The sequence below is a fragment of the Nocardioides iriomotensis genome, assembly GCF_004168035.1.
Taxonomy (GTDB): domain Bacteria; phylum Actinomycetota; class Actinomycetes; order Propionibacteriales; family Nocardioidaceae; genus Nocardioides_B; species Nocardioides_B iriomotensis.
In genome coordinates this window covers 1-113100 of sequence record NZ_SDPU01000022.1, presented here as the reverse complement: position 1 = coordinate 113100, position 113100 = coordinate 1, and the positions used below count along the sequence as shown (strand labels likewise).

The 113100-nt window shown below is 72.8% G+C and carries 104 protein-coding genes (1 of these 104 only partly in view); 37 read left to right on the top strand and 67 right to left on the bottom strand.

The genetic code is table 11. The features are described from left to right. The 10 genes from ftsW to mraZ form a co-directional block, all read right to left on the bottom strand. A protein-coding gene (ftsW, locus tag ETU37_RS11360) for a putative lipid II flippase FtsW (RefSeq protein WP_240755681.1) crosses the window boundary here: on the bottom strand, nucleotides 1–381 show its 5' portion. The gene continues 897 nt to the left of window position 1, outside the view; the window shows 381 of its 1278 coding nt (coding positions 1–381); the start codon lies at nucleotides 379–381; its stop codon lies beyond the left edge, outside the window. Between the two features lie 55 nt (nucleotides 382–436). Then, nucleotides 437–1897 (bottom strand): UDP-N-acetylmuramoyl-L-alanine--D-glutamate ligase, encoded by a 1461-nt coding sequence (gene murD / locus ETU37_RS11355; RefSeq protein ID WP_129987441.1) that lies wholly within the window; start codon nucleotides 1895–1897, stop codon nucleotides 437–439. Continuing rightward, the gene (gene mraY, locus ETU37_RS11350) at nucleotides 1890–2954 is read right to left on the bottom strand and encodes a phospho-N-acetylmuramoyl-pentapeptide-transferase (RefSeq protein ID WP_129987440.1); all 1065 of its coding nucleotides are present in this window, start codon (nucleotides 2952–2954) and stop codon (nucleotides 1890–1892) included. Before mraY ends, murD begins: the two co-directional genes overlap by 8 nt. Beyond that, a complete protein-coding gene (locus ETU37_RS11345) occupies nucleotides 2951–4405 on the bottom strand; it encodes a UDP-N-acetylmuramoyl-tripeptide--D-alanyl-D-alanine ligase (protein WP_129987439.1) in 1455 nt (484 codons plus the stop codon). The genes mraY and ETU37_RS11345 overlap by 4 nt, the downstream gene beginning before the upstream one ends. Beyond that, on the bottom strand, nucleotides 4402–5898 hold the full coding sequence (locus ETU37_RS11340; protein WP_240755680.1) for a UDP-N-acetylmuramoyl-L-alanyl-D-glutamate--2,6-diaminopimelate ligase: 1497 nt from the start codon (nucleotides 5896–5898) through the stop codon (nucleotides 4402–4404). The genes ETU37_RS11345 and ETU37_RS11340 overlap by 4 nt, the downstream gene beginning before the upstream one ends. A 110-nt stretch (nucleotides 5899–6008) precedes the next feature. Next, complete coding sequence (locus tag ETU37_RS11335) at nucleotides 6009–7883, bottom strand: peptidoglycan D,D-transpeptidase FtsI family protein (protein ID WP_276319684.1); 1875 nt, start codon at nucleotides 7881–7883, stop codon at nucleotides 6009–6011. Next, nucleotides 7880–8494 carry a cell division protein FtsL gene (ftsL, locus tag ETU37_RS23665; protein WP_240755679.1) on the bottom strand — a complete coding sequence of 205 codons (615 nt, stop codon included), beginning with the start codon at nucleotides 8492–8494 and terminating at the stop codon, nucleotides 7880–7882. Before ftsL ends, ETU37_RS11335 begins: the two co-directional genes overlap by 4 nt. Further along, nucleotides 8491–9447, bottom strand: coding sequence for a 16S rRNA (cytosine(1402)-N(4))-methyltransferase RsmH (rsmH, locus tag ETU37_RS11330; protein WP_129987437.1), 957 nt, complete (start codon nucleotides 9445–9447; stop codon nucleotides 8491–8493). Before rsmH ends, ftsL begins: the two co-directional genes overlap by 4 nt. A gap of 3 nt (nucleotides 9448–9450) precedes the next feature. Further along, on the bottom strand, nucleotides 9451–9636 hold the full coding sequence (locus ETU37_RS11325; RefSeq protein WP_129987436.1) for a hypothetical protein: 186 nt from the start codon (nucleotides 9634–9636) through the stop codon (nucleotides 9451–9453). 244 nt (nucleotides 9637–9880) lie between these two features. Continuing rightward, a complete protein-coding gene (gene mraZ / locus ETU37_RS11320) occupies nucleotides 9881–10309 on the bottom strand; it encodes a division/cell wall cluster transcriptional repressor MraZ (protein WP_129987435.1) in 429 nt (142 codons plus the stop codon). A 453-nt stretch (nucleotides 10310–10762) separates the two neighbouring features. Here mraZ and ETU37_RS11315 point away from each other — a divergent pair, with 453 nt between their 5' ends. The 3 genes from ETU37_RS11315 to ETU37_RS11305 are packed head-to-tail and all read left to right on the top strand — an operon-like array spanning nucleotide 10763 to nucleotide 15487. Further along, nucleotides 10763–11758, top strand: a complete 996-nt coding sequence (locus tag ETU37_RS11315; RefSeq protein ID WP_129987434.1) for an AAA family ATPase — start codon at nucleotides 10763–10765, stop codon at nucleotides 11756–11758. 13 nt (nucleotides 11759–11771) lie between these two features. Continuing rightward, entirely contained in the window at nucleotides 11772–13085 is a 1314-nt protein-coding gene (locus tag ETU37_RS11310) for a DUF58 domain-containing protein (RefSeq protein ID WP_129987433.1), read from the top strand. After that, complete coding sequence (locus tag ETU37_RS11305) at nucleotides 13082–15487, top strand: transglutaminase TgpA family protein (protein WP_129987432.1); 2406 nt, start codon at nucleotides 13082–13084, stop codon at nucleotides 15485–15487. Before ETU37_RS11310 ends, ETU37_RS11305 begins: the two co-directional genes overlap by 4 nt. 125 nt (nucleotides 15488–15612) lie before the next feature. Here the strand turns inward: ETU37_RS11305 and ETU37_RS11300 are convergent, their stop codons facing one another. The 9 genes from ETU37_RS11300 to ETU37_RS11260 form a co-directional block, all read right to left on the bottom strand. Then, nucleotides 15613–16059, bottom strand: coding sequence for a DUF3040 domain-containing protein (locus ETU37_RS11300; protein WP_129987431.1), 447 nt, complete (start codon nucleotides 16057–16059; stop codon nucleotides 15613–15615). A 125-nt stretch (nucleotides 16060–16184) separates the two neighbouring features. After that, entirely contained in the window at nucleotides 16185–16910 is a 726-nt protein-coding gene (locus ETU37_RS11295; protein ID WP_240755678.1) for a FliA/WhiG family RNA polymerase sigma factor, read from the bottom strand. Beyond that, nucleotides 16907–17446 carry an RsiG family protein gene (locus ETU37_RS11290; RefSeq protein ID WP_240755677.1) on the bottom strand — a complete coding sequence of 180 codons (540 nt, stop codon included), beginning with the start codon at nucleotides 17444–17446 and terminating at the stop codon, nucleotides 16907–16909. The genes ETU37_RS11295 and ETU37_RS11290 overlap by 4 nt, the downstream gene beginning before the upstream one ends. 418 nt (nucleotides 17447–17864) lie before the next feature. Further along, entirely contained in the window at nucleotides 17865–20831 is a 2967-nt protein-coding gene (locus ETU37_RS23860) for a PAS domain S-box protein (protein WP_129987430.1), read from the bottom strand. Nucleotides 20832–20866: 35 nt separating this feature from the next. Beyond that, on the bottom strand, nucleotides 20867–22117 hold the full coding sequence (gene dinB, locus ETU37_RS11280) for a DNA polymerase IV (protein WP_240755676.1): 1251 nt from the start codon (nucleotides 22115–22117) through the stop codon (nucleotides 20867–20869). Nucleotides 22118–22168: 51 nt separating this feature from the next. Then, nucleotides 22169–22939, bottom strand: a complete 771-nt coding sequence (locus tag ETU37_RS11275) for a methyltransferase (RefSeq protein WP_129987429.1) — start codon at nucleotides 22937–22939, stop codon at nucleotides 22169–22171. Nucleotides 22940–22966: 27 nt separating this feature from the next. After that, nucleotides 22967–27046 carry a DNA polymerase III subunit alpha gene (locus tag ETU37_RS11270; RefSeq protein WP_129987428.1) on the bottom strand — a complete coding sequence of 1360 codons (4080 nt, stop codon included), beginning with the start codon at nucleotides 27044–27046 and terminating at the stop codon, nucleotides 22967–22969. A 10-nt stretch (nucleotides 27047–27056) separates the two neighbouring features. Then, complete coding sequence (locus tag ETU37_RS11265; protein ID WP_165372501.1) at nucleotides 27057–27578, bottom strand: SAV_6107 family HEPN domain-containing protein; 522 nt, start codon at nucleotides 27576–27578, stop codon at nucleotides 27057–27059. 31 nt (nucleotides 27579–27609) lie between these two features. Next, a complete protein-coding gene (locus ETU37_RS11260) occupies nucleotides 27610–28014 on the bottom strand; it encodes a DUF6504 family protein (RefSeq protein WP_129987427.1) in 405 nt (134 codons plus the stop codon). 265 nt (nucleotides 28015–28279) lie between these two features. Between ETU37_RS11260 and ETU37_RS11255 the strand changes: the two genes are divergently transcribed. Together ETU37_RS11255 and ETU37_RS11250 are read left to right on the top strand one after the other, a co-directional pair. After that, complete coding sequence (locus tag ETU37_RS11255; RefSeq protein WP_129987426.1) at nucleotides 28280–28807, top strand: YbaK/EbsC family protein; 528 nt, start codon at nucleotides 28280–28282, stop codon at nucleotides 28805–28807. Nucleotides 28808–28833: 26 nt separating this feature from the next. After that, the gene (locus tag ETU37_RS11250; protein ID WP_129987425.1) at nucleotides 28834–29196 is read left to right on the top strand and encodes an ArsC/Spx/MgsR family protein; all 363 of its coding nucleotides are present in this window, start codon (nucleotides 28834–28836) and stop codon (nucleotides 29194–29196) included. Here ETU37_RS11250 and ETU37_RS11245 read toward each other — a convergent pair. The 3 genes from ETU37_RS11245 to ETU37_RS11235 form a co-directional block, all read right to left on the bottom strand. Next, the gene (locus tag ETU37_RS11245; protein WP_129987424.1) at nucleotides 29181–29780 is read right to left on the bottom strand and encodes a mycothiol transferase; all 600 of its coding nucleotides are present in this window, start codon (nucleotides 29778–29780) and stop codon (nucleotides 29181–29183) included. The genes ETU37_RS11250 and ETU37_RS11245 overlap by 16 nt on opposite strands. 116 nt (nucleotides 29781–29896) lie before the next feature. Continuing rightward, nucleotides 29897–31024: an endonuclease gene (locus ETU37_RS11240; RefSeq protein ID WP_129987423.1), complete on the bottom strand. Its 1128-nt coding sequence runs from the start codon at nucleotides 31022–31024 to the stop codon at nucleotides 29897–29899. Further along, nucleotides 31021–32877: a peptidoglycan recognition protein family protein gene (locus ETU37_RS11235; protein WP_129987422.1), complete on the bottom strand. Its 1857-nt coding sequence runs from the start codon at nucleotides 32875–32877 to the stop codon at nucleotides 31021–31023. The genes ETU37_RS11240 and ETU37_RS11235 overlap by 4 nt, the downstream gene beginning before the upstream one ends. A gap of 260 nt (nucleotides 32878–33137) precedes the next feature. Here ETU37_RS11235 and ETU37_RS11230 point away from each other — a divergent pair, with 260 nt between their 5' ends. Both ETU37_RS11230 and ETU37_RS11225 read left to right on the top strand, forming a co-directional pair. Then, entirely contained in the window at nucleotides 33138–33725 is a 588-nt protein-coding gene (locus tag ETU37_RS11230) for a DUF4126 domain-containing protein (protein ID WP_129987648.1), read from the top strand. A 9-nt stretch (nucleotides 33726–33734) separates the two neighbouring features. Further along, on the top strand, nucleotides 33735–35141 hold the full coding sequence (locus tag ETU37_RS11225; protein ID WP_129987421.1) for a hypothetical protein: 1407 nt from the start codon (nucleotides 33735–33737) through the stop codon (nucleotides 35139–35141). A gap of 21 nt (nucleotides 35142–35162) precedes the next feature. Here ETU37_RS11225 and ETU37_RS11220 read toward each other — a convergent pair whose 3' ends face one another. Continuing rightward, nucleotides 35163–36755, bottom strand: coding sequence for an MFS transporter (locus ETU37_RS11220; RefSeq protein ID WP_129987420.1), 1593 nt, complete (start codon nucleotides 36753–36755; stop codon nucleotides 35163–35165). Nucleotides 36756–36858: 103 nt separating this feature from the next. On the opposite strand from ETU37_RS11220, the gene ETU37_RS11215 reads away from it, so the two are divergent. Further along, nucleotides 36859–38202 (top strand): phytoene desaturase family protein, encoded by a 1344-nt coding sequence (locus ETU37_RS11215; RefSeq protein WP_129987419.1) that lies wholly within the window; start codon nucleotides 36859–36861, stop codon nucleotides 38200–38202. Here the strand turns inward: ETU37_RS11215 and ETU37_RS11210 are convergent. Beyond that, nucleotides 38171–38794, bottom strand: coding sequence for an SIMPL domain-containing protein (locus ETU37_RS11210; protein ID WP_129987418.1), 624 nt, complete (start codon nucleotides 38792–38794; stop codon nucleotides 38171–38173). The two genes, ETU37_RS11215 and ETU37_RS11210, sit on opposite strands and share 32 nt — an antisense overlap. Continuing rightward, complete coding sequence (gene metF / locus ETU37_RS11205; protein ID WP_129987417.1) at nucleotides 38794–39708, bottom strand: methylenetetrahydrofolate reductase [NAD(P)H]; 915 nt, start codon at nucleotides 39706–39708, stop codon at nucleotides 38794–38796. Before metF ends, ETU37_RS11210 begins: the two co-directional genes overlap by 1 nt. Before the next feature lie 78 nt (nucleotides 39709–39786). Between metF and ETU37_RS11200 the strand changes: the two genes are divergently transcribed. Then, a complete protein-coding gene (locus tag ETU37_RS11200) occupies nucleotides 39787–40848 on the top strand; it encodes a polyprenyl synthetase family protein (protein ID WP_129987416.1) in 1062 nt (353 codons plus the stop codon). Between the two features lie 138 nt (nucleotides 40849–40986). Here the strand turns inward: ETU37_RS11200 and ETU37_RS11195 are convergent, their stop codons facing one another. Continuing rightward, nucleotides 40987–41388: a LysM peptidoglycan-binding domain-containing protein gene (locus ETU37_RS11195; RefSeq protein WP_206053877.1), complete on the bottom strand. Its 402-nt coding sequence runs from the start codon at nucleotides 41386–41388 to the stop codon at nucleotides 40987–40989. A 174-nt stretch (nucleotides 41389–41562) separates the two neighbouring features. Then, entirely contained in the window at nucleotides 41563–42387 is an 825-nt protein-coding gene (locus tag ETU37_RS11190; protein WP_129987414.1) for an SDR family NAD(P)-dependent oxidoreductase, read from the bottom strand. A gap of 172 nt (nucleotides 42388–42559) precedes the next feature. Here ETU37_RS11190 and lexA point away from each other — a divergent pair, with 172 nt between their 5' ends. Then, complete coding sequence (gene lexA, locus ETU37_RS11185) at nucleotides 42560–43303, top strand: transcriptional repressor LexA (RefSeq protein ID WP_129987413.1); 744 nt, start codon at nucleotides 42560–42562, stop codon at nucleotides 43301–43303. A 28-nt stretch (nucleotides 43304–43331) separates the two neighbouring features. Here lexA and ETU37_RS11180 read toward each other — a convergent pair whose 3' ends face one another. Then, a complete protein-coding gene (locus ETU37_RS11180; RefSeq protein ID WP_129987412.1) occupies nucleotides 43332–44078 on the bottom strand; it encodes a metallophosphoesterase in 747 nt (248 codons plus the stop codon). A 258-nt stretch (nucleotides 44079–44336) separates the two neighbouring features. On the opposite strand from ETU37_RS11180, the gene ETU37_RS11175 reads away from it, so the two are divergent. Further along, nucleotides 44337–45314, top strand: a complete 978-nt coding sequence (locus ETU37_RS11175; protein ID WP_129987411.1) for a M28 family metallopeptidase — start codon at nucleotides 44337–44339, stop codon at nucleotides 45312–45314. Here the strand turns inward: ETU37_RS11175 and ETU37_RS11170 are convergent. Further along, on the bottom strand, nucleotides 45289–46632 hold the full coding sequence (locus tag ETU37_RS11170) for a CapA family protein (protein WP_129987410.1): 1344 nt from the start codon (nucleotides 46630–46632) through the stop codon (nucleotides 45289–45291). The two genes, ETU37_RS11175 and ETU37_RS11170, sit on opposite strands and share 26 nt — an antisense overlap. 82 nt (nucleotides 46633–46714) lie before the next feature. On the opposite strand from ETU37_RS11170, the gene ETU37_RS11165 reads away from it, so the two are divergent. Then, nucleotides 46715–48388, top strand: coding sequence for an alkaline phosphatase D family protein (locus ETU37_RS11165; RefSeq protein ID WP_129987409.1), 1674 nt, complete (start codon nucleotides 46715–46717; stop codon nucleotides 48386–48388). Then, nucleotides 48385–49617 carry an alkaline phosphatase family protein gene (locus tag ETU37_RS11160; protein WP_129987408.1) on the top strand — a complete coding sequence of 411 codons (1233 nt, stop codon included), beginning with the start codon at nucleotides 48385–48387 and terminating at the stop codon, nucleotides 49615–49617. Before ETU37_RS11165 ends, ETU37_RS11160 begins: the two co-directional genes overlap by 4 nt. On the opposite strand, the gene ETU37_RS11155 is transcribed toward ETU37_RS11160, so the two are convergent. Then, complete coding sequence (locus ETU37_RS11155; RefSeq protein WP_129987407.1) at nucleotides 49614–50132, bottom strand: pyridoxamine 5'-phosphate oxidase family protein; 519 nt, start codon at nucleotides 50130–50132, stop codon at nucleotides 49614–49616. The genes ETU37_RS11160 and ETU37_RS11155 overlap by 4 nt on opposite strands. 48 nt (nucleotides 50133–50180) lie before the next feature. Here ETU37_RS11155 and ETU37_RS11150 point away from each other — a divergent pair, with 48 nt between their 5' ends. The 3 genes from ETU37_RS11150 (at nucleotide 50181) to ETU37_RS11140 (ending at nucleotide 52464) form a co-directional block, all read left to right on the top strand. Next, nucleotides 50181–50621 (top strand): NUDIX domain-containing protein, encoded by a 441-nt coding sequence (locus ETU37_RS11150; RefSeq protein WP_129987406.1) that lies wholly within the window; start codon nucleotides 50181–50183, stop codon nucleotides 50619–50621. Between the two features lie 64 nt (nucleotides 50622–50685). After that, nucleotides 50686–51855, top strand: coding sequence for a glycosyltransferase (locus ETU37_RS11145; protein WP_165372500.1), 1170 nt, complete (start codon nucleotides 50686–50688; stop codon nucleotides 51853–51855). A gap of 150 nt (nucleotides 51856–52005) precedes the next feature. Continuing rightward, nucleotides 52006–52464, top strand: a complete 459-nt coding sequence (locus tag ETU37_RS11140) for a dirigent protein (protein ID WP_129987404.1) — start codon at nucleotides 52006–52008, stop codon at nucleotides 52462–52464. Here ETU37_RS11140 and ETU37_RS11135 read toward each other — a convergent pair. After that, nucleotides 52454–53692, bottom strand: coding sequence for an FAD-dependent oxidoreductase (locus ETU37_RS11135; RefSeq protein WP_129987403.1), 1239 nt, complete (start codon nucleotides 53690–53692; stop codon nucleotides 52454–52456). The two genes, ETU37_RS11140 and ETU37_RS11135, sit on opposite strands and share 11 nt — an antisense overlap. Nucleotides 53693–53870: 178 nt before the next feature. Between ETU37_RS11135 and ETU37_RS11130 the strand changes: the two genes are divergently transcribed. Continuing rightward, nucleotides 53871–54662, top strand: a complete 792-nt coding sequence (locus tag ETU37_RS11130; RefSeq protein ID WP_129987402.1) for a hypothetical protein — start codon at nucleotides 53871–53873, stop codon at nucleotides 54660–54662. After that, complete coding sequence (locus ETU37_RS11125; protein WP_129987401.1) at nucleotides 54659–57907, top strand: bifunctional cytochrome P450/NADPH--P450 reductase; 3249 nt, start codon at nucleotides 54659–54661, stop codon at nucleotides 57905–57907. Before ETU37_RS11130 ends, ETU37_RS11125 begins: the two co-directional genes overlap by 4 nt. Nucleotides 57908–57915: 8 nt before the next feature. Here ETU37_RS11125 and ETU37_RS11120 read toward each other — a convergent pair whose 3' ends face one another. Together ETU37_RS11120 and ETU37_RS11115 are read right to left on the bottom strand one after the other, a co-directional pair. Further along, on the bottom strand, nucleotides 57916–59955 hold the full coding sequence (locus ETU37_RS11120) for an ATP-dependent DNA helicase (RefSeq protein ID WP_420819107.1): 2040 nt from the start codon (nucleotides 59953–59955) through the stop codon (nucleotides 57916–57918). A 56-nt stretch (nucleotides 59956–60011) separates the two neighbouring features. Then, nucleotides 60012–61451 carry an MFS transporter gene (locus ETU37_RS11115; RefSeq protein ID WP_129987400.1) on the bottom strand — a complete coding sequence of 480 codons (1440 nt, stop codon included), beginning with the start codon at nucleotides 61449–61451 and terminating at the stop codon, nucleotides 60012–60014. Nucleotides 61452–61575: 124 nt separating this feature from the next. Here ETU37_RS11115 and ETU37_RS11110 point away from each other — a divergent pair, with 124 nt between their 5' ends. Next, a complete protein-coding gene (locus ETU37_RS11110) occupies nucleotides 61576–62130 on the top strand; it encodes a TetR/AcrR family transcriptional regulator (protein WP_129987399.1) in 555 nt (184 codons plus the stop codon). A gap of 65 nt (nucleotides 62131–62195) precedes the next feature. Here ETU37_RS11110 and ETU37_RS11105 read toward each other — a convergent pair whose 3' ends face one another. The 8 genes from ETU37_RS11105 to ETU37_RS11070 all read right to left on the bottom strand — a co-directional run bounded on the left by ETU37_RS11105 (nucleotide 62196) and on the right by ETU37_RS11070 (nucleotide 71770). After that, on the bottom strand, nucleotides 62196–62423 hold the full coding sequence (locus ETU37_RS11105) for a hypothetical protein (RefSeq protein WP_129987398.1): 228 nt from the start codon (nucleotides 62421–62423) through the stop codon (nucleotides 62196–62198). 246 nt (nucleotides 62424–62669) lie between these two features. Beyond that, the gene (locus ETU37_RS11100; protein ID WP_129987397.1) at nucleotides 62670–64529 is read right to left on the bottom strand and encodes a GH39 family glycosyl hydrolase; all 1860 of its coding nucleotides are present in this window, start codon (nucleotides 64527–64529) and stop codon (nucleotides 62670–62672) included. Continuing rightward, nucleotides 64522–65979: a sulfatase family protein gene (locus ETU37_RS11095; protein ID WP_129987396.1), complete on the bottom strand. Its 1458-nt coding sequence runs from the start codon at nucleotides 65977–65979 to the stop codon at nucleotides 64522–64524. Before ETU37_RS11095 ends, ETU37_RS11100 begins: the two co-directional genes overlap by 8 nt. Then, nucleotides 65976–67541 (bottom strand): glucoamylase family protein, encoded by a 1566-nt coding sequence (locus tag ETU37_RS11090; protein ID WP_129987395.1) that lies wholly within the window; start codon nucleotides 67539–67541, stop codon nucleotides 65976–65978. Before ETU37_RS11090 ends, ETU37_RS11095 begins: the two co-directional genes overlap by 4 nt. A 58-nt stretch (nucleotides 67542–67599) precedes the next feature. Continuing rightward, the gene (locus ETU37_RS11085; protein ID WP_129987394.1) at nucleotides 67600–68493 is read right to left on the bottom strand and encodes a carbohydrate ABC transporter permease; all 894 of its coding nucleotides are present in this window, start codon (nucleotides 68491–68493) and stop codon (nucleotides 67600–67602) included. Nucleotides 68494–68500: 7 nt separating this feature from the next. Beyond that, complete coding sequence (locus ETU37_RS11080; protein WP_240755674.1) at nucleotides 68501–69442, bottom strand: carbohydrate ABC transporter permease; 942 nt, start codon at nucleotides 69440–69442, stop codon at nucleotides 68501–68503. A gap of 2 nt (nucleotides 69443–69444) precedes the next feature. Further along, nucleotides 69445–70746: a sugar ABC transporter substrate-binding protein gene (locus ETU37_RS11075; protein WP_129987393.1), complete on the bottom strand. Its 1302-nt coding sequence runs from the start codon at nucleotides 70744–70746 to the stop codon at nucleotides 69445–69447. Nucleotides 70747–70756: 10 nt separating this feature from the next. Continuing rightward, nucleotides 70757–71770, bottom strand: a complete 1014-nt coding sequence (locus ETU37_RS11070; RefSeq protein WP_129987392.1) for a LacI family DNA-binding transcriptional regulator — start codon at nucleotides 71768–71770, stop codon at nucleotides 70757–70759. A 338-nt stretch (nucleotides 71771–72108) separates the two neighbouring features. On the opposite strand from ETU37_RS11070, the gene ETU37_RS11065 reads away from it, so the two are divergent. After that, nucleotides 72109–73602, top strand: coding sequence for a PhoX family protein (locus tag ETU37_RS11065; protein WP_129987391.1), 1494 nt, complete (start codon nucleotides 72109–72111; stop codon nucleotides 73600–73602). Nucleotides 73603–73687: 85 nt separating this feature from the next. Here ETU37_RS11065 and ETU37_RS11060 read toward each other — a convergent pair whose 3' ends face one another. From ETU37_RS11060 to rocD, 4 genes are all read right to left on the bottom strand, one after another. Then, nucleotides 73688–74155, bottom strand: coding sequence for an SRPBCC family protein (locus ETU37_RS11060; protein WP_129987390.1), 468 nt, complete (start codon nucleotides 74153–74155; stop codon nucleotides 73688–73690). A gap of 77 nt (nucleotides 74156–74232) precedes the next feature. After that, entirely contained in the window at nucleotides 74233–74790 is a 558-nt protein-coding gene (locus ETU37_RS11055; protein WP_240755673.1) for a putative immunity protein, read from the bottom strand. 152 nt (nucleotides 74791–74942) lie between these two features. Beyond that, nucleotides 74943–75662 (bottom strand): class I SAM-dependent methyltransferase, encoded by a 720-nt coding sequence (locus ETU37_RS11050; RefSeq protein ID WP_129987389.1) that lies wholly within the window; start codon nucleotides 75660–75662, stop codon nucleotides 74943–74945. A 108-nt stretch (nucleotides 75663–75770) separates the two neighbouring features. Further along, nucleotides 75771–77012: an ornithine--oxo-acid transaminase gene (gene rocD / locus ETU37_RS11045; RefSeq protein ID WP_129987388.1), complete on the bottom strand. Its 1242-nt coding sequence runs from the start codon at nucleotides 77010–77012 to the stop codon at nucleotides 75771–75773. A gap of 132 nt (nucleotides 77013–77144) precedes the next feature. On the opposite strand from rocD, the gene ETU37_RS23190 reads away from it, so the two are divergent. Next, the gene (locus tag ETU37_RS23190) at nucleotides 77145–77528 is read left to right on the top strand and encodes an amino acid-binding protein (RefSeq protein WP_165372499.1); all 384 of its coding nucleotides are present in this window, start codon (nucleotides 77145–77147) and stop codon (nucleotides 77526–77528) included. A 103-nt stretch (nucleotides 77529–77631) separates the two neighbouring features. Beyond that, nucleotides 77632–78276: a dihydrofolate reductase family protein gene (locus tag ETU37_RS11040; RefSeq protein ID WP_129987387.1), complete on the top strand. Its 645-nt coding sequence runs from the start codon at nucleotides 77632–77634 to the stop codon at nucleotides 78274–78276. 81 nt (nucleotides 78277–78357) lie between these two features. Here the strand turns inward: ETU37_RS11040 and ETU37_RS11035 are convergent, their stop codons facing one another. Together ETU37_RS11035 and ETU37_RS11030 are read right to left on the bottom strand one after the other, a co-directional pair. Next, nucleotides 78358–79173 (bottom strand): maleylpyruvate isomerase family mycothiol-dependent enzyme, encoded by an 816-nt coding sequence (locus ETU37_RS11035; protein ID WP_206053876.1) that lies wholly within the window; start codon nucleotides 79171–79173, stop codon nucleotides 78358–78360. A gap of 205 nt (nucleotides 79174–79378) precedes the next feature. Beyond that, nucleotides 79379–80557 (bottom strand): VOC family protein, encoded by a 1179-nt coding sequence (locus ETU37_RS11030; RefSeq protein WP_129987386.1) that lies wholly within the window; start codon nucleotides 80555–80557, stop codon nucleotides 79379–79381. Between the two features lie 78 nt (nucleotides 80558–80635). Between ETU37_RS11030 and ETU37_RS11025 the strand changes: the two genes are divergently transcribed. Further along, nucleotides 80636–80839: a hypothetical protein gene (locus ETU37_RS11025; RefSeq protein ID WP_129987385.1), complete on the top strand. Its 204-nt coding sequence runs from the start codon at nucleotides 80636–80638 to the stop codon at nucleotides 80837–80839. Nucleotides 80840–80957: 118 nt separating this feature from the next. Next, a complete protein-coding gene (locus ETU37_RS11020; RefSeq protein ID WP_129987384.1) occupies nucleotides 80958–81974 on the top strand; it encodes a rod shape-determining protein in 1017 nt (338 codons plus the stop codon). 19 nt (nucleotides 81975–81993) lie between these two features. Here the strand turns inward: ETU37_RS11020 and ETU37_RS11015 are convergent, their stop codons facing one another. Beyond that, nucleotides 81994–84921 (bottom strand): FtsW/RodA/SpoVE family cell cycle protein, encoded by a 2928-nt coding sequence (locus tag ETU37_RS11015; RefSeq protein ID WP_129987383.1) that lies wholly within the window; start codon nucleotides 84919–84921, stop codon nucleotides 81994–81996. A gap of 6 nt (nucleotides 84922–84927) precedes the next feature. Then, a complete protein-coding gene (locus ETU37_RS11010) occupies nucleotides 84928–86196 on the bottom strand; it encodes a hypothetical protein (protein ID WP_129987382.1) in 1269 nt (422 codons plus the stop codon). Nucleotides 86197–86500: 304 nt separating this feature from the next. Between ETU37_RS11010 and ETU37_RS11005 the strand changes: the two genes are divergently transcribed. Further along, a complete protein-coding gene (locus ETU37_RS11005; protein ID WP_129987381.1) occupies nucleotides 86501–86770 on the top strand; it encodes a hypothetical protein in 270 nt (89 codons plus the stop codon). 5 nt (nucleotides 86771–86775) lie between these two features. On the opposite strand, the gene ETU37_RS11000 is transcribed toward ETU37_RS11005, so the two are convergent. The 4 genes from ETU37_RS11000 to ETU37_RS10985 all read right to left on the bottom strand — a co-directional run bounded on the left by ETU37_RS11000 (nucleotide 86776) and on the right by ETU37_RS10985 (nucleotide 91174). Then, on the bottom strand, nucleotides 86776–87591 hold the full coding sequence (locus ETU37_RS11000; protein ID WP_129987380.1) for a DUF2182 domain-containing protein: 816 nt from the start codon (nucleotides 87589–87591) through the stop codon (nucleotides 86776–86778). A 4-nt stretch (nucleotides 87592–87595) separates the two neighbouring features. Further along, nucleotides 87596–88198: a DUF1326 domain-containing protein gene (locus tag ETU37_RS10995; protein ID WP_129987379.1), complete on the bottom strand. Its 603-nt coding sequence runs from the start codon at nucleotides 88196–88198 to the stop codon at nucleotides 87596–87598. A 134-nt stretch (nucleotides 88199–88332) separates the two neighbouring features. Continuing rightward, nucleotides 88333–90084 carry a SulP family inorganic anion transporter gene (locus ETU37_RS10990; protein WP_240755672.1) on the bottom strand — a complete coding sequence of 584 codons (1752 nt, stop codon included), beginning with the start codon at nucleotides 90082–90084 and terminating at the stop codon, nucleotides 88333–88335. 262 nt (nucleotides 90085–90346) lie between these two features. Beyond that, nucleotides 90347–91174, bottom strand: coding sequence for a CPBP family intramembrane glutamic endopeptidase (locus ETU37_RS10985; protein ID WP_165372496.1), 828 nt, complete (start codon nucleotides 91172–91174; stop codon nucleotides 90347–90349). 253 nt (nucleotides 91175–91427) lie between these two features. Between ETU37_RS10985 and ETU37_RS23185 the strand changes: the two genes are divergently transcribed. From ETU37_RS23185 to ETU37_RS10975, 3 genes are read left to right on the top strand one after another with little or no spacing between them, the layout of a single operon-like run. Then, a complete protein-coding gene (locus tag ETU37_RS23185) occupies nucleotides 91428–92132 on the top strand; it encodes a hypothetical protein (protein WP_165372495.1) in 705 nt (234 codons plus the stop codon). A 5-nt stretch (nucleotides 92133–92137) separates the two neighbouring features. Continuing rightward, nucleotides 92138–92959 carry a CPBP family glutamic-type intramembrane protease gene (locus ETU37_RS23180; protein ID WP_165372494.1) on the top strand — a complete coding sequence of 274 codons (822 nt, stop codon included), beginning with the start codon at nucleotides 92138–92140 and terminating at the stop codon, nucleotides 92957–92959. 15 nt (nucleotides 92960–92974) lie between these two features. Further along, nucleotides 92975–93301 carry a GerW family sporulation protein gene (locus ETU37_RS10975; RefSeq protein ID WP_129987376.1) on the top strand — a complete coding sequence of 109 codons (327 nt, stop codon included), beginning with the start codon at nucleotides 92975–92977 and terminating at the stop codon, nucleotides 93299–93301. A 22-nt stretch (nucleotides 93302–93323) separates the two neighbouring features. Here ETU37_RS10975 and ETU37_RS10970 read toward each other — a convergent pair whose 3' ends face one another. From ETU37_RS10970 to ETU37_RS10950, 5 genes are all read right to left on the bottom strand, one after another. Continuing rightward, nucleotides 93324–94232, bottom strand: a complete 909-nt coding sequence (locus ETU37_RS10970; RefSeq protein ID WP_129987375.1) for a carbon-nitrogen hydrolase family protein — start codon at nucleotides 94230–94232, stop codon at nucleotides 93324–93326. A 51-nt stretch (nucleotides 94233–94283) separates the two neighbouring features. Further along, nucleotides 94284–95837: a lytic transglycosylase domain-containing protein gene (locus tag ETU37_RS23175; RefSeq protein WP_165372493.1), complete on the bottom strand. Its 1554-nt coding sequence runs from the start codon at nucleotides 95835–95837 to the stop codon at nucleotides 94284–94286. 185 nt (nucleotides 95838–96022) lie between these two features. Further along, on the bottom strand, nucleotides 96023–96364 hold the full coding sequence (locus ETU37_RS10960) for a DUF2200 domain-containing protein (RefSeq protein WP_129987374.1): 342 nt from the start codon (nucleotides 96362–96364) through the stop codon (nucleotides 96023–96025). A gap of 75 nt (nucleotides 96365–96439) precedes the next feature. Beyond that, complete coding sequence (locus ETU37_RS10955) at nucleotides 96440–97096, bottom strand: response regulator (protein WP_129987373.1); 657 nt, start codon at nucleotides 97094–97096, stop codon at nucleotides 96440–96442. Then, nucleotides 97093–98199, bottom strand: coding sequence for a sensor histidine kinase (locus ETU37_RS10950; protein ID WP_129987372.1), 1107 nt, complete (start codon nucleotides 98197–98199; stop codon nucleotides 97093–97095). The genes ETU37_RS10955 and ETU37_RS10950 overlap by 4 nt, the downstream gene beginning before the upstream one ends. 158 nt (nucleotides 98200–98357) lie before the next feature. On the opposite strand from ETU37_RS10950, the gene ETU37_RS10945 reads away from it, so the two are divergent. Beyond that, nucleotides 98358–99041 carry a hypothetical protein gene (locus tag ETU37_RS10945; protein ID WP_129987371.1) on the top strand — a complete coding sequence of 228 codons (684 nt, stop codon included), beginning with the start codon at nucleotides 98358–98360 and terminating at the stop codon, nucleotides 99039–99041. Here the strand turns inward: ETU37_RS10945 and ETU37_RS10940 are convergent. Next, nucleotides 98993–99553: a LemA family protein gene (locus ETU37_RS10940; protein ID WP_129987370.1), complete on the bottom strand. Its 561-nt coding sequence runs from the start codon at nucleotides 99551–99553 to the stop codon at nucleotides 98993–98995. The two genes, ETU37_RS10945 and ETU37_RS10940, sit on opposite strands and share 49 nt — an antisense overlap. Before the next feature lie 44 nt (nucleotides 99554–99597). Further along, nucleotides 99598–101340, bottom strand: a complete 1743-nt coding sequence (locus tag ETU37_RS10935) for a DUF2207 domain-containing protein (protein WP_206053873.1) — start codon at nucleotides 101338–101340, stop codon at nucleotides 99598–99600. Between the two features lie 56 nt (nucleotides 101341–101396). On the opposite strand from ETU37_RS10935, the gene ETU37_RS10930 reads away from it, so the two are divergent. Next, nucleotides 101397–102182, top strand: a complete 786-nt coding sequence (locus ETU37_RS10930; RefSeq protein WP_129987369.1) for a hypothetical protein — start codon at nucleotides 101397–101399, stop codon at nucleotides 102180–102182. Here the strand turns inward: ETU37_RS10930 and ETU37_RS10925 are convergent. The 6 genes from ETU37_RS10925 to miaA are packed head-to-tail and all read right to left on the bottom strand — an operon-like array spanning nucleotide 102172 to nucleotide 108413. Next, nucleotides 102172–102621 carry a DUF2867 domain-containing protein gene (locus ETU37_RS10925; protein WP_165372492.1) on the bottom strand — a complete coding sequence of 150 codons (450 nt, stop codon included), beginning with the start codon at nucleotides 102619–102621 and terminating at the stop codon, nucleotides 102172–102174. The genes ETU37_RS10930 and ETU37_RS10925 overlap by 11 nt on opposite strands. Nucleotides 102622–102623: 2 nt before the next feature. After that, nucleotides 102624–104138, bottom strand: coding sequence for a GTPase HflX (gene hflX, locus ETU37_RS10920; RefSeq protein ID WP_129987367.1), 1515 nt, complete (start codon nucleotides 104136–104138; stop codon nucleotides 102624–102626). Between the two features lie 8 nt (nucleotides 104139–104146). Continuing rightward, nucleotides 104147–105043 carry a diaminopimelate epimerase gene (dapF, locus tag ETU37_RS10915; protein ID WP_129987366.1) on the bottom strand — a complete coding sequence of 299 codons (897 nt, stop codon included), beginning with the start codon at nucleotides 105041–105043 and terminating at the stop codon, nucleotides 104147–104149. Nucleotides 105044–105065: 22 nt separating this feature from the next. Continuing rightward, a complete protein-coding gene (locus ETU37_RS10910) occupies nucleotides 105066–105545 on the bottom strand; it encodes an SRPBCC family protein (RefSeq protein WP_129987365.1) in 480 nt (159 codons plus the stop codon). Nucleotides 105546–105580: 35 nt separating this feature from the next. Next, nucleotides 105581–107437: a gamma-glutamyltransferase gene (gene ggt / locus ETU37_RS10905; RefSeq protein ID WP_129987364.1), complete on the bottom strand. Its 1857-nt coding sequence runs from the start codon at nucleotides 107435–107437 to the stop codon at nucleotides 105581–105583. Nucleotides 107438–107489: 52 nt separating this feature from the next. Continuing rightward, nucleotides 107490–108413: a tRNA (adenosine(37)-N6)-dimethylallyltransferase MiaA gene (miaA, locus tag ETU37_RS10900; RefSeq protein ID WP_129987363.1), complete on the bottom strand. Its 924-nt coding sequence runs from the start codon at nucleotides 108411–108413 to the stop codon at nucleotides 107490–107492. 50 nt (nucleotides 108414–108463) lie between these two features. Here miaA and ETU37_RS10895 point away from each other — a divergent pair, with 50 nt between their 5' ends. The 6 genes from ETU37_RS10895 (at nucleotide 108464) to ETU37_RS10875 (ending at nucleotide 110384) form a co-directional block, all read left to right on the top strand. Then, complete coding sequence (locus ETU37_RS10895; RefSeq protein ID WP_129987362.1) at nucleotides 108464–108688, top strand: antitoxin; 225 nt, start codon at nucleotides 108464–108466, stop codon at nucleotides 108686–108688. Between the two features lie 35 nt (nucleotides 108689–108723). Beyond that, nucleotides 108724–109032, top strand: coding sequence for a hypothetical protein (locus ETU37_RS10890; protein WP_129987361.1), 309 nt, complete (start codon nucleotides 108724–108726; stop codon nucleotides 109030–109032). An 18-nt stretch (nucleotides 109033–109050) separates the two neighbouring features. After that, nucleotides 109051–109197 carry a hypothetical protein gene (locus ETU37_RS23170; protein WP_165372491.1) on the top strand — a complete coding sequence of 49 codons (147 nt, stop codon included), beginning with the start codon at nucleotides 109051–109053 and terminating at the stop codon, nucleotides 109195–109197. Beyond that, nucleotides 109194–109532: a hypothetical protein gene (locus tag ETU37_RS10885; RefSeq protein ID WP_129987360.1), complete on the top strand. Its 339-nt coding sequence runs from the start codon at nucleotides 109194–109196 to the stop codon at nucleotides 109530–109532. The genes ETU37_RS23170 and ETU37_RS10885 overlap by 4 nt, the downstream gene beginning before the upstream one ends. 17 nt (nucleotides 109533–109549) lie before the next feature. Further along, complete coding sequence (locus ETU37_RS10880) at nucleotides 109550–110029, top strand: NUDIX hydrolase (RefSeq protein WP_129987359.1); 480 nt, start codon at nucleotides 109550–109552, stop codon at nucleotides 110027–110029. Nucleotides 110030–110108: 79 nt separating this feature from the next. After that, on the top strand, nucleotides 110109–110384 hold the full coding sequence (locus ETU37_RS10875) for an HU family DNA-binding protein (protein WP_129987358.1): 276 nt from the start codon (nucleotides 110109–110111) through the stop codon (nucleotides 110382–110384). Between the two features lie 29 nt (nucleotides 110385–110413). Here the strand turns inward: ETU37_RS10875 and miaB are convergent, their stop codons facing one another. After that, nucleotides 110414–111904: a tRNA (N6-isopentenyl adenosine(37)-C2)-methylthiotransferase MiaB gene (gene miaB / locus ETU37_RS10870; RefSeq protein WP_129987357.1), complete on the bottom strand. Its 1491-nt coding sequence runs from the start codon at nucleotides 111902–111904 to the stop codon at nucleotides 110414–110416. A gap of 32 nt (nucleotides 111905–111936) precedes the next feature. Here miaB and ETU37_RS10865 point away from each other — a divergent pair, with 32 nt between their 5' ends. After that, entirely contained in the window at nucleotides 111937–113058 is a 1122-nt protein-coding gene (locus ETU37_RS10865; RefSeq protein ID WP_129987356.1) for a glycerate kinase, read from the top strand. The last annotated feature ends 42 nt before the right edge of the window (nucleotides 113059–113100 follow it).

Sequence of the window (113100 nt, the reverse complement as noted above, 5' to 3'; positions counted from 1 at the left end):
GGTCTTGGTGAGGGCGAGCAGGACGACCGCGATCACGAGCCCGGGCCACGCGAGTGCCCGGATCAGCTTGTGCGGGAGCAGCGACACGACGAAGGCGACCGGCAGGCCGAGCGCGACGAAGGTCAGCTGGCGCAGGAAGACGTGGTAGCTGTTGCCGTAGAGCTTGTAGGAGTAGACGCTCGACGCGCTCAGCACCATCATCAGCCCGATGGTGAGCAGCAGGGTCGCGGCGCCGAGCAGCAGGTAGTACGACGTCAGCGGGCGGTCGAGCGCGTGCTGCACGGAGTGCAACCAGCTGCCCAGCGGGCGCTCCGGCCGGGTCGGGCGCGCCGGCCGGTCGGCGGCGACCCTGCCCGGCTCGTTCCCCGCGGTCGTGGTCAACCCGCTGTCTCCTCCCCGTGGGTGCCCGGTGGCGCCCCGGTGGTGACCGGCGGGGCTACCCGGCGCGGAGGCGGCGGACCGACTCGGCGAAGGCATCCCCGCGGGCACCGTAGTTCGCGAACATGTCCATGGACGCGCATCCCGGGGCCAGCAGCACGGTGTCGCCCGGCTGGGCGAGGTCGGCGGCGGCACCGACGACGCGGTCCATGACAGAAGTGTCCTCGCCCTCGACCGTGATCACCCGGACATCGGGCGCGTGTCGCGCGAGGGCGTCGGCGATCACACCGCGGTCGCGGCCGAGCAGGACCACGCCGCGCAGGCGGTCCCTGACCGTGCGCACGAGGTCGTCGAACGAGGCGCCCTTGGCGAGCCCGCCGGCGACCCACACGACCGGGTCGTAGGCCTGCAGCGACGACTGCGCGGCGTGCGGGTTGGTCGCCTTGGAGTCGTCGACGTAGCGCACGTCGCGGACGACGGCGACCTCCTGGATCCGGTGGCCGTCGGGCCGGAAGGAGCGCAGCCCGTCGCGGACGGCGACCGCGGGCACGCCGACCGACCGGGCGAGCGCCGAGGCCGCGAGCGCGTTGGCCACGAAGTGCGGAGCGGGCGAGGCGAGGTCGGCGAGCGTGCACAGCTCCGCGGCCGACGTACGGCGCTCCTCGACGAACGCGCGGTCGGCCAGCACGTCCTCGACGAGGCCGACCATGCCCACGCCCGGGGTGCCGAGGGTGAAGCCGATGGCGCGGGCGCCCTCCTCGACGTCGGCGTCGCGGACCAGCTGCTCGGTGACCGGGTCCTGCACGTTGTAGACGCAGGCGGTGCGGACGCGCTCGTAGATGCGGCCCTTGTCGGCGGCGTAGTCGGCCATGCCGGTGGGGCCGGTGTACCAGTCGAGGTGGTCCTCGGCGACGTTGAGCACCGCGGCCGACTCGGCGGCCATCGAGTGGGTGTAGTGCAGCTGGAAGCTGGAGAGCTCGACGGCGTAGACGGCGTACGGCTCGGGGTCCATCACGGCCTCGACGATCGGCAGGCCGACGTTGCCGCAGGCGACCGACCGCACGCCGGCGGTGCGCAGGACCGTGTCGAGCATCTGCACCGTGGTCGTCTTGCCGTTGGTGCCGGTCAGGCACAGCCAGCGGCCGGGGTGCTCGGGGTCGCGCAGCCGCCAGGCCAGCTCGACCTCACCCCAGACCGGGACGCCCCGGGCGTACGCCGCCGCGAGGGCGGGCGCGGTGGGCGGGACGCCGGGCGAGGTGACGACGAGGTCGGTGCCCTCGGGCAGGGTCGCGGAGGCGCCGGTGCCGATGCGGACGGTGGCGCCGAGCACCTCGAGGAGCTCGGCCTTCTCCTGCTGGGCCGGGCTCGCCGACTCGGCGAGGACCGTGACGGTCGCGCCGATGTGCAGCAGGTTGTCGGCGGCGGCGAAGCCGGAGACGCCGATGCCGATGACGACGGCGTGCACGCCGTCCCACTCCGACGTGCGCGTGAGGGACGAGGTGTCGGGGAGGCTAGGCACCGGCGACCCACTCGGCGTAGAAGATGCCGAGCCCCGCGGCGACGCACAGGCCGGTGATGATCCAGAACCGGATCACGATCGTGATCTCCGCCCAACCCTTGAGCTCGAAGTGGTGCTGCAGCGGCGCCATCCGGAAGATCCGCTTGCCCCCGCTGATCTTGAAGTAACCGACCTGCATGATCACCGAGAAGGTGATGATCACGAAGAGGCCGCCCAGGATCGCGAGCAGGAACTCCGTGCGGGTCAGGATCGCCAGGCCCGCGAGGGCGCCACCGAGCGCGAGCGAACCGGTGTCGCCCATGAAGATCTTCGCGGGCGAGGCGTTCCACCACAGGAAGCCGAAGCAGGCGCCGGTGAGTGCCGCGGCGATCACCGCGAGGTCGAGCGGGTCGCGGACCTCGTAGCACTTGGCACCCGGGCTGATCACGCAGGACTGGTTGTTCTGCCAGATGTTCACCAGCGTGTAGGCGCCGAAGACCATGGTGGACGCGCCGGTGGCGAGGCCGTCGAGACCGTCGGTGAGGTTCACGGCGTTGCTGGAGCCGGTGATCATGACCAGGAACAGCAGGACGGCGAGCACGGCGGGCAGCGTCCACTGCTCCATCACGCGGGTGAACGAGATCGCCGTGCTGGCCGGGGTCTGCCCGCGCTCGTCGGGCATGGTCAGGGCGAGCGCGCCGAACGAGACGGCGATGATCGTCTGGCCGGCCATCTTGGCCTTGCTGCGCAGGCCGAGGCTGCGCTGCTTGGCGATCTTGATGTAGTCGTCGAGGAAGCCGACGCCGCCGAGCCCCACGAGCAGGAACAGCAGCAGCAGACCCGACCACGAGGGCAGGTCCTGGGTGATCAGCTTGGCGAGCGCGTAGGCCAGGACCACCGACAGGATGATCACCGCGCCGCCCATGGTGGGCGTGCCGCGCTTGGTGTGGTGGGTGGTCGGGCCGTCGTCGCGGATGAGCTGGCCGTAGTTCCTCGCGACCAGGAGCCGGATCGCCACGCGGGTGCCGAGCAGGGTGAACAGCAGGGAGAGTCCACCGGCCAGCAGGATCGCCCTCATCGGCCGGCCTCTCCGTGGTCGTGGGTGTCCGTGGTCTCGACAGGCTCGACCACCCGAGCCGCCGAGTCTTCCAGAAGCGCGGCGGCGACCTGTTCGAGGGCCGCGGCACGCGAGGCCTTGAGCAGCACGACGTCGCCGCTGGCGAGGTTCCCGCGCAGCCAGGCCAGCGCCGCGTCGTTGTCGTCGACGAACACGGACTCGCCGCCCCAGGACCCCTCGAGGCAGGCGCCCAGGTGGATCGGCCGGGCGGCGTCCCCGACCACGACCAGCTGGTGGATGTCGAGCCGCACCGCGAGCCGGCCCACGGTGTCGTGCTCCTCCCGGGCCGCCGCACCGAGCTCGCGCATCTCGCCGAGGACGGCGACGGTGCGGGCACCGGGCCGGCCGCGCCCGATCTCCGCCAGCGACTTGAGGGCGACCCGCATCGAGTCGGGGTTGGCGTTGTAGGCGTCGTTGAGGACGGTGACCCCGTCGGCGCGCTCGTGCACCTCCATCCGCCAGCGCGAGAGGTTGGCGGCCTTCCCGAGCGCCGTGGCGATCTCGTCGAGCCCCATGCCGAGCGCGAGGGCGACCGCCGCCGCGGCAGCCGCGTTGCCGGCCTGGTGCTCGCCGAGCCCCTGGAGGGACACGTGCGCGCGGGCGCCGTCGGCCGTGACGAGGTCGAACGACGGCCGGGTCATCGCGTCGGTGGTGAGGTTCTCGAGGCGCACGTCGGCATGCGCGGACTCACCGAAGGTCAGCACGCGCTGCGCGGTGCGCGAGGCCATCGCCGACACCAGCGGGTCGTCGGCGTTCAGCACGGCCGTGCCGCCCTCGACGACGGACTCGACGAGCTCGCCCTTGGCCTGCGCGATCGCCTCCTGGGAACCGAACTCCCCCAGGTGCGCCTTGCCGACGTTGAGCACCAGGCCGACCGTGGGCGGGGTGAGCTCGCACAGCTCGCGGATGTGCCCGATGCCGCGGGCGCCCATCTCGAGCACGAGGAACTGGGTCCGTACGTCGGCGCGCAGCGCGGTCAGCGGCATGCCGATCTCGTTGTTGAAGGAGCCGAAGGTCGCGACGGTGCGGCCGGCCCGGGCGAGCACCTGGGCGAGCAGGTCCTTGGTGCTGGTCTTGCCCTGGGAACCGGTCAGCCCGACGACGGTGAGGTCCCGCAGCTGCGCGACGACGTGCCGGGCCAGCGCGGCGAGCGCCGCGGTGACGTCGTCGACCACGACCGCGGGCACGCCGACCGGGCGGCTGCCGAGCACGGCCGCCGCGCCGGCGCCGATCGCCGTACCGGCGTAGTCGTGGCCGTCGACCCGCTCACCGGACAGCGCCACGAACAGGCCGTCCCGCTCGGCGACGCGGCTGTCGATGAACGCCGGCGCCGAGACCGTGACGCCCTCGGGGTCGTCGTGGACCGTGCCGCCGACGACGGCCGCGATCTCGGGCAGGGTCAGGGGGATCACCGGGCTCGTTCTCCTCGCAGCGCGGTGAGCTCGTCGCGGAGCACCTCGCGGTCGTCGAAGGGGTGCACGAGACCGTGCACCTCCTGCCCCGTCTCGTGCCCCTTGCCGGCCACGACCACCACGTCACCGGCCGTGGCGTGCGCCACGGCGTGCCGGATCGCGAGCCGGCGGTCGCCCTCCTCGACGACCTCGGCGCGCTCGGCGGCCGGCACCTGCTCGGTCCCGGCGAGCACGGCCGCGCGGATCGTGGCGGCGTCCTCGGAGCGCGGGTTGTCATCGGTGACGACGAGCACGTCGGCCAGGCGGGCGGCGGTCTCCCCCATGATCGGGCGCTTGCCCGGGTCGCGGTCGCCGCCCGCGCCCAGGACGATCACCAGCCGGCCGCCGGGTGCGACCTGCGGCCGCAGCGCGGCGAGCGCGGCCTGGACGGCGTCGGGCTTGTGGGCGTAGTCGACGACGGCGAGGAAGTCCTGCCCGGCGTCGACCCGCTCGAGCCGGCCGGGCACCCCGGCCGTGGCGGCGAGCCCGTCGGCGACGAGGCGCGGGTCGAAGCCCGCCTCGCCGAGCGCGGCGATCGCGCAGAGCGCGTTGGCGACGTTGTAGTCGCCGGTGAGCGGCACCCGGGCGGGTACGGCGTCCCCGGCCGGCGTGTGCACGGTGAACGTCGAGCCGGCCGGCTCCACCACGACGTCGCTGACCCACCAGTCGGCGGTGTCGGTCGTCGTGGAGAGGGTGCGCACCGGGATCGTGGCCTCGTCGACGAGACGGCGGCCGTGCTCGTCGTCGACGTTGACCACGCCGACGCGCGCGCGTTGCGGGGTGAAGAGGGAGGCCTTGGCCTGGAAGTACTCCTCGACGTCGGCGTGGAAGTCGAGGTGGTCCCGGCCGAGGTTGGTGAAGCAGGCGACGTCGAAGACCACCCCGTCGACGCGACCCATCACGAGCGCGTGGCTGGAGACCTCCATCGCGCAGGCGGCGACGCCCTCCTCGACCATCACCGCGAACAGGCCGTGCAGGTCGGCCGCCTCGGGCGTGGTCAGCGAGGTCGGCACGTCGTGGCCGTTGACCCGGGTGCCCACGGTGCCGACCACCGCGGCGCGCACGCCGGCCTCGGTGAGCGCGGCCTCGGCCAGGCGGGTGGTCGTGGTCTTGCCCTGGGTGCCGGTGACCGCGACGAGCGTGAGCTCGTCGGCCGGCCGGCCGTAGACCAGGGCGGCGAGGTCGCCGACGACGGCGCGGGGGCGCTCGACGACCAGGACGGGGACGTCGACCTCGGCGCAGAGCTGCTCCCCGGCGGGGTCGGTGAGCACCGCGGCGGCGCCGGCCTCGACGGCCTGGGCGGCGAACGACGCGCCGTGCGCGCGGGCTCCGGCGGGGGCGACGTACAGGTCCCCGGGCACGACCCGGGTGCTGCTGATCGTGATGCCGGTGATGGTGCGCTCGGGGTCGCTGCCGCGGATCTCGACGAGCTCGTCGGCCAGCCACTCGGTCACGGTCCGGAGCGGGGTCTCCCGAGGGTCCCGGGGTCGGGTCGGGATCACGCCAGCAGGTCCAGCCACAGACGAAGAGGCTACAAGCGCGGCGTCCGGCGAGCGGCGGCTGGTCACCACTCGACGACGGGCTTCGGGGCCACCGAACCGGTCGGCGGCACGGCGTACTTCTGCAGCAGGTGGGTCATGACCTTGCGGAACGCCGGGCCGCCGACGGAGCCGCCACCGCCGCCGTTGGAGGGGTTCTGCACGACGACGTACACCATGAAGCGCGGGTCGTCGGCCGGGGCGAAGCCGGCGAAGGAGACGGTGAACGTGCCGTCGTAGCCGCCGTTGGGGCCCACCCGCTGGGCGGTGCCGGTCTTGCCGGCGACCCGGTAGCCGGGGATGGCCGCGCCGGGCGCGGTGCCCTCGTCGAGGTCGGTCACCGCCTCCATCATCTCGGCGGTCTTCCGGGCGGCGTCCTCGCTGACCACGCGGTGCCGGGTGGCGGTGTCGGAGCCGACCTCGATCCCCGCCGACGTGGTGAGCCGGCCCTTGACAAGGCTGGGCTGCACGTAGACGCCGCCGTTGGCGACCGTGTTGATGGCCGCGGCCATCTGCACGGCGCTGACCGCGACGCCCTGGCCGAAGGAGACGGTGTCCTTGGTCAGCGTCCCCCAGTCCTTCACCCGGGGCAGGACGCCGGCGGACTCGCCGTCGAAGCCGAGGCCGGTGGGCTGCCCGAGGCCGAAGGCCCGCAGGTACTTGTAGTAGGGCCGCTCCCGCATCTGGCGCGCGGCGAGCACGGTGCCGATGTTGGAGGACTTCGCGATGACCCCGGTCATCGTGAGGCGCAGCCGGCCGTGCGGGAAGTAGTCCTTCAGCGGCGCGGCGCCCGGCCGCGGCAGCGACGGGGGGACGGTGATCTTCGTGTCCGGCGACACCAGGCCCGAGTCGATGAGCGACGCGGCGGTGAGCACCTTGTTGACCGAGCCGGGCTCGTAGGCGTCGCGCAGCGCGCGGGCCCCGAGGTCCGACTCGGGCGACAGCGTCGGCCCGTTGGCGTCGTACGTCGGGTAGTCGGCGACCGCCAGCAGCTCGCCGCTGCGGGTGTCCATGACGACGGCCGAGCCGGACTCGCCGCCCGAGCCCTGGACGGCGGTGCGCAGCACCCGCTGGGTGTACCACTGCACGTCGCGGTCGATCGTCAGCGTGACGTCCTGGCCGGACTGCGGGACGACGGTGTCGTTCTCGCCGAGCGGCAGCCGGTTGCCGGCGCCGAGCTCGTAGGTCGCCGACCCGTCGACGCCGTGCAGGGTCTGGTCGAACATCAGCTCCGCGCCCTCGGCGGCGTCACCCTCGGCGTTCATGAAGCCGACGAGGTTGGAGGCGACGTCCTTGGCCGGGTAGTCGCGCACCGGGTCGCGCTGCGACGAGACCCCGGAGTAGCCCTTCGCGTCGAGCTCCTGGAGCACCTCCCGGGCGACGGTCGAGGGGACGCGGCGGGCGAGGTACTGGAAGCGGGTGTCGGGACGACGCAGCCGGTCGAGCAGGTCGAAGTAGTCGACCGAGAGCCGCCGGGCGATGATCGTGGCGATCTCGCTCGCGTCGTCGCGGGTCAGCGTCGGGTCGGCGATCAGCATCAGCCCGTCGACGGACTCGGCCAGCGGCTCACCGTTGCGGTCGAGGATCGCGCCGCGCTCGGCGGGCAGCGTGATCGACTCCATGACGCCGCCCTGCGCCTCCGCCTTGGCGACGTACGCCGCCGCGTCGACGCCCTGCAGCTGGAACAGCCGCGCGGCGAACACCGACACGATCATCGCGATCAGGATCAGCCCGATCCGCAGCCGGACCAGCGACGTGCCGCGCAGCGCCGCGACCGGGCGGCGGGGGCGACGGCGGGGCCGCCGGCGCGGGGGTGGGCCCTGCCGTTGCTGGGGACGCGGGTGCGGCCGGGGGTGCCGACCTGGATGGGGCCGCGGGTGCGGCCGCCTGCCCTGCGTCAACGTCCGCTCCCCTGCTGGCCGTCGGCCCGTCCTCCCCGGTCCCGCGTCGTGCTCTTTGTACCTGCTCGGTCGCCGTCCTCCCGGTTCGCCGCGCCGGACTCGTCGGTCTCGGTCTCGGGGGCCGGCACGATGACCGGGTCGGGCCGGAGGTTCTTGGGCTTGCGGGTCGGCAGCGGGGAGATCCGGACCGCGTCCTCGGGCACGGCGGCGGTCGGCGTGCCGAGCACGGTGCCGTCGGAGAGCCGGATGAAGGCCGGGTTGGCCGGCGGCACCATGCCCATCTCGCGGGCAACCTGGGCGACGCGCTGCGGGTCGCGCAGCTGCTCGAGCTCCATCTGCAGCGACTGCTCCTGGGCGGCCAGGATCTGCGACTGCTGCTCCAGCGCGGTCGCGGTGAACGACGACTGCTGCATGGACGTGTTGAACATCAGCAGCCCGGCGACGCCGCTGACCAGGAGCAGCGACACCAGGGCGACGAACGGCACCCGCGGCGCGCGGGTGCGGCGGCGCGGGACGACGGTGAGCCGGGCCCGCTCGACGGCGGCCTCGGCGATCTTCGGGACCCGGTTGCGGGCCCATGCGGATCCGTTGTTCGGTGCGGCCTGGCTCATCGGACTCCCCCTGCTACGCGTTCCACGGCCCGCACGCGCACGGAGGCGGCGCGGGGGTTCTCGGCGATCTCGTCGGCGGGCGCCTTCTCGGCGCCGCGGGTCAGCAGCCGGAACGGCGGCTCGTGGCCCTCGGGCACGAACGGCAGCTCCGGCGGAAGGTCGCTGCGGGTGACCTCGGTGAAGGCCTGCTTGGCCATCCGGTCCTCGAGCGAGTGGTAGGACATGACGACCACGCGGCCGCCGACGCCCACCGCGTCGATCGCCGCCGGCAGCGCGCGGCGCAGCACCGACAGCTCGTCGTTGACCTCGATCCGCAACGCCTGGAACGTCCGCTTGGCCGGGTGGCCGCCGGTGCGTCGCGCGGGCGCCGGGATGGCGGCGTACAGGAGCTCGACGAGGCGGCCGCTGCGGGTGAACGGCTCCTTGGCCCGTTCGCGGACCACGGCCTCGGCGATGCGGCGGGCGAACTTCTCCTCGCCGTACTCCCTGAGGATCCGGGCGAGCTCGTCCACGGAGTACTCGTTGAGCACGTCGGCGGCGGTCGGCCCGGTGGTGTCGTTCATCCGCATGTCGAGCGGAGCGTCCTCGGCGTAGGCGAAGCCGCGCTCGCGGACGTCGAGCTGCATGGAGGAGACGCCCAGGTCGAACAGCACGCCGTCGACGTGGTCCAGCCCCTGCTCGGCGAGCACCTCGCCGATCTCGTCGTACACGGCGTGCACGAACGTGACCCGCTCGGCGTACGGCGCGAGCCGCTCGCGGCTGCGCTCGAGGGCGTGGGTGTCGCGGTCGATGCCGATGACGCGGGCCTGCGGGCAGCGCTCCAGGACGGCCTCGGTGTGGCCGCCGAGGCCGAGGGTGGCGTCGACCATGATCGAGCCGGGCCGCTCGAGCGCGGGCGCGACCAGGGCGACGACCCGGTCGAGCAGCACCGGGACGTGGGCGGGAGTCGGCATGGCCTAGGCGCCCTGACCCGCCAGCGTGACGACCAGGAGCATCGCGCCGGCGAGGGCGGTGGAGGCGACGGCGGAGAACGCCATCACCACCGCGCCGTCGCGGACCTCGTGGCGGACCCGGCGCAACGGTCGCGCGTCCACCGCGGGTGCGGTGATGCCGGACAGGCGTCCGGGTGCGAACGAGCTCATCGAGTCGACCCCTCGGTTGCAGCTGGATGGTGGTGCGGAATGCAGAGGGGCCCACCTGGTTCGCCGGGCCAGGTCCGGCGTCCGCCCGTTCCGGAGGGAAGTTGCCTTCTGGCACCGGGGAAGGTGTGCCAGACGGCTCCGGAGGGGCGGACGCAGACCTCGTCCGGCGACTCGGGTGAGCCCCTGTTCAGTTGTGCCCTGTTGTGCGGTGTTGTGCCTGTGTGCCCGTGCTGTGCCGGCCGGGTCAGAGACCCGGGAAGACGTCCTCGGAGAGGTCCGCGAAGGCCTGCTCCTGCTCGTCGGAGTAGCTCTGCCACGACGCGGCGTCCCAGATCTCGATCCGGTTCATCGCGCCGATCACGATGCAGTCCTTCGACAGCGACGCGTACTCCCGCAGCATCGGCGGGATGGTCACGCGGCCCTGCTTGTCCGGCGTCTCGTCGGAGGCGCCGGCGAAGAACATGCGGACGTAGTCCCGTGCGGCCTTGTTGGTGACAGGCACCTCGCGCAGCCGCTCGGTGAGCTTGCCGAACTCCTCCATGGACCACACGTAGAGGCAGCGCTCCTGCCCTCGAGTGACCACGAGTCCCTCCGCAAGCTCGTCCCGGAACTTCGCCGGGAGGAACAGGCGCCCCTTGTCGTCGAGCCGGGGTGTGTAGGTACCGAAGAACATCCGGTCCCTCCCCAGGTCCACGTCGAGAGGCTCCCTCTCCTCCACTGCGCTCCACTCTAACCCACTTTCCTCCACCGTCAACCATTTCCGGGCTTTCTCCCCCGTGTTTCCCGCCTGCTCGCGGGCGGTTCCGCTGCCGGCCGGAGCCGGCCCGGGCACGGCGCGGGAACGGCGCGGGAACGGCGTGGGACCGGGCCCGCAGGCGTGGGTGGGGCGGAGTGGAGCGGGCAGTGGGGCGAAGTGGAGCGGGCGGGTGGGGCGAGGTGGAGGGAGGCGGCTCTGGGCACGTGCGGGCAGACTGGAGGCGAACGATTCGGTGACGCTCGGGGGACGCTTCCGGGAGGTCGGTGACACGTCACCGGCGATGAGGTTGACTACCTCCACCCCGGGGGTGCTGGGGACGGGGACGCGCACGCACCAGGCGGCGCCGCCAAGAGGGAGAAAGAGGATCGCGTGACCTCAACAGGAGCGGAGACCGGCACGGGATCGGCAGGAGCCGACCTCGACACCCTGCAGCGGGTGACGGGCCTGGTCCGGGGCGGCATCGAGAAGGTCATCGAGGGCAAGCCCGAGGTCGCGCGCCTCGCGGTCGTCGTGCTGCTCGCCGAGGGCCACCTCCTCATCGAGGACGTGCCCGGCGTCGGCAAGACGATGCTGAGCAAGACCCTGGCCCGCACCATCGACTGCTCGGTGCGCCGCATCCAGTTCACGCCCGACCTGCTGCCGTCCGACGTGACCGGGGTGTCGGTCTTCAACCAGGACAGCCGCGAGTTCGAGTTCCGGCCGGGTGGCGTGTTCGCCAACGTCGTCGTCGGCGACGAGATCAACCGCGCCAGCCCCAAGACGCAGTCCGCCCTGCTGGAGTGCATGGAGGAGCGCCAGGTCACCGTCGACGGCTCGACGTACCACCTCGAGGCGCCGTTCATCGTGATCGCGACCCAGAACCCGATCGAGATGGAGGGCACCTACGCCCTGCCCGAGGCGCAGCGCGACCGGTTCATGGCGCGGGTGTCGATGGGCTACCCGGTCGAGGCCGCGGAGATCGCGATGCTCGACAGCCACACGCGCTCCAACCCGCTCGACGACCTCGAGCCGGTGACCGACGCGGCCGAGATCCGCAAGCTGATCGGGATCGTCGGCGACGTCTACGTCTCCGACGCGGTCAACCGCTACGCCGTCGCGATCGCGACCGCCACCCGCCGCTCCCCCGAGCTGCTGCTGGGTGCCTCGCCGCGCGCGACGCTGCACCTGGTGCGCGCCGCCAAGGCCGCGGCGGCGATCAGCGGCCGCGACTACGTCATCCCCGACGACGTGCAGGAGCTGGCGGTGCAGGTGCTCGCCCACCGGATGCTGCCGACGGTGGAGGCGTCCATGAGCGGCCGCACCACCGAGCAGGCCGTCCGGCAGATCGTCGCGGGGGTCGCGATGCCCGAGAGCCGACGCGGCTGAGCGGGAGCCGACGATGCGTGAGGCACTCTCCGCCCTGACCACCCGAGGCCGGGCGTTCCTGGCCGCCGGGCTCACGGCCACGGTGTGTGCGGTGTTCCTCGGGTACGACGAGCTCGTCCGCGTCGGCGCGCTGCTGCTGCTCGTGCCGCTGGTGACCGCGTGGTTCCTTGGCCGCAGCCGCTACCGTCTCGGGCTGGTCCGCACGCTGACGCCGGCGCAGGTGTCTGCCGGCCAGCAGGCCCGCGTCTCGGTCGACCTGACCAACGACGGCCGGATGCCGACCGGTCTGCTGCTGCTCGAGGACCAGATCCCCTACGTCCTGGGCACCCGCCCCCGCTTCGTGGTCGACCGGATGGGGCCGCGGTGGAAGCGGCAGGTCGGCTACATGGTGCGCTCCGACGTGCGCGGCAAGTTCACGATCGGCCCGATGAAGGTCCGGCTCAGCGACCCGTTCGGGATGGTGGAGCTCGACCGCACGTTCCAGACGACGTCGTCGCTGGTGGTGACGCCGCGCGTGGTGCCGCTGCCGCCGGTGCCGCTGTCGGGCGCGTGGACCGGTTCGGGCGACAACCGGCCCCGGGCCTTCGCCAGCGGCAGCGCCGAGGACGTCACCGTGCGCGAGTACCGCCGCGGCGACGACCTGCGCCGCGTGCACTGGCGCAGCAGCGCGCACGCCGGCGAGCTGATGGTGCGCCGCGAGGAGCAGCCGTGGCAGTCGCGCGCCACGCTCTTCCTCGACAACCGCAAGATCGCGCACGTGGGCAGCGGACCGGCCTCCTCGCTGGAGCACGCCGTGGTCGCGGCCGCGTCGATCGCGGTGCACCTCGTGCAGCGCGGGTTCAACGTCCGGCTGGTCACCGCGGCCGGCGAGGAGACCTCCTCGCAGTGGCACGAGCACACCGTCATGGCCGCCGAGACCCGGCACCTGCTGGAGTCGCTGGCCGTGGTCTCCGCGGTCACGCACCCGCACCTCGACGTGAAGTGGCTCCAGGACGGCGGCCACTCCGGGCTGCTCATCGGCGTGCTCGGCGCCGTCTCCGACCACGACCACCCCGTGCTCACGCGGATGCGCCACTCCGCCGCCGGCGCCATGGCCGTCGCCCTCGACGTCGGCGCCTGGGGCCGTGCCCCGGGAGGCGCCCCGCTCGCGGGCGCGGCCGCCGTACCGGCGGTGCCGTGGCTGACCGCGCACGGCTGGCGTGCGGTGGCCGCCGGCCCGCGGGACCCGCTGCCGACGGTGTGGCAGGAGCTCGGCCTGCTCGGCCGCACCGCCTCCACCACCCGGTCGCAGTCGGCGACCGTGTCCTCCGCGAGGAGCGTGCTGTGAGGGACCGGCTCGACCTGGGGCTGCCGGGCTCGGCCCTGACCGCCGGGCTCGCGGCGCTCACGGCGTGGGTGACGCTGCTGGTCTGGTCGCCGTTCGCGGAGCAGCCCAGCACCTTCCTGGTGCCGCTCGCGTTCGGCGCGCTGCTGGTCGCCGTCAGCGGGGTGCTGCTGCGCGCCGCGCGCCTGCACCCGCTGCTGGTCCTGCTCGTGCAGGTGCTGGTGGTCGGGGTCTGGCTGCACCACCGGCTCGCCGGGCCGGCCGCCACGTGGGGCTGGATCCCCAACGCCACGTCGCTGGAGACGTTCCGGCTCGCGTTCGTGGACGCGGCCGAGGTCGCGCGCACCTACGCCGCCCCGGTGCCCGCCGAGGCCACGGCCTTCGCCCCGCTGATGATCGTCGCGGGCATGGGCATGGTCCTGCTCGTCGACTTCATCGCGTGCACGCTGCGCCGGGCGCCCGTCGCGGGCCTTCCCCTCCTGGCGGCGTACACCGCCCCGATCAGCATCCTCGACGGCGGCGTCCCCTGGGCGAAGTTCGCGGCCGGGGCGCTGTGCTTCCTGTTCCTCATCGCCGCGCAGGAGGCGACCCGGCTGTCGCAGTGGGGCCGGCAGGTCTCCGACCACCGGATGTTCGACTCGCAGAGCACCGAGGTGAACAGCCAGGCCGTCTGGTCCTCGGCCCGCAAGATCGGCGTCACCGCGACCGGCCTGTCCGTGCTGGTGCCGCTGCTCGTGCCGACGCTGTCGCTGCAGCTGTTCGACGGCTTCGGCAACGGCCCCGGCGGCAGCGGCGACTCGGTGTCGCTGACCAACCCGATGGCCGACATGCGGCGGGACCTCTCACGCGGCCGCGACGTCGACCTCATCACCGTGCGGACCGACGACCCCGACCCGACGTACCTGCGGGTCACCGTGCTGGACCGCTTCGACGGCGACAGCTGGCGGCCGTCGGAGCGCGACATCCCGCGCGACCAGTCCGCCCAAGGCCTGCTCCCCCGGCCGCCCGGTCTCGACGACGAGACCGAGCGCGAGATCTACGACTGGGACGTCAGCATCAACGACCGGTTCGACTCCAACTGGCTGCCGGCCCCCTACCCCACGCACTCCCTCGAGGCGCCCGGCGACTGGCGCTACGACGTCCGCACGATGGACTTCATCGCGGCCGTGGACGACCTCGACACCCGCGGCCAGAGCTACGAGCTGCAGTCGCTGCGGGTGAACCCGACCGCCGAGGAGCTCGCGACGTCGGCACCGGTCCCGGCCACGATCTTCCAGCCGATGACCGAGCTGCCCGACATGCCCCCGGCGGTCACCCGGCTCGCCCTGGAGGTCACCCGTGACCAGCCGACGAAGTTCGAGCAGGCCGTCGCTCTGCAGCGCTGGTTCCGGGTCGGCGGCGGCTTCGAGTACTCCCTCACCCGGCGCCCCGGCACCGGGCTCAGCGAGCTCGAGGACTTCCTGCTCAACGACAAGAGCGGCTACTGCGAGCAGTTCGCCACCGCGATGGCCACGATGGGTCGGGCGCTGAAGATCCCGTCACGGGTGGCGGTCGGCTTCCTCCGTCCGACCTCGACCGACGGGGGCGAGACCTACACCTACAGCACCCACGACCTGCACGCGTGGCCCGAGATGTACTTCGAGGGCATCGGCTGGGTGCGGTTCGAGCCGACGCCCGCGGTGCAAGCGCCGACCGTGCCGTCGTACACCCGCGGCACGATCGACCGCGACGACCCGGGCAGCACGACCTCCTCGCGCGCGGTCGCCCCGACGCAGAACCGGATCGACCAGCCGACCGCGTCGGCCGCCGCCGGGTCGGGCGGCGGCGGGGGCGGCATCGACCTGCGCTTCCTGGTCCGCACGGCCGGTCTGGTCCTGCTGGTGGCGCTCGTCCTGCTGGTCCCCCGGCTGCTGCGCGAGCTGGTGCGCCGCCGGCGGTGGGCGACGGCGACGTCACCGGTGCTGCTGGCCGAGGCGAGCTGGGCCGAGCTGCGCGACACCGCGCGCGACCTCGGCGTCGCCTGGGACGACACCGTCACCGTGCGCAGCCGGGCCCGCGAGCTGGTCCGGTCCTTCGGCCGGCCCGGCGGCGACGAGGACGCGATGACCCGCGCCGAGGCGCGCGGCGAGGACGCCAACCCGGAGGCGGCCCGGTCCCTCGACGGGCTGGTCCGGCTGGTCGAGCTCGCCCGGTACGCCCGCGAGGTGCCGCCGTCGGCCGCCGAGGTCGACGCGACGCGCGCCGACGTCGCGCGGTGCGTCGAGGCGTTGCGGGCAGGAGCAAGCCGCCGGGCGCGCACCAAGGCCGACTGGCTCCCGGCCTCGCTGATCCACGGCGGTGCGACGACCACCGGCCGGCGCCGGCAGCTCCGGTTCGACGAGCCCGGCGTCGACCGCGCGGTCTGACCATGAATCGTCTGCGCGCCACGGGGTGATCCACGCGGGCGCCTCGCACACGAATCAGCCCCAGACACGGAGAAGGGACACCGACCGTGGCCGGTGTCCCTTCTCGATGTCCGGGGCTGCCTGGGCTAGAAGCCGTTCTGGTCGCGGCGGCGGCGCCAGCGCTCCTCGAACCGCTCCATCATCGTGCCGTGCTGCTGGCCGCGACCGCCGCGCGCGGGCTTGCTGCGCTTGCTGGCGCGGCCGCCCTCGATCAGCGTGAACGGCGAGTGCGGGTCGGCGGGCGCCTCGTTGTCGTGGCTGGCGTTGGAGCCGCGCCAGGACACGAGGGCGACGTACGCCGCTCCCAGCATCACCACGAAGCCGACGATGCCGACGACGGTCTGGGAGGTCACCGCTCCGGTCATGAGGGTGACGACACCGACGAGGAAGACACCGCCGGCGATGTAGGCGCGACGACGCGCGTGGTGACGCATCCGGGAACCGCGCATCGTGGAGGCCAGCTTGGGGTCCTCGGCGACCAGCGCGCGTTCCATCTGCTCGAGCAGTCGCAACTCTTCTTCCGAGAGCGGCACGGCTACCTCCCGCCAGTCATCGTGTGCCCAAGTCTAGGCAGCAGTTCAAGACGGTGGTACCCGGTCGTGGGAAAATTCACCCCTCGGGACCACGATCCGGTCGCGTCCGGGCCATCCGTGTCCGGTCAGGCGGACTCGAGCGCGACGATCTTGGTGCGCAGCGTCGCGGTCGCCCGGCTGTGCAGCTGGCTGACGCGCGACTCGGTGACGCCGAGGACCGAGCCGATCTCGGCCAGGGTCAGGCCCTCGAAGTAGTAGAGCGCGATCACGACCTGGTCGCGCTCGGCGAGCTCCTGCACCATCCGCATCAGCAGGGCGTTGTCGTCGCCCTCCTCGACACCGGTGTCGGTGGCCGAGGCGAGCTCGTCGGCGAGGTCGAAGTCGTCGAGGTTCGCGTGGTTGCCCGAGGCCTGCTTCGTCAGGTCGCGGACCTGCTGCAGCGGCATGCCCGCCTCGGCGGCGACCTCCTCGACCTCGGGGCTGCGGCCGAGCCGCTCCTCGAGGGCGAGCTGGGCCTTCTGCACGGTGCGGAGCTTGTCGCGCACCGACCGCGGCACGAAGTCCATCGCGCGCATGCCGTCGATGATCGCGCCGCGGATGCGCGGAACCGCGAAGGTCTGGAAGGTCAGGCCGCGCTCCGGGTCGAACCGCTCGACGGCGTCCATCAGGCCGAGCACGCCGTCGGAGACGAGGTCGTCCTGGTCGACGGAGTCGGGCAGCCGGGTGCGCATGCGGCCGGCGACGTACTTCACCAGCGGGGCGTACTGCATGACCAGGCGGTTGCGGAGGTTCGCGTCGCCGGTCTGCTGGTACTCCTTCCAGAGCAGGAGCACGCTGTCCTGGTCGCTCACGCGAGCCCTCCCGTGCGCGTGTGCGGGCGGGTCAGGGCGACCAGCGCGCTGACCGGGTCCTCCCGGTAGCGGCCGATCAGCTCCTTGGTCGCCTGGTCCAGCCGGCCGTGCAGGGCCTTGCGGTACTCGGTGAGCTGCTGCTCGGCGGTGCGCAGCCGGTCGAGGGCGTCGGCCACGGCGGCGGCGTCGTTGGGGTCGAGCTCGGTCACCCACATCTCCTGCAGCACCGGGAGGTCGGGCAACGGCTCGGCGGCGTGAACGCTGACGAGCGCCGTACGGCCGCGGCCCTGGCCGGTGTCGCCGAGCACGCGGACCAGCTCGTCGATGTGCAGCGGTCGCTCGTGGTGCGCCTCGGCCTCGAGGACGTCGATGCGCGCGTGCGCGAGCCGGCGCCAGTAGGAGACACGCTCCTCCTCGTCGGCCAGCCGGCGGCGGTACGCGCGGAGCCCGTCGAGGGACAGCTCGGACCAGTGGCGCGGCGGTTCCTCGACGCTCGCGACCGCCCCCTGCGGTGCACGCGTCTCATCCATGCTCATGGTCGCTTCCAGCCCTGGCCGTTCCGGACGACAGACGATTTGGGTGATCCATGCCGATTTCCAGCATGACCGAACGGCGACAACCTTTCCACCTTTCGCGCTCGCGCGCGGGGATCTGCGGGCTCGGGGGCCGGACGTCCGTCGGGAAATAGTCCGTTCGGACTATCAAGGGGTGTCGCGGGCCGGCCGAAGAACATCTCGACTGAACGAGCACGCGTCGCTCTTGGGAGGAACGACGCGCGTGACCTCAGGACCCCACGCCGCGGGACGCAAGCCCCCCTGCCGAACGCGGTGCCGATGCCTCAGCCCCCCGATGCGTCGGCAACGGAAGCCCCCAGTCCGAACTCGAGACGGACCGGGGGCTTCTGCTTTTCCACCTGCGCGACTGGCTCGTTGGGGCGGGCAGCAAAGCGGCCGTTCAGGCGAGCGTCGCGAGCAAGGACTCCAGCTCGTCCACGCCGGCGGCGGCACCCCAGAGGTATCCCTGGCCGGCGTCGCAGCCCAGCGCCCGGAGCAGGTCGAGCTGGCCGGCCTGCTCGACGCCCTCCGCGACCGTCGCCATGCCGAAGGCCCGGGCGAGGCCGATGACCGACCGTGCGATGCCGAGCGCCTCGGGGTGGTCGGCGAGATCGGTGACGAACGACTGGTCGATCTTCAGCGTCCGCACCGGCAGCCGCTGGAGGTGGACCAGGGAGTTGTAGCCCGTGCCGAAGTCGTCGATGGCGACGTTGACCCCGCTGGCCGAGAGCCGGTCGAGCAGTGCGCCCGCCTGGTCGGCGTGGTCCATGATCGCGTGCTCGGTGATCTCCAGCGACAGGCACGAGGCGGGCAAGCCCGTCTCGGTGAGCATCTCGGCGACCAGGTCGTCGAGGCTCTGCTGGGAGGTGGTGCGCGGCGAGATGTTCACGGAGACGTAGACATCTCCCCCGATGACGCCCCGCTCGCGCAGCGCGACGAGGTCGCGGCCGGCGGACCGGATCACGGCGCGGTCGAGGTCGTAGGACAGCCCGGCGGTCTCCGCGGTCCGCACCACCTCGTCAGCGGCCAGCAGCCCGAGCGTGGGGTGCTGCCACCGGATCAGCGCCTCGACCCCGACGACCCGCTGCGACGCGAAGTCGACGATCGGCTGGTAGCCGAGCGTCACGCCGTCGCGGGCGAGCGCCTCGTGCAGGGCCGTCGACACGGCCAGCCGTCGCTCGGCGGCGAGCGACCCGTCGTCCTCCGTCGCGTCGACGTACACCGAGGTGCGGCTGCGCCCGGACACCTTGGCGGTGTACATCGCCGCGTCGGCGAAGCGGAGCAGGTCGGAGATGGAGTGCGGCGGCGACATCGCGATGCCGATGCTGGCGCCGACGTGGACCGGCTCGCCGCCCAGGTCGAACGGCACCCGCAGGGCCTCCTGGACGCGCTCGGCGACGAGGTCGGCGTCGGCAGCCGTGGCCTCCTCGCACACCACGGCGAACTCGTCGCCACCGAGCCGCGCCACCGTGTCGGTCTCGCGGACGGCGCCCGAGAGCCGTCCGGCGACCTCGACGAGGAGCCGGTCACCCGCCTCGTGGCCGCGCGAGTCGTTGATCAGCTTGAAGTGGTCGAGATCGAGGAACAGCACCGCGAGGCCGGCCCCGGCCTCGTCGCCGGTGGCGGCGACGCGTTGCTGGCGGTGCGCGGCCATCGAGAGCCGGTCGATCAGCAGGGCGCGGTTGGGCAGGCCGGTCAGCGAGTCGTGCAGCGCCTGGTAGCGCAGCTCGGCCTCGGCCTCGCGCTCGAGCGTGACGTCGCTGACCATGCCGAGCGAGCCCAGCTCGCCGCCGGCGTCGTCGGAGAGCGGGCCGGCCGCGATGAGCAGGACCCGGTGGGTGCCGTCGGGGTGGGCGTAGCGCACCTCGAGCTGTTCCGGCCCGGTCAGCGGCCGCCGGGCCAGTCGGTCCTCGGCGCGGGCGCGCTCGTCGCCGTCGAGGAGGTCGAGCATCGACGTACCGACCAGGGCGGCGTGGTCGACGCCGAGGATGTCGCCGGTCTTCTCGTTGGCGAACAGGACCGTGCCGCGCCGGTCGAGGTGGATGATCCCCTCCTGAGCGGTCTCCACGATCGCGCGGTAGCGCTCTTCGGAGCGGCGCAGCTCCTCGCGGGCCGCGAGCTCTGCGGTGACTTCGTGCAGGTTGATGACGAGTGCGGAGAGAGCGGGGTCGTCGAGCGCGTTGGTGGCCACGGCCTCGAACCAGCGCCAGCGCTCGGTCACGTCGCGGCCGCGGACGGTGATCCGGTCGGTGCGGCCGGGAACGGCGGTGATCCGGTCGAGCATGGCGCGGCAGCGCGGGACGTCGTCGGGGTGCAGCACCTCGAGAGCGCTGCGGTCACGCATCTCCTCGGGCTGGTAGCCGAACACCCGGGTGAACGCCGGCGAGGCGTAGACGACCTGGCCCGCGGCGTCGAGGGCGAGGGCCGGGTCGACGGCGCGGCGGTACAGGCCTCGGAAGAAGGCGTCCTGCTTCTCCACGCGCTCGTGGGCCTCGGCGACCTCGCTGAGGTCGTGGCCGAACACCGCCAGCTCGCGGGGCGTGCCGTCGCGGTCGCGCACGAGCGAGACGTCGATGAGCACCGGCAGCTCGCTGCCGTCGGCCCGGGTGGCGACGACCTCGTAGCTGATCGCGTCGGACTCCCCCGCCGCGAGCCGGTCGAGCTTGACGGTCGCGTCGCCGAGGTCGACGGGGTACACCAGGGTGCGGGCGTCGCGGCCGAGCAGCTGGTCGCGCCGCCAGCCGAGCAGCCTGCAGCTCGCGTCGTTGACGGACACGAACCGGGCGTCGAGGTCGAGCAGCGCCTGCGGCTTGGCGACCTGGTCGAACCGGGCGTGCGACCGGGCGAGCGCCTCGGTGAGGTCGCGTCGCACCTGTTGCTCGTACGTGAGGTCGCGGGTGATGGCGCTCATGCCGAGCACCTGCCCGGCGGGGGTACGGCGGATCGCCGGGACGAGCGAGAGCGGGAAGGTCGTGCCGTCGCGGCGGAGGCCGGTGCTGGTCATCCGGCCGATCGGCTCGCCGCTGAGCACGCGGCGGCGCAGCTCGAGCGCCTCGGGGTGGACGCTCGCGTCGACGAGGACGGTGACCGGGCGGCCGACCAGGTGGGCGGGGTCCCAGCCGAACATCTCGGCGGCGGCGTCGTTGGCCCAGACGATCACGCCGGCGGCGTCGGCGGCGACCACCCCGTCGGGGGTGCTGGCCGCGATGCTGCGGAACATCTCCGCCTCGGCGACCGGCGCCAGCGCGGTGACCGGGGTGTAGCGGTCGCCGGCGCCCGGCCCGGGTGTGCCCGGCGGCTGGGTCGGCAGGCCGAGGGGGCGCGCCTGTGCGCGCGCCGGCCCGTCAGCCGGGCTGCGTGAAGCCACTCGTTCTGCCTCCCCCCGGAGGTGCTGTGACCGGGCTACGCCCGATCTCCCCGCAGGAGCGTAGCCGGTCGGACCGCCCGATCCCCGTATCTGAGGACGGCGCGGTCGACGGCCTGGTCGGCCTCCTGCCAGCCGTGCTCGCGGCCGCCGAGGACGAGCTGGCGCTGCACCCGGGTGCGCGGCATCAGGCCCTCGACGCGCACGCCGACGAGGCGGATCCGGGCGCGCTGCAGGCCGAGGGCGGCGTACAGGTCGGCGGCGGTCTGGTAGATCTCCCGGGTCACGTCGGTGGCCTCGGCCATCGTGCGGGAGCGGGTGATGGTGGTGAAGTCGGCGAACCGGACCTTCAGCGTCACCGTGCGGCCGCACACCTGGGCGGTGCGCATCCTCCCCGCCACCTTGCCCGAGAGCCGCAGCACCTCGCGCAGGATCACCTCGTGGTCGTCGCTGTCGCGGCCGAAGGTCTCGTCGGCGCCGATGCTCTTGTCGGGCTCGTCGTCGCCGCGCCGGGGCACGACGGTGCGGCCGTCGATGCCCCAGGCGAGCTCGTGGAGCTGGGTGCCCATCGCGACGCCGATCGCGCGGTGCAGCGTCGGGAGCGGCGTGTGCGCGATGTCGCCGATCGTCATCAGGCCGAGCCGGTGCAGCATCGCGGCGGTCTTCTCCCCCACGCCCCACAGCTCCTCCACGCCGAGCGGGTGCAGGAACGTGGTCACCTCCTCGGGCGGCACCACCACGACGCCGTCGGGCTTGGCGCGCCGGGACGCGAGCTTGGCCAGCCCGACCGTGCCGGCGACCCCGACCGAGCAGGTGATCCGCTGCTCGTCGTGGATGCGGGCACGGAGGTGCTCGGCGACGGCGTACGGCGAGGAGAACCGGCGCAGCGACCCGCGCACGTCGAGGAACGCCTCGTCGAGCGAGATCACCTGCACCTGCGGGGTGACCTGGCGGAACGTCTCCATCACCGACGACGACACCGCGCTGAACTGGTCGTAGTCGGGGCTGACCACCACCAGCCCCGGGCACAACCGGCGTGCACGCGTCATCGGCATCGCGGACCGGACGCCGTAGGCGCGCGCGGCGTAGCTGGGCGAGAGCACCACCCCGCGCTGGCCACCGCCGATCACGACCGGGACGCCGGCCAGGTCGGGCCGGTCGCGCAGCATCACCGAGGCGTAGAAGGCGTCCATGTCGACGTGCAGCACCGGGCAGTCGCGGGAGGCGCGCTCGAGCACCGCGCGGTCGAGCCGGGCCGTGGCGACGGGGTCCCAGGGCGCGGCCGTCACGGCCGGCTCCCGGTGCAAACCCTGATGCGGCTCCGGGTGCGACCTCGCGCGTCAGCGGCGGGTGGCGACCACGTGGATCTGCGTGGCGAGCGGGAGGTACTCCGGCCGGTCGGCGACGGCCTGCTCGAGCGCGACGAGGCGCTCGGCCGCGCCGGGCTCGAGGTCGACCTGCGAGCTGGGCACCAGGTCGACGAACACCCGGACGGCCTGCATGGCGTCGGTGTCGAACCCGGCCTCGTCGAGCACGGTCGCGACCTCGTCGGCGGTGAAGCGACGCCCGGTGCCGCTGGTGCCGGAGCCGGTGTCGTCGAGGATCGCGAGCGCCTGCGCGAAGTGGCCGGCCATCGCCCGGGTGACCACCGCGGCGTGCCGCTGCCCGACGAGCAGGCTGAGCACACCGCCGGGGCGCAGCAGCGCGGCGATCGAGGCGAGTGCGGCCGGGACGTCGTCGACGATCTCGAGCACGCCGTGGCAGAGCACGAGGTCGGCGGTGCCGGGGGGTACCCGGTCGGCCAGGGACCCGTCGGCGAGGGTGCCGAGGTCGCCCTGGACCGCGGTGACCCGGTCGGCGACGCCGGACTCGTCGGCGCGGCGGGCCAGGATCGCGAGCGCGTCGGGGCTGGGGTCGACGACGGTGACGTCGTGGCCGAGGCCGGCGGCGCGGACGGCGAGCCCACCGGTGCCGCCGCCGACGTCGACGACCCGGGCGCTGCCGCTGCCGGAACCGCCCCCGGCGACCCGGCCGAGCACGTCGCGCAGGGCACCCCAGACCACGGCGGTGCGGGCGGCACTGCGGCGCTGGAGGCTGGTCTCGGCGGGCATGACGCCCACCCTAGTGGCGTCCTCATCTCATGCCCCCGAGGATCCAGGGGACGAGTGCCAGAGCTTGCGGGGTGCAGACTTGGTGTCCTCGCCGGCCGGCTTGATGTCGGCGTACGGCGACATCTTGAAGCCGCTGGAGTGCACGAGCACCCGGCGCCGGCCCATGCCGCCCGCGGCACCCGCGCCACCGCCCGGACGGGCGACGCCGTCGCCCTCCCCCTCGTCGCCCCCGAACGACGCCGGCTTGGCCATCACCGGCCGCGTGGCCCGGCTCTCGGCGGCGCCGCGGGTGGCGCGGTCGTCGACGTCGGCGGCGGCGAAGCCCTCCGGCACGGCGGCGAGCACCTCGCGCACGGCGTCGATCCCCTCGCGCTGCCACAGGTCGTGCAGCGCGGACAGCTCCCAGCAGCCGGTGGCACGCAGGGAGACGCCCTGGTGGCCGGTGCGCCGCAGCTCACCGCGGACGAGGAGCAGCCAGGAGCCGAAGACCGTGGCGGCGTACGGTCCCTGCGCGTCCTCGAAGAACGTCGCGTCGACCGGACCGGTGCCGTCGTCGAGGGTGAGGAACACGACGCGGCGGCCGGACCTGATCGGCGGCGTCTGGGTGGCGACCTTGACCCCGGCGACGAGCAGCTCGGACTTGCTGCGCCGGTTGAGCAGGTCGACGGACCGGGTCACGTCGAGCGCGTCGAGCAGGCCGGCGTAGAAGTCGACGACGTGCCGGCTCACGTCGAGGCCGAGGATCTCGAGCTCGGCGCGGACGCGTTCGGAGGCGCTCATCTCCGGCAGCCCGGACACCTCGCCGTCGACCGGCGCGTCGCCGAGGTCGAGGGCGAGCTGGACCGAGGTGACCGGCCGGGCCTTGCGGGTGGCCTGCGACTGGCGCGCGGCCTGCTCCCACACGCCGGCCTTGGCGCGGGCGGGGTGCAGCTGGGACTGGTCGGCGAGGTTGGAGGGCTGCTCCCACGGCTCGTGGCCGGACCGGGCGCCGGAGGGCCGGACCGCAAGCTCGTCGCGGCCCTCGGCCCGGACCCGGTCGTCGGAGCTGTTGGCACGCGCGGCCGCCTCGGCCCGGACCGCGGCCCCCTCGCGGCCGTTGGGCACGGTGCCGCTGCGGGGCAGCCCGCGCCCGCGGCCCTGGCCGGCGCGGTCGATCGCCCGGGTGTGCCGGTCGAGGTCGGCGACCTGGAGCAGCAGGTCGCGCCGGGTGACCGTGCCGCGGCGGCGGACCCCGCGGCCGGCCAGCGGCGAGCCGATGCCGTAGATCGAGTCGAACGCCCCGGCGAGCACCAGCCGCTCGACGACCGGCCGGGACACCCGGGCGCGGTGCCAGAAGTCGGTGAGCGACTGGTAGGGCCGGGCCGCGACGATGCGCAGCACCTCGGCCTCGGCGATCCCCTTCACCTCGTCGAGGGCGAGCCGGATGCCGTAGGCACGCCCGTCCGGCAGGTCGGGGTGCGGCGCCTGCCTCGGCGCGGCGCCGAAGATCTCGGGCGGGGGCTCGTCGTGGAGGCCGACCTTCTCGACGACGTACTCCTTCTCGCTGGCGTTGACGTCGAGCGGGAGCACGGCGATGCCGAGCTGGCGGGCGTCCTCGAGGATGAGCCGCTTGGGGTACATGCCGGGGTCGTGGGTGAGCACGCCGGCGAGGAAGTGCGCCGGCCAGTGCCGCTTGAGCCAGGCGGACTGGTAGGTGGGCAGCGCGAACGCGGCGGCGTGGGCCTTGCAGAAGCCGAACGACGCGAACGCCTCGAGGACCTTCCAGACCTCCCCGACCAGCCGGCGGGGGTAGCCGCGGCCGACCGCGCGGGGGAAGAACCACAGCTTGGTCTCCGCCATCCCCTCGACGTCGCCGAGGGCGCGGCGGGCCTCGTCGGCCTCGGCCAGGGTGCAGCCGGCGAACTGGGCGATGATCTCGATGACCTGCTCGTGGAACACCACCACGCCGTGGGTCTCGCCGAGGATCGGGCGCAGGTCGTCGTGGAGGTAGAGGGGCATCTTCCAGCCCTGCTTGGCGTCGAGGTACGGCGTGATCATGTCGCTCTTGACCGGGCCGGGCCGGAACAGCGAGATGTCGGTGATGACCTGCTCGAAGGTCTCGATGCCGGACTTGCCGACGAGCTCGCGCTGGCCGGGGCTCTCGATCTGGAAGCAGCCGAGCGTGCGGCCGGTGGAGATCATCCGGTAGGTCGGCTCGTCGTCGAGCGGCACCTGCTCCTCGTCGTCGAGGTCGACGGTGACGCCGTCGACGCGCCGGATCTCGGCGACGGCGTGGGCCATCGAGGACTGCATCCGGATGCCGAGCACGTCGAGCTTGAGCAGGCCGAGGTCCTCGACGTCCTCCTTGTCGAACTGGCTCATCGGGAAGCCGGCGTAGGAGGCCTCGACGGGGGTGCGGTCGAGCAGGGTGGCGTCGGAGAGCAGCACGCCGCAGGGGTGCACCGCGATGTGCCGGGGCAGGCCGTCGAGCCGCTCGACGAGCCGGAACATCAGGTCGAGCCGTTCCTCCCCCAACCCGGACGCTCGCAGCTCGGGCAGCTCGCGCAGCGCGACCCGGGCGTCGCGGGCGCGGATGTGCGGGAACGCCTTGGCGATGGCGTCGATCTCGCCGAGCGGCATCCCGAGCGCGGCGCCGACGTCGCGGACGGCGTGCCGGACGCGGTAGGTGTCCATCATCGACACGCACACGCAGCGCTCGCCGCCGTAGCGGTCGAGGACGGCTTCGTAGACCTCGAGCCGGCGCGCGGACTCGACGTCGACGTCGACGTCGGGCAGCGCCTGCCGCAGCGGCGAGAGGAACCGCTCCATGAGCAGGTTGTGCCGCAGCGGCTCGACGCCGGAGATGCCGAGGAGGTAGTTGACCAGGCTGCCGGCGCCGGACCCGCGGGCCGCGCAGCGCACGCCCATCTCCTTGATCAGGTCGGTGACGTCGCCGACGGTGAGGAAGTAGGAGGCGTAGCCGAGCCGGCTGATCACCTGGAGCTCGTCGTCGAGGCGCTTCCAGACGCGCTGCTTGGGAGCGCTGCCGTAGCGGTCGCCGATCGCGCCCTCGCAGCGGGCGCGCAGCATCCGGTCGGCCTCGTCGCGGGAGGCGCCGAACTCCGGGAAGTGGATCTCGCCGAGGCCGAGGTCGGCGCGCGGGTCGAGGGCGCACCGGTCGCCGACGGCCCGGGTGCGGGCGAGCAGCCGTCGGGCCTCGCGCTCGCTGTCGCCGAGGCCGGCGAAGCGGCAGATCTCGTCGGCGACCTCGGCCATCTGCTTGCCGGACTTGAGGAACCCCTCGGCGTTGCCGCGGTCGACGTGGCGCAGGTCGAGCGGCACCAGCCGGCGGGCGGCGTCGAGGACGTCGACGGTGGTGGCGTCGACGCGGTCGGCGTAGCGGACGGCGTTGGTGAGCACCGCGCCGAGGTGGTGCTCGCGGGCCGCCCCGAGCATCCGGGCGGCGTGGGGCGACGAGCCGGGGCCGGAGCCGGGCAGCCGGTGGGAGACCACCTCGACGAGCAGGTCGGCCGGGTCGACGACCTCGCGCCAGGACGCGAGGACGGCGTGGGCCAGGTCGTCGCGGCGCAGGGTGGCGGCGCGGCCGAGCTCGGAGCCGGGGCCGAGCAGGACCAGCACGTCGCCGGCGTCGGCCGCGGCGAGGTGCTCGGCGACGATCTCCCGGGTGGTGACCGGGGTGCCGCGCTCCCCCGCGAGGTGGGTGGCCGACACCAGGCGGCACAGCGTCGCCCAGCCGCGCTTGCCGGCGGCGAGGAAGGTCATCCGGGGCAGGCCGCCGCGCTCGGGACCGGGATCGCGGAACGCCCCGCCGCGCACCGGGGTGCGGGGCGTGCGGGCGGTCCGGCGGCCCCCGGGGCTGCTCCCGGCCGCGACCGGGAGCAGCCCCGACGGGGCGACGGCGAGGTCGACCCCGAGCACCGGGCGCACCCCGGCCTGCAGGCAGGCCTTGGCGAACCGGACCGCGCCGTAGGTGCCGTCGCGGTCGGTCAGCGCCAGGGTGTCCATCTCCTGCTCGACCGCGCGCTCGACGAGGACGTGCGGGTGGGAGGCGCCGTACTGCAGGGAGTAGCCGGATGCCACGTGGAGATGCACGAACGGGTCGGGCAACGCGACCTCCTCAGCCGGCGAGGGAGTCGGCGATCGAGCCGGCGGCCGGCTCGAAGGAGAGCTGGACCGGGACGTGCGGGGTCAGCCCCAGTGCCTCCTCGACCAGGCCGAGGAACCGGTCGGCGTCACGGACCAGGTCGTCGGCCTCGCGGGCGGTGACCGCACGGGTGGAGCCGGCCTCGGCGGCGGCACGCTTGGCGGCGCCGGCCGAGAAGAACGCCGCCCACTCGGCGAGCTCGGGAGCGACCTCGGCGAGGAGCACCCAGGCGTTCTTCTGCGCCGGGCGGCGCCGACCGGTGCGGCTCGGCGGGACCCGGGTGGCGCGGGCGGCGAGCAGGGCGGCGGTGGCGCGCAGCGCGGCGACGTGGGCGTGGGCGTAGCGCATCGGCACGTCGTGGCCGGTCATCGCCTCGCGCAGGGACTCCGCGGCGCGGGCGAGGTAGGCGTGGCTGGACGCCGGGACGTCGAAGGCGTGGACCGGGCTGGCGGTGCGGGCGGTGCGGGTGCCGGTGGTGCGGGTGCTGGTGGTCATGGCTTCCTCCTCTCGGGACGCGGGTGGCGGGTCAGTCGTCGCAGCGGGTGAGCGCCCAGGTGCCGTCGGCCCAGTCGAAGACCAGGTCGAAGAGCCCGGGCCCGCCCGCCGCGTGGGTGGCGGCCAGGCCGCGGGAGGCCTCGACCCGCCACACCTCGCGCTCGGCGAGCAGGTCGGTGCGCACGCCCGCCGTCGGCCCCGCCGTGGCGGTCGCCGTGGCCGTCCCGCCCGTGGTGCCCGTGGCGCCGTCGGCGCCGAGCACCGCGTGCACGCCGGCGGACTGCCACCAGGGCCCGGTCTCCACCCAGTGCGCGACCACGTCGCGGACCTTCCAGAGCCGGCCCCGCCAGAGGAACTGCTCGGGTCCTTCCTGCTGCCCGCCGGGTCCGTCGACCAGGCCTCGGCGTACCTCCACGGGGTCGTCGTAGCGCCGCATGCCGCCCACTCCTTCGCTGCTCGCTCTCGACCCCTCGACCCCGCCCGGATGGCTGTGCTGCTGTGCTGCTGTGCTGCTCGGACCGCGGTGGCCCTGCGGAGGCCTCGCGGTTGCCTCTGGCCCGGGGACGGTGGGGGTCGAGGTCACCGTCCCCGGAGTCGAGGCGTTCGAACACATGTTCGAATACCTGAACGGTACACCGCTCCCCCGACAGTCCTCAACGGGTTGGCGCGATCGGTGGAAGATCGGTGGATAGGGTCCTGGGGTGACCATCCCCGAGCCCACCGACAACCCCGTCGACCCGGCCGGCGCGCTCGACCAGGCCGGCGAGCACCCGGCGATCGCGCGGTTCCGCAACGAGCTCGAGCGGCGTGGCGGCGCCGGTCGGATCGTGGTGCTGCCCGACTCCGTGCACACCGCGGCGCTGGCGGCGGAGGCGCTCGGCTGCGAGGTCGGCGCGATCGCCAACAGCCTGCTGTTCGCGGCCGGCGACCAGCCGGTGCTGATCCTCACCTCCGGGGCGCACCGCGTCGACACCGCCAAGGTGGCCGAGCGGGTCGGCGTCCCGGCGCTGAAGCGGGCGGCACCGGAGTTCGTGCGCGAGCACACCGGCCAGGTGATCGGCGGCGTCTCGCCGATCGCGCACCCGGCGCCGATCCCGACGTACATCGACCCGTGGCTGCGGAAGTACGACGAGGTCTGGGCCGCCGCGGGTCACCCGGCGGCGGTGTTCAGCAGCACGTTCGACGAGCTGGTCGCGATGACCGGCGCCGCCGAGACCGACGTCGACTGAGCGCACGGGCTCGGCGAGGAGGAACCGTGGAGATCTGGGTCAACCCGGCCTGCTCGAAGTGCCGCGCGGCGACGGCGGCGCTGGACGAGGCGGGCGTGTCGTACACCGTGCGTCGCTACCTCGACGAGCCGCCGACCGCCGACGAGCTGCGCGCGGTCGTGGACCGGCTCGGCGTCGAGCCGTGGCACGTCGCGCGCCCGAAGGAGACCGCCGAGGCCGGCATCGACCTGCCGAGGGACGCGGCGCACCGCGACGACTGGTTCGCCGCGATGGCCGCGCAGCCGCGGGTGATCCAGCGGCCGATCATCACCGCCGACGACGGCACCACCGTCGTCGGGCGCGACCCCGACAGCCTCACGAAGGTCGTCGAGGCTCAGGAGAACGCGTAGCTGCCGCTCACCGGCCGCCAGCCCGCCGGCGGGTCCTCGCCGACGAGGCCGTCGACGCTCTCCCGGAGCAGGTCGGCGTGGCCGGTGTGACGGCCGTACTCCTCGACGAGGTCGAACACGAGCCGGCGCAGGCTCGCCGGCTGGTCGTCGGGGCCGGTCAGCGCGATCGGCCCGTCGAGCCCGCCCTCGTCGAGCGCCGCGCGGAACCGCTCGCGCGAGCGCGCTACCGCCTCGTCGTAGCGGGCGTAGAGCGCCGCGGGCGTGTCGTCGGCCGCCGACACGAAGACCCAGTCGTCGACGTCGGGGTCGTAGTCGGACCAGACCTCCCCCGGCGACTCGCCGCGCAGCTTGGCCGTGAAGGTGTAGTCCTCGACCAGCGCCAGGTGCTTGAGCAGCGCCCCCAGCGACAGGCTGGACGACCCGATCGTGGTGGCGAGGCCCCCGGCGTCGAGGCCGTCGGCCTTCCAGCGGAACGTCGTGCGCAGCCGGTCGAGCGCGCCGGCGAGGTGCTCCACCTCGGTGCCGGAGAGCGGCGGCTCCCAGGGGTACTCCGGCGAGCCGGGGACGGGATCGGTGTCGGTCATGGCGCGACGCTAGGACCGACCACCGACAGCCGCTACCGATATCGGTAGTCCAGGAGTGACCCAGGGGTCACGCTCGGACTACCGATATCGGTAGCGGGCCGGACGCGCGGGACGCGTCACCAGATCGCGTCCGCCCACTCGGGGTGGTCGATGAACGGGTTCCGGTTGTGCTGCCAGGTGTCGAAGATGACGTCGTTGCGGCGCTGCTCGAAGGCGCTCGGCGGGTCCTCTCGGTTCCACTGGAGCAGCACCGAGAGCTTCCCGGTGTACGGCGAGGAGCCGTTGCTCGTGGACTCGTTGGGCTCGAGGTCCGCGAAGCCGTCGCCGCCGTCGTACCGCACGGCCATGTAGAGCACCATCCGCGCCACGTCGCCCTTGACCGCGTCGCGCGGCTCGAACGAGTCGGCGTCGGTCAGGCAGCCGGAGCACTCCGCGACGGACGAGCCGCCGTCGTCGAAGTCCTTGTTGCCGCGCGTGCCGTTGACCGTCACGTCCTCGGGCCGCAGGTGGTGCAGGTCGGTGCCCGGTCCGGTTGTGGTGCCGAAGCCGCCGTGCGACTGCGGCCAGACGTGCTCGCGGTTCCAGTCGTCGGGGTCGCCGCCGTTGCTCGACTTGCTCTGCGAGCGGCCGGAGTAGAGCAGCACGACGTTGGCCGCGTTGCCCGGGTCCTCGTCGGTCTGCTTCAGCGCCTCCCACACCTGGTCGTAGCTGATCCGCGTGACGCCGGTGCTGACGATGTCGTGCAGCTCGGCCTTCAGCGCGCTGCCGGTCAGGCCGATCGCCGAGGCGTAGTAGGTGCCGTCGTACTCGCCACCACCGGGCGGTGGGTCCCCGTCCCCACCATCCGCGAACGCGAACGCCGTGCCGTTCTTGAGGCCGGCGTGGGAGAAGTACGCCGTCAGCGTGCCCGTCACGTCGATCCGGTCGCCCAGGAGGCCGGGGTTGCTGCGCAGGCCCCACTGCGACCGGAACGCGGTGGGGACCTGCACGTAGACCATCCGCGACGTGCTGGTCTCCCCCGGGCTGTCGGCGAGGGCGAGCGCGTAGTCGTCGGGGAAGCCGCTCGTCACCACGGTGCTCGACGAGGTGGGCTGCCCGACGACGTGCCCGCGCACCTCGGCGGTCGAGCCGTTCTGGGTGGAGATCGCCCGGGCGGCCGTGATCTCGCCCGCCGCGCCGGCCGGACCGGTGGTCCAGCCGACGACGACGAGCGTGAACGCGAGGAAGGGCGCGAGGACCCTCATCGACCGGAGAGCACCTGCACGTCCTCGGCCTTCACGTAGCCGAAGCGGTGGCCGACCCAGACCTGGTAGTACTTCTGCTGCCCGGTGACCACCGTCTTGTCGCCGGGCAGCGAGTTGTCGATGGTCTTGGCGAAGTAGTAGTCGGTGGGCACGGTCTTGTCGGCGATGACGTACTGCTGCCCGGGCTGCAGGGTGATCGCGGTCTTGTTGTCGGCCCCGAGCAGGACGGGCTGGCCCTGGTACGGCACCGGCGTGCCTTCGTAGGCGGCCGCCTCGGGGTACGCCCGCTGGTAGACGGTGGCCGGCTTGCCGACGGCCTCGACCACCTCGCCCTGGGAGGGCACCACGTCGGCCGTCTCGCCCTTGGGGCTCTTGATCCAGCCGGCGATGCCGTCCCACCACACCTGCAGCCAGTCGCCCTGCCGCTCGACGACGTAGAACTTGTGGCCGGCGGCGGCCCGGGCGTTGCGGTCCGAGACCAGGTCCGTCGAACCCTCGACGAGCGGGGCGTCGTCACTGGGCGCGGTGCGCACGTCGACGTAGTTGGTACCGAACGACGGGCAGGGGCGGGCCGGGGTGAAGCAGCCGTCGAGAGCACGCGCGTTGTCGGTGAAGCCCGGCTTGACGGTGAACACGCTGCTCGGGCCACGGCGGTCGGGCCGGATCGGCGCACCGAGGAGCGTCATGTAGTGCTCCCAGTCCCAGTACGGGCCCGGGTCCCACTTGTAGTTGGACGAGCCGAACTCCTCGTGGCCCACGACGTGCGCCCGGTCGAGCTCGTAGCCGTACTTGTCGGCGAGGTACTTCACCAGCTCGGAGGACGAGCGGTAGAGCGCCTCGGTGTACCAGGTGCCCGGCTCACCGGCCTTCCCCTCGTGCTCGACGCCGATCGAGTGCATGTTGAGGTACCAGTTGCCGGCGTGAGCGGCCACGTTGCGGGTGGCGACGTGCTGGTCGACGTGACCGTCGTTGGAGCGCACGGTGTAGTGCCAGGACACGAACCGGTTGGGCTCGGCCTCGCCCTTGATCAGCTTGGTGCACACGTCGTAGGTGCACTCGGTGTTGTGCACGACCAGGTAGTCGATCGAGAGGTCCTTCTCCCGGTCGGCGAGGTCGTAGTTGACGTACTGCGTCGGCGACGGGCCGGTGCTGCGGTACTGCGCCTCCACGACGTCGCACGCGATCGTCGCCGGGCACTCGAGCTCCTGGACGCCGGGCTGGAGCAGCCGGTCGTCCTCGACGGCCGCCTCGTTCAAGGAGGCGTCGGGGTTCGCCGCGAGCGTCACCGTGTCGCCGAGGTCGGTGGTCTCGGTCGCGCCGCTGCGCAGCACGTCGAACGCCAGCCCGGCGTAGTGCAGGGCCTCGGTGCGGTCGGCGGTGCCGGCGTAGAGCGCGATCGCCTTGCTCCACGCGGCGGGCCGCTGGGCGGTCGTGCCCGGCTGGTACGACGCGAGCACGGCCGACGCGCCGCAGATGTTGGCGACGGGGTCGGTGCGCAGCCGCTGCAGCGACAGGCCGGTCTCGTCGCGCGCGACGCTCATCGTGCCGGCCCGGTCGGGCAGCCCGCGGTTGGTGTCGCCCTTGGCCGGCGCCGACGTGGCGCTGACCGCCTCGTCGGTCAGGTGCATCACGCCGTACCCGCCGGAGACGCTGGGCTGCCCGGCGTTCTGGCTCCACCGAGACCCCAGGTAGCCGACCGCGAGGAGGACGTCCTCGGGAACGCCGCTGACCTTCGCGGCCCGGGCGAACGTCGCCTGGGTGTCGCCGGAGCCCTGCAGGCACGCGCTCCAGTCCGTCGCGGAGGCCGAGGGGGTCGTGAGGGCGAGCCCGGCGAGGGCCAGCGACGTCGCCACCGCTCCCGTCCCGAACCGCGTGAGTCGTCTGAACCTGGGCGCCATCGCGCATTCCCTTTCCCGAGATGAGCCCGGAAGGGTGCCGGGCCGGTGCCAAGCCAACCCGGCAGATGTTGCGCTCGTCAAGGGGTTCGGCCGGACGGTTTAGTCCGTTGGTCCACTCGTGCCGGACGGGAGCGGCGGCCCGAGGCCACGCCCGGGCGCGTCCTCAGATCCGCGGGTGCCCGGGCTCACCCGCCTAGAGTTGCGGCGTGGATCTCATGCCCTTGGTGGCCTCGAGCGGCCTCGCCACCGGGGTGAACGCCTACCTCGTCGTGCTGGTGCTCGGCCTCGCCGACCGCTTCTGGCAGCTCGCCCAGGTGCCCGACGTGCTCGCCCGCACCGACGTCCTGGTGGTGGCCGGCGTGCTGTACGCGGTCGAGTTCGTCGCCGACAAGATCCCGTACGTCGACTCGTCGTGGGACGCGATCTCGACGGCGATCCGGCCGACGATCGGCGCGGTCATCGGCGTGCTGCTCGCCGGGGACGTCTCCACCCTCGAGCAGGCGGTCTACGCCGTCGTCGGTGGAGGTGCGGCGCTCGCCGCGCACGGGGTCAAGGCCGGGCTGCGACTGGCGATCAACACCTCCCCCGAGCCGGTCACCAACGCGACGACGAGCGTCGCGGAGGACCTCGGCGTCGCGACCGTCGTGCTGCTGGCGGTCACCCATCCGTGGCTGGCGCTGGGCGTGGCCCTCGTGCTGCTGGCGTCGGGCGTCTCGCTCGTCGTGGTGCTGGTGCGGAAGATCCGGAGCGGCTGGAAGCGGTGGACGGAAAACAGGTCGCAGCGGGTGTCGTCCGGTTCCTAGCCTGACCCGATGGACCTGGCCGACGAGCAGACCCGCGCAGCGTGGAAGGCCCTGTTGGGTGCCCGGCTCTTCGGAGGGCGCAAGGTCGTCGTCGGCCTCGTCCCGCTGGCCGCTTCGGTCACGTGGCTGTCGATGCTGCGCGAGGCGGGCGCACGGAGGCCGCTGGTCCTGGCGACGGGTCGGGGCGCCGGGCCGGTCCCGGACGACGACGAGGCCGACGTGCACGTCATCGACCGGCCCCCGGCGCCGTCGATGACCGAGGAGCTGCGCGAGGCGGACGTGCTCGTGCACGACCTGCCACCCGCCGCGGCGGCCGCGCTGGCGGCGTACGACCCGGACTGCGAGGCGGTCTGGCTGATGGGCTGGTTCGTGGTCAACGAGCCGTTCGACGGACGCCCCGTGCTCGGAGGCCGGCCCGCGTCGTGGCTCGCGCTGGAGGACAAGCTGCTCGCCGAGTCGGTGTGGGACGCCGTCGGCGCGGCGCACGCACCGGCGCGTGTCGTGCCGGTCGACGCCGGGGCGCTCGACGCGGCGGCCGACGAGCTCGACGAGGGCGCCGGCACGGTGTGGGCCGGTGACGCCCGGGACGGCTTCAACGGCGGTGGCGACTTCACCCGCTGGGTGGTCACGCCGGAGGACCGCGCCGCGGCGCTGGCGTTCTTCGCGCCGCGCTGCGACCGGGTCCGGGTGCTGCCGTTCCTCGACGGGGTCCCGTGCAGCATCCACGGGATCGTCCTCCCCGACGGGACCGCGGCCTTTCGCCCGGTGGAGCTGGCGATCCTGCGCGGGCAGGACCGCCGCTTCGTGTACGGCGGGCAGGGCACCACCTGGGACCCGCCGGAGGACGACCGCGCGCAGATGCGCGACCTGGTGCGCCGGACCGGCGAGCACCTGCGCGAGCGGGTCGGCTACCGCGGCGCGTTCGGGATCGACGGCGTGCTGACCCGCGACGGGTTCCGTCCGACCGAGCTCAACACCCGGATGGCCGGGGGCCTCAGCACGCTGGCCCGGGCGACGGACGACATGGCGTTCCTGCTGCTCCAGCTCGCGCAGCTCGCCGACCACCCTCCCGAGGTCACCGTGGCCGAGCTGGAGGCGTGGGCGCTGCCCGCGATGGACGGGCACCGCGTCGCGAAGGCGCTGGCCATGAGCACGGGCCGGGTGGCGGCGGAGTCGTGCGAGCTCCCGGTCCGCTGGGACGGCTCGTGTCTCAGCGCAGCGGGCGAGGACGACGCCGACGGCCACGTGCTGGCCGGTCCGGCCGCGGTCGGCACGTTCTGCATGCTCCGCGACCTCGACCTGGCACCCGGCGAGCGACTCGGTCCGCTCAACGCCGCGCTCATGGCCTTCCTCGACGCCGAGCTGGGCACCGGGTTCGGCCCCGTCGACGTACCGCCGGACCTGCGCCCCGGCTAGCGCCCGGCTGCCATCGCAGGGTCAGCCGACGGCGGCCATCGCCTCGGCCTCGTGCTGGACGAAGTCCTGCTGCCGGATCATCAGCAGGCAGACCACGCCGGCGACGAAGGCGAGCGTCGCAGCGATCAGCGTGATGTGGTTCAGCGCGTCGACGACCGCCGACGTGCCGACCGTGTGGACGAGGTCGAACGCCTGCGCCCCGGCGGCGGCACCGCCCTGCTGCGTGGCGGCCTGGCGGGCGCCCTCGGACGCCGCGACCACCTGCGCGTTGGTCAGGGCGGCCGTCAGCCCCTCCAGCGCCGCGGGCGGGACCTTGTCACCGAGCCCGGACGCGACGGCGTCGGAGACCTGGTGGCTGAAGATCGAGCCCAACGCCGCGATGCCGGTGGCGATCCCGACCTGGCGGAACGTGGAGTTGACCCCGGACGCCATCCCCGACCGGTCGGGGCTGACCACGCCGACGGCCGTGGACGCGAGCGGCGGGTTGATCATGCCGACGGCGATGCCGGAGACCACCAGTCCGGGGATCAGGTGCGTCCAGGTGTCGTCGGGCTCGATCCCGCCGAGCAGGACCAGCCCGACGCCGAGGACGAGGAACCCGGGACCGATCAGCCACCGGGTCGGCACGAACGAGGTGAGGCGCCCCGCGACCGCGGCGGCGAAGAAGGACGCCACCGACAGGTAGAGGAACCGGACGCCGGTGCCGACCGCGTCGTAGCCCAGCACGCCCTGGACGTAGAGCACGAGGTAGGTCAGCAGCGAGAAGACCGACGCCGAGACGGCGAACGCCGCGACCAGTCCACCGGTGAACGTCGGCTTGCGCAGCAGGCCGAGGTCGAACATCGGGTGCGAGCCCCGGACCTCCGCCACGAGGAACACGACGAGCAGGACCGCCGCCGCGACCAGGAAGGTGACCACCCGCGGGTCACCCCAGCTGCGCTGCCCGGCCTCGATGAGGGCGTAGACCAGCGAGCCGAGCGCCAGCGAGAACGTCACGAAGCCGAACCAGTCGGGCCGGCCGGCGCGCGGGTCGTGGGACTCCCTCACCTTGGCGGCGGTCATCGCGATCGCGACGACGCAGATCGGGATGTTGACGAAGAAGATCCAGCGCCACGAGATGCCACTGGTCAGCACACCACCGAGCACCGGTCCGACCGCGACCGCGACACCGGTGGTGGCACCGAAGGCACCGAACGCGGTGCCGCGGTCCTTGCCGCGGAAGGCGCTGGCCAGCAGGGCGAGAGCGGTGGCGAACATCGCCGCGCCGCCGATGCCCTGGAAGGCCCGGGACAGGCACAGGAACACCACGTCCTGGGCGAAGCCGCAGGCCAGCGAGCCCACCGTGAACAGCAGGGTGCCGATCACGAACACGCGCTTGCGGCCGTAGAGGTCGGCCAACGACCCGGCCGTGAGCAGCAGCGCGGCCAGCGACAGGGCGTAGGCGTCGATCACCCACTGGAGGTCGGACAGCGACGCGTCGAGGTCGGTCGCGATGTCGGGCAGCGCGACGTTCACGATCGTGATGTCGAGCAGGAGCATGAAGACGCCGAGGCAGACCGCGGCGAGCGTCCACCACTTCGGGTCGGCCACCGGTGCGGGGCGCGGGTCGGACATGACGAGGGTCCTTCTCGGTCGGGGGGACGACGGTGGGACAGTCCAAGTTCACCACCCCGGACCGACAGCCGGGACGGCGCCGGCCACCCGTAGGCTCCCCGCCATGGCGCGCGTGGTGGTGGTCGGGGGCGGCATCGCCGGCACCGCGGCGGCCGCGCGGCTGGCCAAGCACCGTCACGAGGTCGTGCTGCTGGAGCGGCGGGACCGGCTCGGCGGGGCGGTCGGCTTCCTGGAGCGGGAGGGCTTCCGCTGGGACACGGGCCCGACGGCGACGGCGCTGCCCGCCGTGCTGCGCGACCTGTTCCGCAAGTCCGGCCGCCCGCTGGAGCGCGAGCTCGACCTGGTGCCGGTCCAGCCGGTGCGCGAGCACCGCTTCGAGGACGGCACCACGCTGGCGTTGCCGTCGGGCAGCCGTGGGGGCCAGCTCGACGCGGTGGGCGAGGCGCTCGGTCCCGCCGCGGGGCAGGCCTGGGTCGACCACGTGCACTCCTTCGCCGGCACCTGGGACGTGCTCCGCCGCGGCTACCTCGAGCGGCCCTGGGACCACGACCACCAGGACGCGGCCGTCCGCGACGTGCTGAGCTCGCGGACGTCGCTGCACGGCGTCGTACGTCGCAGGTTCCGCACGGACGAGCGGCTCCGCTCCCTCGCCCTCACCCACGCCGTCCTCGACGGCCACGACCCGCGCAACGTCCCGGCCTGGGTCGGGATGCTCGACTACGTCGAGCAGAACTTCGGCACCTGGACGGTCGCCGGCGGGCTGGGCGCGCTGGCGGACGCGATGACCCGGAGGCTCGGCGAGCGCCGGGTGGACGTGCGCCTGGGCACCACGGTCCGCGACCTCGTCGTGCGTGACGGCCGGGCCGTCGGCGTCGACACCTCCGCGGGCGTGGTGGACGCGGACGTCGTGGTCGTCGCGGTCGACCCGCGGGGCCTTCCCGCGCTCGCCGACCGGGTCCGCCGCACCATGCCTGCGATCCCACCGGTCGTCAGCCACCTGGGCCTCCGCGGTGACGTCCCGGACCTGCCGCACGAGGTGGTCCTGCACGGCGACCCGACCCTCGTGGTGCGGACCGGTGGTTCCGCGCCGGAGGGTGGTGCCGCGTGGACGGTGCTCGGTCGCGGCCGGCTCTCCGAGGACGTGCTGGTCGCCCTGGCCCGCCGCGGCGTCGACGTGCGGGAACAGGTCGTCGTGCGCGTCGACCGGTCGCCGCGCGAGCAGGTGGTCGCGTGGGGCGGGTCGCCGTACGGCGTGCTGTGGCAGGGCCGTGCGACGGTGCGGCAGCGGCTCGGGACGCGCACGCCGGTCGAGGGGGTCTACGCCGCCGGCGCACATGTCGCGGGCACCAGCGGGCTGCCGTTCGCGACCCTGACCGCCGCCGTCGTGGCGGAACGGATCGGGGAGGTGCCGCGCGCTACGCCGGCGTCGTCGACCAGACCACGGTGAGCGACGCGGAGACCGTGGCCGAGCCGGGCTCGAACGACGTGCCGACCTTGGCCATCGCGGCCGGCGCGGCCTCGACGACGCCGTAGGGACGGACCCCGGCGCCCTCGGCGACCGAGACGACGCCGGTCACCTGCTGCCCGGCGAGCGCGGCGAGCTCGTCGGCCTTGGCGCGGGCGTTCTCGAACGCCGCCGCGCGGGCCGTGACGGCGAGGTCGGCCGGATCGGCGAGGTACATCTCGACATGGCCGACCCGCAGCGCGTCACCCACCTCGTCGGCCAGCGCGGTGACCAGGTCCCCCGACGCCGCCACGTCGGGCACCTCGATGCGGAGCGCGTGGTGCGCGACCCACCCGGTGGTGGCGCGACCCTGGTCGGTGTACTCGTGGTCGACGTGCAGCCCGGTGGACCCGATGCGGTGCGGCTCGGTGAACCGGCGGGCCACCGCGACGGCGGCTTCGAGCCGCGAGGCACAGCCCGACAGGGCGTCGCTGACGCTCGCGGCCGTGTGCTGCACGGACACGTGCAGCCGCAGCGAGTCCGGGGTACCGGACGCCTGGCCCTCGCCCACCGTGGTGATCGAGGTGCCGGCCATCACCCGACCGCCGTGCGCAGCCCGGAGAAGATCTCGCGCGTGGCCTTCGAGCGGTTCAGCGTGTAGAAGTGCAGGCCCGGCGCGCCGCCGGCGAGCAGGGTGTCGCACAGCTCGGTCGCGACCCGGATGCCCTCGGCGCGGACGGCGGCGGGGTCGCCCTCGAAGCGCGCCACCCGCTCGACCACCTCGTCGGGCAGCGCGGCACCGGAGAGCTCGGCCATGCGCGTGACCTGGGCGAGGTTCGTGATCGGCATGATGCCCGGGATGATCGGGATGTCGACGCCGAGGGCCGAGACCCGGTCGACGAGCCTGAAGTAGTCGTCGGGCCGGAAGAACAGCTGGGTGATCGCGAAGTCCGCGCCCGCGCGCGCCTTGGCCGCGAGCACACGGGCGTCCGCGTCGGCCGACTCGGCCGACGGGTGGAGCTCCGGGAACGCCGCGACCCCGACGCAGAAGTCGCCGAGCGACTTGGTCAGCTCGACCAGCTCGACGGCGTAGCGCAGACCCTCGGGGTGCGGCTCGAACGGCGCCCGCGGGCCACCGGCCGGGTCGCCGCGCAGCGCGAGCACGTTGCGCACCCCGGCGCCGGCGTAGGAGCCGATGACCGACCGCAGCGTCGCGACCGAGTGGTCGACGCAGGTCAGGTGCGCCAGCGGCGTCATCGACGTGTCGTGGGCGATCTGCGCCGTGATGCCGACCGTGCGGTCGCGGGTCGACCCGCCGGCGCCGTACGTCACGGAGACGAACGTCGGGTTCAGCGGCTCCAGCTCACGCAGCGTGCGCCAGAGCTGCCGCTCGCCCTCGGCGTCCTTGGGCGGGAAGAACTCGAACGAGAACGACCGCTCCCCGGCAGCGATCAGCTCCCGGACGGTGGACGCACCGCCGGGCATGCGTGAGGGCAGTCCGAGAGCCATGCCCCCAGGATAGGTGGAGGAACTGCCCCATCCCGGACGGGTCCATCACGTGAGGAGAGGCCGACGTAGGCTGCGCCGGTGACCTGGGACCCCGCGACGCTGCGCTCCGCGGTGCAGTCCGCGCTCGACACGTTCGTCGACGAGCAGGCCCGCCGTCTCGCGCCGCTGGGACCCGACGCCGACGCGCTGGTCCGCTCCGCGCACGACGCGGTGCGCGGCGGCAAGCGGTTCCGGGCGGCGTTCTGCTGGTGGGGTTACCGCGCCGTGCAGGACGAGGTCCTCGACCAGGCCGCCCTGGTGCGGGCGACCGCCTCGCTCGAGCTGCTGCACGCGAGCGCGTTGGTGCACGACGACTTCATGGACGCCTCCGACACCCGCCGCGGCCGTCCCGCCACGCACGCGGCGTTCGGCGCGCGGCACCGGGAGCTCGGCTGGTCCGGCTCGCCCGAGCAGTACGGCGCCGCCGCAGCGATCCTGCTCGGCGACCTGCTGCTGTCCTGGTCGGACGAGCTGCTGCGCCGCTGCGGGCTCCCCCACGACCGGGTGCGCGACGCGCTCGCGGTGTTCGACCTGACCCGCAGCGAGGTGATCGCCGGGCAGTTCCTCGACGTCTCGGTGCAGGCGCGCGGGGAGTCCGACGTGGACCTCGCGATGAAGGTGCTGCGCTACAAGTCCGCGAAGTACTCCATCGAGCGGCCGCTGCACGTCGGCGCCGCCCTGGCCGGCGCGGACCCGGCGACGATCGACGCGCTGTCGGCGTTCGGGCTCCCGCTCGGCGAGGCGTTCCAGCTGCGCGACGACCTGCTCGGCGTGTTCGGCGACCCCGAGGTCACCGGCAAGCCCGCGGGCGACGACCTCACCGAGGGCAAGCGCACCGTCCTGGTGGCGCTCGCGCTCGAGGGCGCCGGCGCGGCCGACGCGAAGCGGCTCGACGCTGGGCTCGGCCGGCCGCTGGACGAGGACGAGGTCGCCGACCTGCGCGCGGTCATCGAGGCGTCGGGTGCGGCCGACGACGTGGAGCGCCGCATCGACGCGCTGACCTCCGCGGCGCTGGCCGCCCTCGAGGCGGCACCGATCACGGGCACCGCCCGGTCGGCGCTGCGCGACCTGGCCGACGCGGCCACCCAGCGCGCGCACTGACGCCGGACATGACGAAGGGCGGAGCCGCACGGGCAGCGGCTCCGCCCTTCTTCCCCTCATGCCTGCGGACCCGGGTCGAGGAGGTCGAGGCACGTCTGTTGTCGGTCGCCTGGTCGGTCGCCCGACGTGCGCGGGCGCTCAGCCCAGCGGCACTGCCAGCTCCTGGCCGAGCGTCAGGCCGGACCCGGGCAGCGCGTTGAGCTCCTGGATGCGGTGGACCATCTCGCGCACGTCGCCGGGCGCGGCCACCTCGCCCGCGATCGCCCACAGCGTGTCGCCCTCCTGGACCACGACGGTGCGGGTCGGCACCGGGGTGCCGGCCTCCCCGGTCGCGGCGGACGTGGCGCCGAACACCGTGGCGAGCACCGTGAGCGCCACGACGAACAGCAGCGTGACGACCAGCCGGCCGCGCCGGGTGAGGCGGACCGGGGCGGCGGGCGCCGGGGCCGCGGCGCGGGCGGCAGGCCGGGCCGGCCGGGCGGCACGGACCGCGCGCTCGCGGGGCGCTGCATAACCAGGTGCGACGGCGAGGGTGCTCATCTCAGACCTCCGGGGGAAGGAAGCGGTGGTGCGGTGCGTGAGCGTGTCCATGGCTGAAGGTGTATCGAGCCCCACCGACAGTTTTCGCGAACCCGCCCCGCCCGGACCCTGCCCGGAGTCGAAAGCCTGTTCGATCGAACACAAGTTCGACCGTAGAGCACGTGTTCGAACGAATCAAGCCTCCGGTCGCACACGTGTTCGAGCGTGTCGCCGCATCACGCGGCGCCCGACCAGCTCGAACACGCGGAACGCCGGCCCCGTCCTGGAGGGCAGCAGCGACCCCGACCGGATCAGCGGCGCGCGCCAGGTCGGCAGCGTGCGGACCACCCGGCCGCTGCCAACCAGGGCGACGGCGGCGTCGGCGGTCTCGTCGACGGTGAGCAGCCGCCCGGAGGAGTGCACCATCGCGCGGGCCGGGCCAGCCGGGTCCATGGCGGCGACCATCGCGGTATCGACGCCGTCGGGACAGAGCGCATGGAGGCGCACCCCGCGCGGTGCCTCGATGGACGCGGAGGTGGTGACGGACACGACGGCCGCCTTCGTGGCGGCGTACACCGCGAGCCCGGGGACCGGCCCGAGCGCCGAGGCCGAGGCCACGTTGACCACGTCGCCGCCCTCCGGACCGAACGCCGCGAGCGCCGCGCGCATCCCCCACAGCACGCCGAGCAGGTTGACGTCCACGAGCCGGCGCACCGACTCCGACGAGACGCCGACCAACGTCCCGTCGTCGCCGACGCCGGCGTTGTTGACCCACACCGCGAGGCGTCCGTGCCGGGCGGCCTCGGCGGCCACCGCCGCGTGCGACGCCTCGTCGCGGACGTCCTGGGCGAGGCCGGCGACCGCCCCCACCTCCTCGGCTGTACGGCGGGCCGCGGGGCCGTCGACGTCGGTGACGACGACGGCGTACCCCCGCGCCACCAGGCGTTGCGCGATGCCCCGCCCGATCCCGCGGGCGGACCCGGTGACGACGGCGACGGGAGCGGGGGCGGCGGGCGTCATGCCCGGCATCCCACCACGACACGCCGTTCGAACAAGTGTTTGAACCCGGAGGGTGCTCTGCCCTACGGTGACGGCACTGGGCCGCTGTGGCCGAGCAGGGCCGCGCAGGACCGGGACCACGGCCCAGACCAGGACCACGGGGTCACCGGGGCACCCGACGTGAGGACGCACGATGGCTGGCAAGAAGACCGCATCAGGGCACGGCACCGTCACCGAGCTGCCCGACGGACCTCCCGACGCCTCCGGCCTCACGCCCCGGCAGCAGCGTGTCCTCACCGTCATCAAGGACTCCATCGAGCACCGCGGCTACCCCCCGAGCATGCGGGAGATCGGCGAGCAGGTCGGGCTGACCAGCTCATCCTCGGTCGCCCACCAGCTGCGCGTGCTGGAGGAGAAGGGCTACCTCAAGCGCGACCCGCACCGGCCGCGCGCGCTCTCCGTCTTCGACCCCGGCAGCGGCGGCGCAGCCGCCGAGCCGGCGGCGTTCGCCGGCGAGCCGGGCGACACCGGCGACGTGACCGGCATCGGCGACGCCCAGCCGCAGCCGCAGCTCGTCCCGCTGGTCGGCCGGATCGCGGCCGGCGGCCCGATCCTCGCCGAGGAGAACCTCGAGGAGGTGCTGCCGCTCCCCCGCTCGCTCGTGGGCGACGGCACGCTGTTCATGCTCGAGGTCGTCGGCGACTCGATGATCGACGCGGCGATCTGCAACGGCGACTACGTCGTGGTCAAGCAGGCGCAGACCGCCGACAACGGCGACATCGTGGCCGCGCTGCTCGACGGCGAGGCGACGGTGAAGACCTTCCAGCGCAAGGACGGGCACGTCTGGCTGCTGCCGCACAACCAGGCCTACGACCCGATCGACGGCGACCACGCCACGATCCTGGGCAAGGTCACCGCGGTCCTGCGCCGGGTCTGACCCCAGGGGCACAGGGCCGCAGGCCCGGTCAGGCGAGCTCGACCAGCAGGAGCGGTCCGCCGTCGTAGCGGCCGCCGTCGATCGCGACCACCAGTCCGTCGGCGTACGCGATCGGTCCCTCGATCTCGTGCGAGGGCTGCTGGGTCAGCGTGCCGATGATGCTGTGCCCGTGCACGAGGCAGCCGCCGCCGAGCGTGGACAGCACGTCCTGCGCGACCTTCACGCCGTCGCTGCCCGCGAAGTCGAAGCGGCTGGTCAGCGAGGCGAACACCTCCCAGTGCGCCTCCGCGTCGTCGTCCTCCAGCAGCGACGCGACGGTGCCGTTGATGTCGTCGACCGAGTCGCCCCACTCGAGGTAGTCGGTGGTGTCGGAGTGCATCAGCAGGTAGTCGCCGTGCCGGCCCAGCACCGGCAGCGTGCGCAGCCACGCGACGTGGTCGTCGGTGAGCCGGTCCTGGTCGCTGGCGTGGCCGCCGTTGATCGCCCACACCTCGCCGAAACGAGTGTCGGGGAAGAGCTTGTAGCCGAGCGCCAGCGCCTCGTGGTTGCCCATGAGCATGTGCACCTGGCCGGGCCGCTGGCCCATCAGCGAGCGCACCAGGTCGATGGCACCGATGCCGTCCGGCCCGCGGTCGATGAGGTCGCCGAGCACCCACAGCTGCGCGTCGTCGCCGGTCCACGCGTCGTCGGCGTCGACGAGCCCGGCGCTGCGCAGCGACTCCCGGAGGTCGTCGGCGTAGCCGTGCACGTCGCTGACCACGAACAAGGACGCCATGACCACCATCCTGTCAGCCGCGAACCCCAGGGTGTGACTCCCCGTCCCATGGCCTGATGCGCGCCGCCCTGTCGGCGCCTCGCGGCGTTCAGTGCCACCCCACGGGAGACGCTCGCGAGCTCGCGCTCCCGCGGGAACCCCGACAAGGACTCGACTCGACGGCGCTTCGCGCCGCCTTCGCTCCTCCGCCTTGCGAGGCACTCGACATGACACCGCTCGCGACGGCCGGGGACGCGAGGCACGCCCTACGCTCGTCGCATGAGGGGCTCGTACCTGCTCGGCGTCGTCGCGGGCCTCGCCCTGGTCGGCTGCACGCCCGAGCCCTCCGCGCGCCCCGAGGGCAGCACCTCGTCCTCCCCCACGGCCACGGTCGCTGCCTCCCCCACGGAGTCGACCAAGACGACCGCCCCCGCACCGCAACCGGTCCGCTTCGACGCAGCCCGGGCCACGGCCGACGTCCGCCACCTCGCCGGCAGGATCGGGCCGCGGCTCGCGACGGCACCGGTGTACGACCGCGCCGCCCGCTGGGTCGCGGGTCGCCTCCGCTCGCTCGGGTACGACGTGAGCCGGCCGTCGTTCCCAGTCCCGGCCGGCGACTCCTGGGGCGCGCCGGTGGCGGCCGGTCGGTCGTCCAACGTGGTGGCGGAGCCAGCGGGGTTCGACCCGTCGCGGCCGCACCGGCTGGTCGGCGCCCACCTCGACACCGTGGCGGTCGCGCCCGGCGCCGAGGACAACGCCAGCGGCGTCGCCGTGCTGCTCGAGCTCGCGCGGCTGGCGGCGCGGGAGGAGCCGGGCGCGCCGACCGTGTTCGTGGCGTTCGGCGCCGAGGAGCCGCGCGGGCCGGGCGACGCGCTGCACCACTTCGGCTCGACCCGCTACGTGCGGACGATGCCGCGCGCGCAGCGTCGCGCCCTGGTGGCGATGGCCTCGCTCGACCGGGTCGGCGTCGGCCGCACGGTCCCGGTGTGCACCGGACCGCTGTCGGCCGACCGGGTGCAGCGCGCCGTCCTGCGCACCGCGCGGCGGATCGGCGTCCCGGCCGCCCCGTGCGAGAACACCGCCAGCGACCACTGGTCGTTCGAGAAGGCCGGCTACCCCGTCGTCCGGTTCGGGAGCACGCCCTACGCCGGCTACCACTCCGCCGGCGACGTCCCCGCGGTCGTCTCGACGGCCCAGCTCGGCCGCACCGGCCGGCTCGCCTGGGCCTGGCTCAGAACCGGAACGCCGGCCCGCTGAACGGCGCCGCCGGCGCCAGCACCCGCCGCGCCTCGGGCCACCGCAGCCAGCGCGGCGTGAACGACGCGTCCATCCGGTACGGCACGAGCTCGGCCGCCTTCAGCTCGCCGCCCCACCAGGTCGTCTCCAGCACGGCGCCCTCCATGGTCGGGCCGGCGAAGTCCATGTCGAAGACGAAGTTGCCAAGCGAGTGCACGACCAGCGCCCCGCCGACCGTCGACGTGCCCTGCACCTGGTGCGGGTGCCCGCCGACGACGAGGTCGGCACCGGCCGCGACCAGGTCGCGCGCGACCTGCCGCTGCACCGGCCACGGCCGGTGGACGTACTGCTCGCCCCAGTGCGGCAGCACCACCACGACGTCGACCCGCCGCGCCAGCCGCCGTACGTCGCGCAGGAACCGGTCGAGCCCGGCGCGGTCCAGCGGCCCGGTCCGCGGCGGCATGCCCACCTGCACCGCGCCGGGCCGCCCCGGCGCGGCGGCCGGGGTCTCCCCGATCGCGTTGAACCCCACGAAGCCGTACGTCGTCCCGCCCGCCTCGACGACGGCGGGACGCCGCGCCGCGGCGAGGTCCCGGCCGGCGCCGAACGTGCGCAGGCCCGCGGCCCGGGCGCGGGCGACCGTCCGCACCAGCGCCGCCGGGCCGAAGTCGCCGGTGTGGTTGTTGGCGAGGCCGACCACGTCGAAGCCGGCGTCGACCAGGGCGTCGGCCGCGGACGGGTCGGCGCCGAACGAGTCGCCGCCCTGGGTCGGCGCCCCGGCGCGCGACAGCGTGCTCTCGAGATTGCCGACGGCGAGGTCCGCGCGCCGCAGCCGCGGTGCCGTCGCGGCCAGCGGCCGGGACAGGTCGCCGCCCGAAGCTGTCGCGACCCCGCGGGCCAGCATCACGTCACCGACGACCGTGAGCGTCACCGGCCGGACCGACTCCTCCGGGCAGGGTGTGTCGGTCCGCAGCGGGTAGGCGTGCGGCCGGCGCATCGGGTGCATCCCTTCGACGACGGCGACCCGGGCGCGGGCGTCGACCCGCGAGGCCGGCACGGCCTCCGACGCACGGGCGCGGGCCTGGCGCGCGGTGAGCCGGAACGGACCGCGCGCGTGCGGCCGGGTGAGCACCAGCGGCTCGGTGCAGGTTCTGCCCGGGGGCGCGGCGGTCGCGGAGGGTGGCTCCGACGAGGCCGGTGCCCGGGCGGGCCGCGGCGCCGGGTCCGAGGTGGGCGCGGTGGGCGCGGTGGGCGCGGACGTGCAGGCGGTGAGCGCCGTGCAGGCCACCAGACCGGCTGCGCCTGCCCGCACACCGGCTGACCGCACGAAGGGGCCCACGCCGACGACGGTACGGGGTGAACGCCGGGTGAACCCTCGTCGCGCACCGTCACCGCAGGCGGCGACGCTCGTTGTCCCTCCTGTGACGCCACCCGACCTCGACCGCCGCTCCCTGCTGACCGGAGCCGCCGGTGCCGCCGGCGCCGCCGCCGTGACCCTCACCGCCGGCGACGCGCACGCGGCCCCGCCGTACTTCCAGCACGGCGTCGCCTCCGGCGACCCGCACCCCCGCAGCGTGGTCCTCTGGACCCGCGTGACACCCACCGCCGCGGCCACCCCCGGGTCCGGGCGCGGCCCGCGGGTCGGCGTGCGCTGGCAGGTCGCGACCGACCGCCGGTTCCGCCGGGTCGTCAGCAGCGGAACCACCACGACCGGCCCCGGCCGCGACCACACCGTCAAGGTCGAGGCCGGCGGACTGAGCCCGGCGACGCGGTACTTCTACCGGTTCCTCTACGACGGCGTGGCCGGGCCGACCGGCCGCACCCGGACGGCGCCGGCCGCCGGGTCCTCCCCCGACCGGCTCCGCTTCGGCGTCGTCTCGTGCGCCAACCTCCAGGCCGGCTGGTTCTCCGCCTACCGGCACCTGGCCGACCGCGACGACCTCGACGCCGTCATCCATCTCGGCGACTACCTGTACGAGTACGCCCCGGGCGAGTACGGCTACGGCCGGTCCAACGTCAACGTCCGGCCGCACGAGCCGCCGCGCGAGATGGTGGCGCTGGCCGACTACCGGCAACGCCACGCGCAGTACAAGCGCGACCCCGACCTCCAGCGGCTGCACGCCCGGGTCCCGTTCGTCGTCACCTGGGACGACCACGAGGTCGCCAACGACCAGTGGCGCGCGGGCGCGGAGAACCACCAGCCCGACGAGGGCGACTACCTGGCCCGACGGGCCGCCGCACACCGGGCGTACGACGAGTGGATGCCGGTGCGCCTCGGCGGTACCGCGGACGTAGGGGACGGCACCCGGCTCTACCGGCGGCTGCGGTTCGGGACGCTCGCCGAGCTGAGCATGCTCGACCTGCGCAGCTACCGCGACCAGCAGGCGGCGCAGCCCGCTCCCCCGGTGCCGTCGACCGACGGCGGTGTCAGCGACCCGGCGCGCACGGTCACCGGCGACGCGCAGATGGCCTGGCTCAAGGAGTCGCTGGCCAGCGACCGTGCGCAGTGGAAGCTGGTCGGCAACCCCGTGATGATCGCGCCGGTGGTCTTCCCGCCTCTGCCGGCCGAGCTCTCCCGCGGCGTCAACGACGTCACGGGCCTCCTGCCGGAGGACGGCCTGCCGTACAACGTCGACCAGTGGGACGGCTACACCGCCGACCGCCGCGAGGTGTTCCGGTTCCTCGCCGACAACGGCATCACCGACACGGTGTTCCTGACCGGCGACATCCACTCCGGGTGGGCCTGCGACCTGCCTCTCGACGCCGGCACCTACCCGCTGAGCCCGTCGGTCGCGACCGAGTTCGTCGGCACCAGCGTCACCAGCAACAACCTCAAGGACATCACCGGCAGCCCGCCGCGCACCACGTCGATCGGCGTCGAGACCGCGATCAAGACGGCCAACCGGCACGTGAAGTACCTGAACTTCGACGACCACGGCTACGCCGTCCTCGACGTGACCGGCGCACGGACGCAGATGGACTACTACGTCATCGGCGACCGGGCCGACCGCAACGCCGGCTCGACGTGGACGGCGTCGTGGGCGACCGACGCCACCACCCAGAAGGTGCGTCCCGTGGACGGGCCGGTCGCGTGAGGCGCCGCGCCTTCCTCCAGGTCGGGGCCGCGGGTGGCGCCACCCTGCTGTTCTCCAGCGGCGCCACGGGTACGGCACACGCCGCGACGCGCAGGCGGGCCTACGTGCTCGTCGTCGACGGCTGCAAGCCCGGCGAGATCACCACCGCGCTCACGCCGCACCTGGCGGGCCTGCGCAGCGACGGCACGGACTTCCCCCGCGCGCGGTCCCTTCCGGTGATGGAGACCATCCCGAACCACGTGATGATGATGACCGGCGTCCGGCCGGACCGCAGCGGCGTCCCCGCCAACTCCGTCTACGACCGGGGCGAGCAGGCGGTGCGCGACCTCGACCGGCCCGACGACCTGCGGTTCCCGACCCTGCTGGAACGGATGCGCCCGCACGGCCTGACGACCGGGACGGTGCTGTCGAAGGAGTACCTCTACGGCATTTTCGGCACCCGCGCCACGCACCGCTGGGAGCCCGCGCCGGTCGTGCCCGTCAGCGGCCACGCGCCGGACCAGTTCACGATGGACGCCGCGATCGCGATGGTGCGCGAGCTCGACCCGCACCTGGTGTTCGTCAACCTCGGCGACTGCGACCGGGTGGGTCACTCCGACCTGACCGGCACCACGCTGCAGGCCGCCCGCACCGCCGCGCTGGTGTCGGTGGACCAGCAGGTAGCGCGCTTCGTGTCGATGCTGAAGGACACAGGCCGCTGGCAGGACGCCGTGGTCGTCGTCCTCGCCGACCACTCGATGGACTGGTCGCTCCCGCACCGCGTCGTGTCGCTCGCGCCCGCCCTGGACGCCGACCCGCTGCTCGCGGGGAACGTCCAGATCGCCGACAACGGCGGCGCCGACCTCCTCTACTGGACCGGCGCTGCTGAAGAGCGGGACGCCGCCGTCGCGCGGATGCGTGCCGTGGTGGCCGGCGTGGAGGGCGTGCTCTCCTCGCACGAGCCGGCTGCCCTGCGCCTCGGCCCGGAGGCGGGCGACCTGGTCGTCTACTGCGAGGCGGGCTGGCGGTTCAGCGACCCCGAGGTCTACGCCAACCCGATCCCCGGCAACCACGGCCACCCGGCCACGCGTCCGATCCCGTTCTTCGTGTCCGGCGGTCACCGGGTCGTCCGACGGGGTGTGAGCTCGACGGCGGTCGCCCGCACGATGGACGTGGCGCCGACGGTCGGCGCGTTCTTCGGTCTCGGGGAGCCGCGCGGTGGGTACGACGGGCGGTCGCGGCTCGGCTAACCGGCGTCCGGCATCGTGATGCCGAACCGCGTGTCCACACCGAGCCCGCGTGCGGAGCCGCCGCGCACGTGCACGGCGTACTCCCGGACGTCCAGCCGGAACAGCCGCAGGTCCGCGTCGCCGCTGAGCTCTTCGGGGGTGAAGGGCCGCGCGCCCTCGCCCACGCTCGCGAACGCCCGCGCGCACTCGTCCGCCAGCTCGGGTCCGGCAACCTCGACGGCGGTGCCGCGCAGGTAGGCCGCCTGCGTCTCGCGCGGGACGCGCGTGGAGTCGAACACGACGACCTCGACCTCCGGGTGCCCGTGCACGTTGTGCGTGTGCTGCGCGTCCGGCGACGACACCCAGTAGAGCCGGCGGTAGCCGTCGTGGGTGAAGTACACCGGGCTCACGCGGGGGTGCCCGTCCGGCCCGACCGTGCCCAGCACCATGAACCGGTTGGCGTCCAGGACGTCGCGGAGCTCCGCCTGCAGGTCGGGGTCGGCGCCCACCTCGTGCCGCGTGTGCGTGTGTGCCATGCCGTGTCGACCGCAGGGACGGCCGGAACTCATCGCTAGCGTGCCGACGTGCACTACACGGAGTACGACACCCGGCTCGCCGCCTATGCCCTGGTCGTCGAGGACGACCGAGTCCTGCTCACCTGGTTCAACGGCTCCGGCTCGGGAACGCCGTGCTGGTCGCTGCCCGGCGGCGGGGTCGAGTTCGACGAGACCGTCGAGGAGGCGGTCGTGCGCGAGGCCCTCGAGGAGACCGGGCACGACGTGCAGCTGCACGACCCGCTCGTGGTGCACTCGTGGACCGGGACGTCGCGCGTCTCCGGCCGGCCGTTCAAGTCGGTGCGTGTCATCTACCGGGCCTCCGTCACCGGCGGCACGCTCGGCACCCTGGAGGTCGGCGGCAGCACGGACTTCGCGGCCTGGCTCGATGTCGACGCGGTCGCCCACGAGCCCAGCGTCGCCGACATCGTGGTCGTCGCGATCGACGCCTGGCGCGCCCGGCGGCCCTGACCATCTCCGAGCCACCCGGCCGGGCGGTTCCGGCACGCCGTCGCGTCGTGCCACGATCCGCGACATGCGCGTGCTGGTCGCGTCGACCGCGGGAGCGGGCCACTTCGGCCCGCTGGTGCCGTTCGCCCACGCGCTGCGCGACGCCGGCCACGAGGTCGCCGTCGCGGCGCCGGCCTCCTTCGCCGACGACGTGGCGCGCAGAGAGTTCGCGCACCACCCCTTCGCCGACGCGCCCGCGGAGCAGCTGCAGGCGACGTTCGCCCGGCTGCCGCAGCTCCCGGCCGAGGAGGCCGACGAGGTGGTGGTCCGCGAGGTGTTCGGCCGGCTCGACGCGCAGGCCGCCCTCCCCGGTGTGCTGGCGACGATCGACCGGTGGCACCCCGACCTCGTGCTGCGCGAGCCGGCCGAGCTCGGCTCGCTCGCTGCCGCGGAGGCCTCCGGGGTGCCGCACGCGACGGTCGCCATCGGGATGACCCGGGTCGTGGAGGACATGGCGCCGCACCTCGCCGAGCCCTTCGCCGAGCTCGACGCACTGGCCGGACTTCCCCCCGGCCGGTGCGAGAAGGCCTCGGCCGCGGCTCCCCTCCTCACCGGGGTGCCGCCCACGCTGGACGGTGCACGCGGCGAGCCGCCGGTCGTGCCGCACCGGTTCCGGGTCGAGGACGCGCGGGTGGCACCCGCGCTGCCGCCTCCCTGGGGCGACCCGGAGGCGCCCCTGGTGTACGTCACGTTCGGCTCGGTGACGGCCGGGCTCGGAACGTTCCGGGCGGTCTACCGGCGCGCGGTCGACGTGCTCGCCGACGCGCCGTACCGGCTGCTGCTGACGACCGGCAGCGCGCTCGACCCGTCCGACCTCGGGCCGCTCCCCGCCAACGCGCACGTCGAGCGGTGGTGGCCGCAGGCGACCGTGATGCCCGTGGCCGCGGCGGTGGTCGGGCACGGCGGCTTCGGCACCACGATGACGGCCGTGGTGCACGGGGTGCCGCAAGTGGTGCTGCCGCTGTTCTCGTTCGACCAGTTCCTCAACGCCGACCACCTCGCCGCCGTCGGCGCCGGAGTGCGGCTGGACGGCGGGCCGGACGGAGTCGCCGGGCTGCCGGCGGCTCTCGAGCGGCTGCTCGGCGACCCAGGACACCGGGCGGAGGCCCGGGACCTGGCCGCGGAGGTGGCCGCCCTGCCACCGGTGACCGACGCGCCCGCCCTGCTCGAAGAGCTCGTCCGGCGGGCCGCCTGAGCGGGTAAGCGCGGTTTCGCGTGGCTTTGTGGCGCTGTCCCTGCTCCCGCGCCCGGGTCTAACGTGGGCCCAGGGCCGACAGACATCGGGTGCCCGGCTCTCCCCGTCGCACGACCCTGTGGCGTGTCGTACAACAGATGGGAGAGCCAGATGCGCAGCAAAGTCGTCGTCGCCGGCACCGTGGCAACCGTCGTCGCCGGGACCGTGCTCACGGTCTCCGCGGCCCAGGGCGAGCGTGCCGCCCCCCGCATCACCGTCGTCGAACATGCCGTCTCGGACGCCCTCGTGGACCTCGCGCCGGACGGCGACAGCAACGGAGACCTGCTCACGTTCGCCAACCCGGTCTACGACCGCACCAACTCCCGCAAGGTCGGTCGGGACCAGGGCTCGTGCATCCGCACGGTGGTCGGCGAGGCCTGGCAGTGCTCCTTCACCACGTGGCTCGGCAAGGGCTCGTTGACCGTCGAGGGGCCGTTCTACGACGCCCACCCGTCGGTGATGGCCATCACCGGCGGGACCGGCGCCTACGCCCGCGCGCGTGGCGTGATGCACCTGGCCGCACGCAACAGCCAGGGCACCGCGTTCACGTTCCGGTTCGTCATCCGGTGACGCGGCGTACGGCGAACGGCGGGGCGTGCTCGGGCCGGAAGCCGACGCCGATCAGGTAGGCGGTCACCGACGTCGTCCGCGGCACGCCGTGGAGGAGCGCCAGCAGCGGCTTCGGTGGACCGGTCCGTCGCCCGTCGAGGATCGGCCGCACCAGGCCGCGGTGCAGCAGCCGCTGCAGCGACTGGACCGCGACCGTCGCCACGAGGCGGCGGTTGCGGACCGCCCGCAGCCTGTCAGGAGTCGCCGCGCCCCGCCGCAGGGGCTCGGCCAGCAGCGTCGCGGCCGCCACCGCGTCCTGCACGGCGAGGTTGATGCCGACGCCACCTACCGGGGACATCGCGTGCGCCGCGTCGCCGATGCACAGCAGACCGTCGACGTGCCACCGGTGCAGCCGGTTCACCCGCACGTCGAGGTGCTTGACGTCGTCCATCGAGCCCAGCTCCCCCAGGCGGTCGGCGAGCTCCGGCATCAGCTCGGCGACGTCGCGCCGGAACGCCTCGATCCCCCGGGCCCGCACCTGGGGGTCGGTGCCCTTGCGGCCGATGTAGGCGATCTGCAGGAAGTCGGTGCGCGGGATCACCACGGCGAACCGGCCCGGGGCGGCGCGCGGGGTGAGCGCCGACATGGCGTCCGTGGCCGCGCGCGGGAGCCGGAACCACCAGGCGTCGATCGGGACGCGGAACTCGCGTGGCCGCAGCCCTGCCTGACGGCGGACCGTCGACCAGCGACCGTCGCAGCCGACCACCAGGTCCGCCTCGATCTGCCCGACGGTCCCGTCCGGCCGGTGGTACACCACGCCCCGGACCCGTCCCTGCTCGCGGACCAGCCCGGTCACCTCGGTGCTCATCCGCAGGGTGAAGCCGGGCTCGCGCCGCCCGGCGTCGGCGAGCAGGTCGAGCAGGTCCCACTGGGGCACCATCGCGATGTACGGGTACTTCACCCGGAGCCGGCGGAAGTCGGCCACGACCACCACCTGGTCCTCGCCGACCGGGAACGCGACCTCGTCGACGCGGCTGTACGGCAGCCCGGCGAACTCCTCGCCCAGGCCGAGCTCGTCGAGCAGCTGGAGCGTCGAGGGGTGGACGGTGTCGCCGCGGAAGTCCCGGAGGAAGTCGCCGTGCTTCTCGAGCACCTGGACCTCGACCCCGGCACGCGCGAGCAGCAGGCCCAGCACCATGCCGGCCGGACCGCCGCCGACGACCACGCAGGTGGTGCGGTCGTCCACCATCGCCTCACCTCAGCACCACGGTAGGTCGGCGGCCCCCGCCCACGCACCCCTCCGAATGACTATCTGGACCACGGGTCAAAGGTGTCTACGACATCTCGCGGTGCGGTGTTTCGCTGGAACGTCGCGTGTCGTCCCGGGACGGGGACACGCGCGTCGAGGGAGGGAGGTCCGCGAGCTCATGCCCCGCTCGGGCACCAGGTCGAGCACCAGGTCGAGGACCCCGCCAGGCGGCACCGTCCGGCCGGACCCGGGCCCGTGGACACGCGAGATCCGCGCGCTCGCGCGTGCCGTCTCGGTCTCCGGGATCTTGTTCTCGGGCCTGTTCGTCACGTCCCTGGTCCTGATGCGGCAGGCTCCCGGCCTCGACGCGGCCGACCACGTCTATGCCTCGTTCTACACCGTGGGCCGGGGCAACGTACTCGTCACGGCCGGCCTGTACTTCGTGCCGTTCGCGGGCATCGCGTTCCTGTGGCACATGGGCGCGACCCGCACCTTGGTCGACGCGCTGCCCGGCAGCGCGTCGGAGGTGCCCCGGTGGTTGCAGGTGACCTCCGGGGTGCTCTTCGTCTGCATGCTCTTCGCGGGCACAGCGGCGGCGGCCGGCGTGGCACTGCTGACGGTGCTGTCCACGAGCCCGCTGCCCGACCCCGCGGTGGCACGGACCCTCACCAGCGTCGGCTACGGCATGCTCTTCGTCTTCGGGGTCCGCGCCGCCGGCATGTACATGATCACCACCACGACCCTGACCCGCCGCCGTGCCCTGCTGCCCCGCTGGGTGGCGCTTCTCGGCTACCTCGGCGCGACCTTCCTGCTCGTCAGCACGACGTTCCACCCCGCGACCCTGACGGTCTTCCCGGCCTGGGTGCTGCTGCTGAGCGGCGTCCTGCTGGTGAAGGTCTCCCCCCGGCACGCCGCGCACCGCGGCCGGACCCCGCCCCCACCGCCCGACACCGCAGAGGAGCACCCATGACCACGACGATCGAGCTCGACGAGATCCCCGGGCCGCACGGGCTGCCCGTGGTGGGCAACGTGTTCGACATCGACGCCGCCAACCCCATCGAGGGCTTCATGGCGATGGCCCGGGACTACGGCCCCATCTTCAAGCTCACCCTCCCGGGGGGATTCCGGCTGATCCTCTCCGACCCGGAGCTGGTCGAGGAGGTCTGCGACGACACCCGCTTCGACAAGCTCGTCTCGGGAGGGCTGGCCAACCTGAGGGAGGGAGCCGCGGACAGCGGGCTGTTCACCTCCGAGACCGACGACCCGCTCTGGCGCCGCGCGCACAACATCCTGATGGCGCCGTTCAGCCTCCAGGCGATGCGGGACTACATGCCGAAGATGGTCGACATCGCCGAGCAGCTGCTCGACAAGTGGACGCGGCTCAACCCCGGCGACGAGGTCGACGTCCCCGACGACATGACGAGGCTGACGCTCGACACCATCGCGCTGTGCGGCTTCGGCTACCGCTTCAACTCCTTCTACCGCGACACCCCGCACCCCTTCGTCCAGGCGATGGTGCGCACCCTGTCCGAGTCCCAGGCGCGGGCCCGGCAGCTGCCGTTCCAGACCCGCCTGAGGATCCGCGCCCAGCGGCAGCTCGAGGAGGACCAGGCGTTCATGAACGACCTGGTCGACCGGCTGGTCGCGGAGCGTCGCGCCCAGGGCGCCGAGGGTGACACCACGGACCTGCTGGGCCGGATGCTGACCGGCGTCGACAAGCAGAGCGGGGAGGGGCTGCCGGACGTCAACATCCGCGCCCAGTGCATCACCTTCCTGATCGCCGGTCACGAGACGACGTCGGGCCTGCTGTCCTTCGCCATCTACTACCTGCTGAAGAACCCCGCGTTCATGGAGCGGGCGCGCCGCGAGGTGGACGAGGTGCTCGGGGACACCGCCGCCCCCACCTTCGAGCAGGTGCACCGCCTCACCTACGTGCGGCAGGTGCTCGACGAGTCCCTGCGGCTGTGGCCGACCGCGCCGGGCTTCACCCGTCGGCCGCGCGAGGACACCACGATCGGCGGTCGGTACCACCTTCCCGCCGACACGGCCATCACGGTGCTGACCCCGATCCTGCACCGCGCGGCCTCCGTCTGGGGGCCCGACGCCGAGGAGTTCAACCCCGACCACATGTCGCCGGAGCGGGTGGCCGCGCTGTCGCCCAACGCCTACAAGCCGTTCGGCTCCGGCCTGCGTGCCTGCATCGGCCGGCAGTTCGCGCTGCAGGAGGCGACCCTGGTCCTCGGCATGCTGCTGCAGCGCTGTGATCTCGTCGACCACCTCGACTACCAGCTGCGGACCAAGACCACGCTGACGGTCAAGCCCGCCGACTTCCGGATCCAGGTGCGGCCGCGTCCCGGCCACCACGTGGACCGGGCGGCGCCGGCCGAGGTACGGCGGGACGCCGGCCCGACGACCACCGCGGCGACAGCGACGGCCGCCACGCCGACCCTGCTCGTCCCCCGCCACGGCACCCGGCTGTCGGTGCTGTTCGGGTCCAACCTCGGCACGGCCGAGTCGATCGCGACCCGGATCGCGCAGGAGGGCACCGAGCGCGGCTTCGACGTGACGGTCGGCCCCCTGGACGACCACGTCGACGACCTGCCGCGGGACGGGGCGCTGATCGTGGTGACGGCGTCGTACAACGGCACCCCGCCCGACAACGCCGCGGAGTTCTGCCGCTGGATCTCCGGCGCCAAGGCTGACGCCGCCAGAGGCGTGTCCTACGCGGTCTTCGGGTGCGGCAACACCGAGTGGGCGTCGACGTACCAGGCGATCCCCACCCTGATCGACGAGGAGCTCGAGAAGCACGGCGCGGAACGGATCCACCCCCGCGGCGCCGGAAACGCCGCCGGCGACTTCGACGCCGACTACCGCGCCTGGCACGGTGACATGTGGGCCGACATCGCCCGCGCGCTGGACCTCCCCGACGAGGTGGCCACGGCCGCCGCGCGCGGGCCCCGCCTCGCGATCACGCTGACCAACCGTCAGGTGAGCAACCCGGTGATCGTCTCCTACGAGGCGCACGCGGGCCTGGTGCGGGAGAACCGGGAGCTGATCGGCTCCTCCGACGGCGAGCCGCCGAGCCGCTCGGTGCGGCACATCGAGGTCGCCCTGCCGACGGGCCTCACGTACCGGGCGGGGGACCACCTCGGCGTGCTCCCGCGCAACCGCATCGAGTCCATCGGGCGGGTGATGGCGCACTTCGGGCTCGACGGCGGGCAGTACATCACCATCATCCCGAACAGCGGGTCGCACACCCACCTCCCGATCGACGAACCGACGCCGCTGCTCGGGGTCCTCGGCACCTGCGTGGAGCTGCAGGACGTCGCGAGCCGCGACGACCTCGCGGTCCTCGCCCGGTACACGGAGGACCCCGAGGAGAAGGCGGCCCTGGAGTCGATGGCCGGCGACGACGAGCCGGCGCACGCCGCCTACCGGGAGAAGGTGTACGAGCCGAACCGCTCGGTGCTCGACCTGCTCGAGGAGTACCCGTCCTGCCGGCTGCCGTTCGAGGTCTTCCTGGACCTGCTGCACCCGCTCCGCCCGCGCTACTACTCGATCTCGTCCTCGCCGTTGGCCAGCCCGGACGTCGCGAGCATCACCACGGGTGTGCTCGAGGCGCCTGCCCGGTCGGGTGCCGGCACCTACGAGGGTGTCTGCTCGAACCACCTGGCAGAGGCCCCGCCCAAGGGCACGGTGTTCGTCTTCGTGCGACCGCCCTCGATCCCGTTCGCGCCGCCGGAGAACCCGCACGTGCCGATGATCATGGCCGGGGCGGGCACCGGGCTGGCGCCGTTCCGCGGGTTCCTCCAGGAGCGCGCGAAGCAGAAGGAGCAGGGCGTGCCGATCGCCCCGTCGGTGCTGTTCTTCGGCTGTCGCAACCCCGACACGGACCTGCTGTACGCCGACGAGCTCGCCGACTACGAGCGGCAGGGCGTGGTGCGCGTCGAGCGGTGCTACTCCGACGCACCCGGACAGGGGCGGCGCTACGTCCAGGCGGGCATGCTCGAGCGCGCCGACGAGGTGTGGGACCTGCTCCAGCGCGACGCCGTGGTGCTCGTCTGCGGCAACGCGGCGACGATCGCGCCGGGGGTGCGCGCCTCGCTGACGACGATCTTCCGGGACCGCACGGGCACCGGCGAGAAGGACGCCGAGGCCTGGCTGGCCGGCCTGCAGTCGGCCGGACGGCTGGTGGAGGACATCTGGGGCGGCTGACGAGCAGCTCAAGTCTGGGCGAGCCGCTTCAGGGCGGTCAGCACGACGTCGCGGTCGGTGGTGCGCCACATCGGCGGCAGCGAGTCGGCGAGGAAGCGGCCGTAGCGAGCGGTCACCAGCCGCGGGTCGAGGATCGCCACGACGCCCTTGTCGGCGGTGGTCCGGATCAGGCGGCCGGCGCCCTGCGCGAGCAGCAGCGCGGCGTGGGTCGCGGCGACCGCCATGAAGCCGTTGCCGCCGGCCTTGTCGGCCGCGCGCTGCCGCGCGGACATCAGCGGGTCGTCGGGCCGCGGGAACGGGATGCGGTCGATCAGCACGAGCTGGCAGGTGTCGCCGGGCACGTCGAGGCCCTGCCACAGCGACAGCGTGCCGAACAGGCAGGCGTGCGGGTCCTCGACGAACAGCCGCGCGAGCTCGGGCAGCTGGGCCTCGCCCTGGGCGAGGATCGTCAGGTGCGGCAGCCGCTCGCGGACGGCCGCGGCCGCCGCCTCCGCCGCGCGGCGTGAGGAGAACAGCCCGAGCGTGCGCCCCTCGGCGGCGTCGACCAGCCCGACGATCTCGTCGAGCGTCGCGGCACCCATGCCGTCGCGGCCGGGCGGCGGCAGGTGCCGGGCGACGTACAGGATCCCCTGCCGGGGGTAGTCGAACGGCGAGCCGACGTCGAGCCCGCGCCAGGGCTCACGGCGGTCGCGCTCCTCCTCGACCTCGGGCACCTCGGCAGCCTCGACCAGATCGGGCACCTCGGTGTCCTCGACGCGCTCGGACGGCTTGAGCCCGATGCTGGTCGCGACGGAGGCGAAGTCGCCGCCGAGCATGAGCGTGGCGCTGGTGAAGATCGCGGTCTTCTCGGCCAGCAGCTTGGAGCGCAGCTGGCCCCAGACCTGCAGCGGCGCGACGCACAGCACGTCGCCGCCGCGCTGCCGCTCGCGCCGGGACAGCCACACGACGTCGGACTCGACGTGGGCGGCCATCCGCTCGGAGGTCTTGAAGATCTCCTGCACCCACCCGCGGGCCTGGGTGCGGCCCGGGTCGACCTCTCCCCCGCCGCCCTGCTGCTCCTTGGGGAACGCCGACACCAGCGCCCGCGCGGCGTCGCGGACGAGCACGAGCGCGTCGGCCAGCGCGGTCGGGAGCGTGTCGAGGCGGCCCTCGTCGGTCTCCTCGTAGGCCGCGCGCAGCGCGTCGCCGGCATCGGCCAGGTCGTCGGCCTCGGTGCCGTCGACGTGCTTCTGCGACCGGCGGGCGGCGCGCTCGATCTCGGGCACGGTCAGCTCGTCGGTCGCCGCCTGCGTCACCCGGGCGGTGAGCTCGTGGGCCTCGTCGATCACCACGACGTCGTACTCCGGGATCATCGGCACACCCTCGATCGCGTCGATCGCCAGCAGGGAGTGGTTGGTCACGATCACCGAGGACTGGGCGGCCTTCTCCTTGGCGCGCTCGGCGAAGCACTCCTGCGCGAAGGGGCAGCGGGTCGCGCCGAGGCACTCGCGGTGGTTGACCGAGACCTGCCGCCACAGCTTGTCGGTGTGCTTGGGCGCGGAGTCGCGGTCGCCGGGACCGCCGGTCTCGGCCTGCTGCTCGGCCCAGGCACGCAGCTTGAGCACCTCGGAGCCCATCGTCCCCTCGGGCACGTCGACCAGCACGCCCTGGTCGTCGGGCACACCCTCGCGGACCCGATGCAGGCAGGCGTAGTTGGAGCGGCCCTTGAGGACGGCGTACGACGGAGTCCCGCCGGGCAGGAGGTGCTCGGCCGCGCCGAGCAGAGCGGGGATGTCGCGCTCGACCAGCTGGTGCTGCAGCGCGAGGGTCGCGGTGGCGACCACGACCCGCTCGTCGTGGAGCAGCGCCGGGACGAGGTAGCCCAGCGACTTGCCGGTGCCGGTGCCGGCCTGGACCAGCAGGTGCTCCCCGGAGCCAATCGCCCGGGCGACCGCCTCCGCCATCGCGATCTGGCCGGCCCGCTCCTCGCCGCCGAGCTGCTCCACCGCGCCCGCCAGCACGTCGCGGACCGTCGGTCGCTCGGTGGTGGTCGGGGTCTTCGGCACCACGGAACAGTAACGGGCACCACCCCCGCGGGAGTGGTGCCCGTCCGGTGTCCTGTGGATCAGGCGTTCGCCGGTACGGCGACCCGTGCCCGGCGGCCGAGCCCGTGCAGCACGAGCGCGACCACGAAGGCCAGCGAGGCGAACCCGGCCGAGGTGAGGAAGGCCGCCTCCGCGCCGGGCAGGAACTCGCCGGGCACCGCGCCCGCGGCGTACACGGACACGATCACGGCCAGCCCGATCGCGCCACCGAGCTGCTGGAAGGTCTGCAGCAGGCCCGAGGCCGAGCCGGCGTGCGCCGGGTCGACGCCGGCGAGCACGGTCGAGGTGACCGGCATGAACACCAGGCCCGCCGAGAGGCCGTTGACGAGCATCGGACCGAACACGCCGGTCCAGTAGGTGTCGGCGGCGGACACCTGGCTGAGCCAGACGAAGCTGGCCGCGAGGCCGAGCGCGCCGGTGAGCAGCATCGGGGTGGCGCCGACCCGCGCGAGCAGCCGCGGGGTGACCCGCGACATCCCGAAGATGCTCAGGGTCAGCGGCAGGAACGCCAGGCCGGAGGCCATCGGGCCGAAGCCGAGCTCGCCCTCGATCAGCTGGACCGCGAGGAAGAACATCGACAGCTGGCCGCCGACGACGAGCGCCATCATCGTCAGCGCCCCGACCCGGCGGCCGCTGCGGACGAGCTCGGGCCGGATCATCGGGTGCGCCACGCGCCGCTCGGTCCAGGTGAGGACGGCGAGCAGGACGAGGCCGGCGGCGAGACCGCCGAGCGTGCGCACCGAGGTCCAGCCGTGCTCGGGGGCGCCGATCAGCGCCCAGACGACGGAGACGGCGGCACCGGTCGCGGTGACCGCGCCGACGACGTCGAAGCGGCCGGGGCGGCGTGCGGTCTCGTCGAGGAGGCGGCGGGTCAGGGCCAGCACGGCCAGACCGACGGGCACGTTGATGAACATCGTCCAGCGCCACGAGCCGACGTCGGTGAGGAAGCCGCCGAGCAGCAGGCCGATCGACATGCCGCCCGACGTCACCGCGCCGAACAGCGCGAGCGCCCGGTTGCGCGCGGCCTCGTCGGGCGCGCTGGTGGTGAGCAGGGCGAGGACGCCGGGGGCGGCCATCGCGGCGCCGACACCCTGGGCGGCGCGAGCGGCGACCAGGACGCCCGGCGTGGTGGCGAGCCCGGCGAGCAGGGACGCGCCGGTGAAGACCGCGACGCCCACCTCGAACATCCGGCGGCGGCCGAGCACGTCGCCGAGCCGGCCACCGAGGAGCAGCAGCCCGCCGAACGCGAGCGTGTAGGCGTTGAGCACCCACGACAGGCCGGCCGGCCCGAAGGACAGGTCGGCGTCGATGTGCGGGAGGGCCACGTTCACGACCGTGGCGTCGAGGATCAGCATGAGCTGGACCGAGAGCACGAGCGCGATGCCGGCGGCGGCACGGGTCGCGTGCGGCGGCAGCTCCTCGGGCAGCTCGGGACGGGAGCGGGTCAGGGTCTGGGACATGGGTGAAGGAGGTCCTGTTCTGGCCTGGCGGGCCGACATGGGGTTTAATGGAGGAACTCTCCGCTTCATCAGGAACAATACGGAGAGTGTCTCCGTTTGGCAAGAGGGAAAGGGAAGGGACGCCATGCGCGCCGACGCCAAGCGCAACCGCGACCGGATCGTCGAGGTCGCTCGCGAGGTGTTCCGCGAGCAGGGGTACGACGCCTCCCTGGACCTCGTGGCCAAGCGCGCCGGTGTCGGCGCGGGCACGCTCTACCGCCACTTCCCCAGCCGCGAGTCGCTGCTCGACGCGATCATGCAGAGCTGGGTCGACCGGGTGCAGGAGGCCGCCGACAAGTCGCTGGCCTTCGAGGGCCCCGACCGCGACCTGCTGCTCGGCTGGTTCGAGACCTACGTCGGGCTGATCAGCCTGCACAAGGGCGGCCCGGCCAAGATCACCTCGGCCATGGGCGACCCCGACTCCCCCATCCAGACCAAGTGCCAGGTGCTCGCCGGCGCGAGCCAGCGCGTGGTCGACCACCTCGCCGCCCGCGGCGCGCTGCGCGACGACGTCGATGCGGTGCAGGTGTGCCGGCTCGTCGGCGGCGTCGCCACGGTGGCCGACAGCTCGTCGCTCGACCCGACCGCCGTACGCCCGCTGCTGGAGGTCGTCGCCGACGGGCTGCTCGTCAGGGCCTGACCCTCACGCACGACAAACGGCGCCGCCCACCGACCGGGTCGGTGGGCGGCGCCGCACCCCGTTGCTCAGGAGGTCGTGCCGCACGCGGCGGAGGCGTCGGCCGTCGCGGCATCGATGGCGGCGAGGTCCAGGTGGGAGATCGCCTTGTTGCTGCGCCCCTGCTTCTCCAGGCCTCCGGCCATCAGGCCGTGGGCGTTGATGAGCGTGTCCGGCGTGACGCCGGCCGCATCGGCGACGATCTGCACGCCCGCGGGGTTGGCGGCGAGGACGGTGAGCGGACGGCGGACGTGCATGGCGTTCCCCCTGGTGATGTGCGTGGTGCCGACAGGCCACGACCATGCCGACCCTGCGGTGGCGCGGGCCATGCCGAATTCGGACCTCTCACCGCCCACCCGGACGGATCACCACGGGGCCAGACAAGCCGGACATCCGTCCCGAACCACCCCGCGATCCGCGTTGCGCGTTCGCAGCCCCGAGCAACAACGACGCCGCTCCCCCACCCGAGCCGGAGGAGCGGCGCGTTGCCCAGGGGAGGTCCGTCAGCCGGGCGCCAGGTGCAGGAAGTGCATCGACGGCATCCGCAGCGTCACCTCGACGGTGACCGTGCCCTGCTTGTCGGCCGTCACCTCGACGGGCGCGGCCAGCTCTTCGAGCCGGTCGGCCTTGCGCAGCGTCTCCCACTGCTCCTCGGTCGGCCAGGCCTGGTCGTCCTCCTTGAGCGCCGCCCACGTCGCGGCGACGTTGGAGTGGTCGGCGTCGACGCCCTCGCGGGTCAGGGTGTACGTCGCCCCGGCGGTGAGCCCGTCGACGCGCAGCGCCACCGTCCGGTCGAGCCCGGCCTCGCCCGCGGCCTTCGACTGGTCGAGCGTCATGTTCCAGGCGAGCACCGAGACCTCACCGGCGTCGCCGCGGGTCGCGATCGCCTCGACGAGCGATCCGCCTCCGTCGCCGCCGAGGGCCACCGGGAGCCGGCGGTCGTGCAGCCGCTCCAGCAGCGCGAGCGCCCACCAGCGCGGCTTGCGCAGCTCGCCCACGGTGCGCAGGCCGAAGCCGCCGTGCAGCAGCGCCGGCGGCCGGCCGAGCTCCTCGAAGTGGTCGGAGACCACCCAGTAGGACAGCGCCTCGATCCGGTCCATCGCCGAGGCCATGCCGCGGAGCAGGAAGACCCCGGAGAACACGGCGTCGCTGACCTCGTTGAAGTGCTTCGGCGTGACGCCCCACTCGGTCCACCAGATCGGCGTGCCGGCGCGGCCGTAGCGCTCGAGCTGCGGCCGGAAGTCCAGCGGCGGCGACCCGTAGGTGTGCGTGGAGACGAAGTCGAGCGGCGAGCCGGTCCGGTCGACGTGCGCGAGCAGCTCCTCGACCCAGCCGGCCGCTGCGGAGGACGGGCCGCCGACCACGAGCCGGTCGTCGACCGCGCGCACGGCGGCCACCGTGACGTCGTACATCTTCATGTACTCGCCGGGGGTGCCGGACCAGAAGACCTCGAGGTTGGCTTCGTTCCAGACCTCGAACGACCAGTGCTCGACGACCTCGTCGATCCCGTAGCGCTCGACCACGTGGGCGGTCAGGTCGTGGACCAGGTCGTACCAGCGCTGCCAGTCCTTGGGCGGCGAGACGATCGCGCCGTAGTCGAAGACGGTCTTGCCGGGGTCGCTGGCGAGGTCGTGCGGCATGAACGAGATCTCGACGACCGGGTACAGCCCGAGGCTGCGGATGTGGTCGTAGACCTTGTCGACGCCGGTGAAGTCGTGCACGGGCTCGCCGTCGACCTCCGTGTAGACAGTGAGGTCGTCACAGAGGATCCCGTGCGCGCGCACCGTCTTCACGCCGAGCTCGGTGACCGCGGCGGTCAAGGCGGACGTGAGCTCCTCGCCGATGACCCGGCCACCGGTGGTGTCGGTGGAGATGGTGTGCGACAGGTGCTCGCTGCCGATCATCGGCCGCCAGGGACGGGCCAGCCGGCCCGCGTCTCCCCCGGCGTCCACGGCCAGCGTCACCGGGCCGGCGGCGTCGCCGGGGGTGGCGGACACCCGCTGCGACGGCTCGCCCTCGACGACCACGTCGGACAGCGTGCTCACGGCGTACCACCGCTGCTGCCCGACCGTGCCCGTCGTGTCGACGTACGGCGGGTGCGGGACGGACTTCACGTCCATGCCGTGGTGGTCGACCGGCGTGAGCGGCCCGTCGGCCGTGTCGGCGACGTGCACCTGGTAGCCGACGGCACCGGGCACCGGTTGCCAATCGACCGTCACCTGGCCGCCGCCGGCGGTCGCGGTGACACCCGCCGGCCCCCCGAGACGGGGCGCGTTGCTGGTGAGCTCCCTGGGGGCTCCGTCGTCGACACCGCCGCTGCGGATGCCGATGCGCTGCTCCCAGTCGGCGCGTGCGTCAGTCACGGGTGTTCTCCCTCTGTTCTGTGGGGCTCGGGTCGGGGACGTCGTCGCCCAGCTCGGCCGCGAGCCGGTCGAGGGCGCTGGTCAGGGTGCGTACGTCGCCGGCGTACGCCGGGTCGTCGTACACGGAGCGGAGCTCCTCGGGGTCGCGCTCGAGGTCGAACAGCTCCCACTCGGCCGGGATCTCCTGCGTGGACGCGCCCGGCTGGCCGCAGCCGGAGCCGTAGTAGTGCACGAGCTTGCGGTCGCGCGTGCGGATGCCCCGGTGCGCCGCCACGTGGTGGATCCCGTCGAGGTGCTCCCAGTAGCGGTAGTAGGTCTCGGTGCGCCAGCCGACCGTCTCCGGGTCGTCGCCGCGCAGCAGCGGGACGAGCGAGCGGCCCTGCATGCGTGGCAGTGCCGCAACGCCCGCCAGGTCGAGGAACGTCTGCGCGAAGTCGACGTTGAGGACCAGGGCGTCGCTGGACGAGCCCGGCGGGACGAGGCGCGGGTAGCGGACGACGAAGGGCGACTCGAGGGACTCGCGGTACATGAAGCGCTTGTCGTACCAGCCGTGCTCGCCGAGGAAGAAGCCCTGGTCGCTGGTGTAGACGACCACCGTGTCGTCGGCCTCCCCACGCGCGTCGAGGTGGTCGAGCAGCCGCCCGACGCCCTCGTCGACGGCGACGACGCAACGCAGGTAGTCGGCGAGGTAGCGATCGAGCGCCCACCGCGCACGACCCTTGTCGTCGAGCCCGTCCGGCGGGTCCGCCTTGAGGTCCTCGGCGTTCAGGTCACGGGCGACCCGCATCCGGGCGTCACGGGCCGCGGTGGCGCGGCCCTCGTAGTCGTCCCAGAACGTCGACGGCGGCTCGAAGCCGTCGGTGAACAGCTCCCGGTGCCGCTCGGCGGGCACCCACGGCCGGTGCGGCGCCTTGTGCTGCACCAGAAGGCACCAGGGCGCGTCCCCCGCGCCGCCGGCCGGGTCGTCCAGCCAGTCCAGCGCGAGGTCGGTGATCACGTCGGTCGCGTACCCCGGCCGCACGTGGGAGGTGCCGTCCGCGAGGAGGAACGTCGGGTCGACGTACTCGCCCTGGTCGTCCAGCACCTCCCACGTGTCGAACCCGCGAGGGTCGTGCGTGGGCCCGTGACCGAGGTGCCACTTGCCGAACAGCGCCGTGCGGTAGCCGGCGTCCCGGAGCAGCTCCGGGAACGTCGGCTGCCGGTTGTCGAACTCCGTCGACAGCGTCGTGACACCGTTGCGGTGGTTGTACGTGCCGGTGAGGATCGTCGCCCGGCTCGGCGAGCACAGCGAGTTGGTGCAGCCGCACGCGTCGAACCGCATGCCCTCCGCCGCGACGCGGTCGATCTGCGGGGTGACCCGGTGCGGGCCTCCGTAGCAGCCGACCGCGTTCGCGGCGTGGTCGTCGGCGACGACCAGGAGCACGTTGGGCCTGCGTGACGGCTGGGTCACTGAGCGCGTCCCGCCGAGAACTCCTCCATGCGCATCATCGGCTCGAGGTGCTCGCGCATCGCGCCCTGGGACACGTAGCCGCGCAGGCTGTCTCCGGCGAGGCGGTTGCCGAGGGCGGCCATGACCATGCCCTGGTCGAGGGCGAGGTAGCGCTTGGAGACCTGGCCGCTGCGGACCGCGACCGCGTCGTAGAAGCCACCGGGGCCGTAGGCGTCGAAGTCGTCCTTGATGTTCTGCAGGTTCTGCACTGCGGCGTCCTCGGCGTAGCGCAGCGCGAGGAACGACGCGTGCGGCGTGACCACGCCGTCGCCGTACGACGTCGGCGCCGGCTGGCCCTCGCGGCAGCCCTCGTAGGCCTGGTCGACCGTGGTGCGCTCCTGGTCGGAGGTGTAGCCGGGGCCGTCCATGCCGAGCTGGTCGACGCCGTACTCGCGGTAGCCGCCGGCCGGGTTGTTCGAGGGCGAGAAGCCCCAGTAGCCGTAGCCGGCCTCGCTCATGCCGTGCTCGATCTGGCCCTCGACGTACAGCGGGTGGTTGATCGCCCAGGACTTGTCGCCCCACTTCTCCTCGGGGACGAACAGCGGCACCATCAGCGCCTCGAACATGCTGCCGCCCCAGGTCGGGACCACGTTCAGGCCGCGGTAGGGCAGCGCACCCTCGAAGACCCGCACGCCCATGTACTCCCGCCACTGGCCGACCGGCTTGGTCTCGGTCCAGGACCAGTCGCAGTTGTCGTTGGGGAACGTGCGGTAGGTGCCGAAGTAGTGCTTGTCGGGGATCTGGCCGGCGGCGATCCCGAGGTAGGACGCGATGCGCGGCTCGGTGTTGAAGGCGCCGTAGTGGTGGCCGGTGTACCAGACCTCGGGGCCGCCGCAGTAGGCGCCCTTGACCGGCGCGGTCTCCTTCGGGTCCTCGTCCCAGAAGCCACCGCGGATCTGGCCGGCGGGGGCGTTCTCGTTGGGGTTGTAGTAGCAGGCGAAGTTCATGTCCTTGCGGATCGCGTGCGCCTCGTCGTGCAGGGCCGGGATCGCCCGCTCGACGAGCAGCAGGCCGGTGGCGAGCCAGCCGTTGTCGACCGACGACAGGAACGGCTTGATCGGGTCACCGGACTCGGGGAACGTGTAGAGCTTCTTGCCGTTGGTGGGGTTGTACCAGTTGTAGAACATGCCGCTGGTTTCGTTGCGCTCCAGCTTCGCGACCGACGCCAGCGTCTTCGCGACCCGCTCGCGGGCCTCGGTGGCGGTGATCAGGCCGGTGTCACGGGCGGCGACGGCGCTCCACATGTACGCGCCGATGTTGGTCGGCGAGGTGAACTCGCTGCGGGTCTTCTGGTTCAGCGACCCGCCGATGTTGTCGGACGGCAGGCCGGTGCGCGGGTGCGCCATCGCGGCCATCGACCTCCAGGTGTCGGCGAGGTACTTCTTCAGCAACTTGTCGTTGTCGGCGGCGGCCGCGGTGCCGGTGGTCGCGCCGAGCGCGACCAGGCCGGTCACGATCGCCACGGCGGTGGCGGCGGCGAGCAGCCGCCTGCGTTCCCGTCGGGTACGACGGAGCTCCTGCATGTCTCTTCCTCCCGAGAAGTGGACGAGTTGTTGTGAGGGCGGTGCAGCGGGACGGGTGCTACTTGATGCCGGTCATCGAGATGCCCTGCATGATGTGCCGCTGCAGGAACAGGAAGACGGCGATCACCGGGATGACCGTGACGACCGAGCCGGCGAGCAGCAGGCCGTACTGCGTGGCGTTCTGGCCGACGGCGTAGAGCGCGATCGCCACCGGCAGGGTGTACTTGTCCTCGTTGGTGGCGACGACGAGCGGCCACAGGAACTGGTTCCACGAGCCCAGGAACGTCAGGATGCCGAGCGTGGCCAGGGCCGGCCAGCACAGCGGCAGGATGACCTGCGCGAAGATGCGCAGCTCCCCCGCGCCGTCGACCCGAGCGGCGTGGATCAGCTCGTCGGGCAGGCTGAGGATGTACTGCCGCATCAGGAAGACGCCGAACGGGCCGGCCAGGAACGGCAGGATCATGCCGGTGAGCGTGTTGGCGAGGCCGAGGTTCACCGTGAGCACGAACAGCGGCACGAACGTCACAACGCCGGGGATCATCAGCGTCGCGAGGACCACGGCGAACAGCACCTTCTTGCCGCGGAACTCCAGCTTGGCCAGGGCGTAGCCGAGCATCGAGCAGAAGATCATGTTGCCGACGGTCACGGCGACCGCGACGACGGTCGAGTTGACGAAGTACGTCATGAAGTCGAGCCGGGTGAACAGCTCGTCGAAGTTGGCCCGGGTGAACGTCTCGGGCAGCCACGTCGGCGGCACGCGGCGGATCTCCGCCTCGGGCTTGATCGCCGAGATCGCCATCCACAGGAACGGGATGGTCATCAGGATCAGCCCGATGCCGAGGGCGAGGTAGGTCCCGGCTCCGCCGCGGTCGGGGTTGGCGCCCTGCTTCGAGGGTCCGGCGACCGGCGCGGCCGGAGCGGCGTCGGGGCGGACGGGCGTCTGGGTGGCCATCAGCGCATCAGTCCTTCTCGCCGAAGATCTTGAACTGGACGTAGGTCAGCACCACGACGGCGATGAACAGCAGGTAGCTCGCGGAGGCGGCCAGGCCGTAGTTGCCGTAGCCGAACTGGTCGTAGGTGAAGAACGTGACGGACCGGGTCGCGTCGAGCGGCCCGCCCTTGGTCATCACGAAGGCCTCCTCGAAGAACTGGAGGTAGCCGATCGAGGTGATCACCGCACCGAACAGCAGCGTCGGCTTGAGCATCGGCAGGGTGATCCTGCGGAACACGTCCCAGCCGCGGGCACCGTCGACCTGCGCGGCCTCCTTGACCTCGTCCGGGATCGTCTGGAGGCCGGCGAGGAAGATGATCATCAGCGAGCCGAGGTTGCGCCAGGCCGCCATCACGACGAGGGCCGGCAGGGCGAGGTCCGGGTTGTCGAGCCACTCCGGCTGGGGCAGCCCGACGAGGCCCAGCGCCTCGTTGATGAGACCGCCCTCGGGGCGCAGCAGGAACTTCCAGACCACGGAGACGGCCACGATGCTGGTCACCACCGGCAGGTAGTAGCCGACCCGGAAGAGGCCCTTGAGGCGCTCGATGCGGTTGAGCATGACGGCCACCGCCAGGGCCAGGCCCATCGTCAGCGGGACACCGAGCACGACGTACAGGCCGGTGTTGACCATGACCTTGCGGAACAGCGGGTCGCCGAGCAGCTGCGCGTAGTTGTCGAAGCCGATGAACCCCACCGCGAACGGCGTGCGGATGTCCGTGCGCTTGATGTCGGTGAAGCTCATCCCGAGGCTGGCCAGCACCGGGCCGGCGGTGAAGACCAGGAACAGCACCAGGAACGGTGCCGCCAGGATCCAGGCGGCGCGGGCCTGCTGCTTGCGCATCGGGTCCGTCCCGCGTGCGGGTGCCTGGTCGGCACCCGCACGCGTCGGCGCGGTCGTCGCGGTGGCCATGACTACAGGCCGGTGCCGATCGAGCCGGCCTGGGACTGCATGTCCTTCACGGCCTCGTCGACGGGCATCGCGCCCTTGACGGCCTTCTCGACGTCGGCGTCGATCACCGCGGCGACCTGCTCCCAGCTCGGGACGGCCGGCGGCGCGACCGTGGTCTCGAGCTGCTGGCCGAAGACCTGGAGCTGCTCGTCGCTGGCGAGCTCGCCGCTCTCCCAGGCGGACTTGACGGCCGGCAGGTCACCGATCGTCTCGTACCAGGCGGACTGGACGTCAGGCTCGGACAGCCACTGCACGAGCTTCCAGGCGTTCTCCTTGTTGTCGGAGTCGGCGAAGACCGCGAGGTCACCACCGCCGACGAACGACGTGCCCGGGGCGCTGTCCTTGCCGGGCAGCGGGGCGACGGCGTACTGGTCGGTCTTCACACCCGCGTCCTCGACGAGGCCGGTGTGCCACGGGCCGGAGATGAACGCGCCGTACTTGCCGTCGGCGAAGCCGCTCTCGAGCTCGCCGGGGTCGAGGGTGCCGTCGTTGGCGAGACCTTCGTCGAAGTAGGACTTGTAGTACTCCAGCGCCTCCTGCATCTCGGGGGTGTCGATGGTGTACTCCGTGCCGTCCTCGTTGGTGACCGACGCGCCGTTGGACCAGGCGAACGGGAGCACGGTCTGCCACGAGCCGGTCTGGCCGGGCTGGAGGTGCATGCCGTACTCGGCGCCGGCCTTCTTCTCGAGGTCGGTGGCGAACTGCTTCAGCTCGTCCCAGTTCTGCGGCGCCTCGGACCAGCCTGCCTTCTCGGCCAGGTCGGTGCGGTAGTAGAGGACGCGGGTCTCGACGTACCAGGGGACGCCGTACGACGTGTCGCCGACGACCGTGGAGCCCCACGGGCCCTCGAAGAAGTCGGCCTCGTCGACGAGGCCCTCGGGGGTGGGCTCGAGACCGCCGGCCTCCGCGAACTCACCCATCCAGGTGGTCCCGATGAGGCTGACGTCGGGGGTCTCGCCGGCCGCGATCGCGTTGGAGAGCTTGTCGTGCGCGGCCTCCCAGGGAACGGCGGTGACCTTGACGGTGGCCTCGGGGTTGTCGGACTCGAAGTCCTTCACGAAGTCACCGAGCTCCTCGCCCTCGGTGCCCATCGCCCAGACCTCGATCGTGCCCGAGGCCTTGCCCTCGGAGATGGCGTCGGTCTGGCCGGGGCCGCCGTCCTCGGAGGCGCTGTCACGGCCACAGGCGGTCAGGGTCAGGCCGGCCACGGCCAGGACCGCCACGGCGCCGGTGAACCGACGGGCGGGTCGAGTGGGTCGTCTCATCGGATTCCTCTCACTTCTGTGCAGGGTGGGGTGAGGTGCTGGCCCGGGTGACCAGCTCGGTGGGGAGCAGCTCGTGGCGCGGTTCCGTCCGAGCGCCGGTGACCAGCTCGTCGAGCAGCCGGGCGGCGGTGCCGCCCAGTGCACGCATGGGTTGCCGGACCGTGGTGAGTCCGGCGTAGCGGGCGGCCATCACGTCGTCCCAGCCGGAGACCAGCACGCGGTCCGGCACGGCGACGTCGGCCGCGAGGAGGGTGTCCATCAGCCCGAGCGCGAGCTCGTCGTTGGCGCAGACGAACGCGTCGGGCAGCGGCCTCCGGTTGCGCGACTCGAGCGCGCGCCGGGCGACGGCGGCGCCGGTCTCCTCGCCGAAGCCCTGGACGCTGACGAGGTCGACGGTCGCCTCACCCTTCGCGGAGGCCTCGGCGAGCGCGTCCTGGAGGCCGCTCCACCGCTCCTGCACGTCCGGCGAGGCGGCGGGATCGCCGACGAACGCGACCCGGCGTGCGCCCTGGGCCAGCATGTGCCGGCCGAGCGCCACGGCCGAGGTCCGGTTGTCGGCGTTGACGGAGTCGATGTCACCGATGGGCGGGCGGGCGAGCAGGACGACCGGCATCCCGCGCGAGACCAGTCGCTCGACGGCGTCATCGGAGATGGTCCGGCCCATCACGACCATGCCGTCGCACCGGGTGGCGAGGTCCTCGACCATCGCCTCCGCGTTGGCGCGGCCGTGGGTGGAGAGGATCAGCACGGACCGCTCGCGCTCGGCGGCGACCGCCTCGTAGCCGAGGACGACCTCGGCGTAGTAGGGGCCGGACAGGTCGGGGAAGACGATGCCGTTGGCGGCGTGCCGGCGCTCGGCGAGCTGGCGGCCGAGGCGGCTGGGCGTGAAGTTCAGCTGCTCGGCGGCCTCGAGCACCCGGGCGCGGGTGTCCTTGCGGACGCTGCCCGAGTCGCGCAGCGCGCGCGAGACGGTGGCGATCGAGACGCCGGCGTGCTGCGCGACGTCGCGGATGGTGGGTCGCACAGCACCTCCCGAGTGGTGTTCAGCGAGTCCTGTAACCGGTTTCTGAAAACGGTTACATCGGTAACGTGCCCGTCGTCACACGACCCTGTCAACCCCCGGCCCGGGTCCGGTCTGGTCCCCCGGGGTGCCGACGTTTGGGCCGGGTCCGGTGTGGTAACGCCGCCGCTCGACCGACTTCCTGAACGAGCGAGTTCCCCGTGCGGGCCCGGCGTAGCACCACGATTCGTCTGCGGTTCTCGGGGTGATCCAGGCGGGCGGATCGCCGACGAAATTGGTTGTTCCCTCGCGCGGCACCTCGTGAGTAGGGTGTGCCGGTCCGTCACCTTTCGGGAGGTTTGATGAGCCTGCAGTCCTCGGCCGTGGAACGCCGTACCGTGCTCAAGGGCGGCCTCGCCGCCCTCGCCGTCGGCGGCCCGTTCGCCGGCTTCGTCTCGTCGGCGACGGGGGCTACCGTGCCGGCCGCCGCCGTCACCGCCGGCCTGGTGCCGGTGCCCGACCAGCGCGACGGCAAGGTGCGGCTGCACCTGCCCGAGGGCTTCAAGTACCGGTCGTTCCACGACACGGAGTCGCCGGTCGTGCTCGCCGACGGCACCACCCTGCCCGGGCGGCACGACGGCATGGGCGCGTTCGCCGGTGGACGCCACCGCGGCGACCCGACGGTCGTGCTGATCCGCAACCACGAAGTCAACGGCTCCCCCGGCGCGTTCGGCCCGCGCGAGCCCTACGACTCCGCCGCCGGCGGCGGTACGACGACGGTGCACACCACGCTCGAGGGCGAGGTGCTCGACGCCTTCACCAGCCTCAGCGGCACGATGATGAACTGCTCCGGGGGCCGGATGCCGTGGGGCGCCTGGGTGACCTGCGAGGAGACCGTCAACGGCCCCGACGTCGGCCCCGACTTCACCGGCGCGCCCAACACCGGGCTGCAGAAGCCGCACGGCTACGTCTTCGAGGTGCCCGTCGGCAGGCGCTCGCTCGGCGACGCCCCCGGCAAGCCGCTGACCCGCGCCGGGCGGTTCGCGCACGAGGCGGTGTCGTTCGACCCCGACAGCGGCGCGCTCTACCTCACCGAGGACAACTTCGCCTTCCCCTCGGGCTTCTACCGCTACACGCCGAAGAACGACCCGATGCGCACCGGCAAGCTCGACAACAAGGGCCGTCTCGAGATGCTCAAGGTCAAGGGCACCGACAACGCGCACCTCGAGGCCAGCCACCCCCGCGGCACGACGTACGACGTGGAGTGGGTGCCGATCGCGGAGCCCGACTTCCGCGGCGACTACGACCCGGTGGCGAAGACCGGCATGACCAACGACCAGGCGATCGTGCACACGAGCTCGCAGGGCTGGGAGCAGGGCGCGGCGTACTTCTCCCGGCTCGAGGGCCAGGTGTGTGACGACGGCGTCGTGTTCTTCACCTCGACCCAGGGCGGCGGGCCGGCCGAGACGGTGATGCAGGACAGCGCCGGGGGCTACGGCAACGGCCGCGGCCAGATCTGGGCCTACGACACGCGTGCCGAGACGCTCACCATGGTCTACGAATCGCCGGACCCGGACACCCTCGACTTCCCCGACAACGTGACCAGCCGCAACGGCACCATCGTGGTCTGCGAGGACGGGTCCAACGACAACTACATCCGAGCGCTGCGCCCCGACGGCGAGCTGATCAACATCGCCTGGAACCAGCTCACCAGCAGCACCGGCGCCGATCGCACCGAGGACGAGTTCGCCGGGTCGACGTTCAGCCCCGACGGCCACACCCTGTTCGTGAACATCCAGTCCAGCAAGGGCATGACGTTCGCGATCTGGGGTCCCTGGGAGTCGCTCGGGATGTGAGGCGACGAGTCCCAAAGTCTCGGCGAGCAAGGAAGGTCACGGGAAACCGCGCCCTCACCGCCACGGGACGACGTGAACTGGTGCGTCACGAGGACTGTCGTTCGAAGGATGCCTTGAGCGCGTCGATCGTGATGGTGCGCTCTCTGACGGCGAGCCGGCGCCAGAGCGGTGTCCCCAGGCGCCACACGCCGTAGGACACCAGCTTGGCGCGATGGCGGACCAGCGTCTCGCCGTCACGGGAGGGCTGCAGGTGATAGCTCGGCCAGCCCTCGAACGTCAACCTGCCTGACTTCGACGTCTCCCACCAGTGGAAGACGATCGTGTGCGGCGCCTCCATCTCGGCAATCTCCCCGGGCATGGAGCCCTGGCGCGTCTCGTCGACGAAGGTCGTCCCGACGGCAGGCTCACCGGGAGAGGTCTGCCGGGTGTGCTTGAGCATGCTTTTCGTCCCGGCCATCCAGTCGTTGTGCCCCTCGATGTCGACCAACCGCGCGAACACCTGGTCGATCGGTGCCGGGATCGTGCGCTCGAGCTCGAGCTCGACGGGCTTCATGCGAGTCAGCATCCCCGCAGGACAGGTGCACGACAAGGCTCTCCGGCTCCCGGGACCGTTGACCGCATCTCGCGCGATCACCTCCTCCGGAGGGTGTCGTCCAGCAGGCTCATCAGTTCTGCGACTCGGCTCTTGCCTGTCGGAGCCGGTGGGTATCGACGAAGTACGTCGACAAGCCCGGGCGTCGCGCGTGTGGCTGCTCTGCCGACGAGCTCCGGCCCGGCAAGGTGGTCGTCGCCCGCGAGGAGCTCCGCTGCGCGCGCTGCATGCGCCGATGAGCGCAGGATGTGACCGACCTGGTCGGCCTTCGCAAACGGGTGCAGGTACGCGGCCGCCGCGGCGTCACCCGCGGCATGTGCCGCGTGCTTCGCCGCTTCACTCGGCGCCTCCTTGGCGGCGCGGTGTGCGTCCATGGCGGTGGCTCTCTGCAGATTGGTTCGCCCGGCGCCGTTCACGAACTCCCAGGCGGCTCCGACTGCCGCCCTTGGGCGGGGATCATCCGGCTTCGCCTCTTCGAACATGCCCAGGACCTCCTCGGCGCTCTGGACGGCGAAGCGAGCGACCTCGCGCAGCTCCTCCATCGTGAGCTCGAAGTAGTCCCCAGGGTCGATCAGCACCTCCGAAGTGTCATCCACGCCGGGATCCGTGTGCCAGTCGGCGCGACGGACGGGCTCCGGAATCCCTTGTTCGCGCCATGGCGACGCTCTTCATCGAGCACTGTGTCGGTGACGGTGGCCAGGCCCGAGCACACCTGTGCCCAGCCCGTCTCAAGGTGCGCCGCACCTGATCAACGCGCTTCGAGCTCGAAGAACAGGAAGCAGATGAACGAGCGACCGTCAGCGGTGGGCAGCAGCTCCGCTGGAGTGTTGACCGCTGGCGGCGGCTCAGTGACCTCCTTGATGCCGAACCCCGCGTCGATGAACGTGTTGACGACGTCCTGCAGGGGCCGGTGCCAGTAGGTCATCCACACGGTCCCCTCGCCGAAGTCGTAGTCCTCGGAGTACTGGGTAAGGGCGAAGTAGTCGGCCTCGGGGTACACGATCGCGTAGACCGTCGGGTGGATGATCGAGACGATGAGCCGACCGCGGGGCTCGAGCACACGCCGCAGCTCGGCCAGCACCGGGGCCCAGTCCTTGACGTAGTGCAGGGACAGTGAGGCGACGACCAGGTCGAACGCGTCGTCGGGATAGGGCAGCGGCGCGGCAAGGTCTGCGACTCTCACGTCCGCGCCCTCGCCCAGCCTTCGGCGGGCCAGCTCGACCATGGCGGGGCTCAGGTCGAAGCCGGACACGACCGCGTCCTTGGCGCGCAGGGCTTCCATCATGGGGCCCGACCCGCATCCGGCGTCGAGGATCTTCAGACCGGCGACGTCGCCGGCAAGGCGCATCATCTCCGGACGCGCGTAGTAGGCGTTGAAGAGGTTGTTCTCGTTGCTGGCCGAGTACGCCGCAGCGAACCCGTCGTAGTCAGCGGCAGGGGTAGCGGACGTGCTCACGGAGTCGGGCATGGCAGGGTTTCTACCCGGCTCCCGTTCGTGCGCAAAGCTGGCGCGCAGTCCACCCCGGCGACGCACCCCGCTGCGCGACGCCGAGCGATGCTTCGTCCAGTCAGCTGGTCAGCGTGCCTCGGCCAGCACGGTGCCGAGCCGCTCGATCAACCACGCGAGGTCTGCCTCCTCGATGACGAGGGGCGGTGCGAGTCGGATCGTGGACCCGTGGGTGTCCTTGATGAGCACGCCCTTGGCGAGCATCCGTTCGCTCATCTCCCGGCCACTCATCAGGGTGGGGTCGATGTCGACGCCTGCCCACAGACCCTGGACGCGCACGTCGACGAGGCCGGCGCCGAGGTACTGCCGCAGTCCGCTCTCCAGCACGCCGGCGAGCTCACGGGCACGCTTCTGGAACTCCCCGGTCGACAGGAGGGCCACGACCGCCCGACCGACCGCCGCCGCCAGCGGGTTCCCGCCGAACGTCGATCCGTGGTTGCCCGGATGCAGCACCCCCAGGACGGCATCGGAGGAGACCACCGCCGAGACGGGGACGATTCCGCCTCCGAGGGCCTTGCCCAGCACGTACACGTCCGGGACGACTCCTTCGAGCTCGCAGGCGAACGTGGTGCCGGTCCGGCCCAGGCCGGACTGGATCTCGTCGGCGATGAGCAGCACGTCGCTCGCGGTGCACAGCTCGCGGACGGCCCTGAGGTAGCCCGGCGGCGGGATGATCACCCCGGCCTCGCCCTGGATCGGCTCGAGCAGCACCCCGACGGTGTTGGCGTCGATGGCGCCACGGATCGCGTCGACGTCGCCGTACGCCACGATCCGGAAGCCGGGTGTGAAGGGACCGAACCCTTCCCGGGCGAGCGGATCCGTGGAGAAGCTCACGATCGAGGTGGTTCGGCCGTGGAAGTTGCCGGCGGCTACCACGAGGTTGGCCTCGTTCGTCGGCAGCCCCTTGAGGTCGTAGCCCCACTTGCGGGCGACCTTGATCGCCGACTCGACGGCCTCGGCACCGGTGTTCATCGGCAGCACTCTGTCCATGCCGCACAGCTGGGCGAGGTCGCGGCAGAACGGGCCCAGCTGGTCGTTGTGGAAGGCTCTGCTGGTCAACGTGACCCGCTCGAGCTGGTCGCCGGCGGCGCGCAGCAGGTCGGGGTGCCGGTGCCCGAAGTTCAGGGCGGAGTAGCCGGCGAGGCAGTCCAGGTAGCGGTTGCCGTCGACGTCGGTGACCCACGCCCCTTCCGCCTCGGCGATGACCACCGGGAGCGGGTAGTAGTTGTGCGCCACGAAGCGGTCGGCGAGATGCAGATGCGTCTCGGTCCGAGGTGCTGGCGAGTGCTTGCCCCGGCTGTGCCCGGCCATGGGTCTTTTCTACCGTGCCACCGAGCGCAGCACGACGCTTCTCTACGGTCGGCCACCCCGATCAGACCGCGGGAGTCGCTGCTGAGCTGGGTGGAGTGGCGCCCGTCGAGGTCCGGGTGCACCATCAGGGTGATGGCGTACGACGTGACCGTGATCCTCGACGATCGGCCGGGTGAGCTGGCTCGGTTGGGAGAGGTCGCGGGCGCCGCCGGGGTGAACATCGACGGATTCGCCGCATTCACAGGCGAGGGCAAGGGTGTCGTTCACGTGCTCGTCGCCGACGAGAGGCTCGAGGCACTGCGGGAGGCATTCACCCAGGCCGGACTCGGAGTGGCGGACGAGCGTGAGGTGTTCGTCGTGAGCGTCTCGGACGAGCCCGGCGCGCTCGGCGAGATGGCGCGTCGGCTGGCCGACGCCAACGTGAACATCGACCTGGCATACACGACCTTCGGCGGAATACGTCTGGTCTTCAGCACCGATGACGTGCGCGTGGCCCGAGAGGCACTCGACAGCTGACCACCGCGGGGCACACGCATGGACTCGGTGGTACCGATCGAGGGTCGCCCCGCCGCGACGGGACAAAGCTCGACCGACATCGATTCGTCCTGGAGGAGAAGTCATGGCCAAGACGCGTGTGCACAACTTCTTCGTCTCGCTCGATGGCTACAGCGCGGGGACGTCGATCACCCACGAAGCACCGATCGGTGGGGCCGAACGGCTGTTCGCCGGCTTCGACGGCCGCGTCATCCACGGCCTCGGCGCCATCGACGACCCGATCACGGTCGACCGAGCACTCACCAGCACGTGGGGCCAGGGCATCGGCGCCGAGATCATGGGTCGGGGCAAGTTCGGTCCGCAGACCGGTGCGTGGACCGACGACGAGTGGCGGGGCTGGTGGGGAGACGAGCCCCCCTTCCGAACTCCCGTGCTGGTCCTCACGCACCACCCGCGGGACCCCATCCACTTCGGCAACGGGACGAGCTTCCACTTCGTCGATGCCGCGCCCGACGATGCGCTCGAGCGGGCTCTCGCCTTCGCCGACGGACGGGCCGTGCGCATCGGTGGTGGCCCCTCCACGGTCCGCCAGTTTCTCGCGGCTGATCTGGTGGACTTCATGCACCTGGTCACCGTGCCCATCACTCTCGGTGTCGGGGTCTCGATGTGGGAAGGGCTGGCCGAGGTCCAGGACCGCTTCACCATCGAGTCGGTGACGACGGCCAGCGGCCACACCCACCAGTTCTGGAACCGAACCACCGGTCGCTGAGCCCCGGCGAGCACAGTTCCACGTCACCTTCGACTGTGCGGAACCCGAGCGGGCCGCGCCGCCGCGGCCATCCGCGGGTGCTCAGATCCTGAAGAAGATGTTCAGGTACCGGTCGGCCACCGCGCGGTCGCCCCTGATCGTCCCCGCGTTGCTGCGGCCGAACGCGGTGAGCACGAAGCTCCCGGGGTCGAACTCCAGCACGGTCAGGTCGCCCACGTCGCCCGCGGCGTACGAGAAGCCCTCCCTGGTCAAGGAGACCCGGGTGTCGCCGGCGTTCGGGCCGGAGGTGATGCGGATCCCGATCTCGCACTCGTCCTCCGGGGTGACCGGGTTGATGGTGTACTGCCACAGCACGAACATGAACGGCGTCAGCAGGTCGGCGGCCTCGCCCGTGAGACCGTGCGCCCGGCCGCTCCCCTGGCGGGCGTCCCAGGAGTGAACGCCGTAGTCCATGAGCTGGAAGGCCGGGTAGAAGAACGCCGGCAACGGACCCATGTAGAAGTGCGAGACCAGGAGGTCGGTCCAGTCCTCGTCCGTCAGCGCGTCGAAGGTCTCCATCATCTTGTCGAAGTCGGTGCGGGCACGCTCGACGAGCTCCTCACGCGGGACCGAGCGGAACGCCTGCGCCATCTCGTCGCACCGGTCCGCCATCCCGGGCAGGCCGTAGGGCGGGTCGACCTCGGTGTGGTTCCGGGCAGCGTCGAACGCCGGGAAGTAGGACTCCGTCGTGTCGACCAGGTGACCGACGAGGTCCCGGACCTCCCAGTGACCGGCCCCGGTCGGAGCCTGCCAGGCCGCCTCGTCGTCGACGAGGTCGAAGAACTGCTGTGCTTCCTGACGGACGACCCGGAGGATCGTGCCCTTGGCCTCCGGGGTCATCGCGTTCCACGTGCCCATTGTCCGTCTCCTTGCGCGAGGAGCCATCACTGTGGAGCCGGACCCGTCCGGCGCAGACTGCCTGGGCCACCGGATGCCGGATGCCGGATGCCTGGTCAGTCGTTGGTGAACGTCCTCCTCACCGTAGGTCGCATGCGGACCCGCGACCCAGGGCTCGATCGGGTCATTCTCGCCGTTGCCTCGCGCCCGCAGGTAGTTCGCGGGCTCAGGTCCCGGTGACGATCACCAGCTCGTTGCCTTCGGGGTCGGCGACGCGCCGGCGATCCTCCGACTCGTCGAGGAGACGGCCGCCGGCGGCGATGGTCGAGGCGAGGCGCGCCCGGGCGACGTCCGCCGGCACAGCGAGCTCGACGTGGATGCGATTGCGCTGCCGACACCGTTCCGTCTCCGAGGCGTCGATCTCCTGGAACACCAGGACCGGGTTGAGCCGCCGTGGGTCGTGGATGTCGCTCACCTCGGTTCGCCGGTCCTGGGTGTATCCGAGTGCGGCGGCCCAGAACGCGCGGACCGCGGCGACGTCTGCGGCGTCGAGGAAGAGCTGGACGAAGCGCGGCAGCGCCGGATCGGCGGTGGCCCCGAGCCCGCGCGCGGCGGTCTGGAGGTTTGCGGCGAGGTCGGTGAAGTCGAGGTCGAGGCCGTGGGCGTCCTCCTCCGCCTGGTCCTTGCCGCTGTCGAGGATCACGAGTCCGGGGCGCAGGTCGACCAGCAACGGGAAGCCGGCGTCGTCCGCCAGTTGTCCCGCTGCGGCGGCCAGGTCACGCTGCTGCGTCGGCGAGGCGACGCGGTAGCCCGCGATCGCGCCGAACACCGTCTGCCAGTCGGAGGTTCCTGCCGTCTCGCCGAGCGGGTCGCCCGGCACCAGGTCGACCTCGTTGCCGTCGGGGTCGGCGTGACAGACGCCGTAGGGTCCCGACGCCTCACCGGGACTCGCCTGCATGACCGCCGCGGCGGGCCGCACGACGTCGAGGTGGATGCGGTTTCGCAGGTGTCGTGGCTCGTTCGACTGCCGGATCCGGATCGCGGGGTCGCGCTGCCACGGATCCGCCAGGCCGCCGTCCTCGGTGGGCGCGTAGTCGAGCACGCCCTGCCAGAACTGCCGCACCCCCGCGGGGTTGGCGGACTCGAGCACGACGCTCAGGTGCTGCAGTACGGCGGGGTCGGCGCTGAGCCCGAGATCCCGGGCGGCCCGCGACACTGCCTCGGCGTGCTCGTCCGAGTCGAGGCGCACCCGCAGACCTGTCGCGCGGAGGTCGACCAGGATGCCGGCCGACAGCTCCACGATGCGCCCGGCCAGCGAAGCCCCCGCGCTCAGTGACGGCGCGTCGAACCATGCCGTCACCACGCCATCGACCGTCCGCCAGTCCCCCGTTCCGATCCCTGTCACGTCGGGCACTGTAGGCGTTCGACCTGAAGATCGTCGACGATCTTGAGCGGGACCGAATGTCAGCATATGCTGACACCCGTGAAGACGTCTCTCGGCACGGACGACGACGGCGGGGTCGTGGGTGAGCTGGCTGCCGTGGCGGCGGCCAAGCGAGACCTGTCGCGTCGAGAGGAAGTCGCGGTGCGCCGGGCCCGTCACAGCGGTCTGAGCTGGGCCGAGATCGGCGTGCTCCTCGGCGTCACACGTCAGACGATCCACCGGAAGTACCGCAAGGTCGGCTGACCCGGCGACGACGCGTCCGCCGGCCGAGGCGGCCGATTTCTGGGTCGAACGACCCGGTGCGCTCGGCCGCCTGTCGCCGTACCGTGGATGCCACCGCGTCGCCCCGGGGAGGGCCCACATGACCGGATTCGGAATCGACCTCGGTACCGCCAACACGGTGGTCTGCCACCAGCGCCACGGGGTGGTCCTGGACGAACCGTCGGTGATGGTGGTCCGGGTGTCCGAGACGCGAGCGAAGCGCGTGCGACCGGTGCTGCTCGGACACGAGGCGCGTGACCTGATGGGCCGCTGCCCCGTCGGGCTCACGGCGATGCGGCCGCTCCACGACGGCGTCATCGTCGACCTCGAGGCCGCCCGGGCGTTCGTGGTCGGCGTGCTGGGCATGCTCGCCGCACCCGCGTGGCGGCGGATCCGTCCGCGTGCGGTGATCGGCGTACCGGCGGGCGCCACGGCACTGGAGCGGCGTGCCCTCCTCGAGGTGGCCGACGAGGCCCGGATCCGGTCGCCCTTGCTGATCCCCGAGCCGATCGCCGGAGCCGTGGGGTGCGGGCTCGATCCCCTCGAACCGCGGGCGCGCATGGTGCTCGACATCGGCGGGGGTACGTCGGAGATCACCGCGTTCTGCTACGGCGGCGTGCTGTCCCACCGGACGTCGCGGATCGCCGGTGACGAGATGACGCTCGCCCTCTATCGCTACCTGCGGGCCGAGCACCGGCTGCTCGTCGGCGAGCTGGCCGCGGAGGCGCTGAAGTGCCGGGTGGACTCCGACCAGGGTCCCTCCTCGGTGGTGCAGGGCATCGACCTCGGCACCGGGAGACCGCGGCTGCTGACCCTGGAGTCCGAGGAGGTGCTCGAGGCGCTGAAGCCGACCGCCGACGCGATCATCGCGGCCCTCGCCGGCGCTCTCGACGACCTGCCACCGCAGGCTGCCGACGACATCCTCACCGACGGGCTCACGGTGTTCGGCGGCTCCAGCCTGCTCCGAGGCTTCGACAAGCTCGTCGAGTCCGAGCTGGCCTTCCCGGTGCGGATGGCGGATCGGCCGTTGACCTGCGTGGCCGAGGGCGCCGCCCGCTGCCTGTCCGACCCGGACGTGGTGCGCGCCTACGAGACCGCCTTCCTCGACGCGGCCTGAGCGAGCCGGCTCGCGGGCGTCACCCGCGCTTCGCGTGGCGGGTCCCGGTCCCCAGGATCTGCCGCTCGTGGGCGAAGAAGTACTCCATCACGGGGAGCACGACGACGCCGGACGTGCTGACCCCGTGACCACCACCGCGGACGAACGAGGTCGCCACCATCCGTGGGCGCGCGAGCGGGGCGGCCGCGGTGAACCACGAGTCCGGCGCGCCGTTGGGGGCCGACGGGTCCTGGGAGGATCCCGTCTTGGCGCCCGCCCTGACCGGGAGCGCGGTCAGGATGCTGGCGGTTCCGGAGGTCGCGGCCAGCGCCATCCCCTCGCGCACCGGCCCGAGCCGGTGGGCGTAGGCGAGCCGGCGCGGCCGCGGCCACGCGATCCGCGTGAAGCCGTCCGCTCCCCCGCCGTACGCGAGGCCGAGATGGGGTGTGACCACGGCACCCGTGGCGATCCCGGCGGTCCAGAGGGCGTCCTGCAGCGGCGTCACGGCGAGATAGCCCTGACCGATCCCGAGGATCACGGTGGACCCGGGGTACCAGGTGCCCCCCGCCCGGGAGATCGAGGCCGGGGTGCCGAGGTAGCCGCCGGTCTCGCCCGGCAGGTCGATGCCGGTCGGCCGGCCGACGCCGAGGCTGCGCGCCGTGCGGATGATCGGCCAGGGCCCCAGGGCCCAGGCGAGCTGGTAGAAGTACACGTTGTTGGACCACGAGATCGCCTGCATCAGGTTCTGCGCCGGCAGGCTCATCCAGTTGCCGAAGGTGTGGTCACCCAGGGTCCAGGCGCCGCCGCCCGGGAGCACCCGGTCGGGCGGCACCACGCCGGATCGCATGCTCGCGGCGGCCACCACCAGCTTGAACGTCGACCCTGGCGGCGCCGCCACCTGCGTCACGTGCTCGAGCATCGGACTCGCCGGGCGGCGTTCCAGCCGCGCGAGTGCCCCGCTGTCGACCGGAGGGCCGAAGACCCGGTTGTCGTACGTCGGCAGGCTCGCCATGGCCAGGACCTGACCGTTCCTCGGATCAAGGACCACCGACCCGCCGAGGTCCCCGCGCGGCTGCCCCGGCACGCCGCGGAGCACCGTCGCCAGCTCCCGGGAGAGCTTGTGCTGCAGACCCAGGTCGAGGGTGAGCCGGAGCGTGCTGCCACGTCGGGGTGGCGTGTAGGGGCCGAGGGCCATCGGCGTGCCCGCGGGTGTGACGTAGACGCACTGCCGCCCGTCGATGCCACGCAGGATCGGGTCGTAGACCTGCTCCAGTCCGGCACGGCCCACGGTGGCGCCGAGCGGCAGGTCGGGCCAGCGCTCCATCTCGACGGGAGTCGCCACGCCGGTCCACCCCAGCACGGCGCCCAGCGAACCACCCTCCGGGTAGCGCCGGCGTGCCTCGGGGATGACGAACACTCCCGGCAGCCCGGCCTCGCGGACCCGCCGACCGGCCGCCTTCGGAAGGGTCGCGATGGTGAGGTCGAGGCTGGAGGGGTGCCGGTCGAGCAGCCGGCGCACGCCATGGACGGGCCGCGCGGTGAGGGCCGCGAGGACGGGTACGTCGTCGGGCTGCACGAGCGCCGGAACCGCCGCCACCCGGTCGCGCCGGACGACGACGGCGAGGGGGCTTCCGTGCCGGTCGGTGATGTCGCCGCGGGCGGCGGGCACGCGCGTGCACCGCAACATCTGGCTCAGGGCGGCCGCACGGAGCTCGGACCCGTCGATGGCCTGCAGCTGCCAGACGTAACCGACCATGGCGAGCAGGGCGGCGGTGACCGCGAGGGCGGTGGTGCGCAGCAGCCGCGGCCGCAGGGGGTCGAGCCCTCCCCTGCGCCAGAGCCGATGCGTCTCCCCGTCGGCGCGGAGCGCGAGGACGAGCCCGAGCGTGGCGATGTGCACCGTGGCCGCCGTACCGCCGTAGCTGAGCAGCGGGAACGGCACCCCGGCGGTCGGGATCAGACCGAGGTTGCTGGCCACCGAGACCGCGACCTCCACGCTCACCAGCGCCGCGAAGCCCGCCGCGGCGAGCGCCGCGGGGCGGCTGAGTGCCCGACGGCTGGCACCCACGACCCGCCAGACGAGGACGGCCGCGGCGAGGACCGCCAGGCAGCCGGCGAGGATCCCGTGCTGCTCCACCAGGCTCGCGAACGCGAGGTCGGTCTCCCGGCTGGGCAGGTAGAGCGCCACCAGCCGGTGCAACGGGTGCTCCGTGCCGCCGGTCAGGCCGCCCCAGGCCAGCGCGATGTGCATCTGCAGGATCGACCAGCCGGAGCCGTTGACGTCGGTCGAGCCGCTCAGGAAGGCGTTGAGCCGCTCCTGCTGGTAGGGGTGCAGCCACTGCTCACCGAACGGCAGCAGCAGAACGCCGGCGACCAGGATGAGCACGAGCACCTTGAGCGGGATCCGGCCGAGCACCAGCATCGTCGCCGTGAGCGCGCACAGGACCGCGGCCGTGGACAGGTCCGGCTGGGTGACGATCAGAGCGATCGGGAGGGCGACGACGGCCAGGGCCGCTGCCAGACGGCGCGGCCACGGTCTGTCGGTGGCGAGCACCTGGGCCAGCACCAGGACGAGCCCGAGCTTGGCGAGCTCCGAGGGCTGCATGGTGAACGAGCCGAAGGCCAGCCATCGCCGGGCGCCGTTGGCCGTCGTACCCCCCAGGTCGACCGCTGCCAGCATCACCAGGCTGACCAGGTAGCAACCCCACCCGAGCCAGCGGAGCCCGTCGGTGCGCCAGCGCCGCAACAGCAGGAAGAGCGCCACGCCGGCGACATCGACGACGAGCTGGTGCCGGATCAGGGCCTCGTCACCGAGAGCGGCGAGGTTGGCCAGCCCGAGGCCGGCCAGCACGACTATCGCTCCGACGGCGAGAGGATCGAGGAGGGCCGCAACCGGGAGCTGCTCCGGTCGGTTCGTCCTCGGGCGGGACCGGTGTGCGCCCAACAGCCCGCGTTCGACGCTGAGCACGGCGGATCAGCACTGCAAGGAGGCGCCGGCGACCGGCACGGGCCGCGACTGGGCGCGGGCCGGTGTGGTCGTCAGTGCGGTGAGGGCGAGCCGCCGGCCCTTCGGGACGCGGACCGACGAGCTGGCGTAGACGGTGGTCCAGCCGGGTTGGGCGGTCACCGTGACCGGACCCGACCAGGTGATGCCGGGCCTGCAGACGCGGGCCGCTCCCACCTTCCAGCCGACGGTGCGGCTGATCGATGCGGGCCGGAAGTGCACAGTCACCGTCACGGGGCAGAGCGAACCCGGTCGGCAGCTGCCTGCGCTCTGCAGGACGACCCCGGTGACCGGGCCGGCCTGGCGAGGCGCGACGGACGCGACCGCCTGCGCGCGATCCCGGTCCGGCTTCTGCGGAGGCTTCCCGGAGGGTTGGTCGGGGGCCGTCGTGTCCGGTGCAGCAGGGTTGTCCTCCCGGCCGAGCGACCCGGCGAAGTCCGAGCCCGGCCCGTTCAGGACGACGTACCCGCCGACCGCCAGCACCGCCGCCAGGACCAGGGCGACGAGCACCGCGCGACCCTTCGTACGTCGGCGCAGCAGGACGCGGCTGCGGCGACCTGCATGGCTTGCCGGGGGTCGCGGCGGTGCGGCGCGGTTGAGGTCGGCGGCGCTCCTCGCCGGAGCCGCGGAGCGCACCGGTCCCGGGGCCGGGCGTTTCTCGGCGCCGACCAGGACGCCCGGAGCGACGTGGCCGAACGCGGCGACCAGCGCCGCGAGCTGTCGTGTGAGCCGCTGTCGAGCCCCGGGACCCAACGTGTCGACCAGCGCCCCCTCCAGTGCGCGGGCCCGCGCCTCCGGATCGAGCAGCGGGTCGGCTGCCGCCTCCTCGAGACTGCGCAGCAGCACCAGCTGGTCGGGCTTCGGGTGCGCCGGGAGCCTGCGGGCGCTGTCGAGCAGCTGCTCGATCAGCTCGGTGACCGTCGTACCCGCACCGGCGGCCGAGCGAGTCACGCCGATCTCACCGGCCGGGGTCAGCGTCACGCCGGCGAGGCGGGTCCCGGCCGGGGAGCTGCCGTTGCCCGCGCCGTCGAGTCGGGCGGCCTCGATCAGCTGCACCGCCAGGAGCGAGGCCTGCGCGGGCGTCAGCACCGCGACGGACAGCAGGCGGTCGAACGCCACGGGTTCGACGGATCGGACCTGCTCCCCCGCGCTCACCTGGTCGGTCGGAAGCTCGTGCTGGACGGTGCGTTGCGTGGGCACCGGCGTCGACGTGGTTCCGGGCGCCGCTTCCTGGGTCATGCGATCACCAGCTTCCGCAGAACAAGCCGTCGGCGGTCCCCCGTCGGGCTGTCGAACCGCGCGATCTGAGTGTCAGTGTGCGGCCGAGGTCGGCTGAGTTTCCAGAGTCCTAGGGCCCGATCCGGGCAGTCAGGTCATTTTCCGTAGGTCCGGGTCAGGTGACGCCGCGACCACGTAGTCATGTCGCGTCATGGCCAGTAGCCCCTTCCGGCATGGCGGGCGGCAGAGGGAAGCGAAACGATGGAGCCGCGCAGACTCGCCTGTCTGCGTGCCGATCTCGGACTCACGGATCCAAGGAGGAGTGATGCCGACGATCATCGTGACCCACGACGTCACCGACACGGACCACTGGCTCGCGTCGCCGAGGCGCGAGGACATCCTGCCCTCGTTGGGCGCCAGCAACATCCGGACGTTCGTGAACCCCCGGGACAGGACGAAGGTCGGACTGGTGATGGACATCGCCGATCTCGACGTCCTGTTCGCTGCCCTCGAGAACCCGCCCGACGAGCTGTCCGAAGCGATGAGCTACGACACGGTCCTCCCAGAGACGATGGCGATCCTCGTCTCGTCCTGAACCGATCAGGGCCCCATCGGTGACATCGAGGGCATCGGGCTCTGGCCCGGGACAGTGAGCCCGGGAAGCGTCTCGGGGGCAACCAGCATGAGCAGGCCCAGCACGACCAGGACGATCGTCGTCCCGTACGTCGCCACGCGACGCCACGGGAGCGTCTTCTCGATCGCGATCAACCCCGCGACCACGGCCATCCAGGTCACGCTCATCACGCCCAGCGCGAACAGCGACGCCATCAGCGCCCAGCAGCAACCGACGCACCACGCTCCATTGCCGAGTCCCATGCGAAACGCACCCGACCACCCGGCGCGCCAGGAGCCGAGCAGCGTGCCGAGGGGGCTGCGGCACTTCCCCAGACAGACGTCCTTGAGGGGCGTCAGCTCGTAGCCGGCGGCCACCAGCAGCGTCACCCCGGCGACCTCCTGCCCGGCGTTGTCCCACGTCAGGGTGCCGTGCGCGGCTTGCGTGGCGATGAGCGCGATCACGAACGCGACCACGCCGGCAGCGGCCCAGGTGGCGAGGTAGCCGGCGGTGAAGGCCACGGGTAGAACGCGCGACCTGCTCATCCGTGCGTACAGCGCGACGGTCGGGGAGACCGACGGGAACATCATCGCCGCCATCATCACGACCCAGACGCCGAGGAACCAGGCGAAGGTGCCCAGAGCGGTCCAGGGCCCGTCGTCCATGCCGCGCATCTCGCCGACCGTCCACCACCAGCCGATGGCGGCCAACCCGAAGAGGACGGCGACGATCCCCAGGTGGACACGCGTCGCGGCGTACGCCGGCCGGAGGCTCGAGCCGGCGTCCGACCCAGCCGCGGTCATGATCTCAAGCGGCCCAGGAGAAGCTCGAGCTCGAGAGGCCCGTCTTTCCCTCGTAGGTGATGCCGAACGCGTTGATCCTGCTGCGCTTCGCCTCCGCCATCACCAGGTCGGACCCGACCGGGTGGAACATCCCGGCGAACCGCACCGGCTCACCGGTCTCGACGCCGAAGGGCACGATGTCCTGGACCTGGAAGTCGATCACGTCGCCCACCCGGACGCTGTGCAGCAGGCCGTCGTCCTCGATGTCGATCGCCGCGCGCTCCACGCCGAGCACCTCCCCGACCAGTGGTGCGAGCCCGGCCATCGGCCCACCCAGCTGACCACCGAAGACCTGGACCAGCTTGTCGAGCTGCTCGTCGGATGCGTCCTCGTCGACGAAGAAGGCGACGCGCCAGTTGCCGTCCGTCATCACCTTGGGGGTGTCGGCGATGAAGACGACCTTTCGCCCGGCCACGTCGGTGCCCTCCACCGAGCCTTCACGGATGCTGAAGGCGAGGGTCGCGCGGCAGAAGTCGTAGGTCGCGCCGTGGTCGAAGGACAAGTTGCACGGGCACATGAGCTCGCAGGAGCAGGTCTCGCTGTAGCTGCCGGCCAGGTTCCACGCCATCGGACTCCCCTTTCGCCGCCCCCTTCCGGCCAGTGTCACGCCGGGCCGAACAAGGCGTCAACGGCTTCGTGGGCGCCCTGCCCGGAGGCACCGGCGTTGTTCGAACGACGGGGAGTCGCATCTCGGCGTCGGCGTCAGTCGAGACGGTACGGGCTGGCGCCCGCGGTCCAGCTTGCGCCGGTCTCGGCTTCGTACGCTTCGACGGCGGTGCGCACGGTGGGATAGAAGCGGTTGTCCCGGATGTTGTGGGTCAGCTCGTACCGCTCGATCTTCTGCCGGACGGCGTCCTTCAGCTCTGCGAACACGAGGCGAGTTCCGCCTGCCGCGAGATCGGCGTCGAGGTCCTCGAGCATGTCGGCCGCGGTGGTGTCGACGTCGGTGATGGGTTCCGCGGCCACGATGAGCCACGTGGGTCGCGGTTCGGTGTCGACGATGCGGCGCACCTGGTCGCGGAACGTGCGCGCGTTGGCGAACAGCAGCGGAGCGTCGAAACGGTAGATGGCGAGGCCAGGGAGGTGCTCGGCAGTGGGGCGGTACTCCGTGTCGTGGAAGCCGCGCATCCCCTCGGTCCGGCCGAGCATGGCCTGGTGCGGCCACCAGACCCGCCGGAAGACGTTGAGGATCGACAGGAGCACGGCGACCGCGATCCCGTAGAGCACACCGAGCAGAGCGACGCTGAGGAAGGCGACGACGGCGAGCACGAAGTCGGAGCGGCGTTGACGACGCAGTCTCCGCACACCGGCAATGTTCGCGAGTGACAGCGACGCGGCGATGACGACGGCGGCGAGCGCCGGCTGCGGCAGGTTGCGGAGAAGCCCGGGTGCGACCACGAGCAGCCCGACGATCGCGGCGGCGCCGACGAGGCCGGTCAGCTGCGTCCGTGCGCCGCTCTGGTAGGCGACGGCGGTGCGGGAGCCGCTGGTGCTGACCGGGAAGCCTTGGAACAGTCCGGCGGCGAGACTGGCTGCTCCGACGCCGACCATCTCGCGGTTTCCGTCGACCTCGTCACCGGTCTTCTCGGCGAACACCGACGCGGTCGAGATGGTGTCGGTGAGCGAGACCAGCGCGATCCCGAGCGCGCCGGCGAACAGCAGGGCCAGGTCGGCGACGGGCACGCCCGGGATCGTGAACGGCGGGAACCCGGCCGGCAGCTCGCCGACGAGGGAGACGCCTCGCGCCTCCAGGTCGAAGACGGCGACCGCTGCGATCGCCAGGACGACGGACGCGAGGACACTCGGGAAGCGGGGCCACAGCCGCTGCAGGACCAGGATCAAGACCAGGCACGCCACCCCGACCGCGAGCGCGGCCGCGACGGTCTCGCCGTCCTGCACGGCTCGCACGAACGCGACCGCCTCGTCGATGAGCCCGCTGCCGTCGACGGAGAAGCCGAACAGCTTGGGCAGCTGGCTGACGAGGATGGTCAGCGCGAGTCCGTTGACGTACCCGATCTGGGTCGGCCTGGAGAGCAGGTCGGCGACGAAGCCCAGCCTGAACACGCCCGCGAGCACCGTGATCGCGCCGACCATGAGGGCGAGCATCGACGCGTACGCGACAGCCGCATCGGGGTCGCCGCCGGCCATGACGAGCGGGAGGACGGTCGCGGCGATCATCGGGCCGAGCGCGGAGTCGGGGCCGAGGACGAGGACCCGGGACGGTCCGAACAGCGCGTACCCGACGAGGCCGAGGATCGTCGTGTACAGGCCGGTGATGGGTGGCAGGCCGGCGAGCTCGGCGTACGCCATCCCTTGGGGGACGAGCAGCGTGGTCAGGACGACGCCGGCGACGAGGTCCTTGCCGAGCAGCGCGGGCCGGTAGCTCCTCAGCATGGCCAGCCCCGGAACGGCGCGCGCGACCGCGGCCCAGCGGGTTGCCGCCGGCGCCGTCACGTCCAACCTCCTCGAGTCCCGCAGCGAGGCCACCTGCCGAGGACAGCGTCCGGGCGGTGGGAGCGGACCGCCTGATCCGGGTGAGGCACGATCCCCGCCTCAGGTTGGTGTGCCTGGGAACCATGGTCGCCGTCATTGTGATCGTGCTGCTCGTGGCGCTGGTCGCGTTCGGCGCACACCGGCAGCGGCGGACGCGCGCCCGGGCTACCGGGACACACGGACAGCATCGACGTGCAGAAGCACGACCGCGGGTAGGACCGGGTCACCCCGAGCTGACGCGCCGCGTGGGCCCGGCCACACCCGGACCTTCGGCGGTCGTGGGGCGCGAGGCTCCCGCGACAGCGACGACAGCCACCGCCGCGAGGACGTACACGGCTGCGTAGCACCACCAGGCGGTGACGTCGTACCGACTCGGGAACTCCGGCATGAGGAACCTCGCGGCCGTGTTGATCGCGGCGTGGAAGAGGATCACGACGGGCAGGCTTCCGCGGGTGCGGTTGTACAGCCACGTGATCAGCACCGAGTACGCCAGGACGGCGAGCAGGTACGGCGCCGGCTCCCGCTCCGAGGAGTCCGAGACCAGCTCCGGCAGGTGCCAGAGCGCCCAGACCAGCCCCAGCGCCAGGGCAGCCGACAGCGCGGCGTGGTCCCGCTGCATCCTCGGGAGCGCGAAACCGCGCCAGCCGACCTCCTCGAACAGCCCGACGATCACCGCCGTGGCCACCAACGAGGCGAGGACTCCGCTCCAGTCCGAGTAGACGCCGAGGCCCGGCGACGGGGCGCCTGCTGCGACCGCAACGGCGCCGGCGAGAGCAGTCAGGACGAACGGTCCGACCAGTGCCACGACGTACCACCGCGGCCGGACCCGCCAGCGGCCGAGCTGTGCCACCAGGGCCAGGACGCCTCGCCATCCCCCGCTCACGGCCGTCACGATCAAGGCGGCGCCCAGAGGGCCGAACGGCACCAGCGGCGAGCTGTCCGCATTCAGCAGCACCAGCGGCCAGAGAGCCCAGGACAGCAGGAAAGCCAGGAAGAGGAACAACCCCAGCTCGTGTCGCGTGGTCCAGCTCCGAACCGACATCGCGATCATCCCCGACTCCTCGACCGGCGCGAACGCAGGCACCTGACGACCAGCATCCGTCCGCCGCGGAACCCCCTCCATAGCGAGGTCGGACCGTCCCAGGCATGGACCGCCTCGCCCATGTCTCACCCCTCACGGCGGCGGCAGGGACCAGACCGACTACGCCATTGTCCCCAGGGGGCAGCAGCCACCATGGGCCATTGCCGAGCACGAGCCGGCGTCACGACACTGGGAGTGCCCGCGGAGCGATCGGGAGGTCGGGATGGATCCGCGACCGAGCAGATGGGTTCGTGCAGGTCTCCTGGGTCTGCCCCTCTACGGCCTGCTGACCTTCTGGACCACACTCCACCCGCAGCCGGACCCGAGCAAGCGGTACGCCGCCTGGTCCCGCTACGTGACCACCGACGAGTACGTGCTCAGCCACGTGGTCGGCAGCGGGCTCGGCACCAGCCTGAGCATCCTCGGCGTGTTCGCACTCGCCGTCCACCTGGCCTCGACGCGCGCGGGGAACGTCGCCCTGCTCGCCATGGTCGTCGTGGTCCTCGGGCAGACCTTCTTCCTGATGATCATCGGGATCTCCGCCGTCGCCGCCCCGTTGGAGGGGCAGGCCTACCTGGCCGGCATCGAGGGGGTGCCCGACCTCCCGACCACGACCGCCTCGGCGGCGCAGGGCGTCATGGGGTTGCTCGTGCTGGTGCTGGGCTTCGTGGGGAACGTCCTGCTCGGTGTGGCCATCTGGCGGTCCGGGGTCCTCCCCCGGTGGACCGCAGCGGCCTGGACGGCGGCGGCGCTGCTGATGTACCCGTTCGGCCTCCTGGTCGCTGCCACGGTGACCGGCAGCACCCCGCGGACCGTCCTCGTGGGCGCGCTGCTGATCACGGCCAGCGGCGGATGGATCGCCTGGGTGGTCCAGCAAGGCGCCTCCCGCGCGCAGCTCCCGCTCCTACCGCAGCCAAGCGGCCACTGACCGCGATGGCGACCACATCCACGCCCCACGACACCGTCGAGCGACGTAGCCGGGTTGCCCGGTGGATCGTCCGGCACCCGATCGCCGCGTTCCTGGTCGGGGCCTACGGCTTGGGCATCCCCCTGCTGACGGTTCGCACGGCAACCACGTTCGCGACCACCGCACTCGGGTTCGCCTTCACCTACGTGGCGCTGCTGGGGTCGGCTCTGGTCGTCACCTGGGTGACCGGCGGCGCCACGGGCGTCGGACGGTTCGGGAAGCGGTTCCTGCTGTGGCGGTTCGGGTTCGGCCGGTGGGCCTTCGTCGTGCTGGCCCTCCCGGCGCTGACCGGCGCCATCGCGGCGCTCACGGGCACATGGCGACTGCCCGCAGGAGGATGGCCGGCCCTGGTGAGCGGCTATCTGCTGCAGACGTTCCTCTACGGCGCACTCGAGGTGAACCTGGCCGAGGAAGGAGCCTGGGCCGGCCACGTCCAGACCCTCCTCGCCGCGCGGCACGGGCTGCTGGGCGGCGCGCTGCTCACGGCCCCGCTGTTCGTGATCATGCACCTGCCGCTGCAGCTCACGCCCGGATGGACGTGGGGCTCCGTGGCCGTCGGCGTGGCCGCGCTGGCCGTCATCGCACCGTTCTTCCGCTACCTGATCGGCGAGACCGTCGAGGCCACCGGCGGCAGCCTGCTCGCGGCCGGGATCCTCCACGCGTCGTTCAACGCCTCGGGCGAGCTGGGCTTTCCCGGCGAGTGGCAGTTCCTGCTCGCCCTGATCGTCCTCACCCTGATCGTGGGAGGGCTGCACCGGTACCGGGACTCGAGCCGCACAGATGGTTGACCGGGAGGAGAAGCCATGAACGTCAACGAGATCGTCGCCACGGCGAAGGACACGATCACCGTCAAGCGCATCTTCGGTGAGCCCTACACGCGCGACGGCGTCACCGTGATCCCCGTGGCCGCGGTGAGCGGCGGCTTCGGCGCAGGCGCCGGCACCGACGAGCACGGCCGGGACGGCGAGGGCGGCGGGTTCGGGCTCAGCGGCCGACCGGTGGGCGCGCTCGTCGTCAAGAACGGTGACGTCACCTGGAGGCCGGTCGTCGACCCCGCTCGCATCGTCACGGCCGCAGCCGTCGTCGCCGTCGCCTACCTGCTCACCCGGCGTCGTCGACCGCGCCGCTGATCACCGCGTCGATCCGCCGGCGTCAGGGGGACGACCTCGGCCACAGGACGTCGGCGCGGCTGTAGTGGCCGGCCGCGTCGAACCAGCGCTTGGCATGCAGCGTCTGCCGCAGGTCGCAGTCGGCGACGACGATGCCCTCGGCGTCGTACAGCGGGCCCGCGATCACCTCGCCGGACGCCGGAGCGACGACGGCCGCACCGCCCCGGCCGAAGACCTCGCTGTCCGGCAGCGGCCACGGGAAGTCGTCGCCGAAGCCGGCGCGCTGGATGTACTGCGGCACCGACACGACGAACGCGCCCGACTCGATCGCGATGTGCCTGATCGTGGCCTGCCACCCGTCGGAGTCGTCGGCGGTCGGAGCGAGCCAGATCTGCGGGCCACCCTGGTAGACGGCCCACCGGGCCAGCGGCATCCGGTTCTCCCAGCAGATCAGCCCTCCGAGCCTGCCGAGGCGTGTCTCGGTGACCTGGAGGTCGTCGCCGGTGCCGAGGCCGTGGAAGAGCCGCTCGTGGTAGGTCGGCATGAGCTTCCGGTGCTTGCTGAGCAGGCCGTCCGGCCCGACCAGGAGCAGCGTGTTGTAGAGGCTGCCGGGGCGCTCGAGCTCGCGCTCGTTGACGCCCATGGCGCAGACGACGTCGTGCTCCCGGCACGCGGCGGCGATCCGGTCGACGACGGGGCCCGGGGCCTCGACCGAGCTCGCCCACAGCCGCTCCCACAGCGCGTCGCCGTCTCCGCCCGGCAGGTGGGCCCAGGCGTACGACGGGTAGAGCGAGAGGAAGGTCTCGGGGAACACCACCAGCTGGGCGCCCTGCCCGGCTGCCTCCGCGAGGAGGCCGAGCGACTTCTCGAGGCTGGCCTCCAGGTCGAGGACCACGGGCATGGCCTGGACTGCGGCGACCCGGACGGTCGGCAACGTGGGCGCGGACTCCATGTCGGCAGGGTACGGCGCTCAGCCCTGCTGGGAACCCGCGCTAACGCCAGGTCACCCGAAGGTGGCGGGGGCCGACGGCTCCGCAGAGCCAGACGGTGCGACGGGGCCCGTCGGGGACGACGTCGGCGTCGGGTCAGAGGGCGGCGGATCGGACGGCGTCGGATCGGAGGACGGGGTCGGGTCCGAGGGCGGCGGCGTCGGGTCAGAAGGCGGCGGCGTCGGGTCAGAAGGCGGCGGCGTCGGGTCCGAGGGCGGCGGCGTCGGGTCAGAAGGCGGCGGCGTCGGGTCCGAGGGCGGCGGCGTCGGGTCAGAAGGCGGCGGCGTCGGGTCAGAAGGCGGCGGCGTCGGGTCAGAGGGCGGCGGCGTCGGGTCGGGGCTCGGAGTGGGGTCGTTCGGCGCGATCGGGTCGCTCGGCGCAACGGGGTCGCCGGGCTCGATGGGTGCGCCCGGGTCGTTCGGCGCGGCGGGGGGCTCGCCGGGCGCGGGCTCGGCCGAGCCGGGCGGAGGCGGGGTGGGTGACGTTCCGGGAGAACCCCCTCCGCCGGGAGGCGCGGTCGGCGGAGACGCGCCGGGCCGCGGCGGGTTTCCGGGAGAACCCGGGTTCGGACCGGCGCCCGGGCCGGGGCCGTCAGCGCCGCCGGGGTCACCAGGGACTCCGGGGACGCCAGGGACGCCGGGGTAGCTGGGGTCCGACTCGGCCGCGGGGCTCGACGGGTCGAGGGCGTCGGCCGTGCGTGCCGTCGAGACCGCCAGGTCGCGGGAGATCCGCGTGTACTGCACGGCAGTGAGCTCGGGCAGCTCGGAATCCACGAGGTCCAGGCCGTCGGCGGCGAAGGCCGCCTTCCAGGCCAGCACGAGACCGACGTACGCCGACGTGTGGTTGTACGCGAAGACCGCGTCGCGCAGCCCCGAACGTTCCGACAAGTCGTCGCCGCCGGCGCACAGGAACACCATGGCGGCGCCGGCGGCGTCCTCGATGTCCTGCGGGTTCCGTTCGCCGTCCGTGTCGAGGTCGACACCGGCGAGCCGCCAGCCGCTCGGGATGAACTGCAGGGGTCCCATGGCCCGGTCCCAGGTCGAGTCGCCGTCCCACTCGCCACCGTCCGTGTCGGGGACCGGGGGGAGACCGTCCGACCCGTCGAGCGCCGGTCCCAGCACCGCCGGGTCGGGCCGGTGGTCGGCGTCGAGCCGGTGGCCGGTCAGGTTGCCGGACTCGACCTGGCCGATCGCGGCGAGCAACGACACGTCGAGGCCGCACGAGGCCGGCGCCAGCGACACTGCTGTCTGGTAGGCGCCGAGCACGACGTCGTCGACGTCCACGGCACGGCCCGCGCGGGGCATCGGCGCGTCCGCGGCGCCCACGGTCGCCGACGCCGCCCCGGGAACCACCGAGGGGGCGACCGAGGCGGCACGAACGGCCACCGCACCCGTGTCCCGACCGGCCGCGGCACCACCGAACAGGAACGGCCCCAGCGCCGAGCCAGGCACCCACGCGACGAGTGCCAGGCAGACGACGCCGGCGAGCGCGGAGCAGGCGACCCCGGCGAGCAGCCGACGGGGCACCCGTCCGGACTGGACGTCGTCGCGACCCGAGTCGTTGAGCATGTGAGGTGTCCCCCTGGACGTGTGTCGATCTGGCCTGCCCCCGCCTCTCACCGTGCGCGACCGAAGGCCACCCGAACAAGGACCGTTCGGGTGGTCACTCGTGACTCTTTGAAGTGACGGGGATCTACGTCAGATGACGGGTGCAGGCCCCTGACCAGCCGGTTCGTGTCTCGCGCCGGCGGCCGTCAGGCCCGGAGGACCTTCTCCATCGCCTTTCCCTTGGCGAGCTCGTCGACGAGCTTGTCGAGGTAGCGGATCTTCTGCATCAGCGGGTCGTCGATCTCCTCGACCCGGACGCCGCAGACCACGCCGGTGATCGCCGACGCGTGCGGGTTGAGCCGCGCGTCGGCGAAGAAGTCCTCGAACGTCGTGCCCGCAGCGATGTGCTCGTCGAGCGCAGGCCTGTCGAATCCGGTCAGCCACTCGATCACCTCGTCGAGCTCGGCCTTCGTGCGGCCCTTCCGCTCGACCTTCGCCACGTAGAGCGGGTACACCGAGGCGAAGCTGGTGGTGAAGATGCGGCTCATGACCGCGAGGGTAGCCAACGACTCGCCTGCGACCGGCCCGTGCGAATCACCCCGTAGACCGCAGGCGAGTCGTTGTCAGGCGCCGCCGGGGCGCACCGCGCCGGACTCGTAGGCGAGGACGACGAGCTCGACCCGGCTCCGGGTGCCGAGCTTGGCCAGGATGCGGTTCACGTGCGTCTTGACCGTCGCCGAGGAGACGACCAGCGCCTCGGCGATCTCGTCGTTGGCCAGGCCCTGGGCGATCAGCAGGAACACCTCGTGCTCGCGCTCGGTCAGGCCGGCGAGCGCCGCCGGGCGACCCACGACGGGCGCGGGACCCCGGACGTGATGCTCGATGAGCCGGCGGGTGAGGCTCGGCGCCAGCAGGGCCTCTCCCGCCGCGACGGTGTCGATGCCGGCGACGAGCCGGTCGGGTGGGGTGGCCTTCAGCAGGAAGCCGTCGGCGCCGGCGCGGAGCGCGCCGTACACGTAGGCGTCGAGGTCGTACGTCGTGAGCACCAGCACCCGGCTGGGCAGACCCGACCGGGTGATCTCCCCGGTCGCCGCGATGCCGTCCATCACCGGCATCCGCACGTCCATCAGCACGACGTCGGGGAGCGTCCGTCGGACCACCTCGACCGCCTCCCGGCCGTCGGCCGCGACCCCCACGACGTCGCAGCCGCGGGCGGTCAGCACGAGCTCCAGCCCCTCGCGCACCAGCCCTTGGTCGTCCGCGACGACGACCGTCGTCACGAGCCCACCAGAGGCAGCGTGGCCCGGAGCTCGAAGCGACCCTGCTGCGGCCCGTGCCGCACGGTCCCGCCGAGCACCTTGACCCGCTCGGCGACGCCGAGCAGGCCGAGCCCGCTTCCCACCCCGGTGCGGCCGTCCCACCCGTTGCTCGCCGCGATCGTCAGCACCGCGCCGTCGGCGCGGACCGAGATCTCGGCACACCGGTCCGGCGCGTAGCGCAGCGCGTTGGTGAGCACCTCCTGCGCGATCCGGTACGTCGACACGTCCACCCCACCGGGCAGCGCGAGGCCGTCCGCCGGCAGGTCGGCCCGCACGTCGAGGCCGCGGTCGCGAAACTCCTCGACGAGCGCGGGCAGGTCGGCCAGGCCGGGCGCCGGACGCAGGCCGAGCTCGCCGTCCTCGTCGCGGAGCACGTGCAGCAGGCGGCCGGTCTCGTCGAGGGCCCGGCGCCCGGTGCTCGCCACGTCGCCGAGCAGCGCCTCGGCCCGCGCCGGGTCGATCCGGACGAGGTCCTGCGCGGCCGCGGTCTGCACTGTCATCGCGCTCAGCGAGTGGGCGAGCACGTCGTGGAGGTCGCGCGCGATCCGGTCGCGCTCCTCGCGCAGGGCGCGGTCCCGCTCGGCCGCCTGGTGCTCGCGCAGCTGCTGGGCCTGCACCGCGAGCTTGCGGGTGATCCGGCCGAAGACGTACGGCGGGAGCAGCAGCGTCGACACGAAGACCACGTCGGTGACGTCGTGGGTGCGGAGGTCGACCAGGGTGTAGTCGACGAGCAGCATGGCCGCCACCAGGGCGACGCCGGCAAGGCCGCGCAGGTCGTCGATGCGCCTCCCGAGCGAGTAGCAGGCCACGGCGAGCACGAGGATCGGGGTCGCGACGTCCTCCAGCCGGGGACCGAACCACGGCATCGCGACAACCGTCGCCGCAGCCACGGGGGCGACGACCAGCGGCCACCGGCGCCGTCCCACGAGCACGCCGCACGCGAGCACCTCCAGCGCCACGCCGTACTCCCACCCGGGCGGAGCGGCGAGCACGAGCTCGACGATGCCGAGCGCGGCAATCGCGGCAGGCACCAGCACGTCGAGCAGGTGAGGACGGCCGCGCACGCACGAAGCGTACGGCCGCGCGGCGTCCCGCGACGTCAATCCTGGGGTGGACACCGGTCCCACCTACACGCCGACGCGGACCCCGGCGGCGGCTTCCTAGCCTCGTCGCCAGGCGCGACGCCGGGTCGTGACGACTACCGAAGGGGACGGTGACGAGGATGCTCGAACGTGAGGCTCTGCTGGGACGGTTCGCCTGGGTGATGGCGTGGGTGGGCCTGGTGGCCGGCCAGCTGCACGCCCTGGCCCGCTTCTCCGTGCCGGAGAACGCCGAGGACCTGGACTCCGCCCTCACCGCGTTCTGGGCCGAGCCGGCGATGGACCTGTTCGCGCCGCTGCTGCGCTGGGGCGACCCGGACCTCGTCTACGTCACCTACGGGAAGATCTGGTTCCCGGTGTTCCTGGCGTTCACCCTGTTCGCGTTCGTCGTCCACCGCCAGCGCCGTCCCCAGGGTTTCGAGCGGCTCGCGTGGTGGCCGGCACTGGCGGGCTACGTGCTCGGGACTGCGTCGACGTTCGTCGACTACTGGACGCAGTGGACCGGTGAGTACAACGTGCTCTTCGACGTCGGGTGGCTGCTGACCCTGCCGGCGTTCCTGCTGATCCTGTTCGGCTCCACCCTGCTCGGCCTGACGCTGCTCGCCCGCGGGGCGCGGCCGGTCCTGCCGTTCCTGCTGCTGGCCCTCGAGCTGCCGCTCGCCTTCCTCATCGTGATGATCACCTCGATGGGCAGCGCGGCGCTTCCGGTGATGTTCGCCTTCGGTCTGCTGGGTCGACGGGCGGCAGCGCGCGACGGTCAGAAGCTGACGGCTGGGGGCGTCTCCTGGCCGGCGGGCGCGTCGTAGAAGGGCCGGGACCTCACGCCGGCAACCCCGGCTAAGAACATCCACGGGATCGTCGAGACGAGGGTGTTCAGCTGCGCGGCGGCGTCGTTGTAGTACTGCCGCGCGAAGGCCAGCTGGTTCTCGGTCTCGCCGAGCTGCTCCTGCAGCTCGAGGAAGTTCGCGGACGCCTTGAGATCCGGGTAGGCCTCGGCGACGGCGAGCACGTTGACGATCGCCTGGTCGAGCCGCGCCTGCGCGGCGGACTTCTCCTCGACGGTGCCGTCCTTGGCCGCGGCGGTGACGCCGGCGCGGGCGGCGGTGACCTCCTCGAACACGGACTTCTCGTGCTGCGCGTAGCCCTTCACCGTGTTGACGAGGTTGGGGATCAGGTCGGCCCGCCGGGTGAGCTGGACGTCGATGCCTCCCAGCGCCTCCTGCGCCCCGATGTCGCTCGTGCGCAGCCTGTTGAACGCGATGACGCCGAACACCACCAGGGCGAGCAGCACCACCACGACGACGATCGTTGCCAGCATGGACGTTTCCTCTCGGTTGTTCGTGGACGGCGTCGGGTCCCGGGTCACCAGGAGCCGCCGCCACCTCCCCCGCCACCGCCGCCTCCCCCGCCGCCTCCACCGGAGGACGAGGAGCTCTGCGTGGCCTGGTAGGCACTGATGGACGACGACAGGCTCGACTCGAAGCTGTCGAGGGCGCTGCCGAGGTCGGGGCTGCCGCCGTACCCGCTGGAGACGTACGCCGGGGCGAGGGCCGCGGCGGCACCGGTCTCGGCCCGGTACTTCTCGGCCCACTCGTCCGCGCAGCCGAACGCGACGGCCCACGGGACGTAGGCGGTGTAGAGGTTCTCGCGGCCACTGAAGTCGAACCGCTCGACGCTCGACGGCGTGCTGAGCATCCGCCGGAAGCCGCCCGCCCGCGACCACATCTCCCGCCCCTCGGGGGTACGGCGGATGCCGATCCCGCGGCCCAGCAGCGGCACCCCACCGACGACGAAGGCGGCGAACGGCAGGCCGAGCAGGGACATGTCGAACGGGGTGAAGAAGAAGCCGACCACGGCGAGCACGAACGCCCCGACCACCAGGAGCCGTGCCCGGCCCTCGCTCGCGCTGCGGGCGAACGTGCCGGAGTCCAGGCCCCACGTCCGCGCGGCGGGCGCGATGGTGCCCTGCGCGGACTGCAGCGCCTGGCCGCTCGGCACCGACCCGTCGGCGTCGAACCGGCTGTCCGGGCGGTCGATCCCGAGCGACTCGCCGACGGCCTGCGTGACCGGGTCGACGTCGCGCCACTGCGCCCGCTTGCCGGTCCCCACGATCGTCCAGTGCTCGTCGCTCCCTGCCTCCAGCCGGAGCAGGCCCCGCTCGCCGGCGTGCAGCAGCGTCGCCTGCAGCGCCTCGCCGGGCACGCCCTCGTCGACCACGTAGGCGGCCTGGACGGGCCCGATCCCGTCGGGTGGCGCGTACATCACCGGGAACCCCGGCTTCGGCTCGCGGGCCCGGGACGCGGCGCGGGCACCGAGCAGCAGGCCGACGCCCGACAGCACGAGCAGCACGACCGCCACCCAGACGCTGCGGCCGAGCACGGCGTCCCACACGATCGGCCAGGGCAGCGTGTCGCGCCCGGGCGGGGCGACCGCGACGGGCGCCACGACGGTGATCGGGGTGCGCGGGTCGAGCCCGGTCTCGCGGACGGTGAGCGTGTTGCCGCGCACCCGCGCGTCGCACGCGCGGGTCACGCCGTACCCGACGGTGCAGCGGACGTCACCGATCGTGCCCGGCAGGGAGACCCGGATCCGCACGCGTTCCGCGGCCATCTCCCAGGCCCGCGCGAACACGTCCCAGTGCAGCTCGGAGCCGTCACCGGTCGCCGCGAGCGCGCCGTCGATGCGGTAGCCGATCGTGTAGACGTGCTCACCCGGGGTCAGCGTCCGGTCCGGGTCACCGATCCGGGCGACCCGGAAGCGACGGCCCTTCTCCCACGACATGTCCACCTCGGCGTCACCGCCGTCCTGGGTGATCTCGATGTCGCGCGGGGCCAGCCGCACGCTGTCGTCACCGGCGTCGGCGAGGTCCCAGTAGCGGAAGATGCCGTGCCGGCCGGCGGGCATGCGCGTCGTGATCGTCTCGACCGCCCGCAGGGTGCCGTCCGCGTCCACGGTGAGGTCCGCGCGGAAGTCGGCGATCACCGCCGGGTCGTACGACGTGCCGGGCTCGGTCTCGACCATCGCGGCCAGGGCAGGCAGCGTGAGAGCCACCAGCGCAGCCACGGCGACCAGCACCTGCGCCCCGCGCGCCACCACCCCGCTCACGGGCGGGATGCTAGTGCTTCCGCACCGGCCCGACGCACCATTCGGAGGACTCCACGATGGACCGCCCGACGTACATCCGCTTCGCCGACGCGCTCGTCGACACGCTGGCGGCACGCCGTGACGTGGTCGGGCTCGTGGCCGTCGGCTCGTTCGCGAGCGGTCCGGACGAGTACTCCGACCACGACTTCTTCGTGATCGCGCGCGACCCGGAGTCCGCGGAGGCGCTGCGCCGCGATGTCACCTGGCTGCCCGAGAGCGAGCGGCTGGTGCTGGTGTTCCGCGAGACGGCGCACGGCGTCAAGGTCGTGTACGACGACGGGCACCTCATGGAGTTCGCGGTGTTCCTGCCCGACGAGATCCGGCTCGCGGGCATCAACCGCGCCCGGGTGCTGCTCGACCGTGCGGACGTGCAGGCCCGGGTCGACGCCGCCCGGGAGGAGTCGACCGCGAAGGCCGGCTCGCCCGAGGAGTCCGACGCCTACCTCGTGGGCCAGCTCCTCACCGCGCTGCTCGTGGGGGTGCAGCGGCACCGGCGCGGCGAGCGCATGTCGGGGATCGACTTCGTGCACCGCTTCGGCCTGCGGTACTTCCTGGTGCTGCTGGCCCGGCACGTGCCGGCGGAGCACCCCGAGACGCGCGACAACCTCAACCCGTTTCGGCGCGTGGAGCAGGCCTGGCCGGCGGTGGGGATGGCGCTGACCGCGCTGTTCTCGACCGGCAACCTGGAGCGGACGGCCCTCGGCCTGCTCGACCTCGCGTCCGACCTGTTCCGGCCGCACCTCACCGACGCGTCGTCACCGGACGAGGCGTGGACGACGGTGCGCGGCTACCTCACTCGCTGAGCAGCGACGCCCAGCGGTCGGCGAGCAGCGAGAAGACCACGCGGTGCGCCGCGAGGTTCGACCACCAGTAGGCGTGCCCCACCGGACCCGCGGGATCGAACTCCGAGCGCAGCACCATCCGGGTGCCCTCGCCGTGCGGCTCGACCGTCACGCCCAGGTAGGCGGTGCCGGGAAGCCGAGTCAGCGCCCGCAGCCGCAGCGCCGGGTAGTCGACCGACTCGACGGTCCAGAAGTCGACGGTGTCGCCGGGTCCGAGCGGTCCGTGCGACCGCCCCATCCGCAGCCCGTGCCCGCCGACGGCGCGGTCGGCGAGGCCGCGCAGCTGCCAGAGCAGGTACGGCGTCCACCAGCGCGGGTCGCCGCCGACGTGCTCCAGCTCCTCCCAGGCAGCCTCGGGAGGCACCGGCAGGTCGCGGGCGTGCGCGTCGGCGTACGTCACGCTCAGGCGTGCGTGGTGAGGTACGGCGCCAGCTCGCCGGCCAGCGACTCGTTGACCCGACCGCGCACGACGGTGCCGTCGCCGGTGTGCTCGAGGTGGTCGACCTCGCCCTGGGTGTGGATCCGGTTGAGCAGGTCACCGCGCTCGTAGGGCAGCAGCGCCTCGAACTCCACGCCCGGACGCGGCAGCTCGCCCTCGATCTGGGCGAGCGCCTCGGCGATGCCCTCGCCGGTCTTGGCGGACACGACGACCGAGTGCGGCTCGCGCTGACGCAGCCGCGCGACGACCATCGGGTCGGCCGCGTCGGCCTTGTTGATCACGACGAGCTCGGGCACCTTGTCGGCGCCGATCTCGGCGAACACCTCGCGCACCGCGGTGAGCTGGCCCTCCGGGTCGGGGTGGGAGCCGTCGACGACGTGCAGGACCAGGTCGGCGTCGGCGACCTCCTCGAGCGTCGAGCGGAACGCCTCCACGAGCTGGTGCGGCAGGTGCCGCACGAAGCCGACCGTGTCGGACATCGTGTAGACGCGGCCGTCGGCGGTCTGGGTGCGGCGGGTCGTCGGGTCGAGCGTCGCGAAGAGCGCGTCCTCGACGAGCACGCCCGCATCCGTCAGCCGGTTGAGCAGCGACGACTTGCCGGCGTTGGTGTAGCCGGCGATCGCGACCGACGGGATCTCGTGCCGCTTGCGCCCCGACCGCTTGGTGTCACGGGTGGTGCGCATGTGCGCGAGCTCGCGGCGGAGCTTGGCGATCTTGGTGTTGATCCGGCGCCGGTCGGTCTCGATCTTGGTCTCACCGGGGCCACGGCCACCGATGCCGCCGCCCTGCGAGCCCACCCGGCCACCGGCCTGGCGGGAGAGGTTTCCACCCCAGCCGCGCAGTCGCTGCTTCATGTAGCTGAGCTGTGCCAGCTCGACCTGCGCCTGGCCCTCCTTGGACTTCGCGTGCTGGGCGAAGATGTCCAGGATCAGCGCGGTGCGGTCGACGACCTTGACCTTGACCCGGTCCTCAAGGTTCCTCAGCTGCGAGGGGGCGAGCTCACCGTCGCAGATGACGGTGTCGGCGCCGGTGGCCTGGACGATCTCGCGGAGACCGTCGACCTTGCCGCGGCCGATGTAGGTCGCGGGGTCCGGCTTCTGCCGGCGCTGGTAGAGCGCGTCGAGCACCTGGGAGCCCGCGGTCTCGGCGAGCAGGGCGAGCTCGGCCATGGAGTTCTCGGCGTCCTCGACCGAGCCGTCGGTCCACACGCCGACGAGCACCACGCGCTCCAGGCGGAGCTGGCGGTACTCGACCTCGGTGATGTCCTCGAGCTCGGTGGACAGGCCGGCGACCCGGCGGAGCGCGTGGCGCTCGGCCAGGTCGTAGTCGCCGGTCGTGCCGTCGACCTCTTCGGGGTCGTCGTCGGCGTAGCCCGACCGGAAGTCGTCGGCGTCGTCCCAGGCGTCGGTGTCGGCGAGCTCGGCGTCGAGGTCGAAGTCCTCGGGCTCAGGGGCGGAAGAAAGGTGTGCGTTCGTCATGTGTCCGTTCAGGTTCGCACGTCGGTCGTGGGGTCGACCAGCCAATTTCGAAGGACCGTTCCCCGGGCCACCAGCACGGCCGGGCCGGTCATGAGCACGCGTCCGCCGGACTCGGCGTCCGTCCAGGTGACGTGCAGCGTCCCTCCTGGAACGTCCACGCGGTACGGCGTATTCCGCTCGGCGCCGTCGGCGAGGGCCGTCGCGACCATCACCGCGCAGGCCCCGGTGCCGCACGACCGGGTCTCGCCGGAGCCGCGCTCGTGCACGCGCATCGCGACGTGCTGCCGGCCGCGACGGACGACGAACTCGACGTTGACGCCCTCGGGGTAGACCGCGGGGTCGTGCGCGGGCGGGTCGTGGAGCGGGCCGACCTCGCCGGCCGGGTCGAGCGAGTCGACGAACGCGACGGCGTGCGGGTTGCCCATCGACACGTGGGTGGCCGGCCAGGCGGCCGGGCCGACCGACACCTTGGTCTCGCCGAGCACCCGCGGCTCGCCCATGTCGACGGTGAACGTCTCGCCGGACGGGTCGGGCGTCACGGTCAGGACGCCGGTGCGCGTGCCGACCGGGATCGGCCGCGACGGGTCGACGCCCTCGTGGTCGACGAGGTAGCGCGCGAAGACCCGGATGCCGTTGCCGCACATCTCCGACGTCGACCCGTCGGCGTTGCGGTAGTCCATGAACCACGTGGCGCTCCCCCGCGCCGCGACGGCGTGCGGGTCGTCGTACGCCTCGGTGCGGATCACCCGCAGCACGCCATCGGCGCCGAGGCCGGCGCGCCGGTCGCACAGGCGCGCGACCAGCGCGGGGTCGAGGTCGCCGTGGACGCTGCCGTCGGGGTCGGGCAGCAGCACGAAGTCGTTCTCCGTGCCGTGTCCCTTGACGAACGGGAAGGTCGCGTCCACGTGCCCAGTCTAGGGAGGCCGGTCAGGTGGGCCGGCCCTCCGTGTGCGCCTTGAGCCGGGCCAGGCCCTTCTCGAAGTCGGGACCGACCAGCTTGTCGAAGCTGGTGAACACGCCCATCACCCGGGTCATCAGGGTCCGGGGGAAGGTCATCGTCCAGTCGACGTGGGTGCCCTCCCCCTCGGGCGTCAGCGTGAACACCGACAGGCTCTGCGACTTGAAGGGCTTGAGGAACGCCACCCGCACCGCGACCTTCTCGGGGTCGACTGCCTCGAGCACCTCCATGTGCCCCTCACCGGCCTTCTTGTTGCCCTTCCAGGCGTAGTGCGCGCCGGGGCCGTGGGCCGGGCCGGAGAACTCCCGCTGGAGATCGGGGTCGAGGTCCTCCCACGGCGACCAGTTGCGCCAGTTGTGGAAGTCGTGGAGCTGGTCGAAGACCCGCCCGGGACTGGCCGCGATGGACGTCTGCCGCGTGACCGAGATCTGGGCGCCGGTGTCTGCCATGGCCGGAGCCTAGACCCCGGCCATGGCAGACCGACTCACTTCCGCTTCGACACGACCAGGGCCGAGCCGCCGCCGCGGCGGGTGGGCTCGGAGACCGCGGTGAGCTGCTTCTTCTTGCCGAACTCGACGGCGGTGGCCGCCCCGATCTCGGCGGCGCTGGTGAAGGCGTCGCCCGAGGGCGCGAGGGTGTGGCCGTAGGCCGTGAGCAGGTCGCCGTACAGCGCGATGAACTCCGGCTCGGCCGTCACCGCCGCGGTGTTGCGCTGCGAGGCGCGCGGCGCCGCGATGGCCTCCTCGATGCTCATGCCGCGGTCGAGGTAGTTGAACAGCATCTGCGTGACGGTCGTGATGATCGTCGAGCCGCCCGGGCTGCCGAGCGCGAGCACGGGCTTGCCGTCCTTCAGCACGATGGTGGGCGACATCGACGAGCGCGGCCGCTTGCCGGGCTGGATCCGGTTGGGGTCGGCCTTGTCGTAGACGGTCGAGAAGTCCGTGAGCTCGTTGTTGAGCAGGAAGCCACGGTCCTTCACCAGCATCCCGGAGCCGCCGGTCTGCTCGATGGTGAGGGTGTACTCCACGACGTTGCCCCACTTGTCGGTGACGGTGAGGTTGGTGGTCTCGACGTTCTCGGTGTCGGGCGCGGTGCCGTCGGCGGTGCGGCCGGCGGTGCCGCACTTCCCGTCGTACGACGTCACGTCACCGGCGGCGACGGGCTTGGTCATCGCCTTGGTCGGGCTGATGTTGCAGGCCCGCTCGACCGCGAACGTGTCGTTGAGCAGGTCCTTAACCGGCACGTCGACCTTGGCCGGGTCACCGACGTACTTCGCCCGGTCGGCGAACGCCAGCGCGGTCGCCTCGAGGTAGTGGTGCAGCGCGTCCTGCGGCGACATCGACGCCAGGTCGTAGCGCTCCATGATGTTGAGCGCCTCGCCGACGGTGGTGCCGCCGGAGGACGACGGCGCCATGCCGAAGACCTGGTGGCCGCGGTAGCGCGTCCTCGTCGGCTTCTGGTTCAGCGCCTCGTAGCCGCGCAGGTCGGAGACCTTCATGAAGCCCTTCGGCACGGGCAGGTCGGTGTCGTCGCTCTTGGGCGGCTTGCGCACCGCCGCGGCGATCTCGCGGGCCAGCGTCCCGGAGTAGAACGCGTCGGTGCCGCGCTTGCCGAGCAGCCGGTACGTCGCGGCCAGGTCGGGGTTCTTGAACACCGAGCCGACCCGGGGCGCCTTGCCCTTCGGCAGGAACAGCTTCGGCGTCGTGGTGTAGGCCTCGAAGCGCTCCTGGTTGTCCTTGGTCTGGTCGTGGAACGTCTGGTCGACGACGAAGCCGCGGTCGGCGAGCTTCGCCGCAGGACCGAGCGCGCCGCCGAGGTCGAGGGTGCCCCAGCGCTTGAGGGCCCGCGCCCAGGTGGCAGGCGTGCCCGGCACCCCGACGGAGACGCCGCTGGTGACCAGGTCGGGGGTGAACGGGTAGGGGTCGCCGGTCGCCGGGTCGATGAACGCGTCCTTCGGCATCGCCTTCGGCGCGGTCTCGCGACCGTCGATGGTGCGGACCTTGCCGGACTCGGCGTCGTAGTAGACGAAGTAGCCGCCCCCGCCGACGCCGGCGCTGTAGGGCTCGGTGACGCCGAGCGCGGCGGCCGTGGCGACGGCGGCGTCGACGGCGTTGCCGCCGCGCTTGAGCACCTGGATGCCGATCCTGCTGGCCTCCGGGTCGACGGACGTCACGGCGCCGCCGTACCCGGTGCTGGTGGGGGTCTTGACGGAGTAGTGCGGCGCCCGCTGCTGCGGTGCCGCTGCGGACGCGCCGCCGAGGGCGGCGACCGCGGTGACGGACAGTGCGGTCGCCGCGGCGAGTGCCGCGGTCCGGGCGGCACGAGTGGCCGATGGGGTCATGAGCTTCCTCCCGAGTAAGAGCCTGAAGCGTTCCTACCCCTGGGAGGTTGGATCAATCAACCGTCCGTACGGCGGACACCGCGTGGGCGACGCGGTCGGGGTCGTCCCAGCGGACCCACGTGATGCGCGGGTCCTTGCGGAACCAGGCGTCCTGCTTGCGCGCGAACCGCCGCGTGCCGGCGACCGTCTGCTCGAACGCCTCGTCCTCGCTGATCTCGCCGTCGAGGAACGCCAGCACCTGCTGGTAGCCGAGCGCGCGCTGGGCGGTGCGGCCCTGGCGCAGGCCGGCGCCGGCGAGCCGGCGCACCTCGTCGACGAGGCCGGCCTCCCACATGTGCCGGACGCGGCGCTCGATCCGCTCGTCGAGGACGTCGCGCGGGATGTCGACGCCGACCTGCACGGCGTGGTCGTAGAAGTACTCCAGCCGCGGGAGGGTGGCACTGAACGGCTTGCCGGTGATCTCCACGACCTCGAGCGCCCGCACCACCCGGCGGCCGTTGGTCGGGATGATCGCGGCCGCCGCGACCGGGTCGACCGCCGCGAGCCGGGCGTGCATCGCCTCGGCGCCCTCGACCTCCAGCAGGATCTCCAGCGCCGCCCGCACGGTCGGGTCGGTGCCGGGGAACTCGAACCGGTCGAGCACGGCGCGCGTGTAGAGCGCGGACCCGCCGACCAGCACGGGCACGACCCCACGACCGCGGCAGTCGTCGACCACGGCGCGCGCCCAGCCCTGGAACTCCGCCACCGTCGCCGGCTCGGTCACGTCGAGCACGTCGAGCAGGTGGTGGGTGATGCCGCGGCGCTCGGCCTCCGGGAGCTTCGCCGTACCGACGTCCATGCCGCGGTAGACCTGCATCGAGTCGGTGTTGACCACCTCGCCGCCCAGCGTCTCGGCGAGGTCGAGCGACAGGTCGGTCTTGCCGGCCGCCGTCGGGCCGACCACCGCGACGACCGCGCTTGAGCCGTCGGCGATCATGGACGAGAGTCTGACAAACGCCGTACGACGCACCGGAAAGGGGCAAGCAGATGGGCTTCCTCGACAAGGCCAAGCAGCAGCTGACCAAGGCCGTCGACCAGCACGGCGACAAGATCGCCCAGGGCATGGACAAGGCCGCCGACGCGATCGACAAGAAGACCGGCGGCAAGCACCAGGACAAGATCGCGCAGGGCCGGGCGAAGGCGCAGGACGCGCTCGACAACCTCGACGGCAAGGACGACGACTTCCCGAAGGACCCCAAGGCGCCGCGCTGACGTTTTCCCCACGGCGCGAGGGGTACGCGCCGGTCATGGCAGCACGCGACGACCATGCCGACCGGGCCGACCACCGGGACCTGGACGCGCCGGCTCCCCCGGGCGGTCCCCTGCGCCAGGACCGGCCCGACGCCGACGTGAACCCCGTCGGGGCGGTCGACCCGAGTCCGCGTCCGGACCCCGTGCCCGACGACCCCGACGTGCGGCCGAGCAGCAACCCCGAGGGCCCCGCCACGATCCCCGCTCCCCCGGCGCCGGACGCGCCGGCCGACCCGCACCCGGAGCAGGAGGAGAACGCCGCGACGTCCCTGGACCAGCCGTCGGACGGCTCCGGCGGCGAGTGAGTCAGTGAGGAGGGCACGATGACCGAGTTCCCACCCGAGCACGAGCCCGAGCCCGACGTCGTCTCCGACGACACCGGCACGGAGTACGACTCCTTCGACGGCGAGGCCGAGGTCACGCCGCACGACGAGGAGCCGGCCGAGGGCCCTGACGAGGAGGACGTATGAGCGACCGTGCCGACCAGAGCCACGACGAGGAGACCCCCGGCCGCGCCGCCAACCCCAGCGCCGAGAGCGAGCAGGGCCTCGCCGGCGACATGGGCATCAGCAGCGAGCGCACGGGCCCGTTCCCGGGCGACAGCGTCGAGGGCACCGGCACCGTCGGGTCCGCCCGGGGTCACACCGACGGCGAGGTCGAGACGCACCCCGACCAGGTGGAGCCCAGCGGCGAGGTGCACCGGCAGGAGCAGGACGTCGAGGAGCACACCGCCTCGCTGCGCTCGCACGACGACATCCGCGCCGCCAACCCCCGCCCGACCCGGGACGACGACGCCGACGCCTGACCTCGTAGCCTCGCGGCATGCCGCACTCGCGCTTCACGGTCGTGCCCGCCGCCTACGTCGTCTTCCTGCGCGACGGCGGCGACCGTGCGGAGGGCGGGGGTCGCGAGGTGCTGCTCCAGCTGCGCTCCGGCACCGGCTTCATGGACGACCACTGGGCCTGCGCCGCCGCCGGCCACGTCGAGCAGGGTGAGTCCGTGCACGAGGCCGCCCGCCGCGAGGCGCTCGAGGAGGTCGGCGTCACCGACGTGGCGCTGACCCCGCTCACCGCCATGCAGCGCAGCAACAACACCGGGCTGCCCATCGACGAGCGGGTGGACTACTTCTTCGCCGGCACCGCCTGGACCGGCGAGCCGCGGATCGTCGAGCCCGACAAGTGCGCCGACCTGCGCTGGTTCCCGCTCGACGCCCTCCCTGACCCCGTCGTACCCCACGAGCTCGCGGTGCTCACCGCCCTCCGCGACGGCACCCTGGAACCGATCGTCAGCTTCGGCTTCTGACGTCTCGTCAGGAGTCACCCGGCGACGATCGGGTACGCCCCAGACCGGCATCACCAACCCAGAAATGAGAAGGAGAACCATGAAGAAGGACGAGATCGTCGAAGCGGTGGCCGAGGCTGCCGACATCAGCAAGGCGGAGGCCGATCGCGCCCTGGGCGCGATCATCAGCACGGTGACCGAGCAGGTCGCCGCCGGGAACAAGATCCAGCTCCCCGGGCTGGGCACGTTCGAGCCGCGCGAGCGGAGCGCCCGCGAGGGACGCAACCCGCAGACCGGCGAGACGATCCAGATCGCGGCGACGACCGTGCCCGGGTTCAAGGCCGCCACGGCGTTCAAGCAGGCCGTCTCCGGCTGACCCGCGCCCGGACGCGCCCCGTCCTCTGCTCAGCGGCAGGACGGGGCGTCCGGGAGCGGCGCCGGGACGCCCATGGCGGGCAGGCCCAGTGACACGGCGCTCCCGGCTCCCGCGGCGGCCGGCGCCAGCGTGCGCGCCTCCCAGGCGTCGCCGGAGCGGGTACGCCGCACTGACCGCACCGGAGCGTCGGACACCAGGTGGTGCGGGGCGCCGTAGGTGACCTCGACCTCGACCATGTCGCCCGGGCGTACGTCGACCGGCGCACCGGAGGCGTCGACGGGCGTGAAGTGCACCAGCCGGTTGTCGCGGGCGCGGCCGGAGAGCCGGTGCGTCTGCTCGTCCTTGCGGCCCTCGCCCTCGGCGACCATGAGCTCGACGACCGAGCCCTCGAGCTTGCGGTTCTCCTGCCAGGCGATCTCGTTGACCAGCGCGACGAGCCGCTCGTAGCGGTGCTGCACGACGTCGCGCGGCACCTGCTCCTCCAGCTCGGCGGCGGGGGTGCCGGGACGCTTGGAGTACTGGAACGTGAACGCGCCCTGGAAGCGCGCCTCGCGCACGACGTGCATCGTCTGCTCGAAGTCCTCCTCGGTCTCGCCGGGGAAGCCCACGATGATGTCGGTCGTGATCGCCGCGTCCGGCATCGCGGCCCGCACCCGCTCGATGATCCCGAGGTAGCGCTCCTGGCGGTAGGAGCGCCGCATGTCCTTGAGCACCTTGTCCGAGCCGGACTGCAGCGGCATGTGCAGCTGGTGCATCACGTTGGGCGTCTCGGCCATCGCGGTGATCACGTCGTCGGTGAACGCCGCGGGGTGCGGGCTGGTGAAGCGGACCCGCTCCAGACCCTCGATCTCGCCGCACGCGCGCAGCAGCTTGCCGAACGCGAGCCGGTCGCCGAACTCGACGCCGTAGGTGTTGACGTTCTGGCCGAGCAGCGTGACCTCGCTGACTCCCTCGGCGACCAGCGCGCGCACCTCGGCGAGGACGTCGCCGGGCCGCCGGTCCTTCTCCTTGCCGCGCAGCGACGGCACGATGCAGAACGTGCAGGTGTTGTTGCACCCGACCGAGATGCTCACCCAGGCGGCGTAGGCCGACTCGCGCTTGGTCGGCAACGTCGACGGGAACACCTCGAGCGACTCGAGGATCTCGACCTGCGCCTCCTCCTGCACCCGCGCGCGCTCGAGCAGGACCGGCAGCGAGCCGATGTTGTGGGTGCCGAACACCACGTCCACCCACGGCGCCTTGCGGGTGATCTCGCCGCGGTCCTTCTGGGCGAGGCAGCCGCCGACGGCGATCTGCATGCCGGGCCGCTTGGCCTTCACCGGCGCGAGGTGGCCGAGGTTGCCGTAGAGCTTGTTGTCGGCGTTCTCGCGCACCGCGCAGGTGTTGAGGACGACGACATCGGCCTGCTCGTCGGAGGGTGCGGCGACGTAGCCGGCGTCCTCCAGCAGACCGGTGAGGCGCTCGGAGTCGTGGACGTTCATCTGGCACCCGTAGGTGCGGACTTCGTACGTGCGAGGCATAACCCGAAAAGGGTACGTGCTTGGATCTCCCCATGCCGCGCGTGCTCGTCGCCCCCGACAAGTTCAAGGGATCCCTCACCGCGCTCGGGGTCGCCGAGGCCGTCGCGGCCGGGGTACGGCGGCACCGGCCCGACGCCGAGGTGGGCGCGCTGCCCGTCGCCGACGGTGGCGACGGCACGCTGGACGCGGCGCTGGCCAACGGGTTCGAGCGCGTCGACGTGGTGGTGAGCGGACCGACCGGCGACCCCGTGCGTACGGCGTACGCGCGGCGCGGCGACACGGCGGTCGTCGAGATGGCCGACGCGTGCGGACTGTCCCGGCTGCCCGGCGGGACGCTGCAGGGCCTGACCGCGTCGAGCCGCGGGCTCGGCGACGCGGTGGCGGCGGCGCTCGACGCCGGTTGCCGCGAGGTGGTCGTCGGCATCGGCGGCAGCGCGAGCACCGACGGCGGCGCCGGCCTGGTGTCCGCGCTCGGCGCCGTGCTGCTCGACGAGGACGGCGGCGTGCTGCCCGACGGCGGCGCCGCCCTCGCCCGGCTGCACGCGCTCGACCTCACCGACCTGCACCCCGCGCTGCGCGAGACCACGCTGGTGGTCGCCTGCGACGTCGACAACCCGCTCACCGGCCCGCGCGGGGCCGCCGCCGTCTACGGCCCGCAGAAGGGCCTGACCCCCGACGACGTGCCGGTGCTCGACGCGGCGCTCACCCGCTGGGCCGACCTGGTCGGCGACGCCACCGGCGCCGACCGGCGCGACACCCCCGGGGCGGGCGCGGCGGGCGGGGTGGGCTTCGCCGCCGTCGCGCTGCTCGGGGCCACGCTCTGTCCCGGCATCACGCTGATGCTCGACCTGCTCGGATTCGGCGACGTCGTCGGCGGCTACGACCTGGTCGTGACCGGTGAGGGCTCGCTCGACGAGCAGAGCCTGCACGGCAAGGCCCCGATCGGCGTCGCCGAGGCGTCCGGAAAGCACGGCGTCCCGGTCGTCGCGGTCTGCGGCCGCCGGCTCCTCGACACCGAGGCGCTCGAGGCGGCCGGCATCGGTGCGGCGTACGCCCTGCTCGACGTCGAGCCGGACGCCGCGACCTGCATGAGCGACGCGGCCCGGCTGCTCGAGGTGCTCGGCGAGCGGATCGCCGCCCGCCACCTCGGCTAGGGCGCGGCTCTCAATTCAGATTGGCCTGCTGCGCGCCGCCCG

Bases quoted from the DNA above. Each gene is read 5' to 3' on its own strand.
- ETU37_RS11010 (WP_129987382.1), bottom strand. From the start codon at position 86,196: ATGACCCAGGAAGCGGCGCCCGGAACCACGTCGACGCCGGTGCCCACG.
- ETU37_RS11180 (WP_129987412.1), bottom strand. From the start codon at position 44,078: ATGGCGTCCTTGTTCGTGGTCAGCGACGTGCACGGCTACGCCGACGAC.
- ETU37_RS10880 (WP_129987359.1), top strand. From the start codon at position 109,550: ATGCCGCACTCGCGCTTCACGGTCGTGCCCGCCGCCTACGTCGTCTTC.
- ETU37_RS10945 (WP_129987371.1), top strand. From the start codon at position 98,358: ATGCTCGAACGTGAGGCTCTGCTGGGACGGTTCGCCTGGGTGATGGCG.
- ETU37_RS11240 (WP_129987423.1), bottom strand. From the start codon at position 31,024: ATGAGGGTCCTCGCGCCCTTCCTCGCGTTCACGCTCGTCGTCGTCGGC.
- ETU37_RS11175 (WP_129987411.1), top strand. From the start codon at position 44,337: ATGAGGGGCTCGTACCTGCTCGGCGTCGTCGCGGGCCTCGCCCTGGTC.
- ETU37_RS10910 (WP_129987365.1), bottom strand. From the start codon at position 105,545: ATGGCAGACACCGGCGCCCAGATCTCGGTCACGCGGCAGACGTCCATC.
- ETU37_RS11060 (WP_129987390.1), bottom strand. From the start codon at position 74,155: ATGAAGCCCGTCGAGCTCGAGCTCGAGCGCACGATCCCGGCACCGATC.
- ETU37_RS10960 (WP_129987374.1), bottom strand. From the start codon at position 96,364: ATGAGCCGCATCTTCACCACCAGCTTCGCCTCGGTGTACCCGCTCTAC.
- ETU37_RS10940 (WP_129987370.1), bottom strand. From the start codon at position 99,553: ATGCTGGCAACGATCGTCGTCGTGGTGGTGCTGCTCGCCCTGGTGGTG.
- ETU37_RS10985 (WP_165372496.1), bottom strand. From the start codon at position 91,174: ATGATCGCGATGTCGGTTCGGAGCTGGACCACGCGACACGAGCTGGGG.
- ETU37_RS11225 (WP_129987421.1), top strand. From the start codon at position 33,735: ATGGACCTGGCCGACGAGCAGACCCGCGCAGCGTGGAAGGCCCTGTTG.
- ETU37_RS11140 (WP_129987404.1), top strand. From the start codon at position 52,006: ATGCGCAGCAAAGTCGTCGTCGCCGGCACCGTGGCAACCGTCGTCGCC.
- ETU37_RS11195 (WP_206053877.1), bottom strand. From the start codon at position 41,388: ATGAGCACCCTCGCCGTCGCACCTGGTTATGCAGCGCCCCGCGAGCGC.
- ggt (WP_129987364.1), bottom strand. From the start codon at position 107,437: ATGACCCCATCGGCCACTCGTGCCGCCCGGACCGCGGCACTCGCCGCG.
- ETU37_RS10890 (WP_129987361.1), top strand. From the start codon at position 108,724: ATGGCAGCACGCGACGACCATGCCGACCGGGCCGACCACCGGGACCTG.
- ETU37_RS10875 (WP_129987358.1), top strand. From the start codon at position 110,109: ATGAAGAAGGACGAGATCGTCGAAGCGGTGGCCGAGGCTGCCGACATC.
- ETU37_RS11230 (WP_129987648.1), top strand. From the start codon at position 33,138: ATGCCCTTGGTGGCCTCGAGCGGCCTCGCCACCGGGGTGAACGCCTAC.
- ETU37_RS11035 (WP_206053876.1), bottom strand. From the start codon at position 79,173: ATGGGCACGTGGAACGCGATGACCCCGGAGGCCAAGGGCACGATCCTC.
- ETU37_RS10895 (WP_129987362.1), top strand. From the start codon at position 108,464: ATGGGCTTCCTCGACAAGGCCAAGCAGCAGCTGACCAAGGCCGTCGAC.
- ETU37_RS11130 (WP_129987402.1), top strand. From the start codon at position 53,871: ATGCCCCGCTCGGGCACCAGGTCGAGCACCAGGTCGAGGACCCCGCCA.
- ETU37_RS11040 (WP_129987387.1), top strand. From the start codon at position 77,632: ATGGCCAAGACGCGTGTGCACAACTTCTTCGTCTCGCTCGATGGCTAC.
- ETU37_RS11220 (WP_129987420.1), bottom strand. From the start codon at position 36,755: ATGTCCGACCCGCGCCCCGCACCGGTGGCCGACCCGAAGTGGTGGACG.
- ETU37_RS23190 (WP_165372499.1), top strand. From the start codon at position 77,145: ATGGCGTACGACGTGACCGTGATCCTCGACGATCGGCCGGGTGAGCTG.
- ETU37_RS11090 (WP_129987395.1), bottom strand. From the start codon at position 67,541: ATGCAGGAGCTCCGTCGTACCCGACGGGAACGCAGGCGGCTGCTCGCC.
- ETU37_RS11210 (WP_129987418.1), bottom strand. From the start codon at position 38,794: ATGGCCGGCACCTCGATCACCACGGTGGGCGAGGGCCAGGCGTCCGGT.
- ETU37_RS11115 (WP_129987400.1), bottom strand. From the start codon at position 61,451: ATGTCCCAGACCCTGACCCGCTCCCGTCCCGAGCTGCCCGAGGAGCTG.
- miaA (WP_129987363.1), bottom strand. From the start codon at position 108,413: ATGATCGCCGACGGCTCAAGCGCGGTCGTCGCGGTGGTCGGCCCGACG.
- ETU37_RS11050 (WP_129987389.1), bottom strand. From the start codon at position 75,662: ATGCCCGACTCCGTGAGCACGTCCGCTACCCCTGCCGCTGACTACGAC.
- ETU37_RS11215 (WP_129987419.1), top strand. From the start codon at position 36,859: ATGGCGCGCGTGGTGGTGGTCGGGGGCGGCATCGCCGGCACCGCGGCG.
- ETU37_RS11145 (WP_165372500.1), top strand. From the start codon at position 50,686: ATGCGCGTGCTGGTCGCGTCGACCGCGGGAGCGGGCCACTTCGGCCCG.
- ETU37_RS11310 (WP_129987433.1), top strand. From the start codon at position 11,772: ATGCGTGAGGCACTCTCCGCCCTGACCACCCGAGGCCGGGCGTTCCTG.
- ETU37_RS23170 (WP_165372491.1), top strand. From the start codon at position 109,051: ATGACCGAGTTCCCACCCGAGCACGAGCCCGAGCCCGACGTCGTCTCC.
- hflX (WP_129987367.1), bottom strand. From the start codon at position 104,138: ATGACGAACGCACACCTTTCTTCCGCCCCTGAGCCCGAGGACTTCGAC.
- ETU37_RS23185 (WP_165372495.1), top strand. From the start codon at position 91,428: ATGGATCCGCGACCGAGCAGATGGGTTCGTGCAGGTCTCCTGGGTCTG.
- mraZ (WP_129987435.1), bottom strand. From the start codon at position 10,309: ATGTTCTTCGGTACCTACACACCCCGGCTCGACGACAAGGGGCGCCTG.
- ETU37_RS11065 (WP_129987391.1), top strand. From the start codon at position 72,109: ATGAGCCTGCAGTCCTCGGCCGTGGAACGCCGTACCGTGCTCAAGGGC.
- ETU37_RS11105 (WP_129987398.1), bottom strand. From the start codon at position 62,423: ATGCACGTCCGCCGTCCGCTCACCGTCCTCGCCGCCAACCCCGCGGGC.
- mraY (WP_129987440.1), bottom strand. From the start codon at position 2,954: ATGAGGGCGATCCTGCTGGCCGGTGGACTCTCCCTGCTGTTCACCCTG.
- ETU37_RS11290 (WP_240755677.1), bottom strand. From the start codon at position 17,446: ATGAGCATGGATGAGACGCGTGCACCGCAGGGGGCGGTCGCGAGCGTC.
- ETU37_RS11125 (WP_129987401.1), top strand. From the start codon at position 54,659: ATGACCACGACGATCGAGCTCGACGAGATCCCCGGGCCGCACGGGCTG.
- ETU37_RS11110 (WP_129987399.1), top strand. From the start codon at position 61,576: ATGCGCGCCGACGCCAAGCGCAACCGCGACCGGATCGTCGAGGTCGCT.
- ETU37_RS10885 (WP_129987360.1), top strand. From the start codon at position 109,194: ATGAGCGACCGTGCCGACCAGAGCCACGACGAGGAGACCCCCGGCCGC.
- ETU37_RS11325 (WP_129987436.1), bottom strand. From the start codon at position 9,636: ATGAGCTCGTTCGCACCCGGACGCCTGTCCGGCATCACCGCACCCGCG.
- ETU37_RS23175 (WP_165372493.1), bottom strand. From the start codon at position 95,837: ATGCTCAACGACTCGGGTCGCGACGACGTCCAGTCCGGACGGGTGCCC.
- ETU37_RS11260 (WP_129987427.1), bottom strand. From the start codon at position 28,014: ATGCGGCGCTACGACGACCCCGTGGAGGTACGCCGAGGCCTGGTCGAC.
- rsmH (WP_129987437.1), bottom strand. From the start codon at position 9,447: ATGCCGACTCCCGCCCACGTCCCGGTGCTGCTCGACCGGGTCGTCGCC.
- ETU37_RS11245 (WP_129987424.1), bottom strand. From the start codon at position 29,780: ATGACCGACACCGATCCCGTCCCCGGCTCGCCGGAGTACCCCTGGGAG.
- ETU37_RS23180 (WP_165372494.1), top strand. From the start codon at position 92,138: ATGGCGACCACATCCACGCCCCACGACACCGTCGAGCGACGTAGCCGG.
- miaB (WP_129987357.1), bottom strand. From the start codon at position 111,904: ATGCCTCGCACGTACGAAGTCCGCACCTACGGGTGCCAGATGAACGTC.
- ftsL (WP_240755679.1), bottom strand. From the start codon at position 8,494: ATGAGCCAGGCCGCACCGAACAACGGATCCGCATGGGCCCGCAACCGG.
- rocD (WP_129987388.1), bottom strand. From the start codon at position 77,012: ATGGCCGGGCACAGCCGGGGCAAGCACTCGCCAGCACCTCGGACCGAG.
- ETU37_RS11075 (WP_129987393.1), bottom strand. From the start codon at position 70,746: ATGAGACGACCCACTCGACCCGCCCGTCGGTTCACCGGCGCCGTGGCG.
- ETU37_RS10865 (WP_129987356.1), top strand. From the start codon at position 111,937: ATGCCGCGCGTGCTCGTCGCCCCCGACAAGTTCAAGGGATCCCTCACC.
- ETU37_RS11135 (WP_129987403.1), bottom strand. From the start codon at position 53,692: ATGGTGGACGACCGCACCACCTGCGTGGTCGTCGGCGGCGGTCCGGCC.
- ETU37_RS11005 (WP_129987381.1), top strand. From the start codon at position 86,501: ATGCCGACGATCATCGTGACCCACGACGTCACCGACACGGACCACTGG.
- ETU37_RS10970 (WP_129987375.1), bottom strand. From the start codon at position 94,232: ATGGAGTCCGCGCCCACGTTGCCGACCGTCCGGGTCGCCGCAGTCCAG.
- lexA (WP_129987413.1), top strand. From the start codon at position 42,560: ATGGCTGGCAAGAAGACCGCATCAGGGCACGGCACCGTCACCGAGCTG.
- ETU37_RS11085 (WP_129987394.1), bottom strand. From the start codon at position 68,493: ATGGCCACCCAGACGCCCGTCCGCCCCGACGCCGCTCCGGCCGCGCCG.
- ETU37_RS11265 (WP_165372501.1), bottom strand. From the start codon at position 27,578: ATGACCACCAGCACCCGCACCACCGGCACCCGCACCGCCCGCACCGCC.
- ETU37_RS10995 (WP_129987379.1), bottom strand. From the start codon at position 88,198: ATGGCGTGGAACCTGGCCGGCAGCTACAGCGAGACCTGCTCCTGCGAG.
- ETU37_RS11020 (WP_129987384.1), top strand. From the start codon at position 80,958: ATGACCGGATTCGGAATCGACCTCGGTACCGCCAACACGGTGGTCTGC.
- ETU37_RS11275 (WP_129987429.1), bottom strand. From the start codon at position 22,939: ATGCCCGCCGAGACCAGCCTCCAGCGCCGCAGTGCCGCCCGCACCGCC.
- ETU37_RS11155 (WP_129987407.1), bottom strand. From the start codon at position 50,132: ATGGCACACACGCACACGCGGCACGAGGTGGGCGCCGACCCCGACCTG.
- ETU37_RS10975 (WP_129987376.1), top strand. From the start codon at position 92,975: ATGAACGTCAACGAGATCGTCGCCACGGCGAAGGACACGATCACCGTC.
- ETU37_RS11000 (WP_129987380.1), bottom strand. From the start codon at position 87,591: ATGACCGCGGCTGGGTCGGACGCCGGCTCGAGCCTCCGGCCGGCGTAC.
- metF (WP_129987417.1), bottom strand. From the start codon at position 39,708: ATGGCTCTCGGACTGCCCTCACGCATGCCCGGCGGTGCGTCCACCGTC.
- ETU37_RS11080 (WP_240755674.1), bottom strand. From the start codon at position 69,442: ATGGCCACCGCGACGACCGCGCCGACGCGTGCGGGTGCCGACCAGGCA.
- ETU37_RS11190 (WP_129987414.1), bottom strand. From the start codon at position 42,387: ATGACGCCCGCCGCCCCCGCTCCCGTCGCCGTCGTCACCGGGTCCGCC.
- ETU37_RS10930 (WP_129987369.1), top strand. From the start codon at position 101,397: ATGGACCGCCCGACGTACATCCGCTTCGCCGACGCGCTCGTCGACACG.